Origin of the sequence: Extensimonas perlucida (assembly GCF_007655255.1) — a bacterium.
GTDB classification, from domain to species: domain Bacteria; phylum Pseudomonadota; class Gammaproteobacteria; order Burkholderiales; family Burkholderiaceae_C; genus Extensimonas; species Extensimonas perlucida.
In genome coordinates this window covers 1-115343 of sequence record NZ_VMYE01000009.1, presented here as the reverse complement: position 1 = coordinate 115343, position 115343 = coordinate 1, and the positions used below count along the sequence as shown (strand labels likewise).

At 65.8% G+C, this 115343-nt stretch carries 91 protein-coding genes, 2 tRNA genes and 2 pseudogenes (1 of these 95 running past the window's edge); 32 read left to right on the top strand and 63 right to left on the bottom strand.

Features of this window, described 5'->3' with window-relative positions; genetic code table 11:
• The 8 genes in view from bioB to scpA are tightly spaced (at most 58 nt apart) and all read right to left on the bottom strand, a layout consistent with a single transcriptional unit that may run on beyond the window.
• A protein-coding gene (bioB, locus tag FK527_RS09845) for a biotin synthase BioB (protein WP_144732899.1) crosses the window boundary here: on the bottom strand, positions 1-824 show its 5' portion. The gene continues 247 nt to the left of window position 1, outside the view; only the first 824 of its 1071 coding nucleotides appear in the window; the start codon lies at positions 822-824; its stop codon lies beyond the left edge, outside the window.
• On the bottom strand, positions 824-2872 hold the full coding sequence (gene accC, locus FK527_RS09840) for an acetyl-CoA carboxylase biotin carboxylase subunit (RefSeq protein ID WP_144732896.1): 2049 nt from the start codon (positions 2870-2872) through the stop codon (positions 824-826). Before accC ends, bioB begins: the two co-directional genes overlap by 1 nt.
• A gap of 13 nt (positions 2873-2885) precedes the next feature.
• Positions 2886-3068, bottom strand: coding sequence for a hypothetical protein (locus FK527_RS09835; RefSeq protein ID WP_144732893.1), 183 nt, complete (start codon positions 3066-3068; stop codon positions 2886-2888).
• 12 nt (positions 3069-3080) lie between these two features.
• Entirely contained in the window at positions 3081-4613 is a 1533-nt protein-coding gene (locus FK527_RS09830; protein WP_144732890.1) for an acyl-CoA carboxylase subunit beta, read from the bottom strand.
• A 47-nt stretch (positions 4614-4660) separates the two neighbouring features.
• Positions 4661-5689: a methylmalonyl Co-A mutase-associated GTPase MeaB gene (meaB, locus tag FK527_RS09825; RefSeq protein WP_186298421.1), complete on the bottom strand. Its 1029-nt coding sequence runs from the start codon at positions 5687-5689 to the stop codon at positions 4661-4663.
• A gap of 58 nt (positions 5690-5747) precedes the next feature.
• Positions 5748-6164: a type II toxin-antitoxin system VapC family toxin gene (locus FK527_RS09820; RefSeq protein ID WP_144732887.1), complete on the bottom strand. Its 417-nt coding sequence runs from the start codon at positions 6162-6164 to the stop codon at positions 5748-5750.
• Positions 6161-6481: a toxin-antitoxin system HicB family antitoxin gene (locus tag FK527_RS09815; RefSeq protein WP_144732884.1), complete on the bottom strand. Its 321-nt coding sequence runs from the start codon at positions 6479-6481 to the stop codon at positions 6161-6163. Before FK527_RS09815 ends, FK527_RS09820 begins: the two co-directional genes overlap by 4 nt.
• 57 nt (positions 6482-6538) lie before the next feature.
• On the bottom strand, positions 6539-8710 hold the full coding sequence (gene scpA / locus FK527_RS09810; RefSeq protein WP_144732881.1) for a methylmalonyl-CoA mutase: 2172 nt from the start codon (positions 8708-8710) through the stop codon (positions 6539-6541).
• A 219-nt stretch (positions 8711-8929) separates the two neighbouring features.
• Between scpA and FK527_RS09805 the strand changes: the two genes are divergently transcribed.
• Positions 8930-9565 (top strand): GntR family transcriptional regulator, encoded by a 636-nt coding sequence (locus FK527_RS09805; RefSeq protein WP_144732878.1) that lies wholly within the window; start codon positions 8930-8932, stop codon positions 9563-9565.
• Positions 9566-9589: 24 nt separating this feature from the next.
• Here the strand turns inward: FK527_RS09805 and FK527_RS09800 are convergent, their stop codons facing one another.
• Positions 9590-10282 carry a DUF3334 family protein gene (locus FK527_RS09800; protein WP_144732875.1) on the bottom strand — a complete coding sequence of 231 codons (693 nt, stop codon included), beginning with the start codon at positions 10280-10282 and terminating at the stop codon, positions 9590-9592.
• A gap of 106 nt (positions 10283-10388) precedes the next feature.
• On the opposite strand from FK527_RS09800, the gene FK527_RS09795 reads away from it, so the two are divergent.
• Positions 10389-12182 carry an ABC transporter ATP-binding protein/permease gene (locus tag FK527_RS09795; RefSeq protein ID WP_144732872.1) on the top strand — a complete coding sequence of 598 codons (1794 nt, stop codon included), beginning with the start codon at positions 10389-10391 and terminating at the stop codon, positions 12180-12182.
• A 61-nt stretch (positions 12183-12243) separates the two neighbouring features.
• On the opposite strand, the gene lpdA is transcribed toward FK527_RS09795, so the two are convergent.
• Genes lpdA through aceE form a run of 3 tightly spaced genes read right to left on the bottom strand, consistent with a single transcriptional unit; the run spans position 12244 to position 18406 of the window.
• Positions 12244-14148 (bottom strand): dihydrolipoyl dehydrogenase, encoded by a 1905-nt coding sequence (gene lpdA, locus FK527_RS09790; protein ID WP_144732869.1) that lies wholly within the window; start codon positions 14146-14148, stop codon positions 12244-12246.
• Between the two features lie 37 nt (positions 14149-14185).
• Complete coding sequence (locus tag FK527_RS09785; RefSeq protein ID WP_144732866.1) at positions 14186-15652, bottom strand: dihydrolipoyllysine-residue acetyltransferase; 1467 nt, start codon at positions 15650-15652, stop codon at positions 14186-14188.
• 39 nt (positions 15653-15691) lie between these two features.
• Positions 15692-18406 carry a pyruvate dehydrogenase (acetyl-transferring), homodimeric type gene (gene aceE, locus FK527_RS09780; RefSeq protein ID WP_144732863.1) on the bottom strand — a complete coding sequence of 905 codons (2715 nt, stop codon included), beginning with the start codon at positions 18404-18406 and terminating at the stop codon, positions 15692-15694.
• Positions 18407-18624: 218 nt separating this feature from the next.
• On the opposite strand from aceE, the gene FK527_RS09775 reads away from it, so the two are divergent.
• The 4 genes from FK527_RS09775 (at position 18625) to FK527_RS09760 (ending at position 24817) form a co-directional block, all read left to right on the top strand.
• On the top strand, positions 18625-21132 hold the full coding sequence (locus FK527_RS09775; RefSeq protein WP_144732860.1) for a PAS domain-containing sensor histidine kinase: 2508 nt from the start codon (positions 18625-18627) through the stop codon (positions 21130-21132).
• Complete coding sequence (locus FK527_RS09770) at positions 21129-21755, top strand: response regulator transcription factor (RefSeq protein ID WP_144732857.1); 627 nt, start codon at positions 21129-21131, stop codon at positions 21753-21755. Before FK527_RS09775 ends, FK527_RS09770 begins: the two co-directional genes overlap by 4 nt.
• A gap of 84 nt (positions 21756-21839) precedes the next feature.
• Entirely contained in the window at positions 21840-22715 is an 876-nt protein-coding gene (gene folD / locus FK527_RS09765; protein WP_144732854.1) for a bifunctional methylenetetrahydrofolate dehydrogenase/methenyltetrahydrofolate cyclohydrolase FolD, read from the top strand.
• 44 nt (positions 22716-22759) lie between these two features.
• Positions 22760-24817 (top strand): M3 family metallopeptidase, encoded by a 2058-nt coding sequence (locus tag FK527_RS09760; protein ID WP_144732851.1) that lies wholly within the window; start codon positions 22760-22762, stop codon positions 24815-24817.
• Positions 24818-24862: 45 nt separating this feature from the next.
• On the opposite strand, the gene FK527_RS09755 is transcribed toward FK527_RS09760, so the two are convergent.
• From FK527_RS09755 to rpiA, 3 genes are read right to left on the bottom strand one after another with little or no spacing between them, the layout of a single operon-like run.
• Positions 24863-25222 carry an AzlD domain-containing protein gene (locus tag FK527_RS09755; protein WP_144732848.1) on the bottom strand — a complete coding sequence of 120 codons (360 nt, stop codon included), beginning with the start codon at positions 25220-25222 and terminating at the stop codon, positions 24863-24865.
• Positions 25219-26019 (bottom strand): AzlC family ABC transporter permease, encoded by an 801-nt coding sequence (locus tag FK527_RS09750; RefSeq protein WP_144732845.1) that lies wholly within the window; start codon positions 26017-26019, stop codon positions 25219-25221. Before FK527_RS09750 ends, FK527_RS09755 begins: the two co-directional genes overlap by 4 nt.
• Positions 26019-26726 carry a ribose-5-phosphate isomerase RpiA gene (gene rpiA / locus FK527_RS09745; RefSeq protein ID WP_144732842.1) on the bottom strand — a complete coding sequence of 236 codons (708 nt, stop codon included), beginning with the start codon at positions 26724-26726 and terminating at the stop codon, positions 26019-26021. Before rpiA ends, FK527_RS09750 begins: the two co-directional genes overlap by 1 nt.
• 60 nt (positions 26727-26786) lie before the next feature.
• Here rpiA and FK527_RS09740 point away from each other — a divergent pair, with 60 nt between their 5' ends.
• Positions 26787-27851 (top strand): quinone-dependent dihydroorotate dehydrogenase, encoded by a 1065-nt coding sequence (locus FK527_RS09740; protein ID WP_144732839.1) that lies wholly within the window; start codon positions 26787-26789, stop codon positions 27849-27851.
• Positions 27852-27883: 32 nt separating this feature from the next.
• Here the strand turns inward: FK527_RS09740 and FK527_RS09735 are convergent, their stop codons facing one another.
• The 18 genes from FK527_RS09735 to uvrB form a co-directional block, all read right to left on the bottom strand.
• Positions 27884-28240 (bottom strand): hypothetical protein, encoded by a 357-nt coding sequence (locus FK527_RS09735; protein ID WP_144732836.1) that lies wholly within the window; start codon positions 28238-28240, stop codon positions 27884-27886.
• Positions 28240-28635 carry a phage holin family protein gene (locus FK527_RS09730; protein WP_144732833.1) on the bottom strand — a complete coding sequence of 132 codons (396 nt, stop codon included), beginning with the start codon at positions 28633-28635 and terminating at the stop codon, positions 28240-28242. Before FK527_RS09730 ends, FK527_RS09735 begins: the two co-directional genes overlap by 1 nt.
• A 42-nt stretch (positions 28636-28677) precedes the next feature.
• A complete protein-coding gene (locus FK527_RS09725) occupies positions 28678-28977 on the bottom strand; it encodes an ElaB/YgaM/YqjD family protein (RefSeq protein ID WP_144732830.1) in 300 nt (99 codons plus the stop codon).
• Positions 28978-29108: 131 nt separating this feature from the next.
• A complete protein-coding gene (locus FK527_RS09720; RefSeq protein ID WP_246072738.1) occupies positions 29109-30257 on the bottom strand; it encodes an NAD(P)/FAD-dependent oxidoreductase in 1149 nt (382 codons plus the stop codon).
• 33 nt (positions 30258-30290) lie between these two features.
• Positions 30291-30842, bottom strand: a complete 552-nt coding sequence (gene rfbC, locus FK527_RS09715; protein WP_144732827.1) for a dTDP-4-dehydrorhamnose 3,5-epimerase — start codon at positions 30840-30842, stop codon at positions 30291-30293.
• A gap of 31 nt (positions 30843-30873) precedes the next feature.
• Positions 30874-31755 carry a glucose-1-phosphate thymidylyltransferase RfbA gene (gene rfbA, locus FK527_RS09710; protein WP_144732824.1) on the bottom strand — a complete coding sequence of 294 codons (882 nt, stop codon included), beginning with the start codon at positions 31753-31755 and terminating at the stop codon, positions 30874-30876.
• Complete coding sequence (gene rfbB, locus FK527_RS09705; protein ID WP_144732822.1) at positions 31752-32855, bottom strand: dTDP-glucose 4,6-dehydratase; 1104 nt, start codon at positions 32853-32855, stop codon at positions 31752-31754. Before rfbB ends, rfbA begins: the two co-directional genes overlap by 4 nt.
• 214 nt (positions 32856-33069) lie before the next feature.
• Positions 33070-33144 (bottom strand) — tRNA-Val (locus tag FK527_RS09700).
• Positions 33145-33223: 79 nt separating this feature from the next.
• Positions 33224-33298 (bottom strand) — tRNA-Val (locus tag FK527_RS09695).
• 48 nt (positions 33299-33346) lie between these two features.
• The gene (gene dnaQ / locus FK527_RS09690; RefSeq protein ID WP_144732819.1) at positions 33347-34051 is read right to left on the bottom strand and encodes a DNA polymerase III subunit epsilon; all 705 of its coding nucleotides are present in this window, start codon (positions 34049-34051) and stop codon (positions 33347-33349) included.
• A gap of 13 nt (positions 34052-34064) precedes the next feature.
• Positions 34065-34403: an ISC system 2Fe-2S type ferredoxin gene (fdx, locus tag FK527_RS09685; RefSeq protein ID WP_144732816.1), complete on the bottom strand. Its 339-nt coding sequence runs from the start codon at positions 34401-34403 to the stop codon at positions 34065-34067.
• Positions 34404-34435: 32 nt separating this feature from the next.
• Positions 34436-36334 (bottom strand): Fe-S protein assembly chaperone HscA, encoded by a 1899-nt coding sequence (hscA, locus tag FK527_RS09680; RefSeq protein WP_144732813.1) that lies wholly within the window; start codon positions 36332-36334, stop codon positions 34436-34438.
• Between the two features lie 100 nt (positions 36335-36434).
• Positions 36435-36953: a Fe-S protein assembly co-chaperone HscB gene (gene hscB / locus FK527_RS09675; RefSeq protein ID WP_144732810.1), complete on the bottom strand. Its 519-nt coding sequence runs from the start codon at positions 36951-36953 to the stop codon at positions 36435-36437.
• Positions 36954-37032: 79 nt separating this feature from the next.
• The gene (iscA, locus tag FK527_RS09670) at positions 37033-37356 is read right to left on the bottom strand and encodes an iron-sulfur cluster assembly protein IscA (protein ID WP_144732954.1); all 324 of its coding nucleotides are present in this window, start codon (positions 37354-37356) and stop codon (positions 37033-37035) included.
• 1 nt (position 37357) lies between these two features.
• Positions 37358-37756 (bottom strand): Fe-S cluster assembly scaffold IscU, encoded by a 399-nt coding sequence (gene iscU / locus FK527_RS09665; protein ID WP_144732807.1) that lies wholly within the window; start codon positions 37754-37756, stop codon positions 37358-37360.
• Between the two features lie 34 nt (positions 37757-37790).
• Complete coding sequence (locus FK527_RS09660) at positions 37791-39011, bottom strand: IscS subfamily cysteine desulfurase (protein WP_144732804.1); 1221 nt, start codon at positions 39009-39011, stop codon at positions 37791-37793.
• Between the two features lie 146 nt (positions 39012-39157).
• Entirely contained in the window at positions 39158-39694 is a 537-nt protein-coding gene (gene iscR, locus FK527_RS09655; RefSeq protein WP_144732801.1) for a Fe-S cluster assembly transcriptional regulator IscR, read from the bottom strand.
• 214 nt (positions 39695-39908) lie between these two features.
• Positions 39909-42023, bottom strand: a complete 2115-nt coding sequence (gene uvrB, locus FK527_RS09650; protein WP_144732798.1) for an excinuclease ABC subunit UvrB — start codon at positions 42021-42023, stop codon at positions 39909-39911.
• Between the two features lie 130 nt (positions 42024-42153).
• Between uvrB and FK527_RS09645 the strand changes: the two genes are divergently transcribed.
• Positions 42154-43350 (top strand): amino acid aminotransferase, encoded by a 1197-nt coding sequence (locus FK527_RS09645; protein ID WP_144732795.1) that lies wholly within the window; start codon positions 42154-42156, stop codon positions 43348-43350.
• A 27-nt stretch (positions 43351-43377) separates the two neighbouring features.
• Here FK527_RS09645 and chrA read toward each other — a convergent pair whose 3' ends face one another.
• From chrA to FK527_RS09555, 18 genes and pseudogenes are all read right to left on the bottom strand, one after another.
• Positions 43378-44616 (bottom strand): chromate efflux transporter, encoded by a 1239-nt coding sequence (chrA, locus tag FK527_RS09640; RefSeq protein ID WP_144732792.1) that lies wholly within the window; start codon positions 44614-44616, stop codon positions 43378-43380.
• A 211-nt stretch (positions 44617-44827) separates the two neighbouring features.
• A pseudogene (locus FK527_RS09635) lies at positions 44828-45733 on the bottom strand (SDR family oxidoreductase).
• 25 nt (positions 45734-45758) lie between these two features.
• Positions 45759-46778, bottom strand: coding sequence for an NADP-dependent oxidoreductase (locus tag FK527_RS09630; RefSeq protein ID WP_144732789.1), 1020 nt, complete (start codon positions 46776-46778; stop codon positions 45759-45761).
• An 87-nt stretch (positions 46779-46865) separates the two neighbouring features.
• On the bottom strand, positions 46866-47294 hold the full coding sequence (locus FK527_RS09625) for a PaaI family thioesterase (protein ID WP_144732786.1): 429 nt from the start codon (positions 47292-47294) through the stop codon (positions 46866-46868).
• 101 nt (positions 47295-47395) lie between these two features.
• Positions 47396-48187, bottom strand: a complete 792-nt coding sequence (locus FK527_RS09620) for an SDR family oxidoreductase (protein ID WP_144732784.1) — start codon at positions 48185-48187, stop codon at positions 47396-47398.
• 169 nt (positions 48188-48356) lie between these two features.
• Positions 48357-49349, bottom strand: coding sequence for an MBL fold metallo-hydrolase (locus FK527_RS09615; protein WP_144732781.1), 993 nt, complete (start codon positions 49347-49349; stop codon positions 48357-48359).
• A gap of 76 nt (positions 49350-49425) precedes the next feature.
• Positions 49426-51267, bottom strand: coding sequence for an acyl-CoA dehydrogenase (locus FK527_RS09610; protein WP_144732778.1), 1842 nt, complete (start codon positions 51265-51267; stop codon positions 49426-49428).
• A gap of 122 nt (positions 51268-51389) precedes the next feature.
• Positions 51390-52565, bottom strand: a complete 1176-nt coding sequence (locus tag FK527_RS09605; protein WP_144732775.1) for an acetyl-CoA C-acyltransferase — start codon at positions 52563-52565, stop codon at positions 51390-51392.
• A gap of 37 nt (positions 52566-52602) precedes the next feature.
• Positions 52603-54714, bottom strand: a complete 2112-nt coding sequence (locus tag FK527_RS09600; RefSeq protein WP_144732772.1) for a 3-hydroxyacyl-CoA dehydrogenase NAD-binding domain-containing protein — start codon at positions 54712-54714, stop codon at positions 52603-52605.
• A gap of 235 nt (positions 54715-54949) precedes the next feature.
• On the bottom strand, positions 54950-55645 hold the full coding sequence (locus FK527_RS09595; RefSeq protein WP_144732769.1) for an ABC transporter ATP-binding protein: 696 nt from the start codon (positions 55643-55645) through the stop codon (positions 54950-54952).
• Position 55646: 1 nt separating this feature from the next.
• Positions 55647-56468, bottom strand: a complete 822-nt coding sequence (locus FK527_RS09590; protein WP_144732766.1) for an ABC transporter ATP-binding protein — start codon at positions 56466-56468, stop codon at positions 55647-55649.
• The gene (locus FK527_RS09585; RefSeq protein ID WP_144732763.1) at positions 56465-57775 is read right to left on the bottom strand and encodes a branched-chain amino acid ABC transporter permease; all 1311 of its coding nucleotides are present in this window, start codon (positions 57773-57775) and stop codon (positions 56465-56467) included. Before FK527_RS09585 ends, FK527_RS09590 begins: the two co-directional genes overlap by 4 nt.
• 40 nt (positions 57776-57815) lie before the next feature.
• Entirely contained in the window at positions 57816-58769 is a 954-nt protein-coding gene (locus FK527_RS09580; RefSeq protein WP_144732760.1) for a branched-chain amino acid ABC transporter permease, read from the bottom strand.
• A 100-nt stretch (positions 58770-58869) separates the two neighbouring features.
• Positions 58870-60102, bottom strand: a complete 1233-nt coding sequence (locus tag FK527_RS09575) for a branched-chain amino acid ABC transporter substrate-binding protein (RefSeq protein ID WP_144732757.1) — start codon at positions 60100-60102, stop codon at positions 58870-58872.
• A gap of 100 nt (positions 60103-60202) precedes the next feature.
• Complete coding sequence (locus FK527_RS09570) at positions 60203-61843, bottom strand: 3-(methylthio)propionyl-CoA ligase (protein WP_144732754.1); 1641 nt, start codon at positions 61841-61843, stop codon at positions 60203-60205.
• 95 nt (positions 61844-61938) lie between these two features.
• The gene (locus FK527_RS09565) at positions 61939-63036 is read right to left on the bottom strand and encodes a cation diffusion facilitator family transporter (protein ID WP_144732751.1); all 1098 of its coding nucleotides are present in this window, start codon (positions 63034-63036) and stop codon (positions 61939-61941) included.
• On the bottom strand, positions 63033-65888 hold the full coding sequence (locus FK527_RS09560) for a DUF349 domain-containing protein (protein ID WP_144732748.1): 2856 nt from the start codon (positions 65886-65888) through the stop codon (positions 63033-63035). The genes FK527_RS09565 and FK527_RS09560 overlap by 4 nt, the downstream gene beginning before the upstream one ends.
• A gap of 135 nt (positions 65889-66023) precedes the next feature.
• The gene (locus FK527_RS09555; RefSeq protein WP_144732745.1) at positions 66024-67670 is read right to left on the bottom strand and encodes an acyl-CoA synthetase; all 1647 of its coding nucleotides are present in this window, start codon (positions 67668-67670) and stop codon (positions 66024-66026) included.
• Positions 67671-67826: 156 nt separating this feature from the next.
• Here FK527_RS09555 and dnaG point away from each other — a divergent pair, with 156 nt between their 5' ends.
• The 11 genes from dnaG (at position 67827) to FK527_RS09500 (ending at position 82028) form a co-directional block, all read left to right on the top strand.
• Positions 67827-69737, top strand: coding sequence for a DNA primase (gene dnaG, locus FK527_RS09550; RefSeq protein ID WP_144732742.1), 1911 nt, complete (start codon positions 67827-67829; stop codon positions 69735-69737).
• An 82-nt stretch (positions 69738-69819) separates the two neighbouring features.
• A complete protein-coding gene (gyrA, locus tag FK527_RS09545) occupies positions 69820-72477 on the top strand; it encodes a DNA gyrase subunit A (RefSeq protein ID WP_144732739.1) in 2658 nt (885 codons plus the stop codon).
• A 74-nt stretch (positions 72478-72551) separates the two neighbouring features.
• Positions 72552-73661: a 3-phosphoserine/phosphohydroxythreonine transaminase gene (serC, locus tag FK527_RS09540; protein ID WP_144732736.1), complete on the top strand. Its 1110-nt coding sequence runs from the start codon at positions 72552-72554 to the stop codon at positions 73659-73661.
• A 63-nt stretch (positions 73662-73724) separates the two neighbouring features.
• On the top strand, positions 73725-74822 hold the full coding sequence (pheA, locus tag FK527_RS09535; RefSeq protein WP_144732733.1) for a prephenate dehydratase: 1098 nt from the start codon (positions 73725-73727) through the stop codon (positions 74820-74822).
• Positions 74823-74831: 9 nt separating this feature from the next.
• Entirely contained in the window at positions 74832-75728 is an 897-nt protein-coding gene (locus FK527_RS09530; RefSeq protein WP_144732730.1) for a prephenate dehydrogenase, read from the top strand.
• Positions 75729-75738: 10 nt separating this feature from the next.
• The gene (locus FK527_RS09525; protein ID WP_144732727.1) at positions 75739-77775 is read left to right on the top strand and encodes a bifunctional 3-phosphoshikimate 1-carboxyvinyltransferase/cytidylate kinase; all 2037 of its coding nucleotides are present in this window, start codon (positions 75739-75741) and stop codon (positions 77773-77775) included.
• A gap of 117 nt (positions 77776-77892) precedes the next feature.
• Positions 77893-79599, top strand: coding sequence for a 30S ribosomal protein S1 (gene rpsA, locus FK527_RS09520; protein ID WP_281287826.1), 1707 nt, complete (start codon positions 77893-77895; stop codon positions 79597-79599).
• 114 nt (positions 79600-79713) lie between these two features.
• Positions 79714-80058, top strand: a complete 345-nt coding sequence (locus FK527_RS09515) for an integration host factor subunit beta (protein ID WP_144732721.1) — start codon at positions 79714-79716, stop codon at positions 80056-80058.
• 93 nt (positions 80059-80151) lie between these two features.
• Positions 80152-80487, top strand: coding sequence for a LapA family protein (locus FK527_RS09510; protein ID WP_144732718.1), 336 nt, complete (start codon positions 80152-80154; stop codon positions 80485-80487).
• A complete protein-coding gene (lapB, locus tag FK527_RS09505) occupies positions 80477-81634 on the top strand; it encodes a lipopolysaccharide assembly protein LapB (protein WP_144732715.1) in 1158 nt (385 codons plus the stop codon). Before FK527_RS09510 ends, lapB begins: the two co-directional genes overlap by 11 nt.
• Positions 81635-81668: 34 nt before the next feature.
• On the top strand, positions 81669-82028 hold the full coding sequence (locus FK527_RS09500) for a ComEA family DNA-binding protein (RefSeq protein WP_144732712.1): 360 nt from the start codon (positions 81669-81671) through the stop codon (positions 82026-82028).
• Between the two features lie 6 nt (positions 82029-82034).
• On the opposite strand, the gene FK527_RS09495 is transcribed toward FK527_RS09500, so the two are convergent.
• From FK527_RS09495 to FK527_RS09440, 12 genes are all read right to left on the bottom strand, one after another.
• Complete coding sequence (locus tag FK527_RS09495) at positions 82035-82820, bottom strand: citryl-CoA lyase (RefSeq protein ID WP_144732709.1); 786 nt, start codon at positions 82818-82820, stop codon at positions 82035-82037.
• Positions 82821-82889: 69 nt separating this feature from the next.
• A complete protein-coding gene (locus FK527_RS09490) occupies positions 82890-83765 on the bottom strand; it encodes an HpcH/HpaI aldolase/citrate lyase family protein (RefSeq protein ID WP_144732706.1) in 876 nt (291 codons plus the stop codon).
• Positions 83762-85132, bottom strand: coding sequence for an MmgE/PrpD family protein (locus FK527_RS09485; RefSeq protein WP_144732703.1), 1371 nt, complete (start codon positions 85130-85132; stop codon positions 83762-83764). Before FK527_RS09485 ends, FK527_RS09490 begins: the two co-directional genes overlap by 4 nt.
• A gap of 28 nt (positions 85133-85160) precedes the next feature.
• Positions 85161-86336, bottom strand: coding sequence for a CaiB/BaiF CoA transferase family protein (locus FK527_RS09480; RefSeq protein ID WP_144732700.1), 1176 nt, complete (start codon positions 86334-86336; stop codon positions 85161-85163).
• Positions 86337-86347: 11 nt separating this feature from the next.
• Positions 86348-87505, bottom strand: a complete 1158-nt coding sequence (locus FK527_RS09475) for an acyl-CoA dehydrogenase family protein (protein ID WP_144732697.1) — start codon at positions 87503-87505, stop codon at positions 86348-86350.
• Between the two features lie 129 nt (positions 87506-87634).
• Entirely contained in the window at positions 87635-88417 is a 783-nt protein-coding gene (locus FK527_RS09470) for an enoyl-CoA hydratase-related protein (RefSeq protein WP_144732694.1), read from the bottom strand.
• A gap of 61 nt (positions 88418-88478) precedes the next feature.
• Positions 88479-90461 carry an acetoacetate--CoA ligase gene (locus tag FK527_RS09465; RefSeq protein WP_144732691.1) on the bottom strand — a complete coding sequence of 661 codons (1983 nt, stop codon included), beginning with the start codon at positions 90459-90461 and terminating at the stop codon, positions 88479-88481.
• A gap of 4 nt (positions 90462-90465) precedes the next feature.
• On the bottom strand, positions 90466-91683 hold the full coding sequence (locus FK527_RS09460; RefSeq protein WP_144732688.1) for a CaiB/BaiF CoA transferase family protein: 1218 nt from the start codon (positions 91681-91683) through the stop codon (positions 90466-90468).
• 13 nt (positions 91684-91696) lie between these two features.
• Positions 91697-92479, bottom strand: a complete 783-nt coding sequence (locus FK527_RS09455; protein WP_144732685.1) for an enoyl-CoA hydratase/isomerase family protein — start codon at positions 92477-92479, stop codon at positions 91697-91699.
• Positions 92480-92660: 181 nt separating this feature from the next.
• Complete coding sequence (locus FK527_RS09450) at positions 92661-94265, bottom strand: AMP-binding protein (RefSeq protein ID WP_144732682.1); 1605 nt, start codon at positions 94263-94265, stop codon at positions 92661-92663.
• 113 nt (positions 94266-94378) lie between these two features.
• Positions 94379-96007: a long-chain fatty acid--CoA ligase gene (locus FK527_RS09445; RefSeq protein ID WP_222116146.1), complete on the bottom strand. Its 1629-nt coding sequence runs from the start codon at positions 96005-96007 to the stop codon at positions 94379-94381.
• Between the two features lie 113 nt (positions 96008-96120).
• Positions 96121-96801, bottom strand: a complete 681-nt coding sequence (locus FK527_RS09440) for a TetR/AcrR family transcriptional regulator (RefSeq protein ID WP_246072737.1) — start codon at positions 96799-96801, stop codon at positions 96121-96123.
• Positions 96802-96836: 35 nt separating this feature from the next.
• Between FK527_RS09440 and FK527_RS09435 the strand changes: the two genes are divergently transcribed.
• From FK527_RS09435 to FK527_RS09375, 13 genes and pseudogenes are all read left to right on the top strand, one after another.
• Positions 96837-97973 (top strand): acyl-CoA dehydrogenase family protein, encoded by a 1137-nt coding sequence (locus FK527_RS09435; RefSeq protein ID WP_144732679.1) that lies wholly within the window; start codon positions 96837-96839, stop codon positions 97971-97973.
• Between the two features lie 36 nt (positions 97974-98009).
• The gene (locus tag FK527_RS09430; RefSeq protein ID WP_144732676.1) at positions 98010-99218 is read left to right on the top strand and encodes an acetyl-CoA C-acetyltransferase; all 1209 of its coding nucleotides are present in this window, start codon (positions 98010-98012) and stop codon (positions 99216-99218) included.
• A gap of 54 nt (positions 99219-99272) precedes the next feature.
• Positions 99273-101405 (top strand): 3-hydroxyacyl-CoA dehydrogenase NAD-binding domain-containing protein, encoded by a 2133-nt coding sequence (locus FK527_RS09425; RefSeq protein ID WP_144732673.1) that lies wholly within the window; start codon positions 99273-99275, stop codon positions 101403-101405.
• Positions 101406-101421: 16 nt separating this feature from the next.
• Positions 101422-103041, top strand: a pseudogene (locus FK527_RS09420) (acyl-CoA carboxylase subunit beta).
• An 8-nt stretch (positions 103042-103049) separates the two neighbouring features.
• Positions 103050-105011 carry an acetyl/propionyl/methylcrotonyl-CoA carboxylase subunit alpha gene (locus tag FK527_RS09415; protein ID WP_144732670.1) on the top strand — a complete coding sequence of 654 codons (1962 nt, stop codon included), beginning with the start codon at positions 103050-103052 and terminating at the stop codon, positions 105009-105011.
• Positions 105012-105076: 65 nt separating this feature from the next.
• Positions 105077-106237, top strand: coding sequence for an acyl-CoA dehydrogenase family protein (locus FK527_RS09410; RefSeq protein WP_144732667.1), 1161 nt, complete (start codon positions 105077-105079; stop codon positions 106235-106237).
• Positions 106238-106307: 70 nt separating this feature from the next.
• Positions 106308-107549: an acyl-CoA dehydrogenase family protein gene (locus FK527_RS09405; protein WP_144732664.1), complete on the top strand. Its 1242-nt coding sequence runs from the start codon at positions 106308-106310 to the stop codon at positions 107547-107549.
• A complete protein-coding gene (locus tag FK527_RS09400; protein WP_144732661.1) occupies positions 107546-108514 on the top strand; it encodes an AAA family ATPase in 969 nt (322 codons plus the stop codon). The genes FK527_RS09405 and FK527_RS09400 overlap by 4 nt, the downstream gene beginning before the upstream one ends.
• Positions 108498-109925, top strand: coding sequence for a VWA domain-containing protein (locus tag FK527_RS09395; protein WP_144732658.1), 1428 nt, complete (start codon positions 108498-108500; stop codon positions 109923-109925). The genes FK527_RS09400 and FK527_RS09395 overlap by 17 nt, the downstream gene beginning before the upstream one ends.
• Before the next feature lie 35 nt (positions 109926-109960).
• Entirely contained in the window at positions 109961-110467 is a 507-nt protein-coding gene (locus FK527_RS09390) for a PaaI family thioesterase (RefSeq protein WP_144732655.1), read from the top strand.
• A gap of 54 nt (positions 110468-110521) precedes the next feature.
• Entirely contained in the window at positions 110522-112303 is a 1782-nt protein-coding gene (locus FK527_RS09385) for an acyclic terpene utilization AtuA family protein (RefSeq protein WP_144732652.1), read from the top strand.
• 49 nt (positions 112304-112352) lie between these two features.
• Positions 112353-113540 carry an acyl-CoA dehydrogenase family protein gene (locus FK527_RS09380; RefSeq protein WP_144732649.1) on the top strand — a complete coding sequence of 396 codons (1188 nt, stop codon included), beginning with the start codon at positions 112353-112355 and terminating at the stop codon, positions 113538-113540.
• Positions 113541-113957: 417 nt separating this feature from the next.
• The gene (locus tag FK527_RS09375) at positions 113958-115139 is read left to right on the top strand and encodes a glycosyltransferase family protein (RefSeq protein ID WP_144732646.1); all 1182 of its coding nucleotides are present in this window, start codon (positions 113958-113960) and stop codon (positions 115137-115139) included.
• The last annotated feature ends 204 nt before the right edge of the window (positions 115140-115343 follow it).

Here is a 115343-nt window from a genome sequence, read left to right as displayed (position 1 = left end):
ATGGTGATGCGCGCCACGGCGATCACGCGCACGAAGTCGAGTGGGTCGATCGGGTCGCTATCGGCCAGCGGCGTGCCGGGCACGCGCACCAGGCTGTTGATGGGCACCGATTCAGGGTACGGATCGAGGTTGGCGAGCTGCGCGATCAGGCCCGCACGGTGCACGGGCGCTTCGCCCATGCCCACGATGCCGCCGCAGCACACGCTGATGCCAGCCGCGCGCACGTTGCGCAGCGTGTCGAGGCGGTCCTGGTAGGCGCGCGTGCTCACCACGTCGGTGTAATACTCGGGCGCGGTGTCGAGGTTATGGTTGTAGTAGTCCAGCCCTGCGTCGCGCAGCGCCTGCGCTTGGTGCGCTTCGAGCATGCCCAGCGTGGCGCAGGTTTGCAGGCCCAGTTCCTTGACGGCGCTGATGAGTTCGCTCATTTTTTCGATGTCGCGGTCTTTGGGCGCGCGCCAGGCCGCGCCCATGCAAAAGCGCGTGGCGCCGGCGTCCTTGGCGGCCTGCGCGGCGTGCACGACTTCATCGACCTCCATGAGCTTTTGCGCCTTGACGCCGGTGTCGAATTCCGCTGACTGCGGGCAGTAGCCGCAGTTTTCCGGGCAGCCGCCGGTTTTCACCGACAGCAGCGTGGCAAGTTCGATGTCGCCCGCGGGCCAGTGCTGGCGGTGCACGGTCTGCGCCTCATAGACCAGATCGAGCAAGGGCTTGTCGAGCAGCGCCTGGATGGCTTCGACCGTCCAAGGGCCACTGGATGGTGCGGGATTTGCAGCGGGGACGGAAGTGCGGTGCACGGTGATGGTTTGTTCGGCAGCGGTGTTCATCAAGCAAACTCCAGAATGATTTGATCCACGGCGAGGGATTCGCCTTTTTGTGCGTGGATTTTGCCCACGACGCCGTCGCGCGCCGCGAACAGGATGTTTTCCATTTTCATGGCCTCGATCGCGGCGAGCTTTTCACCAGCCTCCACTTTCTGCCCCGGCTCCACGGCCACATCCACCAGCAGCCCCGGCATGGGCGAAAGCAGGTATTTGGACATGTCTGGCGGCGCCTTGTAGGGCATGAGCTGGTACAGGCGCGCGCCCAGCGGCGACAGCACCAGCGCGTCGATCTGCGTGCCATTGTGCGCGACGCGCAGCGCCAGAGGGTTCTTGGGCGTGCCGCGCTCGACCTGCGCGGTGAAGGGTTTGCCGTTGCACTGGCCTTGCACGCGAATCTGGCCCAGCGTTGCATTGCTGCTGATTTGGTAGCTTCTTGCGCCCACTGTAACTAGGCTGGAGCCCGATTTGTCTTCAAAATCGGTGACCGAGACCTCGTGGTACAGGTGCTCGCCCTGCGCGCCGAGCACGACCACCGCGAACTGCTCGCCCACCTTGACCTCGTGCCCTTCGAGCTGCCCGCTGATGCCCGAAGCGCGCGCACGGTAGCGCCGGTTCATATAGGCCGCGAGTGCGACCAGGAACAGCGGGTCTTCGTGCGGCACGTCCTCGGCGCGGAAACCCTGCGCGTAATGTTCGGCGATGAAGCCGGTGTTGAAGTCGCCGCTGAGAAATTTGGGATGTGCAAGCAATGCTGCCTGAAACGGGATGTTGCTGTGGATGCCGCGGATCACGAAGCCGTTGAGCGCCTCGCGCATCTTGGCGATGGCGTCTTGCCGGTCGCTGCCGTGCACGATGAGCTTGGCGATCATCGAGTCGTAATACATAGGGATTTCGCCGCCCTCATAGACGCCCGTATCGACGCGCACGCCGTAGCGCTTGCTCGTGTCGGCCTGGAACATGGTCTGCTCGGGCGGCTGAAAGCGCACCAGCCGCCCCGTGCTCGGCAGGAAGTTGCGAAACGGGTCTTCGGCGTTGATGCGGCACTCGATGGCCCAGCCCTCGCGCTTGACCTCGGCCTGTGTGAAGGAGAGCTTTTCGCCCGCGGCGATGCGGATCATCTGCTCGACCAGGTCCAACCCCGTGATGCACTCGGTCACTGGGTGCTCGACCTGCAGGCGCGTGTTCATCTCGAGGAAGTAAAAGTCCTGGTTCTTGCCGACCACGAACTCCACCGTGCCCGCGCTCTGGTAGCCCACGGCCTTGGCCAGCGCCACGGCCTGCTCGCCCATGGCTTTGCGCGTGGCCTCGCTGATGAAGGGCGACGGGGCTTCTTCGATGACCTTTTGGTGGCGGCGCTGGATCGAGCATTCGCGCTCGTTCAGATAGACCACGTTGCCAAAGGCGTCGCCGAGCACCTGAATTTCGATGTGGCGCGGCTGCTCGACAAACTTTTCGATGAAGATGCGGTCGTCACCAAAGCTGTTGCGCGCCTCGTTCTGGCAGCTTGCAAAGCCGTCGAAAGCCTCTTTGTCGTTGAACGCGACGCGCAAGCCCTTGCCGCCGCCGCCCGCGCTGGCCTTGATCATCACGGGGTAGCCGATCTGCCGCGCGATCTCCACCGCCTGCTCAGGGCCCGCGATGGGCTCGTTGTAGCCGGGGATGGTGTTGACCTTGGCCTCCTGGGCGAGCTTCTTGGACGCAATCTTGTCGCCCATAGCGGCGATGGCCGCGTGCTTGGGGCCGATGAAGACGATGCCCTCTTCTTCGACCTGCCTGGCGAAGGCCTCGTTTTCGCTCAAAAAGCCGTAGCCCGGATGGATGGCCTGCGCGCCGGTCTGCTTGGCCGCGGCGATGATTTTGTCGGCGCGCAGATAGCTCTCGCGGCTGGGCGGCGGGCCGATGTGCACGGCCTCGTCGGCGAGCTTGACATGGCGCGCGTCCTTGTCGGCGTCGGAATACACCGCGACGGTGGCGATGCCCATTTTTTTGGCCGTGGCAATGACTCTGCACGCAATCTCGCCCCGGTTCGCGATCAGGATTTTGGAAAACATGGTTTTGGACTCCTCAAGCAATGTGACAGCGTGTAGCAGCGCGCAGCGCGGGCTGCGGCAGGCGATTTGACGAAACGACCGCCGCGCGACCGTTTTCGCCGCGGTTGGCGATGAGGATTTTTTTGAACATGGTTATGACCCGTGTTGCTGAATGATGCTTTTCAGTTGCTGGATCGTGTGTGGCGTCAGAAGCCACACCGAAACTTCTTCACAGCGGAATGTTCCCGTGCTTCTTCCACGGGTTCTCGAGCTTTTTGTTGCGCAGCATCACGAGGCTGCGGCAGATGCGCTTGCGCGTTTCGTGCGGCAGGATCACGTCGTCGATGAAGCCGCGCGCGCCGGCGACGAAGGGGTTGGCGAAGCGCGCCTTGTATTCGGCCTCGCGCGCGGCGAGTTTTTCGGGGTCGTTCTTGTCTTCGCGGAAGATGATCTCCACCGCGCCCTTGGCGCCCATCACGGCGATTTCGGCGTTGGGCCAGGCCAGGTTGACGTCGCCGCGCAAGTGCTTGGAGCTCATCACGTCGTAGGCGCCGCCGTAGGCCTTGCGCGTGATCACGGTGATCTTGGGCACGGTGCATTCGGCAAAGGCGTAGAGCAGCTTGGCGCCGTGCTTGATGATGCCGCCGTATTCCTGCGCCGTGCCGGGCATGAAGCCGGGCACATCGACGAAGGTGATCACGGGGATGTTGAAGGCGTCGCAAAAGCGCACGAAGCGTGCGGCCTTGGTGCTGCTCTTGATGTCCAGGCAGCCTGCGAGCACCAGCGGCTGGTTCGCCACGATGCCCACGGTCTGGCCTTCCATGCGGCCAAAGCCGATCACGATGTTTTTCGCATATTCGGGCTGGAGTTCAAAAAAGTCGCCGTCGTCCACCGTTTTGTGGATCAGCTCCTTCATGTCGTAGGGCTTGTTCGGGTTGTCGGGCACGAGCGTATCGAGGCTCAGGTCCATGCGCTCGGCCGGGTCCTTGCTCTTGCGCACGGGCGGTTTTTCGCGGTTGTTGAGCGGCAGGTAGTTGTAGAGGCGCCGCAGCATGAGCAGGGCTTCGACGTCGTTCTCGAACGCCATGTCGGCCACGCCACTCTTGGTGGTGTGCGTGCTCGCGCCGCCGAGCTCCTCGGCCGTGACCTCCTCGTGCGTCACGGTCTTGACCACCTCGGGGCCGGTCACGAACATGTAGCTGCTGTCCTTGACCATGAAGATGAAGTCCGTCATGGCCGGCGAATACACCGCACCGCCCGCGCACGGGCCCATGATCAGGCTGATTTGCGGGATCACGCCGCTGGCCATGACGTTGCGCTGGAACACGTCTGCATAGCCGCCGAGCGAGGCCACGCCCTCCTGGATGCGCGCGCCGCCCGAGTCGTTGATGCCGATCACGGGGGCGCCGACTTTCATGGCCTGGTCCATGATCTTGCAGATTTTTTCCGCATGCGCCTCCGACAGTGCGCCGCCGAACACGGTGAAGTCCTGGCTGAAGACGAACACCAGGCGGCCGTTGATCATGCCGTAGCCCGTGACCACGCCGTCACCCGGCGTCTTGTTGTTTTCCATGCCGAAGTCGGTGCAGCGGTGCTCGACGAACATGTCCCATTCTTCAAAAGTGCCGTCGTCGAGCAGCAGCTCGATGCGCTCGCGCGCCGTGAGCTTGCCTTTGGCGTGCTGCATGGCTATGCGCTTTTGCCCGCCGCCCAGGCGCGCACGTTCGCGCTTTTTTTCGAGTTGATCCAGGATTTCTTGCATGGTTCGTCCTTTGGGTGAATTGGCTGTTCTGTGGTCGCTTTCGCTATTTATTCGATAGCTTTCGGCGCTTTGCCGAACTGGGCTGCGAGCAAAATTCTTGCGGCCGTGGAAGCGGGCACGCGGCCTTGCGCCACGTCGGCTTCCATGGCGGGCAGCAGGCGACGCACCTGCGGGTGCTGGCGAAAAGCCTGCTTGAGCCCCCCGTCTATGCGCTCCCACATCCACGCAAGCGCCTGCTGCTGGCGGCGCGCGGCCAGGCGGCCGTTGGCGGTCTGCAGGCGGCGGAATGCGCTGACCTCGGCCCAGAAGGCATCGACGCCCTGCCCGAGCAGGGCGCTGATCTGGATCACCTTGGGGTGCCAGAGCTTGTCGTCGTGGTGCGCGTGTTCGGGGTTGCCGTGCAGGCCCAGCAGGCGCAGGCTGGAGGTGATTTGCGCCTGCGCGCGCGTGGCCGCCTTGGGGTCGAGGTCGGCCTTGTTGATGACCACGAGGTCAGCCAGCTCCATCACGCCCTTTTTGATCGCCTGCAGATCGTCGCCCGCGTTGGGCAGCTGCAGCAGCACGAACATGTCGGTCATGCCGGCCACGGCGGTCTCGCTCTGGCCCACACCCACGGTTTCGACGATGACCACGTCGTAGCCTGCGGCCTCGCACACCAGCATGGCCTCGCGCGTTTTCTCGGCCACGCCGCCCAGCGTGCCGCTGCTGGGGCTGGGGCGGATGTAGGCCATCTCGTGCACCGAGAGCTTCTCCATGCGCGTCTTGTCGCCGAGGATAGAGCCGCCCGAGACGCTCGATGAAGGATCGATCGCAAGCACCGCCACGCGGTGGCCCTGGCTGATCAGGTACAGGCCCAGCGCCTCGATGAAAGTCGACTTGCCCACGCCCGGCACCCCGCTGATGCCCAGCCGGAACGCCTTGCCAGTGTGTGGCAGCAAGGCGGTGAGCAGCGCATCGGCCTGCGCGCGATGGTCGGCGCGCGTCGATTCGAGCAGCGTGATGGCCTTGGCCATGGCGCGGCGGCGTTGCAATGGCGTGCCGTGCAGGATCGCGGCTTGCAGCTCAGGCACGTTCATGCACAGGCTCCAGCGGCGGTCGATGGTTGGGTTGTCGTGATCTGCATTCCTTGTGCGCTCACAAAATCTCGAACGCCCGGCCGTCGGGCAGGCGGTAGCGCGAAAAGTCGCGCACGTCGATGGTCAGGACTTGCGCCACGCCGGACGCACAGGCCAGCCAGTAGAGCGAGGCTTCGGCCAGGTCCATTTCGGTGCGGGGCTGTTGCGTGTATTGCTCCATCCACACGCACATCTCCAGCAGGTCCGGTGCGTCGAAGGGGAACACCTGCACCGCTCCATGGCCTATCCATTGCAACAAGGCCAGCCGTTGGCGCGGCCCCAGCAGGTGACTGGCTTCCGTCACGCAGGGCCAGGTCGTGTGCATCTGGATGGGCGCCGGCGTGTCCACGATGAGCTGCCGAAAGTGCGCATGAAAGCGGTCGCCTGGGTGGAACAGGGCCACCAGCGGCCCCGAGTCGAGCAGGCAGACTTTCAAGCGTCGCCTCTCTGGGCCTTGGTCTCGCGCTCGGCAAGGTAGGCAGCGTAGTCGTCCTGCTGCTGCGCGTGCTGCGCGCGCAGGCGCTGGCGCAGGGCGGCCTTGATGGGCGACAACGCATCATCTGGCACTTCCTCGCCCACGCGGTAGCGCGCCGATTCCTCCATGACCTTGTGGTACAGCGCGGCCGGATCCTTTCGGCCCAGGGCTCGCTCCACCGCCTCGATAATGAACTGCGACTTGGTAATGCCCTGCCGCTTGGCGGCCAGCGCCAACTCTTTTTCCAGCAAAGGGTCCATGCGCACGGATACAGCCATGAGATGCTCCAATTTTCGTCAGATACATACGGTATTGCTGTATCACGTCGTCCGCTTTTAGCGCGTTTTTTGCGCCTTCTTGATCTGCTCCAGCACGTCCTTCGCGCTGGCCGGGATCGGCGTGCCCGGGCCGTAGATGCCTTTGACGCCGGCCTGGTAGAGAAAGTCGTAATCCTGCTGCGGAATCACGCCGCCCACGAACACGACGATGTCGTCCGCGCCCTGTTTTTTGAGCTCCTCGATGATCGCGGGCACCAGGGTTTTGTGGCCTGCGGCCAGGGTGCTCACGCCCACGGCGTGCACGTCGTTTTCGATGGCCTGGCGCGCGCATTCTTCGGGGGTCTGGAACAGCGGGCCGATATCCACGTCGAAGCCGAGGTCGGCAAAGGCCGTGGCCACCACCTTGGCGCCGCGGTCGTGGCCGTCCTGGCCGAGCTTGGCGATCATCACGCGCGGGCGGCGGCCGTGCTCGGTGGCGAATTCGTTGATCTCGGTCTTGAGCTTTTCCCAGCCTTCGGCCGAATCGTAAGCGGCTGCGTACACCCCGGTCACCTTTTGCGTGTCGGCGCGGTGGCGCCCAAAGACTTTTTCGAGCGCCTCGCTGACCTCGCCCACCGTGGCGCGCAGGCGGATGGCATCCACAGTGAGCGCGAGCAGGTTGCCCGTGCCGCTTTCCGCTGCTTTTGTGAGAGCATCCAGCGCTTGCTGCACCTTGGCCTGGTCGCGATTTTGCTTGATTTTTTGCAGGCGCGCGATCTGGCCTTCGCGCACCTTGAGGTTGTCGATCTCGAGGATGTCCACCGGCTCTTCCTTGGCCAGCTTGTATTTGTTCACGCCCACGATCACGTCTTTGCCCGAGTCGATGCGCGCCTGCTTCTCGGCGGCGGCTGCCTCGATCTTGAGCTTGGCCCAGCCGCTGTCCACGGCCTGCGTCATGCCGCCCATGGCCTCGACCTCTTCGATGATCTGCCAAGCGGCGTCGGCCATGTCCTGCGTGAGCTTTTCCATCAGGTAGCTGCCGGCCCAGGGGTCGATCACGTTGGTGATGTGCGTCTCTTCCTGCAGGATGAGCTGGGTGTTGCGCGCAATGCGGGCGGAAAACTCGGTGGGCAGCGCGATGGCCTCGTCGAAGCTGTTGGTGTGCAGGCTTTGCGTGCCGCCGAACACCGCGGCCATGGCTTCGATGGTGGTGCGCACGACGTTGTTGTACGGGTCTTGCGCGGTGAGGCTCCAGCCGCTGGTCTGGCAGTGCGTGCGCAGCATCAGGCTCTTGGGGTTCTTGGCGCCAAAGCCCTTCATGATGCGGCACCACAACAGGCGCGCGGCACGCATCTTGGCGATCTCGAGATAAAAATTCATGCCGATCGCCCAGAAGAACGACAGGCGTCCGGCAAAGTCGTCCACATCCATGCCCTTGGCCGTGGCGGTCTTGACGTATTCCTTGCCGTCGGCCAGTGTGAAGGCGAGCTCGAGCGCCTGCGTGGCGCCGGCCTCTTGCATGTGGTAGCCGCTGATGCTGATCGAGTTGAACTTCGGCATATTTTTTGCCGTGTACTCGATGATGTCGCCGATGATGCGCATGCTCGGTTTCGGCGGATAAATGTAGGTGTTACGCACCATGAACTCTTTGAGGATGTCGTTCTGTATGGTGCCGCTGAGCTGCTCCTGCTTCACGCCCTGCTCTTCGGCCGCAACGATGTAGCCCGCGAGCACAGGCAGCACGGCGCCGTTCATGGTCATGGAGACGCTGACCTTGTCGAGCGGAATCTGGTCGAACAGGATCTTCATGTCTTCGACCGAGTCGATCGCCACGCCGGCCTTGCCCACGTCGCCCGTGACGCGCGGATGGTCGCTGTCGTAGCCGCGGTGCGTGGCCAAATCGAACGCCACTGAAACGCCCTGCCCGCCCGCGGCGAGCGCCTTGCGGTAGAACGCGTTGGACTCTTCGGCCGTGGAAAAGCCCGCGTACTGGCGGATCGTCCAGGGGCGCACCGCGTACATGGTGGCCTGCGGGCCGCGGATGAAGGGCTCGAAGCCCGGCAGCGTGTCGGTATAAGGCAGGCCTTGCAGGTCTTGCGCGGTGTAGAGCGGCTTCACGGTGAGGCCGTCGGGCGTGATCCAGTCGAGCGCGTTCAAGTCCCCGCCTGGGGCGGATTTGGCCGCGGCTTTGGCCCAGTCTGCGAGGCTGGCTTGGGCAAATTCGGGGGATGCGTTGTGGGGCTCACTCATGGCGCGGCTTTCTGTGTTCAGGCAATGCGGGGGAATGGAAACGAATCTGGCGGTGCAAGAAGGCGAAAAGCGTGAGGCGGCTCACGCGCAACGGGCGACGAACATTGCGGCAAACGTCCGTTTAGCAGGGGCGGAGTTTATATCATTCATAATTATGAATTCAGAATCCAAGCCTGCGTCCCGTCTGCAACCGCTATTTTGCCTTGTGCCGCCCAGCCCATGTCCTCCTCTACCCTCACGCCGCGCGCGCTCTATGAAGAAGTGGCCGAGCAATTGCGCCAGCGCATTTTCCGGCGCGAGCTCGAGCCCGGCAGCTGGATAGACGAGCTCAAGATCGCCGAAGAATTCGGCATCAGCCGCACGCCGCTGCGCGAGGCGCTCAAGGTGCTGGCCACCGAGGGGCTCATCACGATGAAGCTGCGCCGCGGCGCCTACGTGACCGAGATGTCGGAAAAAGACCTGCGCGACGTCTATCACCTGCTCGCGCTGCTCGAAAGCGACGCTGCAGGCATCGTGGCCGCGCACGCCACGCCGCAGCAACTGCAGGAGCTGCAAGCGCTGCACGCCGAACTCGAAGCCGCCGTGGGCGAACGCGAGCGCTTTTTTGCGGTCAACGAGCGCTTTCACATGCGGCTGCTGGAGCTCGCCGACAACCGCTGGCGCAGCCAGGTCGTGGCCGATTTGCGCAAGGTCATGAAGCTCAACCGCCAGAATTCCCTGCTCAAGGAGGGGCGCATCGAAGATTCGTTGCGCGAACACCGCGCCCTCCTCGCGGCGTTGCAGGCACACGACGCGGCCGCGAGCGTGCAGGCCATGCAGGCGCATTTTGCGCAGGGGCTGGAGGCGGCGGCGTGAGCTGCGGCGCACCTCCCGCCCCGCTCACATCCCCAGCGATTTGAGCAGTTCCTCGGTATCGCTCGCCCCGGCATCTGGCGCCGCCGGGGCGGGCGCAGCGGAGGCGAGGTGCGCCTGCGCGATCAGCGCGTCGGGGTCGGGCGCTTCCTGGGGCTCGAAGTCGTAGAGCTTGATGAATTCGGTGCGGTCGATCGCGAGTTCGAGGTAGAAGATGTGGTTCGCGCCGGTGTAGAAAGTGACGCGCCGCGCCTCGGGCTGGTCGAGGTTGGCGTCCACACTCAGCACCACCTGTTTGTTCAGCGCCAGCATCTTGGGCTGGTTTTGCGTGATGTGGGTCTGCAGCTCGCGCCGCACCTTGCCGACGAAGTCGCCCACGACCTGGTTCATGAGCTCGCCCATGACGTTGGCCACGTCGTCCGAGGTGTAGGAGCTCGCGAGATCGTCGCGCGACATGCCCATGTTGAGCATGTAGCTCTGGTAGAGCTCCATCGCCGCCTGGGCCGAGAAGTTGATGATCACCAGGCCCGAAAAACCGCCGTCGAACAGCACGAAGCAGCCGATGTCGGGCTTGAGGCAGGTTTTGCTGATGCGCTGCACCATGGCTGAGTAATGGATTGCGCTCTGCGTGGCCACGGTGAGCACCTTGGTGACCGAGTTGCACAGGCTCAGCAGCAGGTCTTCGGTGCCGAAGACGACGGGGTTTTCAGTGGCGCTCATGAAAAGGTGTAGAAAAAAGTAACGAACCCCGCAAGTGTGCCTTCTTTTTGAGCCGCCCGGGTCGGCGTTCCCGCCCACGACTCAGCCTCTCAGGTCCAATACGGCCATGCGCAAGGACACCAAAGCAAACATCGACAGCGACGACGACGACAACAGCGACGACCGCACCGCACCGGCAGCCACCGAAACCCCGGGCTTCAACCTGCGCCTGTGGCGGCGTTTTGCCGCGATTGCCCAGCCCTACTGGCGCTCGCAGGAGCGCTGGCGCGCCGGCGGGCTGCTGGCCTTGCTGGTGGGCTTGCTGCTCGTGCAGACCGCCTGCAACGTGCTGTTCAACCAGGAAACCGGCGAATTCACCTCGGCGCTGGCGGCGGGCGACAGTGCGCGCTTTTGGGCTTCGATCCGGCGCTACACCGCCTTGCTCGTGGCGGCAGTGCCGCTGTATGCGCTGTACTACTTCGTGCGCGACACGCTGGGCCTGCGCTGGCGCCGCTGGCTGACCGAGCAGTTTCTTGCGCGCTATTTCCACCAGCGCGCGTATTACCGGCTCAGCATGGCCGAGGACATAGACAACCCCGACCAGCGCATTGCCGACGACATCAACAGCTTTACCCAGCAGTCGCTCTATTTTTCGATGATCGTGCTGGGATCGGTCATCGAGCTCGTCGCGTTTGCGGGCGTGCTGTGGTCGATTTCGCACGCCTTGGTGTATTTTTTGCTCGCTTATGCCGTCGTGAGCACCTGGTTCACGGGCACGGTGTTCGGGCGGCAGCTCATCGCGTTGAATTTTCGCCAGCTGCAGCGCGAGGCGGACTTCCGCTTCAGCCTCGTGCGCGTGCGTGAGCATGCCGAGCCCATCGCTTTCCAGCACGGCGAGGCACGCGAAATGGCGCTGCTGCAGCGCGTGTTTCAGACGGTGTATGCCAACTTCCAGCGGGTGCTGCGCGCGCAGTTCAAGCTCAACCTGTTCCAGTACGCGCACAGCTTTCTGATGGCCTTGCTGCCCACGGTAATCATCGCGGGCGACGTGCTTTCGGGCGAGCTGGAGGTTGGCCGCGCGATCCAGGCGACGGGCGCCTTCACCGCCATCCTGAGCGCGCTCACGGTGATCGTCGAGCACTTCGAAGGACTGAGCCGCTTTTCCGCGGGCGTGGAGCGGTTGTACGCTTTTTCTGAAGCGCTCGACGGCCAGACGCCGCAGGGTGAGCCTGCCGCCGAGCCCGTGCCGCAGGTCCGCACCGTGCCGGGCTTCGAGCTGGCGCTGGATCGCCTGACGCTGCTCACGCCCCACCGCGAGCGCCTCTTGATCCGCGAGCTGAGCCTGAGCGTGCAGCCCGGCGAAGGGCTGCTCATCGTGGGCGCGAGCGGCGCCGGCAAAAGCTCGCTGCTGCGCGCGATGGCCGGCCTGTGGAATGCGGGCTCGGGCGAGGTGATACGCCCCGCGGGGCTGGACATGATGTTTCTGCCGCAGCAGCCCTATCTGCCGCTCGGTGATCTGCGCTGCCAGCTCACGTACCCGCAGACCGGGCACGAAGTTTCGGACGAGGAACTGCTGCAGTGGCTCGAGCGCGTCAACCTGCCCACGCTGGCCGTGCGCTTCGGCAGCCTGCAGGCGCGCCAGGACTGGGCCAAGGTGCTGTCCGTGGGCGAGCAGCAGCGGCTGGCCTTTGCGCGCGCGCTGCTTGCCAAGCCGCGCTACCTGCTGCTCGACGAGGCCACGAGCGCGCTCGACGCCGGCAACGAAGCGCTGCTTTACGGCCAGCTGCGCGGCCTCTCGATCACCCCGGTCAGCGTGAGCCACCACCCTGCCCTGCTCCAGCACCACGCCTGGGTGCTGGAGCTTTCCGGCGACGGCGGCTGGACGCTGCACGAAGCCGCGCGCTATCGCTGGAACCTGTAGTCGTCAACCCCCCGGTGCTGCGCACTTACCCGGGGCTGGCGGGCGCTGGCGGGCGCTGGATTCAACGCCGCGCGGGCGGCAGGTCGGTGCAATGGCCCACAGCGGCTTCGGCGGCCAGGCCTATGCTCTCGCCGAGCGTGGGATGCGGGTGCACGGTCTGGCCTATGTCGAGCGCGTCGGCGCCCATTTCGATCGCGAGTGCCACTTCGCCGATCAGGTCGCCCGCATGCGGGCCGACGATGCCGCCGCCGAGGATGCGGCCGTGGCCGGGGGCGCCCGCGTCGGTGCCGGCGTCGAACAGCAGCTTGGTGAAGCCTTCGTCGCGGCCGTTGGCGATGGCGCGGCCCGATGCGCTCCAGGGGAACAACCCCTTGCGCACGGCGATGCCCTGCGCCTTGGCCTGCACTTCGGTCAGGCCCACCCAGGCGATTTCGGGGTCGGTGTAGGCCACGCTCGGGATCACGCGCGCTTCGAACGCGGCGCGCGCCAGCTCGGCCTTGCCCTGCAGCTCGCCCGCGATCACTTCGGCCGCGACATGGCCTTCGTGCACGGCTTTGTGCGCGAGCATGGGCTGGCCGACGATGTCGCCGATCGCAAAGATGTGCGGCACGTTGCTGCGCATTTGCGCATCGACGGGGATGAAGCCGCGCGCATCAACATGCACGCCGGCGGCTTCGGCGCCGATCTTGCGCCCGTTGGGGCTGCGGCCCACGGCTTGCAGCACGAGGTCGTAGGTTTGCGGCTCGAGGGCTGCGGCATCGGCCGTGGCGCCTTCCTGCGCCGGGGCGAACTGCACCTGCACGCCCTCGGGCGTGGCGTGCGCGCCGCTGACGCGGGTGTTCAGCAGGATGCGGTCGAAGCGACGGGCGTTGATTTTTTGCCAGACCTTGACGAGGTCGCGGTCGGCGCCGGGCATGAGCTCGCCGCTCATCTCGACCACGGCTATGCGCGCGCCCAGCGTCGCATACACGGTGGCCATCTCCAGCCCGATGATGCCGCCGCCGATGATGAGCATGCGCCGCGGCACGGACGGCAGCGCAAGCGCGCCCGTGCTGTCGATGATGCGCGCGTCGTCTGGCAGAAACGGCAAGCGCACGGCCTGACTGCCCGCGGCAATGATGGCGCGCTGGAACGCGATGGTGCTGCGCTTGCCGGTTTTTTCTTGCGCGGGGCCGGCGGTTTCTTCGACCACCACGCGGTGCGCGCTCGCAAAGCTGCCGTAGCCGCGCACGACTTGCACCTTGCGCATCTTGGCCATGGCGGCCAGGCCGCCCGTGAGCCGGCCCACCACCTTGGCTTTGTGCGCGCGCAGTTGCTCGAGGTCGATCTGCGGTGCGCCGAAAGACACGCCGGCGCCCGCCAGGTGCTGCGCCGCGTCGATCACCGCGGCCACGTGCAGCAAGGCCTTGGACGGGATGCAGCCCACGTTGAGGCACACGCCGCCGAGCTCGGCGTAGCGCTCGACGAGCACCACGCGCAGGCCCAGGTCGGCCGCGCGAAAGGCCGCGCTGTAGCCGCCCGGCCCGCCACCGAGCACGAGCAGGTCGCATTCGAGGTCGGCCGGCGCGTTCTCTGCGGCAGCGGTGGGCGCTACGCTTGCAGGAGCTGCTTGCGCTTGCTTTGCCTCTGTTTCAAGCACATTGGCGCGTGAATCGGCTGAACCGCTGGCGCGAGCAGCTTCTGAATCAGGAGCAGAAGCGTTTGCCGCCGCGGGCGCGGCAGCGGCATCCGCCGTTTCGAGCGTGAGCAGCACGCTGCCCTCGTGCACCTTGTCGCCGAGTTGCACGCGCAGCTCCTTGACCACGCCGGCGTGGCTCGAGGGGATTTCCATCGACGCCTTGTCCGACTCCACTGTGACCAGGCTTTGTTCCGCGCGAATGGTGTCGCCGGGTTTGACGAGCACCTCGATCACCGTGACTTCGGGGAAGTCGCCGATGTCGGGCACCTTGATGTCCATGAGGGCCATGGTTTGCTTCTCCAAACAGATGCGGTGGGGCGTGGGCTCACAAGCTCACGCGGCGGAAGTCCGCGAGCAGGCCCGTGAAATAGACGAGAAAGCGCGCCGCCGCGGCGCCGTCGATCACGCGGTGATCCCACGACAGCGACAGCGGCAGCATCAGGCGCGGCACGAATTGCTGGCCGTCCCACTGCGGCTCGGTGTGGCTCTTGCAAACGCCCAGGATGGCCACCTCGGGCGCGTTGATGATGGGCGTGAAGTAGCGCCCGCCAATGCCGCCCAGCGACGAGATCGAAAAGCAGCCGCCCGTCATGTCGGCCGGCGTGAGCTTGCCCTCGCGCGCCTTCTGGCTCAGCGCCGCGGTTTCCTGCGCGATCTCGAGGATGCCTTTTTGGTCGGCGTCGCGCACCACGGGCACGACGAGGCCATTGGGCGTGTCGGCGGCAAAGCCGATGTGGAAGTATTTTTTGAGCACGAGCTGCTCGCCGTCGAGCGAGGCGTTGAACTGCGGGAACTTGCGCAGCGCCGCGACGGCAGCCTTGACCATGAACGCGAGCAGCGTGACCTTCACGCCGGCCTTGGCGTGCTCCTCGTTGAGCTGCTGGCGGAAGGCTTCGAGCGCGGTGACGTCGGCGTCGTCATGGTTGGTGACGTGCGGGATCATCACCCAGTTGCGGTGCAAATTGGCGCCGCTGATTTTCTGGATGCGCGACAAGTCCTTGCGCTCGACGGGGCCGAACCTGGCGAAATCGACCTGCGGCCAGGGCAGCAGGTTCAGGCCCGCACCGCTCGGTGCGCCAGCGCCTGTACCGATGGTTGCACGCTGGGCCGCGGCGGCGCGCGTTTGCAGCGTGCCGCGCATCACGGCCTGCGTGAAGGCCTGCACGTCGGCGCTCGTGATGCGCCCTTTGGGGCCCGTGCCCTGCACTTCTTCGAGCGGCACGTCAAGCTCGCGCGCGAACCTGCGCACCGCGGGCGAGGCGTGCGGCAGTTGCGCGAGCTGCGCGCTGCGGTCGGGCTGGTGCGGCGCGGTTTGGCCCGTGGTGGCGGGGGCTGGGGCTGGCGATGCCTGCGCCGCAGATGCGGGCGCGGGGCTTGCGGCGGGCGTTGGCACGGACGGCGCCACGGGCACAGCCACCGCAGGGGCCGCGGCTTGCACGCTCGCGGCTTGTGTCGTTGCTTCTGTTTTGCTAGCTTCTTGCGCTTGCTGCACCTGCGCTAGAGGCTGATTTTGCTCAGAATTTTGCGCCGCAGGGGAAGCATCGGCAGGCGCCTCTGCCACGTCGAGCGTGAGCAGTACCGAGCCTTCGTGCACCTTGTCGCCGAGCTTCACGCGCAGCTCTTGCACCACGCCCGCGTGGCTCGAGGGGATTTCCATCGAGGCTTTGTCGGATTCCACGGTGACCAGCGACTGCTCCTTTTGCACCGTGTCGCCCGGTTTGACGAGGATTTCGATCACCGTGACGGCGTCGAAGTTGCCGATGTCGGGCACCTTGATTTCTTGGATGGCCATATCGTTCTCCTGCGATTCTTGTAATGCCGGGTGCCCGCCTCAGGCGATCAGCGGGTTGGGTTTTTCGGTGCGTATGCCGTATTGGGCGATGGCCTGCGCGAGGCGCTCGCGCGCCAGCTGGCCCTGCTCGGCCAGGCCCGTGAGCGCGGCGAGCGCGATGTAGTGCCGGTCGATCTCGAAGTGTTCGCGCAGGCGAAAGCGGAAGTCGCTGCGGCCAAAGCCGTCCGTGCCCAGCACGTGGTAGCTGCGCCCCGCCGGGATGAAGGGGCGGATCTGCTCGGCGTAGGCTTTGACGTAGTCGGTCGAGGCCACGACGGGGCCCGGGTGATCTGCGAGCTGGCGGGTCACGAAAGGCACGCGCGGCGCCTCGGTGGGGTGCAGCAGGTTCCAGCGCTGGGCGTCGCGGCCTTCGCGGGTGAGCTCGTTGAAGCTCGGGCAGCTCCAGACGTCTGCCGCCACGCCCCAGTCCTGCGCCAGCAGCTGCTGCGCGGCCAGGCTCTCGCGCAGGATGGAGCCCGAGCCCAGCAGCTGCACGCGCGGTGCCTGCGCATCGGCCACTGCAGCCGGCTTGAACAGGTACATGCCCTGGATGATCTGCTCCTCGGTGCCGGGCGTGAGGCCGGGCATGGCGTAGTTTTCGTTCAGCAGGGTGAGGTAGTAAAACACGTTTTCCTGGCGCTCGACCATGCGCTTCAAGCCGTGCTGCATGATCACCGCGACCTCGTGCGCAAAGCTCGGGTCGTAGCTCACGCAGTTGGGGATGTTGCCCGCGAGGATGTGGCTGTGGCCGTCTTCGTGCTGCAGGCCCTCGCCGTTGAGCGTGGTGCGCCCCGAAGTGCCGCCGAGCAAAAAGCCGCGCGCCTGCATGTCGCCCGCGGCCCAGGCCAGGTCGCCCACGCGCTGAAAGCCGAACATCGAATAGAACACGTAAAACGGGATCATGATCCGGTTGTTCGTGCTGTAGCTCGTGGCCGCAGCGATCCAGCTGCTCATGCCGCCGGCCTCGTTGATGCCTTCCTGCAGGATCTGGCCTTTGGCGTCCTCGCGGTAGTACATCACCTGGTCTTTATCGACGGGCGTGTATTGCTGGCCCGCGGGGTTGTAGATGCCGATCTGGCGGAACAGCCCTTCCATGCCGAAGGTGCGCGCCTCATCGACGAGGATGGGCACCACGCGTGGGCCCAGCGCCTGGTCGCGCAAAAGCTGCGTGAGAAAGCGCACATACGCCTGCGTGGTGGAAATTTCGCGCCCCTCGGCCGTGGGCTCGAGGATGGCCTTGAAGGTTTCGAGCGCGGGCACGGTGAATTGCTCGTCGGCGCGCGTGCGCCGCTGCGGCAGGTAGCCGCCCAGCGCCTCACGGCGCGCGTGCAGGTACTTCATCTCGGGCGTGCCCTCGGCAGGCTTGTAAAAGGGCAAGTCCGGGATCTGGCTGTCGGGGATGGGGATGTCGAAGCGGTCGCGAAAGGCGCGCACGTCCTCGTCGCTGAGCTTTTTGGTCTGGTGCACGGTGTTCTTGCCCTCGCCGATCTTGCCCATGCCGTAGCCCTTGATGGTCTTGGCGAGCACCACCGTGGGCTGGCCCTGGTGGTGGTAGGCGGCGTGGAACGCGGCATACACCTTTTGCGGGTCGTGCCCGCCGCGGCGCAGATTCCAGATTTCGTCGTCGCTCATGTGCTCGACCAGCGCCAGCGTGCGCGGATCGCGCCCGAAAAAGTGCTTGCGCACGTAGGCGCCGTCATTGGCCTTGAAAGCCTGGTAGTCGCCGTCGTTGCACTCCAGCATGATCTTGCGCAGCGCACCGTCCTTGTCGCGCGCGAGCAGGTCGTCCCATTCGCGGCCCCACAGCAGCTTGATCACGTTCCAGCCCGAGCCGCGGAATTCGCCCTCGAGCTCCTGGATGATCTTGCCATTGCCGCGCACGGGGCCGTCGAGGCGCTGCAGATTGCAGTTGATCACGAAGATCAGGTTGTCGAGCTTCTCGCGCGCCGCGAGGCTGATCGCGCCCAGCGACTCGACCTCGTCCATCTCGCCGTCGCCGCAGAACACCCAGACCTTGCGCTGGGAGGTGTCGGCGATGCCGCGTGCGTGCAGGTATTTGAGAAACCGCGCCTGGTAAATGGCCATGATCGGGCCCAGCCCCATGGACACGGTGGGAAACTGCCAGAACTCCGGCATGAGCTTGGGGTGCGGGTAGCTCGACAGCCCCCTGCCGCCGACTTCCTGGCGGAAGTTGAGCAATTGCTCCTCGCTGATGCGGCCCTCGAGGTAGGCGCGCGCATAGATGCCGGGCGAGCTGTGGCCCTGGATATAGATGCAGTCGCCGCCGTGCTGCGCGTTCGCAGCGTGCCAGAAATGGTTGAAGCCCGTGCCGAACAAGGTGGCGAGCGAGGCAAAGGAGCCTATGTGCCCACCCAGGTCGCCGCCATCGTCGGGATGCAGGCGGTTGGCCTTGACCACCATGGCCATGGCGTTCCAGCGCATGTAGGCGCGCAGGCGCTCTTCGACTTCCACGTTGCCAGGGCAGCGTGCCTCTTGTGCGGGCTCTATGGTGTTCACGTAACCCGTGGTGGCCGAAAACGGCAGGTCTATGCTGTTTTGGCGCGCGTGTTCGAGCAACTGCTCGAGCAGCGCGTGTGCACGCACAGGGCCTTCTTTCTCTATGACGGCGCTGAGCGCGTCCATCCACTCACGCGTTTCCTGCGGGTCGGGGTCGGCAGCAGAGCTTTCGGATGCAAAGGCAGTGGGTTCGATCATGCGATGTCTCCTGGCAAAAAGAAGATGCGGGCTCGGCATCTGCAGCCCATTCTAATGAGAATGCGCGCATGTGGTTTCGAATAATGGTCGCAAATACCGTAATGTGATAATTCGCCGCTGATGCACACAAAATATGGCGGGCCGCAGGGCCGCTTCTACTCCTACACTTACTGGTGTGATGACTTCTTCAAACCCTTTGCCAGCCGCGCCGCCCTGTCCTGGTACGTTGGTGGCGCGCCTGGTGGCGCAACCTTACGCCGCTGCGCCAGGACCGCTTCGCACTGCTGGCTCCGCTGGTGGCGGTGTTTTTGTTCCTTGGGGCCATCGTCGCGGCCTTTGCTTACTTGCAGATCGAGGAGTCTGAGCGCGAGCAGGAAACCTTGCAGCGCGATTTGGAATACGCGCAGCAGCGCGTGCGTCTGCTCCTGCTCGAGCGCCAGGAGCAATTGATGCGCCTGGCGCGGCAGCTTGCCCTGCAGGAGTTGGCGCCGGCCGAGTTCGAAAACCGCGCCGAGGCGCTCGTCAACCAGTACCCCGAACTGCAGGCCCTTACCTGGATAGACCCGCAAGGCCGCATCCGGGCGAGCCACGCTGCGCCCACCCTGCCTGCCAGCCAGCAGCGTTCGCCGGGCGAGCAGATCGCACTCGACACCCCATCTTGGACCCAGGCATGGCAGCAACGGCAGTCGGCGTTCGCCCAGCCCCTGGCCACGCCGGGGCAAGCGCCGCCGCTGTTGCAACTGCTGGTGCCCATCGTGCGCGGGCGGCAGTTCGGCGGCGTGGTGCTGGGCGAGTTTTCCAACGACAGCTTGCTGCGCTACGGCATGCCGCCGCGCGTGCTGGCCCGTTACGCCGTCACCCTGCTCGATGGCGACCGCCAGTTGCTGGCAGGCACCCCGATGGCAAACAACACCGGCAACGCCCACTTCCTACCCTGGAAACAACAACGCGCGAGCGAGTACGCCATTCAGGTCTCGCCCGTGGGACGTGGATTGGTGTTGCGCGCGCAGGCGTATCGCACCTCGCTGGGCGTGGTTGGCAGCGGCCTGTTCTGGCTCGTGGGCGTGCTCAGCGTGATGACCACGTGGCTGCTCGTCGCCACCTGGCGCCACACGCGCCGGCGCCTGCAGATGCAGCAAGCGCTGGTGGCCGAGACGAACTTTCGCCGCGCGATGGAAAACTCCATAGCCACGGGCATGCGCGCGCTCGACCTCGAAGGACGCATCACCTACGTGAACGCCGCGTTCTGCCAGATGACGGGCTGGAGCGCCGAGGAACTCGTGGGCCTCAAAGCGCCGTTTCCGTACTGGCCCGACGAAGAGAAACATTTGCTGAACGAAAAATTGCATGAGCAGTTCAGCGGCAAAGGCTCTTCGGGCGGCTACAAGATGCGCGTGAAGCGCAAGAACGGCACCCTGTTCGACGCGCGGCTCTACGTCTCGCCGCTGATCGACGCGCACGGCCAGCAGACCGGCTGGATGACCTCGATGACCGACATCACCGAGCCCACGCGCATCCGCGAACAGCTCGCCGCCGCGCACGAGCGCTTCACCATCGTGCTCGAAGCGCTGGACGCCGCCGTCTCGGTAGCGCCGCTGGGCAGCGAAGAACTGCTGTTCGCCAACAAACTCTACCGTCAATGGTTCGGTGCGCAGGCCGACGGGCACCTGCAACTCGTGGCGCAAGCCGGCAAGCTGCCCGTGTCTTACCAGCCAACGGGCGGCATGGACGAGGAGGACGGCCTCATGGGCTTGCCAGCCGACGCCATCACCAATGCCCTGCCCGACCACGCCGAGATATTCCTGCCCGAACTCGGCAAATGGCTCGAAGTGCGCTCGCGCTACCTGAGCTGGGTCGATGGGCGCCTCGCGCAGATGGTGATCGCCACCGACATCACGCAGCGCCGCCAGGCCGAAGAGCAGGCCGCGCGCCAGGCCGAGCGCGCGCAGTCCGTGAGCCGCCTCGTGACCATGGGCGAGATGGCGTCCAGCCTCGCGCACGAACTCAACCAGCCGCTCACCGCCATCAGCAACTACTGCAACGGCACGCTCACGCGCATCGAAAGCGGCCAGCTCAGCGAAGACATGCTGCGCATGGCCTTGCAGAAAACCGCGCACCAGGCGCAGCGCGCGGGGCAGATCATTCACCACATCCGCGCCTTCGTGAAAAAAAGCGAGCCGCAATTCGTGCAGGCAGACGTCTCCAAGATGGTGCAGGAAGCGATCGAGCTCGCCGGCATCGAGCTGCGCCGCCACAACGTGCGCCTCACGCACCATGTGGCCGCGCGCCTGCCAAGCGTGCGCGCCGACACCATCCTGATCGAGCAGGTGCTCATCAACCTGCTCAAAAACGGCGCCGAGGCGATCCAGCAGGCGCAGCGCCCGCCTGCAGCACGCACCGTCGAGCTGCGCGTGCTGCCGCGCAGCATCGAGGGCAACGAGGTGATCGAATTTGCCGTACAAGACAGCGGCAAAGGCCTACCGCCCGAGATGCGCGAGCGCCTGTTCGAAGCCTTTTACTCGACCAAGCAAGAAGGCATGGGCATAGGCCTGAACCTGTGCCGCAGCATCGTCGAGGCACACCAGGGCCGGCTGCAGGCGGACAACATTTACAATGGCGCCGAGGTCGTGGGCTGCAGGTTTTCTTTCTGGCTACCCATTGCTAAGCCTGCAGGTATTGCATCCAAATCTGTAGCAAATGTACCCAGCACGAGGACTGTGGCATGAGTTTGATTCCGAAAAATGGCACTGTTTACGTGGTCGATGACGACGAGGCCGTGCGCGACTCGCTGCAATGGCTGCTCGAGGGCAGCAACTACCTGGTGCGCGGCTTCGATTCGGCCGAAGTCTTTCTGGCGCGCTACGACCCGCGCGAGGTCGCCTGCCTGCTCGTGGACATCCGCATGGACGGCATGAGCGGCCTCGAGCTGCAAGACCGCCTGCTGGAGCGCGGGTCGCCACTGCCCATCGCTTTCATCACGGGCCACGGCGACGTGCCCATGGCGGTGAGCACCATGAAAAAGGGTGCGCTCGACTTCATCCAAAAGCCCTTCGACGAAAAAGCGCTGCTCAGCCTGGTCGAGCGCATGCTCGAAAACGCCGAACAAGCCTTTGCCGAACACCAGCAGGCCGCGAACCGCGAAGCCATGCTCGCCAAGCTCACGAGCCGCGAGGCGCAGCTGCTTGAGCGCATCGTCGCCGGGCGCCTGAACAAGCAGATCGCCGACGACCTGGGCATCAGCATCAAGACCGTGGAAGCGCACCGCGCCAACATCATGGAAAAGCTCAACGCGAACACGGTGGCCGACCTGCTCAAGATCGCGCTGGGCCAGAACGCGCCCAAGCTCTGACGCCCATAGCACTCCTTCATCGATAGCTGCCAGCGCTTGCTACACGGGCGCTAATGGCATATTTCATACTTATTTTCAGCACCCATGACAGCCCAACTCATCGACGGCAACGCCCTCTCGCGCCAGCTGCGTGCCCAGGTTGCGCAGCGCGCCGCGGCGCTCAAGGCGCGCGGCATCACCCCCGGCCTCGCCGTGATCCTCGTGGGCGACAACCCGGCCTCGCAGGTCTATGTGCGCAACAAGGTCAAGGCTTGCGAAGACAGCGGACTGCACTCGGTGCTCGAAAAGTACGACGCCGGTTTCAGCGAGGCCGAACTGCTCGCGCGCGTGCAGGCGCTCAACGCCGACCCGCGCATCCACGGCATCCTGGTGCAGCTGCCGCTGCCCGCGCACATCGACGCGCAAAAAGTCATCGAGGCGATCTCGCCCGCGAAGGACGTCGATGGCTTTCACATCGCGAGCGCCGGCGCGCTCATGACCGGCTTGCCCGGCTTCAAGCCCTGCACGCCCTACGGCTGCATGAAGATGCTCGAAAGCATAGGCTACCCCTTGCGTGGCAAGCACGCCGTCGTCATAGGCCGCAGCAACATCGTCGGCAAACCCATGGCGCTGATGCTGCTCGCGCAAGATGCTACTGTCACCATCTGCCACAGCGCCACGCAAAACCTCAAGGCGCACACCTTGCAGGCCGACGTGATCGTCGCCGCCGTGGGCAAGCGCAATGTGCTCACGGCCGACATGGTCAAGCCCGGCGCCGTGGTGATAGACGTGGGCATGAACCGCGACGACGCGGGCAAGCTCTGCGGTGACGTCGATTTCGCCGGCGTGCGCGAAGTCGCCGGCTGGATCACGCCCGTGCCCGGCGGCGTCGGCCCCATGACCATCACCATGCTGCTGGTCAACACCCTCGAAGCGGCCGAGCGCGCTGCCGGCCTGGCGAAACCTATCGCCGCGCACTGAATCTCCTCTTGAAGCGACCGCCCACGGCAACCACCTGCGCATCCATGAGCAATCCTCTCCTCGACTTCACCGACCTGCCGCCCTTCGACCGCATCCAGCCCGAAGACGTGGCCCCTGCCATCGATACGCTGCTCGAGCGCGCCAACCAGGCGCTCGAGACCGTCACCGCGCCTGACTTCCCCGCGCAATGGGACGCCATCGCGCGCGTGCTCGACGTGGCCACGGAGCGGCTCGGCGTGGTCTGGGGCGCGATCAGCCACCTGAACAGCGTGGCCGACACGCCCGCGCTGCGCGCCGCCTACAACGCCGCACTGCCGCGCGTGACCGAGTTCTGGACGCGCCTGGGCGCCGACGAGCGCCTGTACGCCAAATACAAAGCCATAGACCCCGAGACACTCGACGCCGAGCAAGGCCGCGCGCTGCACAACGCACTGCGCGGTTTCGTGCTCAGCGGCGCCGAGCTGCAGGGCGCGGCCAAGGAGCGCTTTGCACAAATCCAGGAGCGCCAGGCCGAGCTGAGCCAGAAATTCAGCGAAAACGCGCTCGACGCGACCGACGCCTTCGCCTACTACGCGAGCGCCGAAGAGCTCGCCGGTGTGCCCGACGACGTGCTGCAGGCCGGGCGCAGCGCCGCCGAGGCCGAGGGCCGCACGGGCTACAAGCTCACGCTCAAAATGCCCAGCTACCTGCCTGTGATGCAGTTCGCGCACGATCGCGCGCTGCGCGAGCGCCTGTACCGCGCCTATGTCACGCGCGCGTCCGACCAGGCCGAGGGCGAGGCCAAGCGCTTCGACAACACCGCGCTGATCCATGAAATCCTCGCGCTGCGCCGCGAAGAAGCGCAGCTGCTCGGCTACCCGCACTTCGGCGCCGTCTCGCTCGTGCCCAAGATGGCGCAGTCGCCCGACCAGGTCATCGCGTTTTTGCGCGACCTGGCCGTGCGTGCGCGCCCCTACGCCGAAAAAGACCTCGCCGACATGCGCGACTTTGCCGCGCGCACGCTGGGCATCGTTGATCCGCAAGCCTGGGACTGGCCCTACATCGCCGAAAAGCTCAAGGAGGCACGCTACGCCTTCAGCGAGCAGGAAGTCAAGCAATACTTCCCCGCGCCCAAGGTGCTCGCGGGGCTGTTCAAGATCGTCGAAAACCTGTTCGAAGTGCGCATCGTGCGCGACAGCGCGCCCGTGTGGCACCCGGCCGTGGAGTTTTACCGCATCGAGCGCGACGGTGCGCTCGTCGGCCAGTTCTACCTCGACCTGCCCGCGCGCCCCGGCAAGCGCGGCGGTGCCTGGATGGACGACGTGCGCACACGCTGGCGCCGCCCCGACACGGGCGTGCTGCAAACGCCCGTCGCACACCTGGTGTGCAACTTTGCCGCGGGCGTGGCGGGCAAGCCCGCGCTGCTCACGCACGACGACGTCATCACCTTGTTCCACGAATTCGGCCACGGCCTGCACCATTTGCTCACGCAGGTCAACGAGCGCGACGTCTCAGGCATCGCGGGCGTCGAGTGGGACGCCGTCGAGCTGCCCAGCCAGTTCATGGAAAACTTCTGCTGGGAGTGGCGCGTGCTGCAGGATATGACGGCGCATGTCGATACCGGCGCCCCGCTGCCGCGCGACTTGTACGACAAGATGCTTGCCGCGAAAAACTTCCAAAGCGGTCTGCAGACGCTGCGCCAGATCGAGTTTTCGCTGTTCGACATGCTGCTGCACACCGTGCACGACCCCGCGCAGGACTTCATGCCGCTGCTCGAGCAGGTGCGCAGCGAGGTCTCGGTGATGCCGCCGCCGCCGTTTGGCCGCATGCCGCACACCTTCAGCCACATCTTCGCGGGCGGCTACGCTGCGGGCTACTACAGCTACAAATGGGCCGAGGTGCTGAGCGCCGACGCCTACGCCGCGTTCGAAGAAACCGTGGGCAGCGACGGCCTGCCAAGCCGCGAGGTCGGGCGCCGCTACCGCCAGGCCATCCTCGAAGCCGGCGGCAGCCGCCCGGCGATGGAGTCGTTCAAAGCCTTCCGCGGCCGCGAGCCGCAGCTCGATGCCCTGCTGCGCCACCAAGGCATGGCGCAGCCGCCTGCTGCCAAAGAGACGGCTTGACCGGCCTGCGCCATCCAGAAGGCAGGGAGCACCCCTTCTTCTCGCCTACGCAGCCACCAAAAAATACCGGCAGGCGCCATACACCAGCGCCGCAAGCAAAGTCGGCAGCGCAATGCCACCCGCAAAGCGCTTGACCAGCCACACGGTGCCCAGCCCGGCGGCGAGCGCGATCCAGGTGGGCGCGTCTGCCAACTGCGCGGACGACGGCCATACCGAGACGACGAGCAAGGCCATGATCGCCGCCGGCCCGAGCGCGCCCAGCATGCTCCACACGGCGTGACCGCGTGCACTGCGCGAGCGCTGCGGCGGGTGTCGCAGGGGCAGCCAGCGCATCAAAAACGTGAGCACGCCACAAATCGCCGCGCTTGCGATGGCCAGGGTTTCGTGAGAGAAATTCAAAGTCATGCGCTTTTTTTGCTGTAACCCAACGCGGCCCCCGCCAACATGCCGCCCACCATCGCCAGGTAGGCGGGCAGCACACAGGCCAGCGCCGCCGTCGCAAGGCCCGCGCCCCAGAGCACGAGCCGGCGTGTGCCGGGCATGATTTCGAGCAGCAAGGCGAAAAACAGCGCCGGCAGGATGAACGCGAGCACCTCGCGCAAAAAGACCGATTGCGCAAGCATCTGCTGCCCGAGCGTCGCGCCCAGCGCCGTGCCGAGCAGCCAGCTCGCATAGGCGCCGAGTTCGAGCCCGGCGAACCAGTAAGGCCGCCCGGCCAGCGGCACCGCCGACAGGCCGCCCACCGCGCGCGCAAACACCTCGTCGGTCAGGCCGAACGCGAGCAGCGGCAAGGGTACGCCCAAACCCTGCGCACCGCTGGTTTGGCCCGCACCGTCCGCGGCGCCACTGCCGGGATGCGCATCGCCGCGCAGCTTGCCCAGGATCACCGGCCCATAAAACACATGGCGCACGTTCATCAAGGCCACCGTGGCGACCACCGACAGCAGCGACCCGCCCGCGGCCACGAGCGCCACCAGCGCAAACTGGCTCGCCCCGGCATACACGAGTGCGGACACGAGCAAGGCCACGGGCGGCGAAAGCTGCGCCTGCAGCGCCGCGAGCCCGAACGAAAACGCCACGGGCAAGTAGCCCGCACCGATCGACAAGCTGGCGAACAAGCCTTGCGTGAAGGGGCGCACCTGGGAAGTGCACAGGTCCGCGCTGCGCGCAGCACCGGCGCATTGCGGCTCACGGTGCGCCATCAATCGAACCGCAAAGTCTGCACGCCTTGCGCCGTGCCGAGCAGGCACAGCGTCGCCTTTTGGTGCGCAAACACGCCCACGGTCACCACGCCCGGCCATTGGTTCACTTCGGACTCGAACGCCAGCGGCGCGTCGATGCGCAGGCCGTGCACGTCGAGCAGATGCTGGCCGTTGTCGGTCACGAGCGGCGCGCCGCCCTGCAGGCGCAGGCGCGCCTTCCCGCCCAATGCGGCAAAACGGCGCGTGATCTGGCGCGCGGCCATGGGGATCACCTCCACGGGCAGCGGAAAACGCCCCAGCACCTCGACCTGCTTGGAAGCGTCGGCAATGCACACGAACTGCGCGGCCATGGACGCGACGATTTTTTCGCGCGTGAGCGCCGCGCCGCCGCCTTTGATCATGTAGCCGCGCCCGTCGATCTCGTCGGCGCCGTCGATATACACCGCCAGCGCATCGACCTCGTTCGCGTCGAACACCGCAATGCCCAGCGCGCGCAGCCGCGCCGTGCTGGCCTCGGAGCTGGACACCGCGCCGCGGATGCGCTGTTTGACGTCGGCAAGCGCGTCGATGAACTTGTTCACCGTGGAGCCCGTGCCCACGCCGACGATGCTGCCCGGCTCCACGTACTGCAAAGCCGCCCGTCCCACGAGGGTCTTGAGCTCGTCCTGGGTCGGGGCAGAAGAAGATAGGGACATCAATGAGGTCATGGCGTGCTTTTGGGAGGGGATGCGTGGGGGAAAATCGCGAAAACTTCGAATTATCTCTTCATGTCCCTGCTCCCTTACGCCCTCGCCCGCGCCGTGCTGTTTCGCATGGACGCAGAAACCGCCCACGAACACACGCTCGCACTGCTCGAGCGCGGCCAGCACACGCCGCTGCAGTGGGCCTGGTGCAGCGAAACCGTGCAAGACCCGATAGAGCTCGCGGGCCTGCGCTTTCCGAACCGTGTGGGCCTGGCCGCAGGGCTGGACAAAAACGCGCGCTGCATAGACGCGCTGGGCCGCATGGGCTTTGGCTTCGTCGAAGTCGGCACCGTCACACCCAAGCCGCAGCCCGGCAACCCCAAGCCGCGCATGTTCCGCCTGCCCGAGGCGCAGGCGCTGATCAACCGGCTCGGCTTCAACAACGAAGGGCTGGATGCCTTCGTGCGCAACGTGCAACGCTCGCGCCTGCGCCGCGCGCCCGGCACCATGCTGCTCGGGCTCAACATCGGCAAGAACGCAAGCACTCCCATCGAGGATGCCACGCGCGACTATCTCATCGGACTCGAGGGCGTCTATCCGCACGCCGACTACGTCACCGTCAACATCAGCTCGCCCAACACGCAAAACCTGCGCACCCTGCAAAGCGACGCTGCGCTCGATGCGCTGCTGTCTGCGCTCGCCGAACGGCGCGAGGCGCTCGCGCAGCAGCAGCGCGACGCAGCCGGCAAGGCGCGGCGCGTGCCCATCTTCCTCAAGATCGCGCCCGACCTCGACGAGGCGCAAGTCGCCGTGATCGCCGCCGCGCTGCAGCGCCATGGCATGGACGGCGTGATCGCCACCAACACCACGATCCGCCGCGACAAGGTCCAAGGGCTACCCCACGCCGACGAAGCCGGGGGCCTGAGCGGCGCGCCACTGCTCGAGGCCAGCAACCAAGTGATCCGCCAATTGCGCGCGGCGCTGGGCAGCCGCTTTCCCATCATTGGCGTGGGCGGCATCCTGAGCGCGGCAGACGCGCAAAGCAAAATCCGCGCCGGCGCCGACGCGGTGCAGATTTACACCGGCCTGATCTACCGCGGCCCTGCGCTGGTCGCAGAGGCTGCGCGGGCGATCCAAGGGATGCGGTAAGAAATCAGGATTTTGGGGGCAATGCCCTGCCCTCACCCACGCAAACGCAAGATCCAAGGCAACGCGACCGTCACCCAGCGCAGCACGCGACGCGGACCCGCGGCAGCGATGAGAGCCGCCACCGCCGTGCCCGCGACCGCGGGGTGGGCGCGCGCAAACAAGGCCAGGCGCTCGGCAAAGGAAGCATCGGGGGGGTACAAGCCCCCCGGTGCAGAGCCATCGGCCGCAGCCGTGGCGGCGTTTGCCGCCTCGTGCGTGCGCGCTTGCGCCTGCCGCCGTGCGGCGCGGCGTGCGCGCAGACGTTCGCGTTGCACGGCGATGCGCTCGAGCACGCGCTGCTGCGCAGGCGTCACATCCAAAGTTGCCGGGGCAGATTTGTCGGCGCACATCACAAACGCTCCTTGAACTCACGCCAGTCTTGCGCCAATTCGCGCTGTGTGAGGGCGAAGGCGTTGCGGCAGCGCTGCACCAAAGACCAGCCCCAGGCCACCGCGCCCACCCACAACAGCAACCACGCAAGCGCCACGAGCCACGCGACGAGCGCACGCTGAGGACTGTCCCAAAACTGCAGCAACACAGCCGCCGACAGGCTCACAAACACCACCACCGCGAGCACGAGCAGCGCCACGCCCAATAGCAGCAACGTGAACCCGTGGCGCTTGAGCTGTTCCCACTCAAGGCGCGCGAGCTCGAAGCGGTCTTCGGCGGCGACAGCCCCTTCGCGCAGCGAGGTATGCCAGCGCGCCAACCATTCATCGAGCCCGAGCAGCGAAAGCCAGTTCATGCTGCCGCCCAAGAACGGTGGGACATCGCCGTGCCACGCCGATCAGCGGCGGCCAAGCACGAAACCCACGAGCGTGCCAATGGCGAGCGCGGCACCAGCCAGACGCCAGGGCTCGTCGTGCGCGTAACGGTCGGCTGCCAGCGCGGCGTCCTTGGCCTGGCGCGCGGCCTCGTGCGCGGCGCGCACGGTGGCCTCGCGCACCGAGTGCATGCCGTCGTCGATGCGCTGGCGCAGCACTTTGATTTCCGGCACGGCGTCGAGGTCTTTGCTGGCGATCAAGCCGCGCAGGTCGGCGACCAGTTTCTCGAGTTCTGCCTGGGTGGAGTTGATGGAGGTCGTCATACAAGCCTTTCAGTAAAGTGAAAACAAAATAGCAACCGAGCCGCACAAACCAAGCCTCGCACGGTCAGAAGCATCTTAGCCGCTGGCCGCAAATCCCTCAATGACGCAAGTCAAGACCGCGTGATCATGGCTTATGCCGCGTCGGCGAGCAACTGCAGCACCCACTCGGCGATCGCCAGCGCACTGGTCAGGCCTGGCGACTCGATACCGAACAGGTTGACCAGCCCACGCACGCCATGCTGCTGCGGCCCGGCGATGTAAAAATCATCGGCGATGGCGCCATCGATTTTGATCTTGGGGCGAATGCCAGCGTATCCAGGGGCCAGCGCGCCGCCTGGCAAACCGGGCCAGTATTTGCGCACCGCGCCAGCAAACGCTGCGGCGCGCGCGGCGTCCACCGTGAAGTCGTCGGGCGCATCGAATCCATCGCCCCCTTTGAGCCACTGTACGTCCGGCCCGAACTTGGCCCGCCCGGCCAGGTCGAGCGTCAGGTGCACGCCAAGGCCGCCCTCCTGCGGCACGGGGTAAATCAGGCGGCGAAACGGCGCCTTTCCTGTGAGCGTGAAGTAGTTGCCCTTGGCAAAGCAAGGCATGGGCACGTGGCGCGGGTCGAGCCCGGCAAAGCGCCGCGCCAAGGCGCAAGCCTGCAGCCCGGCGGCGTTGACCACCGTACGCGCCTGCAACAATGTGCCCTCGTGGACCTCCAAAAGAATAGCTTCTTGCGCACGTCCATCAAGCACCTTGGCCGAATTTACCTTGGAATGCAAAACGACCATGCCACCCGCGCGCTCGAGGTCGCCTTGCAAGGCCAGCATGAGCGCGTGGCTGTCGATGATGCCGGTGCTCGGCGAATGCAGCGCCGCCGCGCAAGCAAGCGCAGGTTCGAGCGCGCGCGCCGCCGCGGCGTCCAGCCACTGCAAATCGTGCACGCCGTTTGCGGCTGCGCGCTGCGCCAGCGCCTCCAGCCGCTCCAGTTCGTGCGACGCCGTTGCCACGATGAGTTTGCCGCAGCGCCTATGCGGCACGCCACGCGCCGCGCAATAGGCGTAGAGCAAGTCGCGCCCGCGCACGCACAACCGCGCTTTGAGTGAATCTGGCGGGTAATACAGGCCTGCGTGGATCACCTCGCTGTTGCGCGCGCTCGTGCCCGTGCCGATCGTGCCCTGCGCCTCGAGCACCAGCACCTCGCGCCCCGCCAAGGCCAAGGCGCGCGCCACCGCGAGCCCGACCACGCCCGCGCCGATCACGACGCAGTCGGCGCTATCGATGGAATGCGCCACGGCTCTACTTTTCCGGGAAGTCCGCTTGGTGGCTCAAGCAAACACCTCGGCCTCGGCGAGCAGCTTGCCCGCCGCATCCTTGGCGGCAAGAATGGGCGGCGCGGCAATCGGCCAGCGGATGCCTATGGCCGGGTCGTCCCAGCGGATGCAGCGCTCGTGCGCGGGGGCGTAGTAATCGGTGGTTTTGTAGAGAAACTCCGCCGTGTCGCTGAGCACGACGAAGCCATGCGCAAACCCGGCGGGAATCCACAGCTGGCGTTTGTTTTCTGCCGAAAGGATTTCGCCTACCCACTGACCAAAGGTTTTGCTTTTTTTTCGGAGATCGACGGCAACGTCGAAAACTTCACCCTGCACCACGCGCACGAGCTTGCCTTGCGGCTGCTGAATTTGATAATGCAGACCGCGCAGCACGTTTTTTACGCTGCGGCTGTGGTTATCCTGCACGAATGCGACCTGCAAGCCCGTGGCCTGGGCGAAGTCGCGCTGGTTGTAGCTTTCAAAAAAGAAGCCGCGCTCGTCGCCGAAGACTTTGGGTTCGAGGATGAGCACTTCGGGCAAGGCGGTGGGGGTGACTTGGTAGGGCATGAGGCGTTTCGTTGCGCGTTCCAGGGGCGCTTCAGTGGCTTGGGCTCAACAGGCCCAGCAAATACTGCCCGTAGCCGCTCTTGCGCAGCGGCGCCGCCAGCGCCTGCAATTGCTCTGCGTCTATCCAGCGCTGCAGGTAGGCGATCTCTTCGGGGCAGGCGATCATCTGGCCCTGGCGTTTTTGCAAGGTGGCGATGAAGCTCGCAGCATCGAGCAAGCTGTCGTGCGTGCCGGTGTCCAGCCAGGCGTAGCCGCGGCCCATGATTTCGACGCTCAACTGCCCTTGCTGCAGATACAGCCGGTTGAGATCGGTGATTTCGAGCTCGCCACGCGCCGAGGGCTTCAGGCCCTTCGCCAGCTCGACCACTTGCTGGTCGTAGAAGTAGAGCCCGGTGACGGCGTAGTTCGATTTGGGCTGCGCGGGCTTTTCCTCCAGGGACAGCACCCGGCCTTGGGCGTCGAACTCCGCCACGCCGTAGCGCTCGGGGTCTTGCACGTGGTAGGCAAAGACCGTGGCGCCCGCGGTGCGCGCGTTCGCGCTTTGCAGCAGCTTGACAAGGTCGTGGCCGTAGAAGATGTTGTCGCCGAGCACGAGCGCCGATGGGTCATTGCCGATAAAAGCTTCGCCGATCAGAAACGCCTGCGCGAGCCCGTCGGGGCTGGGTTGCACCGCGTAGTGCAGCTGCATGCCCCACTGGCTGCCGTCGCCCAGCAGTTCGGCAAAGCGCGGTGTGTCTTGCGGTGTGCTGATGACGAGCACCTCGCGGATGCCCGCGAGCATGAGCGTGCTCAGCGGGTAGTAGACCATGGGCTTGTCGTACACGGGCATGAGCTGCTTGGAGACGGCCTGCGTGACGGGGTACAGGCGCGTGCCGGAGCCGCCGGCGAGGATGATGCCTTTGCGCGGGCTCATGCGGCCTCCTTGTTGGTGCGGTTGTTGGTGTCGGCCTCGGGGCTGGCGTACTGCAGGTCGATCCACTGGCGGTAGGCGCCGCTGGTGACATTGCGCACCCAGTCCTGGTGGGCCAGGTACCACTGCACGGTTTTGCGGATGCCGCTGGCAAAGGTTTCGGCGGGCTTCCAGCCGAGTTCGCGTTCGAGTTTGCTCGCGTCTATGGCGTAGCGGCGATCGTGGCCGGGGCGGTCTTGCACGAAGGTGATTTGCTGCGCGTAAGACTGGCCGTCGGCGCGCGGCGCAAGCTCGTCGAGGATGGCGCACAGGGTTTGCACGACTTCGAGGTTGGTTTTTTCGTTCCAGCCGCCGATGTTGTAGGTCTCGCCCACGCGGCCTGCGGCGAGCACGCGGCGGATGGCGCTGCAGTGGTCTTGCACGTAGAGCCAATCGCGGATCTGCCGGCCGTCGCCGTAGATCGGCAAGGGTTGGCCCGCGAGCGCATGGTGGATGCACAAGGGGATGAGTTTTTCGGGGAAGTGGTAGGGCCCGTAGTTGTTGCTGCAGTTGGTGGTGAGCACGGGCAGACCGTAGGTGTGGTGCCAGGCGCGCACGAGGTGGTCGCTGGCGGCCTTGCTCGCGCTGTAGGGGCTGTTGGGCTCGTAGCAGTGCTGCTCGGTGAACGCGGGCGCGTCTGCGGCGAGCGAGCCATAGACTTCGTCGGTGCTCACGTGCAGGAAGCGGAATGCTTCTTTTTCAGGAGCTTCTAGCGCTTGCCAGTATTGCCTTGCGGCGTCCAAAAGCCTGAAGGTGCCGAGCACGTTGGTGTGGATGAAGTCTTCGGGCCCGTGGATGCTGCGATCGACGTGGCTTTCGGCCGCGAAGTGCAGCACGGCGCGCGGGCGGTGCTCTGCGAGCAGGCGCTCGAGCAGCTCGCTGTCGCCGATGTCGCCGTGCACGAAGATGTGGCGCGCGTCGTCCTGCAGGCTGGCCAGGTTTTGCAGGTTGCCGGCGTAGGTGAGTTTGTCGAGGTTGACGATGGACTCGTCGTTTTGCGCAAGCCAGTCGAGTACGAAGTTGCTGCCGATGAAGCCGGCGCCGCCGGTGACGAGGAGGGTCATGGGTTGGGTGGGGGCTTGGGGAAGCGCCGTGCAGATGCACCCAATGCGCCCACCACGATGCCCAAAGCAGAGAATCGCGAAGATTCTACTCAAGCACCCGGCGCGCGCGCCCCTCATCGGGCTCGAAAAAAAAGCCCGAATGGACAAGGCAGACTGCCTTTGATCGGGCTAAGCAAGACTGACTGTGTGTGTGGAATTTTGGGTGAAGCGAATCTGGTGGGTGATACATGGATCGAACATGTGACCCCTGCCGTGTGAAGGCAGTGCTCTACCGCTGAGCTAATCACCCAAACGCATTCACCAAATGCACCCATTTGCCTGCGCCACGCACGGTCTCATCGAAAGCCGCGGTGCACGCAGCGCAAGATTGGTGGGTGATACATGGATCGAACATGTGACCCCTGCCGTGTGAAGGCAGTGCTCTACCGCTGAGCTAATCACCCGAGTGCTGCGCTGAGCCCGCGATTATGGCACAAGGCGCGCAGCAAATTTCACGGCAGCGCGCGCCAAACGGTTTTGCCGCCGCTGGCTTTGTCGATCTGCGCGAGGACTTCCTCGTGCGCTGCGAGTTCCTGCGCGCTGGCGCGCAGCACGGGCAGCGCAAAGCCGCGCAGATCGATGCGTGCATCGCCCGTGCCGGCGCCCTCCTGCACCTCATCGAGAACCAGCAGCGCGTCCTGCCCGCGCGTGAGGTAAATATAGACATCGGCCAGTAGCTCGGCGTCGAGCAACGCGCCGTGCAGCGTGCGGCTGGAGTTGTCCACGCCCAGGCGGTCGCACAGCGCGTCGAGCGAGTTGCGCTTGCCCGGAAACAGCTCCTTGGCCATGGCCAGCGTGTCGGTGATGCACGCGACGAAGTGCTGCAGCGGCGGGTGGCCCGCGAGCTCCAGCTCTTTGTTCAGAAAGCCCACGTCGAAGGCTGCGTTGTGGATGATGATTTCGGCATCGCGCAGGTATTCGATGAGCTCCGGCGCCACCGCCGCGAACTTGGGCTTGTCGAGCAAAAACTCGTTGCTGATGCCGTGCACCTTGAGCGCGTCCTCGTGGCTTTCGCGCTCGGGGTTCAGGTAAAAGTGCTTGTTGTTGCCCGTGAGCTTGCGCGCGAGCAGCTCCACGCAGCCGATTTCGATGATGCGGTCGCCGCCTTCGGCAGAAAGGCCCGTGGTTTCGGTGTCGAGAACGATCTGGCGCGTCATGGCAATCCGGGAATCAGTGTTTTTCCTTGGCGTGGTTGATCGAATATTTGGGGATTTCCACCGTCAGGTCACGCGCCCCGACGATGGCCTGGCACGACAGGCGCGACTGCGGCGTGAGGCCCCAGGCGCGGTCGAGCAGGTCTTCTTCGTCTTCGTCGGGCGGGTTCAACGCATCGTAGCCTTCGCGCACGATCACGTGGCAGGTGGTGCAGGCGCAGCTCATCTCGCAGGCGTGCTCGATGGGGATGTCGTGCTCGAGCAGCGCCTCGCAGATCGAGGTGCCGGCGGGCGCGCTGATCTCGGCGCCGGCGGGGCAGTATTCAGGGTGGGGCAGGATTTTGATGACGGGCATGCGGGGCTCTGGAGGGGCGCAAAAAAGAGTGGTCAAAGGCTTTGCACGCTCTTGCCGGCGAGTGCCTGCTGGATGCTGCGGTTCATGCGCCGCGCGGCGAAGGCTTCGGTGCCCTTGGCCAGCGCCGCCGTGGCGGCTTCGATCGCCGCTGCGTCGTCGCCCTGCAGCTGCGTGCGCAGCGCGGCCATGAGCGCGTCGATCTCGGCGCGCTCGGGCGGCGTCAGCAGGTCACCGTCGGCCTCGATCGCGCTTTGCGTGGCCAGCAGCATGCGGTCGGCATCGACGCGCGCCTCCACCAGCGCGCGCGCGCGCATGTCCTGCTCCGCCGTGGCAAAGCCCTCTTGCAGCATGCGCGCGATCTGCTCGTCCGACAGGCCATAAGACGGTTTGACGTCGATGTGCGCCTCCACGCCGCTCGTGAGCTCGCGCGCGCTGACCGAGAGCAGGCCGTCGGCATCGACGGTGAAGGTCACGCGGATGCGCGCCGCGCCTGCGGCCATGGGCGGGATACCGCGCAGCTCGAAGCGCGCGAGGCTGCGGCAGTCCTTGGCGAGGTCGCGCTCGCCCTGCACGACATGGATCGCGAGCGCCGTCTGGCCGTCCTGAAACGTGGTGAAGTCCTGCGCCTTGGCCGTGGGGATGGTTTCGTTGCGCGGGATGATGCGCTCGACCAGGCCGCCCATGGTCTCTATGCCGAGCGAGAGCGGAATCACGTCCAGCAGCAGCAGATCGTCGCCGCCCATCGAATGGCCCGCGAGCTGGTGCGCCTGGATCGCCGCGCCCAGCGCCACGACCTCGTCAGGGTTGAGGTTGTTGAGCGGCGCGCGCCCGAACAGTTGCGCCACCGCGCGCTGCACCTGCGGCATGCGCGTGGCCCCGCCGACCATGACCACGCCCTGCACTTCTTCGGGCCGCAGCTTGGCGTCGCGCAAGGCGCGGCGCACCGCGGTGAGCGTGCGCTCGGTGAGGTGCGCGGTCGCCGCCTCGAAGTCGCTGCGTTGAACGTCGATTTGCACGTCTTCACCCGCCAGACGTGCGCTGAATGCTGCGCTTTCAGAAGCAGTCAGGGCTTCCTTGCAGGCGCGCGCGGCCAGGAGCAACGCGGCTTTGTCGGTGGGGTCGGTGAGGCTTTCGCTGCTGCGCCCGAGCCGCTGCAGCACCCAGTCGGCCAGCGCCGCGTCGTAGTCGTCGCCGCCCAGCGCCGAGTCGCCACCCGTGGCGATGACCTCGAACACGCCCTTGCTCAGGCGCAGGATGGAGATGTCGAACGTGCCGCCGCCAAGGTCATAGACGGCGTAGATGCCTTCGCTCGCGTTGTCCAGCCCGTAGGCGATCGCCGCGGCCGTGGGCTCGTTGAGCAGGCGCAGCAGGTGGATGCCCGCGAGCTTGGCCGCGTCCTTGGTGGCCTGGCGCTGCGCGTCGTCGAAATACGCGGGCACGGTGATCACGGCGCCGTAGAGCTCCTGGCCGAAGGTGTCTTCGGCGCGCTGGCGCAGCGTGGCGAGGATTTCGGCGCTGACCTCGACCGGCGACTTGACGCCGCCCGCCGTGGCCAGCGACAGCATGCCGCCGCCCTGCCCTTCAGCCGTAGCGCCCGCAGCGCCCGAAACGAAGCTGTAGGGCAGTTGCTGCGCCTGCGCCACGTCCGCGAGGCCGCGCCCCATGAAGCGCTTGACCGAGGCGATGGTGTTGCGCGCGTCCTGCGCCTGCGCGGCCAGCGCCTCCCAGCCGATTTGCCGCCCGCCCTGCGCGAGGTAGCGCACGACCGAGGGCAGCAGCACGCGGCCCTGCGCGTCGGGCAGGCATTCGGGCACGCCGTTGCGCACCGCAGCGACGAGCGAATGCGTGGTGCCAAGGTCTATGCCAACGGCGATGCGCCGCTGGTGCGGGTCGGGGGATTGGCCGGGTTCGGAGATTTGCAGTAACGCCATGGAGTATCAAAAAAAGAGCTGCTTGCGCACGTCCTGCCTTGGTAAAAGGCGAATTTCATGCAAAAAAGCACACGCGACGCGCGCCGGTTGACGCGCGGGTTTATTGTCCCAAGGCCTCGCGCCGGCGTTCCACGTCCTCGGCAAAGCGCCCAAGAAACATGAGGGCTCTGACCTCCTGCGCCGCAGCCGCGTAGTCCTGCCGCTGGTCGAGCAGCTCGGCGCAGCGCGCGAGCGTCTCCTGCCAGGCTTGCTGCACGCTGCCCGCCAGCGCATCGACCTCGGCGGCGCTGCGCGCCTCTTCGAGCGCCTCGCGCCACTGCATCTGCTGCAGCAGAAACTGCGCGGGCATGGCCGTGTTGTCCTCGGCGCGCAGCGGCACGCCGTGCAATTCGCACAGATAGGCGGCGCGGCGCAGCGGGTCTTTGAGGCGCTGGTAGGCCTCATTGATGCGCACCGACCACTGCATGGCCGCGCGCTGGGCGGCGGGGCCTTGGGCGGCGAAGCGGTCGGGGTGCGCCTCGCGCTGCAGCTCTTTCCAGCGCGCGTCGAGCTGCGCGCGGTCTTGCGCGAAGCGGCGCGGCACGCCAAACAGTTCGAAGTCGTCGGATTGGAGGTTCATGGCAACAAAAAACCGCCAGCGGCTGGCGGTCGGACTCTGGGTGAAGCGCAAGCGATGCGCGCGAGCTTATCAGACCGCGTCAGACGCGAAAGCTCTCGCCGCAGCCGCAGCGGTCGCGCTCGTTCGGGTTGTGGAACTTGAAGCCTTCATTGAGCCCTTCGCGCACGTAGTCGAGCTCGGTGCCGTCGATGTAGGCCAGGCTCTTGGGGTCGGTCAGTACCTTCACGCCGTGGCTCTCGAAGACCACGTCCTCGGGTTGGGGCTCGTCCACGTATTCGAGCTTGTAGGCCAGGCCCGAGCAGCCCGTGGTCTTGACGCCCAGGCGCACGCCCAGGCCCTTGCCCCGGCGTTCGAGGTAGCGGCGCACGTGCCGCGCCGCAGCTTCGGTCAGCGTGATGGCCATCTCAGGCGCCTGTGGGGACAGCATGTTTTTGCTTGTAGTCTTGCACCGCGGCCTTGATCGCGTCTTCGGCCAGGATGGAGCAGTGGATCTTCACGGGCGGCAGCGCCAGCTCTTCGGCGATCTGGCTGTTTTTGATCGTCGTGGCCTCGTCCAGCGTCTTGCCCTTGACCCATTCGGTCACGAGCGAAGACGAGGCGATGGCCGAGCCGCAGCCGTAGGTCTTGAAGCGCGCGTCTTCGATCACGCCGGTCTGCGGATTGACCTTGATCTGCAGCTTCATGACGTCGCCGCACGCGGGCGCGCCGACCATGCCCGTGCCCACGGTGTCGTCACCCTTGTCGAACGAGCCCACGTTTCGCGGGTTTTCATAGTGGTCAACCACTTTTTGCGAATAAGCCATGGTGAAACCTCCTTTTTCTAGATAAGCAATGACGTCAGTGTGCGGCCCATTGGATGGTGTTGAGGTCTATGCCCTCTTGGTACATCTCCCACAAGGGGCTGAGCTCGCGCAGGCGGGCCACGTTGTCGCGAATGGCCTGCACGGCGGTGTCGATCTCGGCTTCGGTGGTGAAGCGCCCTATGCTCAGGCGCAAGCTGCTGTGCGCGAGCTCGTCGCTGCGGCCCAGCGCGCGCAGCACGTAGCTGGGCTCCAGGCTCGCCGAGGTGCAGGCCGAGCCCGAAGACACGGCCAGGTTTTTGATGCCCATGATCAGCGACTCGCCCTCGACGAAGTTGAAGCTGATGTTCAGGTTGTGCGGCACGCGCTGCTGCAGGTCGCCGTTGACGAACGCCTGCTCGATCTGCAGCAGGCCGTCGAGCAGGCGCTTTTGCAGCGCGCGCGCCTTGGCCAGGTCTTGCGCCATTTCGGCGCGCGCGATGCGGTAGGCCTCGCCCATGCCGACGATCTGGTGCGTGGGCAGCGTGCCCGAGCGCAGGCCGCGCTCGTGGCCGCCGCCGTGCATCTGCGCCTCGATGCGCACGCGCGGCTTGCGGCGCAGGTACAGCGCGCCAATGCCCTTGGGGCCGTAGGTCTTGTGCGAAGCCAGGCTCATCAAATCGACCGGCAGCGTGCGCAGGTCGATTTCGACCTTGCCCGTCGCCTGCGCGGCATCGACGTGAAAGACGACGCCCTTTTCGCGGCACAGCGCGCCAATGGTGGCGATGTCCTGGATCACGCCGATTTCATTGTTCACGAGCATGACGCTCGCAAGGATGGTGTCGGGGCGCAGCGCATCCTTGAAGCGGTCGAGGTCGAGCAGGCCGTTTTCCTGCACGTCGAGGTAAGTGACTTCGAAGCCCTGGCGTTCGAGCTCGCGCATGGTGTCGAGCACAGCCTTGTGCTCGGTCTTGACGGTGACGAGGTGCTTGCCCTTGCCCTGGTAGAAATGCGCCGCGCCCTTGAGCGCGAGGTTGTTCGATTCGGTCGCGCCGCTGGTCCAGACGATTTCGCGCGGGTCGGCGCCGATCAGGTCGGCGACCTGCCCACGCGCCTTTTCCACGGCCTCTTCGGCCTCCCAGCCCCAGGCGTGGCTGCGCGAGGCGGGGTTGCCGAAATGGTCGTGCAACCAGGGAATCATGGCCTGGACCACGCGCGGATCGACGGGCGTCGTGGCCGCATAGTCGAGGTAGATGGGGAGTTGCGTTTTCGTGTCCATGGTCGGCTCGCAATAGGAACTCAGGATAGGAACTCAGCAAAAATTCGTGCTGCCGCGCGCACGGCGCTGCCGGGCTGTCTGCCCAGCGCACCGCCGCGACGCGCCCCAAAATCAGAAGTGAAAGGGCGCGCGCAGCCGCTTGGTCATCAGGATTTGGCGAAGGCGTTGCCCAGCGCGAACACCGAGTTCGGCGCGTTCACGCGGATCGGTTTGACCACGGGCGTGGTCGAGATCGCGCGGCGCGCGGCGGGCTTGGCTTCCACCTCCACGCCCTTGGCGAGCTGGTCATCTACGAGCTTTTGCAGCGTGACCGAGTCGAGGAACTCAACCATGCGCTGGTTCAGCGCCGACCACAATTCGTGCGTCATGCAGCGCCCGGATTCGCCCAGGCAATTTTCTTTGCCGCCGCACTGCGTGGCGTCGATCGGCTCATCGACCGAGAGGATGATGTCGGCCACGGTGATTTCTTCGGCCTTGCGCGCGAGCGTGTAGCCGCCGCCCGGGCCGCGCGTGGACTCGACGAGCTCGTTGCGGCGCAGCTTGCCGAAAAGCTGCTCCAGATAAGAGAGCGAAATATGCTGACGCTGGCTGATGGCCGCGAGTGTGACGGGGCCATTGTTCTGGCGCAGGGCCAGATCGATCATGGCGGTGACTGCAAAACGACCTTTGGTTGTGAGACGCATGGCAAGCTCCTAATGAGGCTCTTTGGGTTGTCAAAAACTGCCTGCAGCAATCAATGTGTGCAGGCGCCGTCTCCACCCTCTTCTTCGCCGCAGCAAGGGGTTGAAGACCCACTGCGGCGAAGCCCTTCGTACTGGGCTGTTTTCTTCGTAATGGCCCGGATTTTAGCACAATTCCCAATCAAATTTGTCGGGATTGGCGGTAATTCCCTCGCCATCAGGCCGACACGCTGTCTTCGCCATGCGCACCGAAAGCCGCGTCCTTCAGGCGCGCGAGCTGGTCACGCACGCGCGCGGCCTGCTCGAATTCGAGGTTGCGTGCGTGCTCGAGCATTTGCTTTTCGAGCCGCTTGATCTCGCGCGCGAGGTCTTTTTCGGACAGCGCCTCGGCCTGCGCGCGCGCGAGTGCCTCCTGCGCCAGCTGCTCGGCCGCACGCGCCGACTTTTCGCTATAGACGCCGTCGATCAGGTCGCGCACCTGCTTGACGATGCTGCGCGGCGTGATGCCGTGCGCCTGGTTGTGGGCGATCTGTTTGGCGCGCCGCCGTTCGGTTTCGTCGATGGCTTTGCGCATGGATGCGGTGATGGTGTCGGCGTACAGGATCGCCTTGCCATGGGCGTTGCGCGCGGCGCGGCCTATGGTCTGGATCAGGCTGCGTTCGGCGCGCAAAAAGCCCTCCTTGTCGGCGTCCAGAATGGTCACGAGCGACACTTCGGGAATGTCCAGCCCCTCGCGCAGCAGGTTGATGCCCACGAGCACGTCGAAGGCGCCCAGGCGCAGGTCGCGGATGATTTCCACGCGCTCCACGGTGTCCACGTCGGAGTGCAGATAGCGCACCTTCACGCCGTTGTCGCTGAGGTAGTCGGTCAGCTGCTCGGCCATGCGCTTGGTCAGCGTGGTGATGAGCACGCGCTCGTCTTTTTGCACGCGCAGGCGGATTTCCTGCAGCACGTCATCGACCTGGTGCGTCGCGGGGCGCACCTCGACCTCGGGATCGACCAGGCCCGTGGGCCGCACGAGCTGCTCGACCACCTGGCCCGAATGGCTGAGCTCGTAGTCGGCGGGCGTGGCCGAGACGAAAATCACCTGGCGCATGCGCTGCTCGAACTCCGCGAACTTGAGCGGCCGGTTATCGAGCGCCGAAGGCAGGCGAAAGCCGTACTCGACCAGCGTGGTCTTGCGCGCGCGGTCGCCGTTGTACATGGCGTTGAGCTGGCCGACCATCTGGTGGCTTTCGTCGAGGAACATGAGCGCATCCTTGGGCAGATAGTCCACCAGCGTGCTCGGCGGCTCGCCGGGCGCTGCGCCCGAAAGGTGGCGCGTGTAGTTCTCGATGCCCTTGCAGTGCCCGACCTCGCTGAGCATCTCGAGGTCGAAGCGCGTGCGCTGCTCGAGCCGCTGCGCCTCCACGAGCTTGCCCTGCGCGAGCAGCTCCTGCAGCCGCTCGGCCAGCTCGATCTTGATGCTTTCGACGGCCTGCAGCACCTGCGCGCGCGGCGTCACGTAATGGCTGCTCGGGTACACCGTGAAGCGCGGGATTTTTTGCTGCACGCGGCCCGTGAGCGGATCGAACAGCAGCAGGCTCTCGACCTCGTCGTCGAACAGCTCTATGCGCAGCGCGAGCTCGGAATGCTCGGCCGGGAACACGTCGATGGTGTCGCCGCGCACGCGGAACTTGCCGCGCTGGAAGTCCTGCTCGTTGCGCTGGTACTGCATGCGGATGAGCTGCGCGATCACGTCGCGCTGGCCCACCTGGTCGCCCACGCGCAGCGTCATGACCATCTGGTGGTAGCTCTGCGGATCGCCGATGCCGTAAATCGCCGACACCGTGGCCACGATGACCACGTCGCGCCGCTCCATCAGGCTCTTGGTGCACGACAGGCGCATCTGCTCGATGTGCTCGTTGATCGCGCTGTCTTTTTCGATGAACAGATCGCGCTGCGGCACGTAGGCTTCGGGCTGGTAGTAGTCGTAGTAGCTCACGAAGTATTCGACCGCGTTCTTGGGAAAGAACTCGCGGAACTCGCTGTAGAGCTGCGCCGCCAGCGTCTTGTTGGGCGCAAACACGATGGCCGGGCGCCCCAGGCGCGCGATCACGTTCGCCATGGTGAAGGTCTTGCCCGAGCCAGTCACGCCCAGCAAGGTCTGAAACACCTCGCCGTCGCGCACGCCCTGCACGAGCTGCGCGATCGCCGCAGGCTGGTCGCCCGCGGGCGGATAGGGCTGAAAAAGCGCAAAGGGCGAGTCCGGGAAATGGACGAACTCCCCTTGCGCAAGCCGGTCGGGGTGGGGTGCGGCGGGTGCAGTGGGTGCAGCGGGTGGAGCGTGCATGGTGGCCTAGCTAAAATTCGCAGTTTGCTTAGATGGAAGCCTTGCAGAGCGATCCTCAACTGAGGGCAAGGCACGGAATTTCCACCGAAGCGACGCTTTTTACCACCCGCACTGCGCCTGAGGACTCACCATGTCTTTGTTTTCCGCCGTCACCATGGCTCCCCGCGACCCGATTTTGGGCCTGAACGAACAGTTCGCCGCCGACCCCAACCCGCACAAGGTCAACCTCGGCGTGGGCGTTTATTTCGACGACGACGGCAAGCTGCCGCTGCTGCAATGCGTGCAAAGCGCCGAAGCCGCGCTGATGGCACAGCCCACGCCGCGCGGCTACCTGCCCATAGACGGCATCCCGGCCTACAACGCCGGCGTGAAAAACCTCGTCTTCGGCGCGGGCTCCGAGCCCCTGCAGTCGGGCCGCGTGGCCACGGTGCAGGCGCTGGGCGGCACAGGCGGGCTCAAGATCGGCGCTGATTTTCTGAAAAAACTCAACCCCGAGGCCAAGGTGCTGATCTCCGATCCGAGTTGGGAAAACCACCGCGCACTGTTCAGCAACGCGGGCTTCGCGGTCGATACCTATACCTACTACGACGCCGCGCGGCGCGGCATCGACTTTGACGGCATGCTCGCGAGCCTGAACGCCGCCGCGCCAGGCACCATCGTCGTGCTGCACGCCTGCTGCCACAACCCCACGGGTTACGACCTCGACGCCGCGCAGTGGCGCCAGGTAGTGGCCACCGTGCAGGCGCGCGGCCTCGTGCCCTTCCTCGACATGGCCTACCAGGGCTTCGGCGCGGGGCTTGCCGAAGACGGCGCCGTGATCGGCCAGTTCGTCGCCGCCGGGCTGAACTTTTTCGTCGCCACCTCGTTTTCCAAGAGCTTCAGCCTGTACGGCGAGCGCGTGGGCGCGCTCTCGGTCGTCTGCGCAGACCAGGACGAAGCCGCGCGCGTGCTGAGCCAGCTCAAGATCGTGATCCGCACCAACTACTCCAACCCGCCCACGCACGGCGGCGCGGTGGTGGCCAAGGTGCTCAGCGATGCCAGCCTGCGTGCCCAGTGGGAGCAGGAACTCGGCGCCATGCGCAGCCGCATCAAGCTCATGCGGCAAAAGCTCGTGGAAGGCTTGCAGGCCGCGGGCGTGCAGCAAAACATGGACTTCATCACGCGCCAGGTCGGCATGTTCAGCTACTCGGGCCTGAGCAAGGAGCAAATGCAGCGCCTGCGCAGCGAGTTCGGCGTTTATGGCACCGACACGGGCCGCATGTGCGTGGCCGCGCTCAACAGCAAAAACGTGGACTACGTCTGCCAGGCGATCGCCAAAGTCATTTGACGCAGAGCGTCAGTGCGGGGGCAACACTCAAGCCCCCCAAGCCCCCAACAGACTCCCGAGCAGGCCGCTGCCCAGCACCACCAGCCAGGGCGGCAGCCTCCAGAACATCAGCGCGACCAGCGCGAGCAAGGCCAGGCCAAAATCCTGCGGCGCGAGGATCGCACTCGTCCACACGGGCGTGTAGAGCGCAGCGAGCAGCAGACCGACCACCGCGGCATTGATGCCAAAAAGTGCCTTTCGCGCCCGTACATCGTGCCTGAGCAGCTCCCAAAATGGGAGTGCTCCGAGGATCAATAAAAAGCTGGGCGCAAAAATTGCCGCCAGGCACAGCAGCCCGCCCCACCAGCCTGATGGCGCCACATTCATCGAGGCGCCCAGAAAAGCCGCAAACGTGAACAGCGGCCCGGGCACCGCCTGCGCCGCGCCGTAGCCCGCCAAAAATGCCTCCTGGCTCACCCACCCTGGCGGCACGACTTCGGCTTGCAGCAGCGGCAGCACGACATGGCCGCCGCCGAACACCAAAGCGCCCGCGCGGTAAAAAGCATCGACCATGCGCAAAGGCTGGCTGGGCCAAGCCGCGGCCAGCGCAGGCAGGCCGAGCAGCAGCACGCAAAACAAGGCCAGCCAGACGGCTCCAGCACGCCGCCCCATGGCGATGGGCAAGCCCACCCGGTCAAGTGCCGGCGGCGGCGCGAACCACAGCAGGCCCACCAAACCCGCAGCCACGATGATGCCGACCTGCCCCCAGGCGCTGGGCAGCGCGAGCGCTGCACAGGTGGCGATGGCCATGATGCTCACGCGCGGCACGTCGGCGCACAGCGTGCGCGCCATGCCCCATACCGCCTGCGCCACCACGGCCACGGCCACGACTTTGAGGCCGTGCAGCGCGCCGGCAGGCAGCAGTTCGGCGTGGCGCGCCAGGCCCAGCGCGAACAAGATCAACGCGATTGCCGAAGGCAAGGTAAACCCGAGCCAGGCCGCCAGCGCACCTGCATACCCGCCGCGCGAGAAGCCCAGCGCCATGCCCACCTGGCTGCTCGCAGGCCCGGGCAAGAACTGGCACAGCGCCACCAAGTCCGCATAAGCGTGCTCGCTCAGCCAGCGGCGCTTTTCGACGAATTCGGTGCGGAAATAGCCCAGGTGCGCGATCGGTCCGCCGAACGAGCTCAGGCCCAGGCGCAGGAAGATGAGGAAGATGGCCCAGGCGCTGCAATGGGTGGGCGCGGCGCCGGCTGCGTCTTGCGCGTCATCCCGTGATTTGTCCATGTGTCGCCTTCTTCGATCAAATCCCGCCGCATCGCCTTTGGCGCAGCACACGGAGTGGGTGTGAAAGGCATGGATTTTCGTGGGCTGGACTTACGCAAACAAGGATGCAGGAAAGTGTTTTGCCTTGGGGGCGAGCGCCTTGCCTGATCCCGATTTGCGTAAGTCGTGGTGGGTATAGATGACGCTGTGATGCGGGCGGGAAGCCAGCCGCTCAGCCGCCACGCAAGGCCGCGCGCAGTTGCGCTCCGATCTCGGGGCGCTCGGCAAACGGGTCGGTGGGGTTGCGCGCCAGCAGGATGTCTTCCATGCGGTTGCGCACGCCGCCGAGTGCGTGCGGGTGGCTGTAGATGTAGAACTGGTCTTGGGCCACGGCGTCGAATACTTTTTGTGCGACTTCGGCGGCCGAGACTTTGCCGCCGCGCACGGCCTTGTCGGTCATGGCCTGGCCTATGCGCTGGCTCGCCGTGGGCGCGGCGCCTGGCAGGTCTTGGGGGCGGTTGCGCTCGCTCTAGCCTATGCCGGTGGCAACGTAGTACGGGCACAGCACGCTCGCGCTGACCTGGTCGGTGACCAGGCGCAAGTCCTGGTACAGCGTTTCGGTGAGCGCCACGACGGCGTGCTTGCTGACGTTGTAAATGCCCATGTTCGGCGGCGTCAGCAGCCCGGCCATGCTCGCGGTGTTGACGATATGGCCGCGCCAGGCGGGATCCTGGCGCGCGGCGGCGAGCATCATGGGCGTGAACAGGCGCACACCGTGGATCACGCCCCAAAGGTTCACGCCCAGCACCCATTCCCAGTCCTGCACGCCATGTTCCCACAGCAAGCCCGCCGTGGCCACGCCCGCGTTGTTGAAGACGAAATGTGGCGCGCCGAAGCGCTCGGCCACGGCGTCGGCAAGCGCCTGCATCTGCGCTGCGTCGGACACATCGACGCGCCGCGCGAGCACCGGCACGCCCGCGGCCTGCGCCTCGGCTGCGGCGGCGTCGAGCGCGTCCTGCTGCACATCGACGAGCACGAGCTGCATGCCCCAGCGCGCGCCCAGGCGTGCGCACTCGCGCCCGAAACCCGAGCCCGCGCCCGTGAGCACGGCGGTCTTGCCTTGAAAGTTGTCGATCATCGCCCTGCTCCTTGTTCGGGCCCCATCAGACCAGCTTGACGAGCTGCTTGCCCAGGTTCTTGCCCTTGAGCATGCCGAGGAACGCTTCGGGCGCAGAAGCGATGCCTTGCGCGATGGTCTCGCGCGGGCGCAGCTTGCCACTCGCGACCAGCTCCGTGAGCTCTTGCAGCGCCTGCGGCCAGACGTCCATGTGCTCGCTCACGATGAAACCCTCGAGGCGCATGCGCTGCGTGAGGATCAGCGCGGGGTAGCGCATGGGCAGCGGCTGGCCGTCGTAGCCCGCGATCATGCCGCACAGGGCCATGCGGCTGAAGGCGTTCATCTGCAGCATCACCGCGTCCATGATCCAGCCGCCCACGTTCTCGAAGTAGCCGTCTATGCCCTGCGGGCAGTCCTGCTGCAGGGCGCGCGCGAGCGACTGCGTGTCGCCCTGGTGGAGTTTGTAGTCTATGCAGGCGTCGAAGCCGAGCTCATCGAGCGCGTAGCGGCATTTTTCGCTGCCGCCCGCAATGCCCACGACGCGGCAGCCGCGCGCCTTGGCAAGCGCGGCAAAGGCGCTGCCCACGGCGCCCGTGGCGGCGCTGACCACCAGCGTGTCGCCGGCCTTGGGCGCGATGATCTTCACGAGACCGTACCAGGCCGTGACGCCCGGCATGCCCACCGCACCGAGGTAGTACGACAGCGGCACCTGGCGCGTATCGACCTTGCGCAGCACGCCGGGCTGACGCGCATCGACCACGCTGTACTCCTGCCAGCCGCCCATGCCCACCACCTGGTCGCCCACGGCGTAGTCGGGGTGGCGGCTTTCGACCACTTCGCCCACGGTGGCGCCTATCATGACCTCACCCAGCGGCTGCGGCGGTGCGTAGCTTTTGCCCGCGTTCATGCGCCCGCGCATGTACGGGTCCAGGCTCAGGTAATGGTGGCGCACGAGCACCTGGCCTTCTTGCAAGGGCGGGGTTTCGGTGACGACGAGCTGGAAGTTGTCCACCGTGGCCTCGCCTTGCGGGCGGCTCGCGAGCAGAATTTGCGTGTTGCGTGGCATGGCGTGCTCCTGTTTACTATGGTTTGAATAGCTGCTAGCGCTTATCAATCCTGCGCAAAGCGGCTTTTTCATCCAAATTTTTCGCTATCAGTCGGTGTAAATCACGGGCTGCGCAGTCTGCGCACCCGCGGGCGGCTGGCGCGGCACGAATTTGAAGGTGCCCGTGGCGTGGCTGCACGCGCGCCCCGTGGCGTCATAGACCGTGCCTTCGACGAAGGCCATGCGCGCGGTGCGGTGCAGCACGCGGCCCTTGGCCAGCAGCGCGCCGCGCCCGGCCTGCATGAAGCTGGTTTTCATCTCGATGGTGACCACGCCAAGCTCGGGCGTCTGGCTGCGCGCGGCCGTGGCCATGGCCACGTCGAGCAAGGTCATGGTGGCGCCGCCGTGCGCCACAGCAAAGGAATTCATGTGCTCGGGGCGCACGTCGAAAAAAACCTCGGACTCACCGTTTTCCATACGGCGCACGACCAAGCCCAGGTGCTGCACGAAAGGCACATCCACTGGAATACCGGACACGAAAAACTCCTCCAAAGCATGCCCCGCCACGCCACGTCAGAGGGCGCGGCAGGCAGCGCAATACAGAAAATGCGGGTAAAACGGCGCGATCGCAGCAGCGCTCAACCGTTGATCACCGCGCTCACACCGCCATCGACGGCAAGCCACTGGCCCGTGATGTGCTTGCCCGCGTCGCTCGCGTAGAGCACCGTGATGCCTTTGAGGTCCTCGTCGTCGCCGAGGCGGCGCAGCGGGGCGTTTTCGCGGATTTTTTCCTCGCCCATGATCTCGATCAGGCCGCGCGCCATCTTGGTCTTGAAAAAGCCCGGGCAGATCGCGTTCACCGTGATGTTGAAGCGCCCCCACTCGGCCGCCAGCGCACGCGTGAAGTTGATCACCGCGCCCTTGGAGGTGTTGTAGGCGATGGTTTTCATGTCGCTGGGGTTGCCGCCCAGCCCCGCGATCGAAGCGATATTGATGATGCGGCCGCCGCGCTGCGGGATCATGCTGCGGTTGGCGATGAGTTGGCTCAGGATAAAGTAGCCGCGCACGTTGAGGTTCATGACCTTGTCCCAGGCTTCGAGCGGATGCTCCTCGGCGGGCGCACCCCAGGTGGCGCCCGCGTTATTCACGAGGATGTGCACGTCGCCCACGCGCTGCAGGGTTTCATCGACGAGGCGCTGGATTTCGGACTCCTGCGCGCAGTCGGCGGCGATCCAGCGCGCGTCTATGCCGGCGTCTTGCAGCTCGGCCACGGCCTGCTCGAGGTCGGACGCCTTGCGCGAGGTGAGCATGATGCGCGCCCCGGCCTCACCCAGCGCATGGGCCATTTGCAGGCCCAGGCCACGCGAGCCGCCGGTGACCAGCGCGGTCTTGCCAGTGAGGTCGAACAGTTGTTGCACGGTACGGGTCATGGGGTGTCTCCTGAAGATCGAAAACCAGAGGAAGAAAAAGCAGCTGGCGCAGTACGCAAAAATGCGGCATGCAAAAGGCGCCTACCTTGCTTGCCTGCGCCATTGTGCAGCCAAGGCTGCGCGGCCGCTGTCGCCTGAGCGATTGGAGTGGTGGCGCGCATGCCGAGGTTCAAAAATTCAACGCCTGCCCATGTTCGAGCACGCGGAAATTTTCGGGCGTCTCGCCCGCGGCCTGCAGCGCCTGGAACAAACGCCAGGGCGGGTGCTGCGGCGGCTCGGCCGAGAGGCGAAAGCTGCCCCAATGCATGCCCACGCTCAGGCGGCTGCCGAGCTCGCGGTGGATTTGCACCGCGTCGGCCGGGTCGGCGTGCATGGACTGCATGAAGCTGCGCGGCTCGTAGCTGCCTATGGGCAGCAGCGCCAGATCGGGCGGGCCCAGGCGCGCGCCAATGTCACGAAAAATGCGGTCGTGGTAGCCCGTGTCGCCCGCGAAATACACGCACCGCCCCGCGCCCTGTAAGACCCAGCCGCCCCAGAGGCTGCGGTTGCGGTCGAACAAGCCGCGCGCCGAAAAATGCTGCGCCGGCGTGAACGTGAGTTGCTGGCCGCCCGCCAATTCCACCGTCTGCCACCAGTCGAGTTCGGTCACGCGCTGCACGCCGCGGCGCGCAAACCAGGCCTTGAGCCCGAGCGGCACGAACCAATGCGCGCGCTCGCCCAGCGCACGCACCGTGGCCGCTTCGAGGTGGTCGTAGTGGTTGTGCGAGAGCAGCACCGCGTCCACGGGCCCGACCTGTTCGAGCGCCAGGCCCGCGGGGCGCAGGCGGCGCAGCGCAGGCCACGGCAGGGGCGCGGCGTAGTCGCCAAAAATCGGGTCGGTCAGGATGCGCAAGCCCGCGAGCTGCAGCAAAAAACTGTCGTGCCCTATCCAGGTCGCATGCGGGCGCGCGGCATCGAACGGCGTGCGCGGATTCGGATAGACGAAGTCCGCCGGCACGTGCGCGTCGAATCCCGGGTCGGGCGCAATGCCCGTGACGAGCCAGCGCAGCGCCTTGAGCAAGGACAGCCGGTGCGCAGGCGCCGGCGCGGCCATGGGCAGGTTGCGAAAGCGGCCATCGGGCGCGTGGTGGGGCGCGCAATCGGGCCGATTTTGGGGTGACATGTGTTTTTTGAACAAAATCGGCAGCTAGCCCTTATGTATCAAGCGCAAGCAGCTATCTTTGCAAGAGCAATCGTGCTCAGAATGCTTCTTCAGGCAGGTTCGCGCAGGTCATGTCGCGCTGGCGCACGACCTGCAGCCAGGCGCCGATCTTGGGCAGCTCGTAATGATAAAAATACTGCATGGCGCCCATTCTGCCTACGCTTTGCGCTTTTGAAAGTGTAGCATCTGCGCGCAGCGTGGCGAGTGCCACGTCGAGCCAGACCCAAGCGAGCACGGTGTGGCCGAAGGCCTGCAGGTACGGCACGGCGTTCGCGAGCGCCTCGCTCGGCTGGCCCGTGGCCCAGGCATCTTGCGTGGCTTGGCCGATTTGCGCGAGCGCGAGTGTCAGCGCCTGCGCTGGCTCGCGCAGCGCGGGCTCGGCCTGCGCGCGCGCGGCGCTGGCACGCATGCGCTCGGCCAGCAGCGTGAGGCCGCGGCCGCCTTCCATGCGCACCTTGCGGCCCAGCAAGTCCATGGCCTGGATGCCGTGCGTGCCCTCGTGGATCATGTTCAGGCGGTTGTCGCGCCAGTATTGCTCGACGGGAAAGTCACGCGTGTAGCCGTAGCCGCCGTGGACCTGGATCGCGAGGCTGTTGGCTTCGAGGCAGTTTTCGCTGGGCCAGCTCTTGGCGATGGGCGTGAGCACTTCGAGCAGCAGGCGCGCTTCTTCGGCGGACTCGGGCGTGCCGGTGTAGCGCTCATCGACGAGGCGCGCGCACAGCAGGTTCAACGCGAGTGCGCCTTCGCCGTAGGCTTTTTGCGCGAGCAGCATGCGCCGCACGTCCGCGTGTTCGATGATGCGCACCTGCGGCTTGGCGGCGTCCTTGCCGCCCTGCCCCACCGGGCGGCCTTGCGGGCGGTTTTTTGCGTACTCCAGGCTCGCGTAGTAGCCGGCCAGGCCCAGCATGGTCGCGGCCATGCCGATCGCGATGCGTGCCTCGTTCATCATGTGGAACATGTACGCAAGCCCGTGCCCCGGCTCGCCCACACGGTAGCCGATGGCGCCGGCGCGGCCCGCGACCGGGTATTTGCCCTCGCCGAAGTTCAGCAAGGTGTTGCTCGTGCCGCGCCAGCCGAGCTTGTGGTTCAGGCCCGCGAGCGCCACGTCGTTGCGCTCGCCCGTGAGGCGCCCTTCGGTATCGACGAGTTTTTTCGGCACGATGAACAACGATATGCCCTGGGTGCCGGGCACCAGCTTGCCGTCGGGGCCGGGGATTTTGGCGAGCACGAGGTGGATGATGTTCTCGCTGAGTTCGTGCTCGCCCCCCGAGATCCACATCTTGTGCCCCGTGAGGCGGTAGCGCGGCCCGAGCGGGTCCTGCTCCCACGGAGTATCAGCCTGCACGTCGGGCACGGCGCGCGTGGCGATGTCGCTGAGCGACGAGCCCGCCTGCGGCTCGCTCAGGCACATGGTGCCCGCAAAGCGCCCGCTGAATTCGTTCAGCGCAAACACCTTTTGCTGTAGCGCGCTGCCGTGCGCCATGAGCAGGTTCGCGTTGCCCACGGTGAGCAGCGCAGGGTTGATGCTGATCGAGGCGAGCGCAAAAAAGCTGTTTGCCGCAGCCTCCACGGTGTAGGGCAGCTGCATGCCGCCGATGTCGTAGTCCTGCGCTGCGCTGAGCATGCCCGAGTCCGCATACGCGCGATAAGCCTCGTGCGTGGCCTGCGGCAGGATGACTTTTTCGCCGTCGAAGCGCGGCTCCTCGGTATCGACGAGGCGGTTGAACGGCGCGTACTTCTCGCGCGCGATGCGCTCGCAGGTATCGAGCACGGCGTCGAAGGTCGCGCGCGTGTGCTCGGCAAAACGCGGGCGGGCGCTCAGCGACTCGGCCTGCAGCCAGTCGTAGAGCAAGAATTCGAGGGTTTGGCGGTGGTTCATGGTTTAGGCCTCAAAAATGGCATTTAGGCAGAATGGACGGGCACAAGAGGCTATCAATAAAAAAAGCGCCGGAGCAAAGCCACTGCCCTGCTCCGGCGCCCTCTGGCCTTCACTGACGCAGGTCAGAGCACTTCGAACACGCCCGCCGCGCCCATGCCGCCGCCGATGCACATGGTGATGCACACCCGCTTGGCACCGCGGCGCTTGCCTTCGATGAGCGCGTGGCCGGTCAGGCGCTGGCCGCTCATGCCGTAGGGGTGGCCGACGGCGATCGCGCCGCCGTTGACGTTGAGGCGCTCGTTGGGGATGCCGAGCTTGTCGCGGCAGTAGAGCACCTGCACGGCAAAGGCTTCGTTGAGCTCCCACAGATCGATGTCATCGACTTTGAGGCCCAGCTGCTTGAGCACCTTGGGCACGGCGAACACCGGGCCAATGCCCATCTCGTCGGGCTCGCAGCCCGCCACGGCAAAACCGAGGAAGCGCCCGAGCGGCTGCAAGCCCTTCTTGCTCGCGTATTCCTCGCTCACGACCACACAGGCGCCTGCGCCGTCGGAAAACTGGCTCGCGTTGCCTGCTGCGACCACGCCGCCCGGCAGCGCGGGCTTGATGGTGCTGATGGATTCCTTGGTCGTGCCCTCGCGCGTGCCTTCATCACGGCTCACGGTGACTTCGCGCGTGATGATGCCGCGCACCTTGTCCACCACGCCCGCGGTCACGGTGATGGGTGCGATTTCGGCGTCGAACTTGCCTGCAGCCTGCGCAGCGCAGGCTTTTTGCTGGCTCGCGGCGCCGTATTCGTCCATGGCGTCGCGGCCGATGCCGTAGCGCTTGGCCACCTGCTCGGCGGTTTGCAGCATGCTCCAGTAAATCTCGGGCTTTTGCTGGGCCAGCGCCGGGTCCGCGATCATGTGCAGGTTCATCTCTTGCTGCACGCAGGAAATGCTTTCCACACCGCCAGCGACAAAGACCTGCGCCTCGCCCGCGATGATGCGCTGCGCAGCCAGCGCAATGGTTTGCAGGCCCGAGGAGCAAAAGCGGTTCACGGTCATGCCCGAGACCGACACCGGCAGGCCCGCGCGCAGCGCGCACTGGCGCGCGATGTTGTTGCCCGTCGCGCCTTCGGGGTTGGCGCAGCCCATGAGCACGTCTTCGACCTCGGCCGGGTCTATGCCCGCGCGCGCGATGGCGTGCTGCACCGCGTGGCCGCCCAGCGTGGCGCCGTGCGTCATGTTGAAAGAGCCCTTCCAGCTCTTGGCGAGCGGCGTGCGGGCGGTGGATACGATGAGTGCGGAAGTCATTGGGAATCCTTTGGTTCGAATGATGTTCGAAGCGGGCTTAATTGAACGTCTTGCCTTCGTCGGCCAGGCGTGCGAGCAAGGGCGCGGGCTGCCAGAAGGCGGCGTCGTCATTCGGGTTCTGGCGGAAACGCCGCATCGCCTGCACGAGATTGCACAAACCCACCTCGTCGGCGTAAAGCATGGGGCCGCCGCGGTGCAGCGGAAAGCCATAGCCCGTGAGATAGACCAGGTCGATGTCGCTCGCGCGGCTTGCGATGCCGTCTTCGAGGATGTGCGCGCCTTCGTTGACGAGCGCGAACACCAGGCGCTGGACGATCTCCTCCTCGGAAATCTTGCGCGGCGTGATGCCCAGGCTCTTGCGGTGCTCTTCGAGCATTTTCTCGACCACGGGGCTGGGGATGGCATCGCGCTTGCCCGGTTGGTAGTCGTACCAGCCGGCGCCGGTTTTCTGGCCAAAGCGCCCCATCTCGCACAGCAGGTCGGCCGTCTTGCTGTATTTCATGTCGGGCTTTTCGACGTAGCGGCGCTTGCGGATGGCCCAGCTGATGTCGTTGCCCGCAAGGTCGTTCATGCGAAACGGCCCCATGGCAAAGCCGAATTTTTCGATGGCCTTGTCCACCTGCGCGGGCGTGCAGCCCTCGTCGAGCAAAAAGCCCGCCTGGCGGCCGTATTGCTCGATCATGCGGTTGCCGATGAAGCCGTCGCACACGCCGGCGACCACCGCGGTCTTCTTGATCTTCTTGGCCACGGCCATGACGGTAGCGAGCACGTCCTTGGCTGTCTTTTCACCGCGCACGACTTCGAGCAGCTTCATCACGTTCGCGGGACTGAAAAAGTGCATGCCCAGCACGTCCTGCGGGCGCTTGGTCACTGCGGCAATCCTGTTGACGTCGAGCGTGGAGGTGTTGGTGGCCAAAATGGCGCCGGGCTTCATCACGGCGTCGAGCTGCTTGAACACGGCCTCCTTGACGCCCATATCCTCGAACACGGCCTCGATCACGAGATCGGCATTGGCGATGTCGGCGTAGCTCAGCGTGGTGCTCAAAAGCGCCATGCGCTGCTCGTATTTGTCTTGCTTGAGCTTGCCCTTCTTGATCTGCGCCTCGTAGTTCTTGCGGATCGTGGCGACGCCGCGCTCGAGCGCCTCCTGCTTCATTTCGAGCAGTTTCACGGGAATGCCCGCGTTCAGGAAGTTCATCGTGATGCCGCCGCCCATGGTGCCAGCGCCGATCACGGCCACCGTGGCGATGGTGCGCTTGGGCGTATCGGCGGGCACGTCCGGAATCTTGGACGCGGCGCGCTCGGCCAGGAAAAGGTGGCGCAGCGCGCGCGACTCGGGCGTGAGCATGAGCTGTGCGAACAGTTCCGCCTCGCGCCGCAAGCCGTCCTCGAACTTGCCCTGCGTGGCCGCTTCGACTGCATCCACGCACTTGAGCGGCGCCGGGAAATTTTTGGCCATGCCGCGCACCATGTTGCGCGCAAAGCCAAAGTAGCCGTCGCCTTGCGGGTGCTTGCACGGCAGGCTGCGCACGAGCGGCAGCGGCGCGCCGGCTTGGTGCTTGGCCGCGACTTCGCGCGCGAAGGCCATGGCCTCGGTCAGCAGCGCTTCAGGGGAAGCGGCGAGCTTGTCGAACAGTTTCTGCCCAGGCAGCGCAGCGAGCATCTCGCTCTTCACGGCCTCGCCGCTCACGATCATGTTGAGCGCCGTCTCCACACCCAGCACGCGCGGCAGGCGCTGCGTGCCGCCCGCACCCGGCAGCAAACCGAGCTTGACCTCGGGCAGCGCCACACTGCAGCCCGGCGCCACCACGCGGTAGTGGCAACCCAGCGCCAACTCGAGCCCGCCACCCATGCATACCGAGTGGATGGCCGCGATGACGGGTTTGCGCACCTGCTCGAGGATCGCCACCACCGAGGGCAGGTTCGGCTGCTGCATGGCCTGTGGCGTGCCGAATTCCTTGATGTCGGCGCCGCCCGAAAAAGCCGCGCCCGCGCCGGTGAGCACGATGGCCTGCACCGCGGCATCGTCTTCGGCGCGATTGAGACCCGCGACGATGGCCTTGCGGGTCAAATAGCCCAACCCATTGACGGGCGGGTTGTTCAGCGTGATCACGGCAACGTCGCCGTGGACTTGGTATTCAGCGGTCATGCTGCGCTTCCTTCGTGAGTAAAAAACACGACTTACGCAAATCGGGCTTGGGCAAGGCGTTCACCCCATGACAAAGCATCCCGCTGCATCCCTGTTTGCGCAAGTCAAAAAAGAACGGTCGTGCGTTTTTATTGTAGAGACTTCATATGACCCTATGCCTGCCACGCCGGCAGCGCGCTGTCGCGGCAGAGACAAAGCCGACATCGCCTCCGCCGCGGGCTGCCGGCTGCCATCGTCACACCTCCAGCCATTCCTTGCGCACGGCGCTGTCGGCGCCCAGGCTCGCGGGCGGGCCTTCGTGCACGATGCGGCCGTGGCCCATGACCAGCGCACGGTCGGAAATGTGCATCGCGATCGTGAGCTTTTGCTCGATCAGCAGCACCGACACGCCGCGCGCGCGCAGCGCTTGCAGGTATTGCCCGACCTGCGCGACGATTTTGGGCGCCAGGCCCTCGGTAGGCTCGTCGATGATGATGAGATCCGGGTCGCCCATGAGCGTGCGGCACAGCGTGAGCATCTGCTGCTCGCCCCCCGACATCACGCCCGCTTCGGTGTGCTCGCGCTCCTTGAGGCGCGGGAACATGCGGTACATGTCGTCGAAGGTCCAACGGCTGCCGCGCCCCTTGCCTTTTTGCCCGAGCAGCAGGTTCTGGTGCACCGTCAGGCGCGGAAAAATGTCGCGGCTCTCCGGCACGTAGCCCAGGCCCAGGTGGGCGATTTCGTAGGTTTTGCGGCCTGCAAGCGGCTGCTCCTTCCAGCGGAGGTCGCCCTGCCATTGCACCAGGCCCATGATGGCCTTGGCGGTGGTCGAGCGGCCTGAGCCGTTGCGCCCGAGCAGCGCGACGATTTCGCCCGGCTGCACGTCGAAGGACACGCCATGCAGCACGTGGCTTTTGCCGTAAAAGGCATGGAGATCGCGTATCTGCAGCATGTCAATGTCCTCCCTGCACGCTGGCCGGCGTTTGCGCGTCTGCCACGGCCGAGCCGAGGTAGGCCTCTTGCACGCGCGCGTTGGCACGCACTTTTTCGGGCGTGTCGAAGGCGATGACCTCGCCATAGACAACCACGGCGATTTTGTCGGCCAGGCCAAACACCACGCCCATGTCGTGCTCCACGGTCAGTAGCGTGCGCCCTTCGGTGACGCTGCGGATGAGCTCGATGAAGTGCGCCGTTTCGCTGTGGCTCATGCCAGCCGTGGGCTCGTCGAGCAGGATCACGCGCGCGCCGCCCGCGATGGTGATGCCGATCTCGAGCGCGCGCTGCTCGGCGTAGGTCAGATGCATGGCCAGGGTGTCGCGCTTGTGCGCAAGGTGGATCATCTCCATGAGCTGCGCGGCGCGCTCGTTCGCGTCGTGCAGCTTGCTCAGCAGACGCCAGAAGCTGTAGCGGTAACCCAGGCTCCAGAGCACGCCGCAGCGCAGGTTCTCGAACACGCTGAGGTTGGGAAAGATGTTCGTGATCTGAAAGCTGCGCGACAGCCCCAGGCGATTGATTTCGAACGGTTTTTTGCCATCTATGCGGGCGCCGTGCAGCAGCACTTCGCCACTCGTGGGCGCGAAACGCCCGCTGATGAGGTTGAACAAGGTCGATTTGCCCGCGCCATTGGGGCCAATGATGGCCACGCGCTCGCCCGCGGCCACGGCCAGATTCGCGCCGCGGATGATCTCGGTCTTGCCAAAGCGCTTGCGCACGTCACGCAACTCGAGCGCGTAGCCTTGCGCCGTTGGGGATGCGCCGAGGGTGGAAGTCGTCATTGCGCACCTCCGTGTGCGGCCTGCGTACCACCTTCCATGGCAGCATCCCACTGGCGCGCAAACTGGCGCCGGCACAACTCGAACAAGCCCGCCCCCGTAAGCAACACCAAGACTGCACCGACCCAGCTATCGATCGCCTTGGCGTCGAGCGTCGCGCCCAAAAAGGACATTTGCGGCCCCAGCGCTTCGTTGAGCTGCAGGTGATAGGTCATCTCGACCATGGCCGCGGCACCCAGCACGGCCACGAGCGCCGTGCCGGCCAGTGCGAGGTACGCGACGCCCAAGCCGCGCAGCTTGCCCAAGGAAGCCAGGCGCAGGTTGAGCATGACCAGGCTCGCAATGCCGCCGGGCGCGAACATCACCATGAAGAGGAATGCCAGCCCGAGGTAGAGCAGCCACGCCTTGGTCAGTTCGGACAGCAGCACCGAAGCGAGCACGAGCAGCACGGCGCCGATGATGGGGCCGAAAAAGAAGGTGGCACCGCCGAGGAAGGTGAACAGCAGATAACTCCCCGAACGCACCACGCTCAGACTGTCGGCCGCGGTGACGATCTCGAACTGGATCGCAGTGAGCGCCCCGCCTATGCCCGCAAAAAAACCCGCGATGATGAAAGCCAGGTGGCGCACGCGCTGCGTGTTGTAGCCCACGAACTCCACGCGCTCGGGGTTGTCGCGCACGGCATTGAGCATGCGCCCGAGCGGCGTGCCCGTGAAAGCAAACATCGCCACCGTACACACGAAGCAATAGACCGCGATCAGGTAATACACCTGGATGCTGGGGCCGAAGTCAAAGCCAAAGAAAGACCGGCCATAGACGCGGTTGGTGCTCACCCCGCCCTCGCCACCGAAAAAACCCGGGAACATCAGCGCCATCGAGGCCATGAGTTCCCCGATTCCGAGCGTGATCATTGCAAAGGTGGTGCCGGCCTTGCGCGTGCTCACGTAACCCAGCAAGGCGGCAAAAAACATCCCCGCCACGCCACCGACGAGCGGCACCAGCACCAGCGGCAGCGCGATCGACCCTTGGCTTGCGAGGTTCATCGCGTGCACGGCGATGAAGGCGCCCAGCCCCGTATAGACGGCATGGCCGAAGCTCAACATGCCGCCCTGGCCGAGCAGGATGTTGTAAGACAGGCAAATGATGATGAGGTAGCCGATCTGCGCGAGCATGGTCAGCGCGAGGCTGCTGCGAAACAGCAGCGGCGCGAGCGCCAGCATCAAGGCGAACAGCCCCCAGACAAAAACGCGCCCGAGGTTCAGCGGCCGAAAGTGGTAGCCACGCTGTGTGGCGGCAGAGAAAGAAGGCATGGATGGCTCAAAATGGAGTCTTGGTCGTCTTTGGGCTGGGTCAATCCTCGCGCGTCCCGAGCAGCCCCTTGGGACGGAAGATCAGCATCAGCACCAGGAACAGGTAAGGCAAGATGGGCGCCACCTGCGCCAGCGTGAGCTGCAGCAGCGGCGCGCCGAAGGTGCTCTCGGACACGGCTACGCCGAGGCTCTGCAAGGCGCTCGCAAACGAGGCGTCTATGGCCACGGCAAAAGTCTGCACGACGCCGATCAGCAGCGAAGCCAAAAAAGCCCCGGCGAGCGAGCCCATGCCGCCGACCACCACCACGACGAACACGATGGAGCCCACAGACGCCGCCATGGCCGGCTCGGTGATGTAGGCGTTGCCGCCAATCACCCCTGCGAGGCCCGCGAGCGCGGCGCCGCCGCCGAACACCAGCGTGAACACGCGCGGCACGTTGTGGCCCAGCGCCTCGGCCATCTGCGGGTGCGTGAGCGCCGCCTGGATCACGAGCCCGATGCGCGTGCGCGTGAGCAGCAGCCACACGCCGAGCAGCATCAAGACGGCCACGAGCATGATGAAAGCGCGCGACTTCGGAAACTGCGTGCCGTAGAGCGTGAACAGCGCACCCTGCAACTGCGGCGGCAGCCCGTAAGGCACGGCGGCACGGCCCCACACGAGTTGCACGAGCTCGAGGATCACGTACGAGAGGCCGAAGGTGACGAGCAACTCGGCCACATGCCCGAAGCGGTGCACACGGCGCAGGCAATAGCGCTCGAACGCCGCGCCCAGCGTGAACACCAGCAGCGGCGCAAGCACCAGCGCCGGCCAAAAACCCAGCACGCCCGAGAGGCTATAAGCGAAATACGCGCCCAGCATGTAAAAGCTCGTGTGCGCGAAATTGAGCACGCCCATCATGCTGAAAATCAGCGTAAGGCCCGCACTGAGCATGAACAAAAGCAGCCCATAGCTCACGCCATTGAGCAGCGAGATCACGAAAAATTCGGCATTCATCGGGGGGCATCTGCAGCAGGAAATCAAACATCCACGCCGTCGCGGAGAGCGCAATGTCTGCGCACTCCGCTCACTGCTTGGTTAAGAGCCCAGAGGAGGCTCAGGACGGCCGCTTCATCTGGCACGAAGTGGGCGTGCTCGCGACGTAAGGCTCGTAATACTTCACAGGCACCAGCGTGTAGCCCGTGTTTTCGGGCGAATACGGGTACTTGGCGCTGGCCTTTTCCCAGCGCGTGATGTAGAGGCCCTGTTGCAGCTGGTGGTCGGTCTTGCGCATCTCGACCTCGCCATTGAAGCTCTTGAAGCGCATCCCTTCGAGCGTTGCCGCAACCTTCACGGGGTCGGTCGACTTGGTGCGCGTGAACGCTTCAACCAACGATGCGAACACCGTATAGATGTCCGAGGTATAGAGGTCGTCGTTGAACTTGGCCTTGAACTGGTCGGCGAGCTTGCCGATCTCGCCGCCCATGTTGTAGTGCGCGTAGCTGACCTGATAGACCTTGCCCGCAGAAGCCGCGCCCATGGCCGTGGGCGTGCCCGTGGTCACGGCGTAGTAGGTGTAGAACTTGACGTTCAAGCCCGCGTCGTTCGCGGCCTTGATGAGCAAGGTCAAATCGGAGCCCCAGTTGCCGGTGATGACGGTGTCGGCACCCGACTGCTTGATCTTCGCGATGTAAGGGGAAAAGTCGCGCACCTGGGCGAGCGGATGCAAGTCGTCACCGACGAATTCCACCTCGGGGCGCTTGCGCTTCATCATGGCCTTGGCGAATTTGGATACCTGCTGGCCGTGCGAGTAGTTCTGGTTGATGAGGTAGATCTTCTTGATCTCGGGCTGATCCTTCATGTAGGTGGTCAGCGCCTCCATCTTCATCGAGGTATCGGCGTCGTAGCGAAAGTGCCAGTAGCTGCACTTGCTGTTCGTGAGGTCCGGATCGACGGCCGCGTAATTCAGGTAGATCACCTCTTTGCCGGGGTTGCGCACGTTGTGCTTTTCGAGCGCGTCGATGATCGCGAGCGCGGGCCCCGAGCCATTGCCCTGCAGCACGTAGCGCGCGCCCTGATCCATGGCAGAGCGCAGCGCGCTCGTGGTCTCCTGCGGGCTGAGCTTGTTGTCTATGCCTATGACCTCGAACTTGACGCCGGCCGCGTTTTTCTTGTTGAACTCTTCGGCCAGGAACTGCGTGGTCTTGAGCTGGTTCGTCCCCACCGCCGCCATGAGCCCCGAAAGCGGGTCCAGCCAGGCAATCTTGACCGTCTCTCCTTTTTGGGCAAAAGCGCCGCTGGCGCTTGCCAATAGGACGGTAGCAGCTATTGTCTTGAAAGCGAGTTGCATGGGATCGTCTCCTGTGAGTTGGACAGGCGACAAGGCTACTGCAGTGCACAAAAAAAACGCTCAGGGATTGCCCTGAGCGCGAGTCACCCATGCGACCGATTTAGACGCCAGGCAACTTGTAATCCTTGAGCTGCTCACGCAGCTTGGCCTTGAGCATCTTGCCCGTCGCGCCCAGCGGGATCGCATCGACGAACACCACGTCGTCGGGGATTTGCCATTTCGCGATCTTGCCTTCATAAAAGGCCAGCAATTCCTCGCGCGTGACTTCGGCGCCAGGGCGCTTGACCACGACGACGATGGGGCGCTCGTCCCACTTGGGGTGCGGCATGCCCACACAGGCCGCCATCGCGACGGCGGGATGCGCCATGGCGATGTTTTCGATGTCGATCGAGCTGATCCACTCGCCGCCGGACTTGATCAAGTCCTTGCTGCGGTCGGTGATCTGCATGAAGCCATCAGGGTCTATGGTGGCCACGTCGCCCGTGGGAAACCAGCCATGCCCTTGGGCATCGACCACGAGCGGCGATTTTTCGCCCTTGAAGTAGCTGTCGACGATCCACGGGCCGCGGATCAGCAGGTCGCCATAGGTCTTGCCGTCCCAGGGCTGATCCTGGCCCGCGCCATCCACGATGCGCAAGTCCACGCCGAAAATCGGCCGGCCCTGCTTTTGCAGCAGCTTCATCTGCTCTTCGCGCGGCAGGCCCAGGTGCTTGCTTTTGAGCGTAGAGAGCGTGCCCAGCGGGCTCGTCTCGGTCATGCCCCAGGCGTGCAGCACCGTCACGCCGAATTCATCGCGGTAGGCGTCGATCAGGGCCGGCGGGCAGGCGGAGCCGCCGATCACCGTGCGTCGCAAAGTGCTGAACTTGAGGCCACCCGCGCGCACATGGTTGAGCAGCATCTGCCAGATGGTGGGCACGCCCGCGGCGAAGGTCACGCCCTCGGCCTCCATGAGCTCGTACAGCGACTTGCCGTCGAGCGCCGGCCCGGGCAGCACGAGTTTGCAGCCCGTGAGCGGCGCCGAATACGGAAGCCCCCAGGCATTCACGTGGAACATGGGCACCACGGGCATGGCGGCGTCGCGCGCGGAAAGCCCCATCACGTCGGGCAGCGCAGCGCCGTAGGCATGCAGCACGTTCGAGCGGTGGCTGTAGAGCACGCCCTTGGGATGCCCGGTGGTGCCGCTGGTGTAACACAGGCCCGAGGCGGTGTTTTCGTCGAACTCGGGCCAGGTGTAGGTGCTGCTTGCGCCGCCGATCCAGGACTCGTAGCTCACGAGGCCGGGGATGCCGCTGTCGGCCGGCAGCTTGTCGGCGTCGCACAGGGCGACCCATTTCTTCACCGTTGGGCACTGCGCGTGCACGGCCTGCACCAGCGGCAAAAAGGTAGTGTCAAAGCACAACACCTGGTCTTCGGCATGGTTCACGATCCAGGCCACCTGCTCGGGGTGCAGGCGCGGGTTGATGGTGTGCAGCACGCGGCCCGAGCCGCTCACGCCGAAATACATCTCCATGTGGCGGTAGCCATTCCAGGCCAGGCTGGCCACGCGGTCGCCAAACTGCAAACCCTCGCGCTCGAGCGTGTTCGCGAGCTGCCGCGCACGCGCCGCAAGCTCGCGGTAGGTGTAGCGGTGGATGTCGCCCTCGACCCGGCGCGACACGACCTCGGTGTCGCCATGGTAGCGCTCGGCGAACTGGATCAACGAAGAAATCAGCAACGGTTGTTTTTGCATGAGCCCCAGCATCTGGATTCCTCTTTGGTTGGGCGGTTGGTGAAAAAAACGAAGGCGCGGATGTTAGCGCGTGCGGCAGCGGGACGAGTGCGTTGCGAAAACGGCTTTCAACCGTGAGATGCACGCAGTGACTCGATCGGCTGCTGCAGGACCTGTAGCGTGGCGTGCTGGATGCCGAAGCGGCTGCGCAGCTCTTCGGCGGCGCGGTGCAGTGCAGCGTCGCCCAGCGGCCCGCCGGGCGCGATCAAATGCGCCGAGAGCGCGATCTGCGTGGTGCCCATGGCCCAGATGTGCAGGTCGTCCACGTGCTCCACGCCGGGCAGCTGTTCGAGGTAAGCGCGCACGGCGAGTGGGTCCACGCGCTCGGGTACGCCGTCGAACAGCAGGCGCGTGGATTCGCGCAGCAGCCCCCAGCTGCCGAGCACGATCACGACGGCCACCGTGAGGCTCATGACCGGGTCCAACCAGCCCCAGCCGCGCCACAGGTACAGCGCGCCCGCAATCACCACGCCCAGCGACACCAGCGCGTCGGCCGCCATGTGCAAAAAGGCGCCGCGCACGTTCAGGTCGCCGTGCTGGCCGCGCAAAAACAGCAGCGCCGTGGCACTGTTGACCACGATGCCCGCAGCGGCCACGCCCACCACCGTCCAGCCCTGCACGGCCTGCGGCTGCGCGAGGCGCTGCACGGCCTCCCAGGCCAGCCAGCCCATGGCCGCAAACAGCAGCACGGCGTTGGCGAAGGCCGCGAGGATGGACGCGCGCTGCCAGCCGTAGGTGTGGCGCGCATCGGGTTTGAGCTGCAGCGCCCAGGCGCCGGCCCAGGCGAGCGCCAGGCCTGCCACGTCACTCAGGTTGTGCGCCGCGTCGGCAAGCAGGGCGAGCGAGCCGGCCCACCAGCCGCTTGCCGCTTCGAGCACGACGAAGCCAAGGTTGAGCGCGATGCCGAGCGCGAACGCGCGGCCGAAGTCCTGCGGGGCCTGGCCGTGGTGGTGCTCGGGGTGAAAGTGTGCATGGTGCCCGTGGTGCGCATGCGGGCCGCAGGCAGGGGGACTGGCGTCGGCGGGTTCGTGATCGGTATGGCAGGCATGCCCTTGCTCGGCCCCGCCCTGCCCTACAGCCGGTGTTGGTGCGGGCGGCGCCGCGTCCGGTGCCGGCCCATGCGCTTCGGGCACCCCGCCCTGGCCCTGCCCCTTGGCCTGGCTCATTTGCGCAGCAGCACCTTGAGCACGTTTTGCAGGCGGCGCGCCTGCGCGGCGTCGTAGGGCGCAGCGAGCAGCTTGGCCATGTCCTGCGCCCAAGTTTGCGCCGGGGCGGGATCGTGGCGGCGCGTGAGCAGTTGCAGCTGCAGCAGGCGGCGCGCGCTCAACTGCTCTGCGGGCGTGGGCACTTCGGCGGCGATCTCCAGGCGCAGCAGCGTTTGCTCAGCGTCTGCCGCAGACGCCGTGGGCGCCGCAGACAGGGCCTGCACCCAGGCATTGCGCTGCGCCGCGCTTACGCGCGCGCCCAGCTCCTGCGCAGCGGGCACGAGCGCAGGGTCGCGCTTTTCCCAGGCTGTGAGCAGGTGCGTGAGCACTTCGCCATGCGCCTGCGCCGCGAGCTTTTTGAGCGCCAGCTGGGCGCGTTCCAGGGCCTCGCGCTGCGCGCGGAAGGCCGTGTCACCCAGGCGCGGGGCGCGCTCTGCGCGTTCTTCGCGCCCTTCATACCCAGCTCGCCCCTCGTACCCGCCCCGCCCTGCGCGCTCGCCCGCTCGGCCGGCATCGCGCCCGAACGCAGCGCGCCCGCCTTCGGGGCGCGCATCGCGTCGGCCTGCGGGCCGGGCGCCGTGCGGGTGTGTGGCGGGCAGATTCTTCTGCACGCCGGGGCGGTCGTCGCCGCGCACGGCGATCACGGGGCGCGGTGCGGGCTTTGCGGGCGTCGTTGCGGGAGCCGCGTGTTGGGGCTCGGTGCCTTCGGCCGCGGCTTCAGCAGCTGCGGCGGGCGTCGCTTCTGCGACCGATTTCGCTTCGCCTTCAGGAGCTGCTTGTGCAGATTCAGCGGGCGCCAAGGGCTGATTTGGTTCGGATTCTGCAGCGCCCGGTGTGGGCTGCGCTGCTGCAGCGGGAGCGGCGGGGGCAGCGCCAGGTTCGGGCGCGGCGGACGCGTGCAACGCAGCGTCGAGCGCGGCCATGGCGGCGCGGATCTGCTGCGCATCGCCGCTCGCGCTTGCCGCTTCGAGGGCGCGCGCGGCGTCGATCACGGCGCGGTCGCGCGCAGAGAGCGCGGCCTCGGCCTTGCTGCGCTCGGCCGACTTGCGCTGAAAGGCCTCGTCGAGCGGCTGGCGGAACGACTCCCAGAGCTTTTGCTCAAGCTTGCGATCGAGCGGCACTGCCTGCGCCTCGGTCTGCCAGCGCTGCTGCAAGGCCCGCACGGCGTCTATGCGCAAGCTCGGCGCGGAGGCCAGGGCCTGCGCCTCTTCGATCAGGGCGTGACGGCGTGCGAGGCTTTCTTTTTGCGCAGCCTCGAGCGGTGCGCTGGCTTCGGCCATGGCCTGCTTCCACAGCGGTTGCAACTCGGCAAAAACCTTTTCGGCCAGGTGCCCGGCGTCGCGCCAGCGTTCGGCAAACTGGTGCAGCGCGCGCTGCAGCCCCTTCCAGTCGCCCGCGGCTGCAAGGGCTTGCGCCTGCGTCTGCGCCCAGGTTTTGAGCTCCTCGATCAGCGCCTCGCGCTGTGCGCGGTGCTGCGCGGCTTCGGCGCGCACTTTGTCTAGCCATTCCTCGACGACTTTGTGCGCGGCATTGCAGGCCTCGTCGAAGCGCTTCCACAGCGCATGGTTGGGCGCGCCGCCCTGGTCGGCCTGCTTCCATTGCTCGCGCAGCTGGCGCAAGGTTTCCTGCATCTTGCGCCCGCCGAGCGCCTGGCCCTCGGGGCGCTGCAGCAGAGCCTCGGCCTTGGCGACGAGTTCTTCGCGCAGCTGGTCGGCGCTCCAGCGCTGCCAGCCTTCGAGCTCACCCGCGGCCACCAGCGCCTGGTGCACCTGCTGCTCCAGGGCCGCGCCGATGTGTTTGCCGTGCTCCTTGAGCGTGGCACGCAGCGCGGCGGCGGCGGCGGAGGTGGCCTTGCCCTGGCCTTCGGCGGTGGCCTGTTCGAGCGCAGCGAGGGCGCTGCGCACGGCCTGCTCGGCTTTTTCGCGCAATTCGGGCGCGATCTGCGCAGTCTGGGGCTTGGCGGCGCGCTCGGGCCGCGCGGCGGCCTCGCTCGGCAGGCCGCGTGCAGCGCGCAGTTCTTCGGCCCACACGGGCACGGGCGGCAGCGGCGCCTGCGCATCTTCGGCTGCGGCCACGGCCTGCGCGAGCGCAGCCTGGAAGGCATCCCACACCGCGAGCAGCTGCGTGCGCGAGGTTTCGAGCAGCGGCGGAAAGCGCGCTTCCACGCTCGCCCAGCTCGCGTCGCCCGTGAGCTCCTCGGCCTGCGCCTGCCAGCGTGCGACGTCGGCGCGCAGCTGCTCGAGCGCGGCCTGCGCGTCGCGCCAGGGCTTGGTCGAGAGCACCTCTATGCGCTGCGCGAGCAGCACTGCGGCCTCGCGCTGCACTTGCACGCGGTGCTGCAGGTCTTCGATCACCTTGACGCGCTCGGCCAGCTGCGTCTTGAGCGTGGCGAGCGGCTCACGCGACAGCGGCGCGCCGGCCTTGGCGGCGTCGCGCTGCCAGGCCAGGGCGTCGGCGATGTTGAGCTTGGGTGCAGCCAGCAGCGCCTGGGCTTTGTCGGCCCATTCGGCGGCGATGGCCTCCTGCGCCTTGGCGCGGCGGATTTCGTCGAGGCGCTCGCGCACCGCACGCGCGGCCCCTTTGTCGCGCGCGCTGAGCTCTTTGAACACTTCCTGCAGCTGCTCGGGCGTGGGCTGGGTGGCCAGCCACTCGCGGATGCGCGCGGCGCGCTCGCCGGATGTGGCGGCCGAGAAGGCTCCGCCGGTCAGTGCATCGAGCGGATGCGGCTCGTGGAGCTTGGCCGGGGCGGAGGCCGGGGCCGGGGTCACTTCGGGTGCGTCGGACATTTTGCTGCGAGAAAAAAGAGAAAACATGAATCCAATCGATCGGGAAAACACCGAAGGCCCAGCGCAGCCGGCAAATGCCGGCAAGGGCGATAAATCGCCGACAGCCCTTCGGGTCTGGCAAAGGCGCTATTTTGACCGGCTTCGCGCCTTCGCCCCACAGATTTATACGTTGATGGCCGTGGCCGATCCTGCCTGCTTGCGCAGTTCGAACTTCTGGATCTTGCCCGTGCTGGTCTTGGGCAGCTCGCCAAACACCACGGCGCGCGGCACTTTGAAGCCTGCGAGGTGCGCGCGGCAATGGGCGATGATGTCCTGCGCCGTGACCTGCGCGCCGGGCTTGAGCTCGATGAAGGCACAGGGCGTCTCGCCCCATTTCGGGTCAGGCTTGGCAACCACGGCGGCCGCGAGCACGGCAGGGTGGCGGTAGAGCACGTCTTCGACTTCGATCGAGGAAATGTTCTCGCCGCCCGAGATGATGATGTCCTTGCTGCGGTCCTTGATCTTGATGTAGCCGTCCGGGTATTGCACGCCGAGGTCGCCGCTGTGGAACCAGCCGCCGCGGAAAGCCTGCGCCGTGGCCTCGGGGTTCTTGAGGTAGCCCTTCATCGCGATGTTGCCGCGGAACATGATCTCGCCCATGGTTTCGCCGTCCTGCGGCACGGGCTGCATGGTTTCGGGGTCGAGCACGCGCACGTCGCGCTCGAGGTGGTAGCGCACGCCCTGGCGCGCATTCAGGCGCGCGCGCTCGCCGATGTCGAGCTGGCTCCAGGCATCTTGCTTGGCGCACACGGTGGCCGGGCCATAGACCTCGGTCAGGCCATACACATGCGTGAGGTCGAAGCCCAGGGTTTCCATGCCCTCGATCATCGAGGCCGGCGGCGCGGCGCCTGCCACCATGGCCTTGATGCCTTGGGGCACACCCTCTTTGAGCGCGGCCGGCGCATTCACGAGCAGGCTGTGCACGATGGGCGCGCCGCAGTAATGCGTGACGCCGTGCTGGCGCATGGCGTCGAAAATCGCTTGCGCCTCGACACGGCGCAGACACACGTTCACGCCCGCACGCGCCGCCACCGTCCACGGAAAGCACCAGCCGTTGCAGTGGAACATAGGCAGCGTCCACAGATACACCGCGTGCTTGGGCATGTCCCATTCGAGCACGTTGGAGATGGCGTTGAGCGCCGCGCCGCGGTGGTGATAAACCACGCCCTTGGGGTTGCCCGTGGTGCCGCTGGTGTAGTTGAGGGCGATCGCGTCCCACTCGTCGGCGGGCAGCTCCCAGGCAAACTGCGGGTCGCCTTCGGCGAGCAAGCCCTCGTAGCTCAGGCTGCCAAGGCGCTGCGCCGCCGCGCCATAGACGGCGTCTTCAACGTCGATCAATAGCAGCGGCTGCGGGTTCTGGCGCAGGGCCAGGGCCTTGGCCATGACGGGCGCGAATTCAGGATCGACGATGACCGCGCGTGCCTCGCCGTGGTCGAGCATGAAAGCGATGGCTTCGGGGTCGAGCCGGGTGTTGAGCGCATTGAGCACCGCGCCCGCCATGGGCACGCCGAAATGCGCCTCGACCATGGGCGGCGTGTTGGGCAGCATCACGGCCACGGTGTCGTTCTTGCCTATGCCGCGCTGGCGCAGGGCGCTGGCCAGGCGCCGGCAGCGCGCGTAGGTGTCGCGCCAGTTCTGGCGCAGCTCGCCATGCACGATGGCCAGGCGCTCGGGATAGACCTCGGCCGTACGCTCGATGAAGGACAGGGGCGAAAGCGGTGCGTAGTTGGCTGCGTTGCGTTCGAGATGTTGGTCGAAGATGCTGCTCATGGGGGCTCCTTGCGTTTTTTCCGTACAAACACCCGATTACAGCAAAAGCGGCTGACACGGGGCTGATCCATGTAAAGAGCCCGGCGGGACAGTGCCGGGGAGGTGCTCACGTGGGCGCGGGTGCAGCGCCATCGAACCTTGGGCGACAATCGCGCCGTGTCCATCCCCCAGTCTTTCATCGAAGAACTGCTCGCGCGCGTCGATGTGGTCGACGTCGTGGGCCGCTACGTGCCGCTCAAGAAAAGCGGCGCCAATTTCATGGGGCTGTGCCCGTTTCATGCGGAAAAATCGCCCTCGTTCAGCGTCAGTCCGTCCAAGCAGTTCTTTCACTGCTTCGGCTGCGGCAAGAGCGGCGACGCGATCGGCTTTCTGATGGAGCATGCGGGACTGGACTTCATCGAGGCCGTGCACGAGCTGGCGCAGCAAGTCGGCCTGCAGGTGCCCGAGGAGCACGCCTCGGCGCAGGACAAGGCGCGCGCTGCGGCGCAGCGGCAACAGCGCGCCACCTTGACCGAAGTGCTCGCGCGTGCCGCCGCCGCCTATAGCGAGGAGCTGCGCAAGTCGCCACGCGCCATCGCCTACCTCAAAAAGCGCGGCGTCTCGGGCGCCGTGGCCAAGCGCTACGGCCTCGGCTACGCGCCCGAAGGCTGGCACAAGCTCGCGGGCGTCTTTGCCCATTACGACGACCCGCTGCTCGAAGAGGCGGGCCTGGTCATCGTGCAGCCCGAAGACCACAAGCGCTACGACCGCTTTCGCGACCGCGTGATGTTCCCGATCCGCAACGTCAAGGGCGAGTGCGTAGGCTTTGGCGGGCGCGTGCTCGGCGACGAAAAGCCCAAATACCTCAACTCGCCCGAAACGCCGGTGTTCCACAAGGGGCGCGAGCTGTACGGCTTGTTCGAGGCACGCAGCGCGATCCGCGAGCACGGCTACGCGCTCGTGACCGAGGGCTACATGGACGTGGTCGCGCTGGCGCAGCTCGGCTTTCCGAACGCGGTGGCCACGCTGGGCACGGCCTGCACGCCCGAGCATGTGCAAAAGCTGCTGCGCTTTACCGACGCCGTGGTGTTCAGTTTCGACGGCGACGCCGCGGGCCGGCGCGCAGCGCGCAAGGCGCTCGATGCCGCCCTGCCCCACGCGCAGGACACACGCAGCTTCAAGTTTTTGTTCCTGCCGCCCGAGCACGACCCCGACAGCTTCATCCGCGCCTGGGGCCGCGATGCTTTTGCGCGCCACATCGGCGACGCGGTGCCGCTGAGCCGTTTTCTGCTCGACGCCGCGAGCGAGGGCTGCGACTTGGGCACGCCTGAAGGCCGCGCGCAGATGACGCACCACGCCAGGGCCCTGTGGAGCGCGCTGCCCGAAGGGCTGCTCAAGCGCCAGCTGCTCGGCGAAATCGCAGGCCTGGCGCAAATCGAAGCGGCGGAGCTCAGTGAATTCTGGGCGCAGGCCCAGCCCCTTGCACGCAACGCGGGCGCCCCGCCGCCGGGCGCGGCGCAGCGCGGCGGCCCGCGCGCCAGTCCACACGGCGGACGGCACGCCAGCGAGCGCGGCGGGTTTGCGGGCGCGGCGGCCAGCCCTTACGCCGCGACGGCGTGGCGCGCCCGCCTGCCGCGCTCGGCCCCCACGAGCCGCGCCGACCACGCCGTGCGGCTGCTGCTGTCGCACATGGCCTTCCTCGAAGAGCTCGCGCCCGAAGACCATGCCGCCCTCTGCGCCCTGCCGCCACCGCACGGGCCTTTGTTCGTCTGGCTCGAAGAACAGCTGCACGAGCACGGCGCGCAGACCTGGGCACTGCTGCGCGAGCGCCTGCGCGGCCACGCCTGCGCGCCGCTGGCCGAAAAGCTCATGACCGGCTCGCACGCCCAGACCGAGGGTGACCTGCACGAGCTGCGCGCCGAACTGCGCGACCTGCTCAACCGCGTGCTGATCGAACAGATCAAGGCCGAGGAAAGCACCCTCATCGCCACGGCCAGCCAGGACCCGGCGGCGCTGCAGCGCTACCGCGAGCTGCAGGCCCGGCGCAAGGCGCTCGAGACGGCGCACAACCTGCGCATCCCTTCGTGAAAAGTGCCGCGGCTTCCAGTCCGACAGGCTGCCCCGCCTAAAATGCCCGTTTGCCTTGTGCTGACACCCTGACCGTCGCCTTATGAACCCGTTTGCCAAAGAAACCCTGCCGATCAGCCTCGAAGAAGAAATGCGGCGCAGCTACCTCGACTACGCGATGAGCGTGATCGTGGGCCGCGCGCTACCGGACGCGCGCGACGGCCTCAAGCCCGTACACCGGCGCGTGCTGTTCGCCATGCACGAGCTCGGCAACGACTGGAACCGGCCCTACAAAAAATCCGCGCGCATCGTCGGCGACGTGATCGGTAAATACCACCCGCATGGCGACTCTGCCGTGTACGACACCATCGTGCGCATGGCGCAGGACTTTTCGCTGCGCCACATGCTCGTCGATGGCCAGGGCAATTTTGGCTCGGTCGATGGCGACAACGCGGCCGCGATGCGCTACACCGAAATCCGCCTGGCCAAAATCGCGCACGAGATGCTCGCCGACATCGACAAGGAAACCGTCGATTTCGGCCCCAACTACGACGGCAGCGAAAAAGAGCCGCTGGTGCTGCCGAGCAAGCTGCCCAATCTGCTCGTCAACGGCTCGGCCGGCATCGCCGTGGGCATGGCGACCAACATCCCGCCGCACAATTTGAATGAAGTGGTCGATGCCTGCCTGCACCTGCTGCAGCACCCCGAGGCCACGATCGACGAACTGATGGAGATCATCCCCGCGCCGGACTTCCCCACCGCGGGCATCATCTACGGCATCAACGGCGTCAAAGAGGGCTACCGCACCGGGCGCGGCAGGGTGGTGATGCGCGCCAAGTGCCATTTCGAGGACATAGACCGCGGTCAGCGCCAGGCCATCGTGGTCGATGAGCTGCCCTACCAGGTCAACAAAAAGACGCTGCAAGAGCGCATGGCCGAGCTCGTGCACGAGAAAAAGCTCGAGGGCATCAGCCACATCCAGGACGAGTCGGACAAATCCGGCATGCGCCTGGTGATCGAGCTCAAGCGCGGCGAAGTGCCCGAGGTGGTGCTCAACAACCTCTACAAGCAGACGCAGCTGCAGGACACCTTCGGCATCAACATGGTGGCGCTGGTCGATGGCCAGCCGCGGCTGTGCAACCTCAAGGACCTGGTGCAGGTCTTTTTGCAGCACCGCCGCGAGGTGGTCACGCGCCGCACGGTGTTCGAGCTGCGCAAGGCGCGCGAGCGCGGCCATGTGCTCGAAGGCCTGGCCGTGGCGCTCGCGAACATCGACGAGTTCATCCGCATCATCCGCGAGTCGCCCACGCCGCCGGTGGCCAAGAGCGAGCTCATGGCGCGCAGCTGGGACAGCCAGCTCGTGCGCCAGATGCTCACGCGCGCCCGCGAAGACGGCAGCATGGTGAACGCCGACGACTACCGCCCCGAGGGGCTGGAGCGCGCCTTCGGCATGCAGGCCGACGGTCTGTATCGCCTGTCGGAGACGCAGGCGCAGGAAATCCTGCAAATGCGCCTGCAGCGCCTCACGGGCCTGGAGCAGGACAAGATCGTGGCCGAATACAAGGAAGTGATGGCGGCGATCGAAGACCTGCTCGACATCCTCGCCAAACCCGAGCGCGTCTCGGCCATCATGGGCGAGGAGCTCGCGACGCTCAAACAGGAGTTCGGCCAGACCAAGCTCGGCGCGCGCCGCAGCGTGATCGAATACAGCGCGCAAGACCTCTCGACCGAAGACCTGATCACGCCCACCGACATGGTGGTCACGCTAAGCCACGCGGGCTACGTCAAGGCGCAGCCGCTGTCGGAATACCGCGCACAAAAACGCGGCGGGCGCGGCAAGCAGGCCACGGCGACCAAAGAGGACGACTGGATAGACCAGCTCTTCATCGCCAACACGCACGACTACATCCTGTGCTTTTCCAACCGCGGGCGGCTGTATTGGCTCAAGGTGTGGGAAGCGCCCACAGGCTCGCGCGGCTCGCGCGGGCGGCCCATCGTCAACATGTTTCCGCTTGCCGAAGGCGAGAAGATCACCGTCGTGTTGCCGCTCACGGGCGCGGCGCGCAGCTTCCCCGAGGACCGCTACGTGTTCATGGCAACGAGCATGGGCACCGTGAAGAAAACCGCGCTGCCTGAATTCAGCAATCCGCGCAAGGCCGGCATCATCGCCGTCGACCTCGACGAGGGCGACTATCTGATCGGCGCGGCGCTCACCGACGGCAAGCACGACGTGATGCTGTTTTCCGACGGCGGCAAGGCCGTGCGCTTCGATGAAAACGACGTGCGCCCCATGGGCCGCAACGCGCGCGGCGTGCGCGGCATGCAGCTCGAGGAAGGCCAGCGCGTGATCGCCATGCTCGTGGCCGAAGACGAAACACAAAGCGTGCTCACCGCGACCGAAAACGGCTACGGCAAGCGCACCCCCATCACCGAATACACGCGCCACGGCCGCGGCACCAAGGGCATGATCGCGATCCAGCAAAGCGAGCGCAACGGCAAGGTCGTGGCCGCGACGCTGGTGCGCCCCGACGACGAGATCATGCTCATCACCGACACCGGCGTGCTCGTGCGCACGCGCGTCGCCGAAATCCGCGAGCTTGGCCGCGCCACACAAGGCGTGACGCTGATCGCGCTCGACCAAGGCGCCAAGCTCATCGGCCTGCAGCGCATCGTCGAAAACGACGCGCAGACGGAGGGTGGCGACCCCGATGAGGCCGACGACACAGGCGCGAACACGGGCGCGGGTGAGGATTCCGCCTGAACCCCTATGCTATTGAATAAATAGCTTCTTGCGCTTGATACGTCTGCACAAACGCCCTATTTTTCTTATAAACCATGAAGCGTCCCTACAACTTTTCCGCCGGCCCTGCGACCATGCCCGTAGAGGTGCTCGAGCAGGCCGCGGCCGAGATGCTCGACTGGCACGGCTGCGGCATGGGCGTGATGGAGATGAGCCACCGCGGCAAGGAGTTCATTTCTATCTACGAGCAGGCCGAGGCCGATCTGCGCGCCCTGCTCGCCGTGCCCGCGCACTTTCGCATCCTGTTCATGCAAGGCGGCGGGCTGGGGCAGAACGCCATCGTGCCGCTGAACCTCTCGCGCGCCGGCGTGGTGGACTTCGTCGTCACGGGCAGCTGGAGCCAGAAGTCCGAGCGCGAGGCGCACAAGTACGCAAGCGAGGTGAACATCGTCGCCTCGGGCGCGGACAGCGGCTTTACCACCGTGCCGCCGCCCGCAAGCTGGAATCTGAGCCGCGGCGCGAGCTACGTGCACCTGTGCAGCAACGAAACCATCCACGGCGTGGAGTTTCACGCCTTGCCCGACTTGCGCCAGCTCGGCAGCGAGGCGCCGCTGGTGATCGACTTTTCTTCGCATGTGGCCTCGCGCAGCGTGGATTGGTCGCGCGTCGGGCTCGCCTTTGCGGGCGCGCAGAAAAACCTCGGCCCCGCGGGCTTGACCATCGTGGTGGTGCGTGAAGACCTGCTGGGCCACGCGCTGCCCGTGTGCCCGAGCGCCTTCGACTTGCGCAACGTGGCCGAGCACCAGTCCATGTTCAACACCCCGCCAACCTGGGGCATCTACGTCGCGGGGCTGGTGTTCCAGTGGATTTTGCGCCAACGCGAAGGCGCGCTCAGCGGCGTGGCCGCGCTCGAGCAGCGCAACATCGCCAAGGCCGCGCTGCTCTACGGCGCCATAGACAATTCGCAGCTTTACTACAACAAAGTCGCGCCGCACTGCCGCTCGCGCATGAACATCCCCTTCTTCCTGCGCGATGAAAGCCGCAACGAGGCCTTTTTGGCTGGCGCGCGCGCCAACGGCCTGCTGCAGCTCAAAGGGCACAAGTCCGTGGGCGGCATGCGCGCAAGCCTCTACAACGCCATGCCGCTCGAAGGCGTGCAGGCGCTGGTTGGCTACATGCAAGAATTCGAACGCACGCAAGCCTGAACGCCTGAACCCGAAGCCCGCGCCGAAAACGCCCGAGCCTGCCAGCACGCCCCTTTTCACTCCATGACCGAACCCCAAGCCTCCCCTGAACTCGCGCCGCTGCGTGCGCAGATCGACGCCATTGACCAGGAACTGCTCAGCTTGCTGAACCGCCGCGCGCTCGTGGCCGAGCAGGTCGGTGAAGTCAAAAAACGCGAAGGCACGCCGTTTTTCCGTCCCGACCGTGTGGCGCAGGTCATCGAGAAGATGCAAAACGCCAACCCCGGCCCGCTCAAAGGGCCGCACGTGGCCGCGATTTGGCGCGAGATCATGTCCGCCTGCCTCGCGCTCGAGGCGCCGCAGCGCGTGGCCGTGCTCGGCCCCGAAGGCACTTTCTGCGAGCAGGCCGCGATCGAATTCTTCGGCGGCGCGGCCGACCTGATGTATTGCGCCACCTTCGACGAGGTGTTCCACGCCACCGCCGCGGGCAGCGCGCAATTCGGCGTCGTGGGCGTGGAAAACTCCACCGAAGGCGTGGTCGCACGCTCGCTCGACCTGTTTTTGCACTCGCCCACGCACATCGTCGGCGAAGTCAGCCTGCTGGTGCGGCACAACCTCATGCGCACGCTCAACTCTCTCGACGGCATCGAAGCCGTGCTCGCGCACCCGCAGGCGCTCGCGCAATGCCACGCCTGGCTCGCCAAGCACCTGCCGCACGCCGAGCGCCGCCCCGTTTCGAGCAACGCCGAGGGCGCACGCCTGGCCAGCACCAACCCGGCCTGGGCCGCGCTCTCGAGCGAGCGTGCAGCCGCGCAGTTTGGCCTCTACATCGTCGCGCACGCGATCCAGGACGACGCCTACAACCGCACGCGCTTCGCCGTCATCTGCCTGCCGCACACGCTCGAAGTGCCGCAGCCCTCGGGCAAGGACTGCACCAGCCTGGTCGTCTCGGTGCCCAACCGCCCGGGCGCGGTGCACGATCTGCTCGTGCCGCTCAAGACGCACGGCGTCTCGATGACGCGCTTCGAGTCGCGCCCCGCGCGCACCGGGCATTGGGAGTATTACTTCTACATCGACCTCGACGGCCATCCGTCGCAGCCGCATGTGGCGCGCGCGCTGGAGGAACTGCGCGGGCTCTGCGCCTTCTACAAGATGCTCGGCGCCTACCCCGTGGCAGCGTGAGGCGCAGCGATGTTTGAGCAACTCGGCCTGATCGGCTGCGGTCTCATGGGCGGATCGTTCGCGCTGGCCCTCAAGCAGGCCGGCCTCGTGCGGCGCGTGATCGGCTACAGCAAGTCGCCCTCGACCACCGAGCGCGCCTGCGAACTCGGCGTGATCGACGTCGCGGCGCCCTCGGCGCTGCTCGCGGTGGCGGGCGCCGACCTGGTGCTGCTGGCCGTGCCCGTGGCCGCGACCGAGGCCACGCTCAAGTCCATCAAACACCTGGTCACACGCGACATGCTGGTCATGGACGTGGGCTCGACCAAGACCGACGTAGTGCAAGCCGCGCGCAGTGCGCTGGGCAGCCAGATCGGCTCCTTTGTGCCCGCACACCCGGTCACGGGGCGCGAGGTCGCAGGCGTGGAGTTTGCCGATGCGCAGCTCTACCGCGGCTGCCAGGTCGTGCTCACGCCCACCGAGCGCACCCTGGGCGCACAGCTGCGCAAGGCCGAGCAGCTATGGCAGGCGCTTGGCTGCAAGGTGCGGCAAATGTCGCCCGAGGCGCACGACCAAGCCTTCGCCGCGGTGAGCCACCTGCCGCATTTGCTCGCGTTTGCGTTCATGCAAAGCATTTGCGGACAGGCCGAGGGCGACACCTTTCTTGCGCTCGCGGGCCCGGGTTTTCGCGACTTCACGCGCATCGCCGCGGGCGAGCCGAAGATGTGGCGCGACATTCTGCTCGCCAATCGCGAGCATGTGCTGGAACAGTCGCAACTGTTCCAACAAGCGCTACACGCCTTCGAGCAAGCCATGCGCGCGCGCGACGCGCAGGCGCTCGAAGACATGCTCACGCTCGCGAGCGGCGCGCGCGCGCACTGGCGCATGGGCGCCGACCGCACGCTGGGCACCACCCCCCCTCAGCTTTGACACTGCGCCGATGTACGCCACCGCTTTCCTCGACCTGCCGCCGCTCACCACCGCGGGCGGCACCGTGCAACTGCCGGGCTCCAAGAGCATCTCCAACCGCGTGCTGCTGCTCGCCGCACTGAGCGAGGGCACGACCACCATTTATGACCTGCTCGACTCGGACGACACGCGCGTCATGCTGGCCGCGCTGCGCGACATCGGCTGCACCGTGGAGCCGGCCGAGCAGCCGCACAGCGTGCGCATCACCGGGCTCGGCGCGCGTGCGCCGCGTTCGCCGGCGCGGCTTTTCCTGGGCAACGCGGGCACGGCCATGCGCCCGCTCACGGCAGCATTGGCGCTGCTCGGCGGCGAATTCGAGCTCTTTGGCGTGGCGCGCATGCACGAGCGCCCCATCGGCGACCTCGTCGATGCGCTGCGCCAGCTCGGCTGCCGCATCACCTGTCTCGGCAACGAAGGGTACCCACCGCTGCGCATTGAGCACGCGCACGGCGTGCCCGTGCTCGCGCTGCAGGCGCCCATCCGCGTGCGCGGCGACGTCTCCAGCCAGTTTCTCACAGCCCTGCTCATGGCGCTGCCGCTCGTTGCCACGCAGCAGGACTTGCACATCGAGGTGCTGGGCGAGCTGATCTCAAAGCCCTATATCGCCATCACGCTGCAGCTGCTCGCGCGCTTCGGCATCCAGGTGGCGCACGAAAACTGGCAGCGCTTCACCATCCCCGCAGGCAGCCGCTACCGCTCCCCGGGCCGCATCCATGTCGAGGCCGACGCCTCGTCTGCAAGTTATTTCATAGCGCTTGGTGCCATTGCAGCAAGCGCTGAGGGGCAAAATGGCATCAAAATATTGGGTCTGGGCCTGGATTCGATCCAGGGCGACATCCGCTTCGTCGATGCCGCGCGCGCCATGGGTGCGCAGGTCACGGGCGGGCCCAATTGGCTGCAGGTGCAGCGCGGCCGCTGGCCCTTGCGGGCGCTGGACCTGGACTGCAACCACATCCCCGACGCGGCCATGACGCTCGCCGTGATGGCGCTCTACGCCGAGGGGACGACCACCTTGCGCAACATCGCGAGCTGGCGCGTCAAAGAAACCGACCGCCTCGCCGCGATGGCGACCGAGCTGCGCAAGCTCGGCGCGCAGGTCGAAGAAGGCGCGGATTTTCTGCGCGTCACCCCACCCGCGCGCGCCGCCGACTGGCGCGCCGCGCGCATCCACACTTACGACGACCACCGCGTGGCCATGTGCTTTGCGCTTGCGGCCTTCAACCCGGCGCGCCTGCCCGTGCGCATCGAAGACCCCAAGTGCGTGGCCAAGACCTTTCCCGATTATTTCGAGACGCTTTTCTCCGTCGTGCAGACCGCGCCACAACACATCCCCGTGATCTGCATAGACGGCCCCACGGCCTCGGGCAAGGGCACGGTCGCGGCGCTGCTCGCGCAGCGCCTGGGTTACCACTTTCTCGACTCGGGCGCGATGTACCGCATCACCGCGCTCGCGGCGCGGCGCGCCGGCCTCAGCATAGACGGGGCGCACGAAGCGCGCGTCGCCGAGCTCGCGCGCCAGTTGCCCGTGCGCTTCGATGGCGCCCGCGTCTTGCTGGGCGCCGACGACGTGAGCGACGCCATCCGCACCGAAGAAGCCGGCATGAACGCCTCGCGCGTCTCGGCCCTGCCCGCGGTGCGCCAGGCGCTGGTGGCGCTGCAGCACGGCTTCAGACGCCTGCCGGGCCTGGTGGCCGACGGGCGGGACATGGGCACCGTGATCTTCCCCGACGCGCCGCTCAAGGTCTTTCTGACCGCAAGCGCCCAGCAACGCGCCGAAAGGCGCTATAACCAGTTGATTTCTAAAGGATTTCGTGCTAATATCGCCGACCTTCGCGCTGACCTCGAGGCGCGTGACGCACGCGACAGCACGCGCAGCGTCGCGCCCTTGCAGCCGGCGCAAGATGCCCTGTTGCTGGACAACTCCCTCTTGACGATAGAGCAAACCGTCGAACAGGTGTTGGCTTGGTGGCAGGAGCGCCAGCCCTTCGCGCCCCGTGCGCCGGGCTGACTTCGTACCACACCGCCGCGCCAGCTGCGGCGTGGAATACTGACTCTCAACCCGCGGCCATGCCGCACAACGACCGCAAGCAGCCTTAAAAACGACAGCAATGGTGCTGACGGAAACCTGTTTGCGGCAAGGAAACCCATGTCTGAATCTTTTGCCGCCCTGTTCGAAGAATCCCTGCAGCGTACTGAAATGCGACCGGGCGAAGTCATCCCCGCCGAAGTCGTGCGCGTGGAGCACAACTTCGTGGTCGTCAACGCCGGCCTGAAGTCCGAAGCCTACATTCCCATCGAAGAGTTCAAGAACGATAAGGGCGAAATCGAGGTCGAACCGGGGCAATTCGTGCCCGTGGCCATCAGCTCCATCGAAAACGGCTACGGCGACACCATCCTCTCGCGCGACACCGCCAAGCGCCTGGCCTCGTGGATGAGCCTCGAAAAGGCCCTGGAATCGGGCGAATTCGTCACCGGCACCACCTCCGGCAAGGTCAAGGGCGGCCTCACCGTCATGGTCAACGGCATCCGCGCCTTCCTGCCCGGCTCGCTGATCGACACGCGCCCCGTCAAAGACCTCACTCCATACGAAAACAAAACCATGGAGTTCAAGGTCATCAAGCTCGACCGCAAGCGCAACAACGTGGTGCTGAGCCGCCGCGCCGTGGTCGAAGCCTCCATGGGCGAAGAGCGCGCCAAGCTGATGGAGACGCTCAGAGAAGGCGCCATCGTGCACGGCGTGGTCAAGAACATCACCGAATACGGCGCCTTCGTCGACCTGGGCGGCATCGACGGCCTGCTGCACATCACCGACATGGCTTGGCGCCGCGTGCGCCACCCGAGCGAAGTGGTGCAGCCGGGTCAGGAAATCACCGCCAAGGTGCTCAAGTTCGACACCGAGAAGAACCGCGTCAGCCTGGGCCTCAAGCAAATGGGCGACGACCCGTGGATGGGCGTGGCGCGCCGCTACCCGGCCGGCACGCGCCTGTTCGGCAAGGTCACCAACATCGCCGACTACGGCGCCTTTGTCGAACTCGAGCCCGGCATCGAAGGCCTGGTGCACGTCTCTGAAATGGACTGGACCAACAAAAACGTCGCTCCGTCCAAGCTCGTCTCCCTGGGCGACGAGGTGGAAGTCATGGTGCTCGAGATCGATGAGGACAAGCGCCGCATCAGCCTGGGCATGAAGCAGTGCCGTGCCAACCCCTGGCAGGAATTCGCGCAAAACACCAAGCGCGGCGACCGCGTCAAGGGCCCGATCAAGTCCATCACCGACTTCGGCGTGTTCGTCGGCCTGGCCGCCGGCATCGACGGCTTGGTGCACCTGTCCGACCTGTCCTGGAACGAGCCCGGCGAAGCCGCCGTGCGCAACTACAAGAAAGGCCAGGAAGTCGAAGCCGTGGTGCTGGCCATCGATGTGGAGCGCGAGCGCATCAGCCTGGGCATCAAGCAGCTCGACCAGGACCCGTTCACCACTTTCGTGACCGTCAACGACAAGGGCCAGACCGTCTCCGGCAAGGTCAAGTCGGTCGATGCCAAGGGCGCCGAAATCGATCTGGGCCAGGACATCGTCGGCTACCTGCGCGCCTCCGAAATCTCGCGCGACCGCGTCGATGACGCACGCACCGTGCTCAAGGAAGGCGACGAAGTCACGGCCATCGTCACCAACATCGACCGCAAGAGTCGCGGTATCCAGCTGTCGATCCGGCAAAAAGACGCGGCCGACCAGCAGGAGGCCATGCACAGCCTGTCGCAGCAATCGGCCCGCGAGAGCGCCGGCACCACCAGCCTGGGCGCCCTGCTGCGTGCCAAGCTCGATACTGCCGAGAAGTAAGCCGTATGTGGCATGCGGGCGATTCCGCCTGCATGCCCTTTTTTGATTGAGCGGGCGCCGAGTGCGCCCGTTCGTTTCTGCCCTCCTCTTTCCCCCTTGCCCACAAAGCCCGCCATGACCCGATCAGACCTCGTCGAAGCCCTGGCCGAGCGCTTCGCACAATTGACGCAGCGTGACGCCGAACAGGCCGTGAAGACCATTCTCGACGCTCTCGGCGATGCCATGGCGCGTGGGCAGCGCGTCGAAATCCGCGGCTTTGGCAGCTTTTTCGTGAACCACCTGCCTGCGCGCACGGGGCGCAACCCGCGCAGCGGCGCTGCTGTGGCCATTCCCGCGCGGCGCGTACCGCGTTTCAAGCCCGGCAAGGCTTTGCGCGAGGCCGTGGACCTGCGCCCGGCGCCCGCACAGCACGGCGATGTGCCGACACAAAGCTCCAAAAAGAGTAGCTCGTCACACTGACCGCATGCGCGTCAGAGCCGCAAATTGCCTGAATTTGCGTACCCCCAAGCCTGCGAGCAGCCTTCTACAATCGCTGCACCATCGGAGAGGTCCATGAAATACTTTCTGTGGCTGCTCAAGGCAGCCATTTTTTTCACCCTGTTCGCTTTCGCGCTGAACAACCAGCAGGATGCCACCGTGCACTTTTTCTTCGGCATGGAGTGGCGCGCCCCGCTGGTGCTGGTGGTGCTGGCGGCGTTCGCCTTGGGGCTTCTGGCCGGCATGCTCGTGATGGTGCCGCGCTGGTGGAAGCACCGCAGCGCCGCACGCCGTGCCGAAGCACTGAGGGTAGCGAGCAAACCCGCCCCCGAGGCCGCCACCGCTGCCGCGCCGGCCGCCTCGGTCATTCCCCCCTCTTCAGCAGAAATGCCGCCTTTCCATGGAATTTGACCTCAGCTGGCTGCTGCTGGGTCTGCCCCTGGCCTTCATGCTGGGCTGGGTGGCCTCGCGCATGGACCTGCGGCAGTTGCGCACCGAAAACCGCAGCGCCCCCAAAGCCTACTTCAAAGGGCTGAACTTTCTGCTCAACGAGCAGCAGGACCAGGCCATAGACGCCTTCATCGAAGCCGTACAGAGCGACCCCGACACTTCCGAGCTGCACTTTGCCCTGGGCAACCTGTTTCGCCGACGCGGCGAGTACGACCGCGCCGTGCGCGTGCACGAGCACCTGATCGCGCGCGGCGACCTGAGCCAAGGCGACCGCGAACGCGCGCAGTACGCGCTGGCGCTGGACTTCCTCAAGGCCGGACTGCTGGACCGCGCCGAAGCCGCTTTGCTGCCGCTCGAGGGCACGCCCTTCGAGGAGCAGGCACGCCTGGCGCTGCTCGCGCTCTACGAGCGCTCGCGCGACTGGCCGCAGGCTGCGGCGATCGCGCACAAACTGCAGGCGGCCGGGCAAGGCGACTTCAGCACGCGGCTCGCACATTACCTGTGCGAACAGGCGCAGGCGCGCAGCACCCAAGGTGATATGCAGAGAGCGCAAGAACTGCTAGAGCAAGCTGTAGCGACCGCGCGCGATGCCGCGCGCCCCTACCTGGAACTCGCGCGTCTGCAACAAGCGCAAGGGCGCAGCGCCGCTGCGCTCACCCGCTTGCAAAGCCTCGCCGATCGCGCGCCCGCCGCGCTGCCCTTGGCGGCCCCCTTGCTTGCCGAGGCGGCGCAAGCCGCTGGCCAGGTAGGGCAAGCGCTCACCCTGCTGCACACCCACTACGCCGCAGCGCCTGCGCTGGACCTGCTACAGGCCATCGTCACGCTCGAGGCCGTGCAATCCGGCAACCCGCAGAAGGCGCGGCAGTGGTGGGTGAAACACCTCGACAAGGAGCTGTCACTCGTCGCCGCGGCGCAATGGCTGAGCACGGAAAAGCTCGAGCACGAGGAATTCCACCCGCAGGTGCAACGCGCACTCGACCACGCGACCAAGCCGCTGCTGCGCTACCGCTGCGCCGCCTGCGGCTTCGAGGCGCGCCAGCATTTCTGGCACTGTCCGGGCTGCCAGTCCTGGGACAGCTACCCGCCGCGGCGCGTCGAGGAATTGTGAGTCCGGCAGACGAAGTGATAAAAGGACACCCATCATGTTGCAGCGCATCCTGTCCACTTGCGTTCTGGTGTATGCCCTGCTGGGCCCTTGCGCGACTGCAGCATTTGCCGCCGACGCGGGCCCTGTGGAGCTCAACCGCGCGAGCGAGGCCGAACTCGATGGCCTCAAGGGCATAGGCCCGGCATTGTCGCGGCGCATCCTCGAGGCGCGCGGCCAGGCGCCGTTTCAAGACTGGAACGACTTTCTCGGCCGCGTGCCCGGCGTAGGCCCGCGCTCGGCGACGCGGCTCTCGGCCGAGGGGCTGACGGTCAATGGCCAGCCTTTCGATGCCGCGCCAGGAAAGCCCGCGCGCAGCAAATACCGGACAACCGCCGAAGAGCCTCCAGCTCGGTGAGCAAAATCAGCTTTGCGGCCGGATATGCTGGGTGGCCTCGTCCTCGACGCGCTGCCAGATTTCGACGGCGATCGGGTTGTTGCTTTCTTCGAGAATGTGCCCGACGAGGCCGATGGCGCGCGCAAACACGCCGATGCCGCGCACGATTTTCCAGGGCAAGTTCAGTTCGCAGCAGATCGCGCCTATGGCACCGGTGGCATTCACGGGCAGAGATTTACCCGCGGCGCGCTCGGCTTCGGCGCAGATCAGTTGCTCGAGGCGGATGTAGTCGCCCGAAAAGCCGTTGTCCTTGGCGATCTGGAACAGGCGCGGCGCGCGCGGATCGACGGGCTTGTGCAGCGGATGGCCCAGGCCCGGGATGATCTGCCCGCGCGCGCGGTAGGCGGCCACGGTGTCGACGGCGATGCGTTCGAGGTCGGCGCCCTTGGTTCCTGGCGGCAGCGCTTCATAGAGCATCTTGGCCGTGCCCTCGGTGCTGCCCACGAACACGCTGCCCAGGCCGCACAAGCCGGCGGCCACGGCGGCCTGCAGGGCTTCGGGTGCACCGGCGTAGGTCAGGCGCGCGGCCAGCGCGCTCGGTGTGATGCCGTGCTCGACCAGCGTGACCGCGATGGCGTTGAAAACGTTGGACTCCTGCGGCGTGGGCATGCGGCCGAGGATCTGCAAAAAGGCCATGTCGCCCAGGTGGATGTGCCCCAGCAGCTCGTCGGGCAGGCTTTTGCCGCGCACTTCGATACGGTCGGGCGTGCTCCAGGCGATGTCGGAGCGGATGGGTTTGCTTTTGCGGGCCATGAGGAAACTCCTTGTTCCGGCTATGAAAAATACCGTGGGAAATACGGGCCAACTGGCGTGGGCCGGCCTTCAGCCGAGCAACCCAGCATCGCGCAGCACGGCACGGGCACGCTGGTAAACGGGCAAGTCCACCATCTGGCCATCGACGGCCACAGCCGCACCGCCTGCCGCGTCGAACGCCGCGCACACGCGCTGCGCCCAGGCGACGCGCTCGGCGCTCGGCGCAAACACGGCGCGCACGGTGGCGATCTGTTGTGGATGGATGCACAGCTTGGCGCCAAAACCCAGGCGGCGCGAGCGCTCGGCGTCTTTTTGCAGGCGCGGCAGGTCGTGGATCGCGGTGCTCACGCCGTCGATGGGTGCGGCCAGGCCGGCGAGCCGCGCAGCGAGCACGAGCTGCGCGCGAAACGGCAGCAGTTCGATTTCTTCGCCCTCGGGCGCGCAGTCTATGCCCAGGTCGAGCGCCAGATCGACGCTGCCGAAAGCCAGCCGCACCACGCCGGGCACGCGCGCGACCTGCGCCGTCTCGTGCACACCACGCGCCGATTCGATGATGGGGATGACGTCCTTGAACGTGGTTTCGACCACCGCGCAGACCTCGTCTATGCCTTCGGCCTTGGGCAGCATGATGGCTTCTACGCCCGGGTGGCGGCACAGTTCGAGGTCGTCCTCGAACCAGGGCGTGCCCGCGGCGTTGATGCGCACGAGCAAGGCTGCGCCGGCGCCTTGCGCGGCGGGAGGCTGGGCCATGGCTTGGTCGAGCACCTGGGCCAGCGCCACGCGGGCGCGCGGCTTGGCTTCGGGGGCGACGGCATCTTCGAGGTCGACGATCACCACGTCGGCGCCGCTCGCGCGCGCCTTGGCGATGCGCTCGGGGCGGTCTGCGGGCACGAACAGGTAGCTGCGCGGCAGCGCCGGCGGCAATGCGGGGGCGCTGCTACTCATGCTGCGGGGGCCAGCCAGCGGCCTATGTGCGGTGCGTCTGCGATGGCCCAGATGCGCGCGATCAATGCCTGCATTTCCTGCGCACTCGCGGCCTTGCCGTAGGCAGCCAGGCGCTGGGCCTTGTCTTCGAGTTCGGCGCGCGTGAGCGTGTTGCCCGGGTCGCCCTTGGGCTCATCGACACGCGCGCTCAGCGTGCGGCCGTCGCGCGTCTTGACCAGCACCTTGCCGATCCAGCGCTGCGGGTAGGCCGCATCGACTTCAGGGTCGAGCTCCATGCGCACGCGGTCGCGGAACGCGGCCACGCGCGGCGCGAGAAAATGCTGCTCGAACTCGTTGAGTCCGGCATAGCCATATTCGGCGGCCAGCCCGAGCACGGTGCCCATGGAAAACTTGGCCTGGTGCACGGTGCTCGGCACCGTGACGCGGCCGAGCACGTCGATCGCGCCCTGGTGCACGAGCGTGGTCACGCTCTCGATGTCGTCGGCTTTCAGGCCATGCGTTTGCATCAGGCTGAGCAAGGCGTCCGCGCTCGGGTGCGTGTGGCGGCACGAGGCGTGGTATTTGAACGAGGTTTCTGCCGTGGCCCAGCGCGTGCCCAGCCGGTCGGTGAGGCGCGCGGGATCGGCGTCGCTCGACATGCCGGCGGCCATGCCCTGCGGGCCCTCGAGGATCTGCCGCGCGCCGGTCAGGCCCGCGCGCGCCAAATAGGCCGAAGCGAGGCCGCTCGAGGCCGCATGCGCTGTGTGCAACTGCTTGGAATCGGCCGCGTCGCGCAAAAACTCCCACAAGCCCGCAGCCTGCGTGCCGGCGCTGCCGAAGGCGTGCAGCATGGTCGCGGCGTCGAGCCCGAGCAGGCGCCCGGCAGCAGCGGCCGCGGCGAGCGTGCCCGCCGTGGCCGTGGTGTGGAAGATGCGGTAGTGCGAGCGCCCGAGGAATTCGCCCACGCGGATGCCGACTTCGTAGCCCGCTACCACGGCGGTGAGAAATTCGCGCCCGCTCGCGGCGAGCTCCTGCGCCACGGCAAGCGCCGCCGGAAACACCACGGCCGCGGGGTGGAACACCGAGCCGTTGTGCACGTCGTCCTGCTCGGCGTAGTGCGAGGCCGCGGCGTTGACCATGGCGGCGAAATGCGGCGAGGTCATGCGGCGCGAGATCAGCACTTCGGCGCTGCCCTCGGCAGGCCCCATGGCGCGCGCATAGCTTTCGATCGCTTCGACGGGGCGCGCGCCCTTGCCCGCGAGGGCAGAGGCGAACCAGTCGAGGAACAGGTCTTCGGTGCGGCGCAGCACCGCAGCGGGAATGGCATCGAATTGCAGGCCCGCGGCAAAGGCGGCCAGCGTGGCGCTCGGGGTGGCGTTTTCAGTCATGGCATTGGTTTACACAATGGCTGGGAGCTCAAATGGCTTTGGCGGCGCGCAGGCGCGCGACATCGGCATCGGCATAGCCGAGTTCAGCGAGGATCGCTTCGGTGTGCGCGCCGAGCGCAGGCACCGGCCCCATGGGCGGCGGCGCGCTGCCTTGCAAGTGGTGCGGCGGGTAGAGCGCGGGCAGCGGGCCCGCGGGAGAATCGATCTGCGTCCAGCGCCCGCGCGCGGCGAGCTGGGGGTGCTGCCAGAGGTCGGCGATCTCGTTGAGCTGGCCGTTGGCGATCTGCGCGGCGTCGAGGCGCTCGACGAGCTGCGCCGCGGTGAGCGTGGCGCAGACCTGCTCTATCACCACGCGCAGCTGCTCACGCTCGGCCAGGCGCTTGGCGTTGCCGAGGTAGGGCTGCACCAGGTCGGGGCGCTGCAGGACTTTTTCGCAGAACGTGGCCCATTCACGGTCGTGCTGCACGGCGAGCACGACCTGCTTGCCGTCGCCGCAGGTGAAAGGGCCATAGGGGTAAATGGAGGCGTGCGCGGCGCCAGCGCGCACGGGCGGCGGCTGGCCGTCTATGGTGTAGTAAAGCGGATAGCCCATCCACTCGGCCATGGCTTCGAGCATGGAGATTTCGATCTGCCGCCCCTGCCCCGTGCGCCCGCGCTCGAGCAGGGCCGCAAGGATGCTGCTGTAGGCGTACATGCCTGCCGCGATGTCGGCAATCGACAGGCCCGCCTTGCTCGGATGTTCGGGCGTGCCGGTGATCGACACGAAGCCCGATTCGCTCTGGATCAGCAGGTCGTAGGCTTTTTTCTCGGTATAGGGGCCGCCGTCGCCGTAGCCCGAAATGCCGCACACGACGATGCGCGGGTTCACCGCTGCAAGGCGCGCGTGGTCGAGCCCCATGCGTGCGGCCGCGCCCGGCGCGAGGTTTTGCACCAGCACGTCGGCGCGCTCCAGCAGCTTTTGCAGGATGGCGCGGCCTTCGGGGTGCTTGAGGTCCAGCGTCAGGCTCTCTTTGGAGCGGTTGCACCAGACGAAGTGCGAGGCCAGGCCGTGCGTGCGGCCGTCGTAGGCGCGCGCGAAGTCGCCCTCGCCAGGGCGCTCGACCTTGATCACGCGCGCGCCGAGGTCGGCGAGCTGGCGCGTGCAAAACGGTGCGGCGATCGCGTGCTCGAGCGTGACGACGAGCATTCCTTCCAAGGGACGCATGGATGGCCCCTTCAGAAAGAACGCGGCAGACCGAGCACGTGTTCGGCCACGTAGCTGAGCACCAGATTGGTCGAGATCGGCGCGACCTGGTACAGGCGCGTTTCGCGGAATTTGCGCTCCACGTCGTATTCGCAGGCAAAGCCGAAGCCGCCGTGCGTCTGGATCGCGGTGTTCGCGGCCTCCCACGAGGCTTTGACGGCGAGGTACTTGGCCATGTTGGCTTCGGCGCCGCAGGGCTGGTGCGCGTCGAACAGCTCGCAGGCGCGCCAGCGCATGAGGTCGGCGGCTTCGGTTTCGATGTGCGCCTCGGCAATCGGGAATTGCACGCCCTGGTTTTGGCCGATCGGGCGGTCGAACACGCGGCGCTCGCGCGCGTAGCGGGCGCTGCGCTCCACGAACCAGCGCGCGTCGCCTATGCATTCGGCGGCGATCAGCGTGCGCTCGGCGTTCAGGCCGTCGAGAATGTATTTGAAGCCCTGCCCTTCCTGGCCGATGAGGTTTTCTTCGGGGATTTCGAGGTTGTCGAAAAAGAGCTCGTTGGTCTCGTGGTTGACCATGTTGCGGATCGGCTTCACGGTGAGGCCCTTGCCGATGGCTTCATGCAAGTCGACGATGAAGATCGACATGCCCTCGGACTTGCGCTTCACGTCCTTGAGCGGCGTGGTGCGCGCCAGCAGGATCATCAGGTCAGAGTGCTGGATGCGCGAGATCCACACCTTCTGGCCATTGACCACGTAACGGTCGCCCTGCTTGGTCGCCGTGGTCTTGATCTTGGTGGTGTCGGTGCCGGTGGTGGGCTCGGTCACGCCCATGGATTGCAGGCGCAGCGCGCCGCTCGCGATCTTGGGCAGGTAGCGGCGCTTTTGCTCTGGCGAGCCGTGGCGCAGCAAGGTGCCCATGTTGTACATCTGGCCGTGGCAGGCACCGGCGTTGCCCCCGCAGCGGTTGACTTCCTCCATGACCACCGAGGCCTCCGCCAGGCCCAGCCCCGCGCCGCCGTATTCCTGCGGAATCATCACGGCAAGCCAGCCGGCCTGCGTGAGCGCATCGACGAATTCCTCGGGATAGCCGCGGGCCTCGTCGATTTTGCGAAAGTATTCATCGGGAAAGCGCTTGAAAAGATCGCGCAGCGCGGCGCGCAGCTCGGGGTAGCGTTCGGTGGTGGTCATTTTGCAAACGAAGATGGGAAAGGACGGGGCTGGGAGGATGGCCAGAGGCAGCGGTAAAATTTAGATGAAATATGCCTCTAGCGCCCGTCTATAAAGCGCAAGCAGCTACTCAAACAATAGCTGTTGCGATCAACGGAATTTGCTGAAGTCGGGCTTGCGTTTTTCGAGGAAAGCGCTCGCACCCTCTTGCTGCTCGCCGGTGCTGAAGTAGTTCGGGGCGACTTCCTTGATCATGTCGTTCATGTCGTACTTCAGGATCGGCTCCATGTGGTGGTAGAACGAGCGTTTGACGATTTTGAGGCAGGTGGGTGAGAGCGAAAGCAGCTCGTCGCAGACTTTTTGCACTTCTTCGTCGAGCTTGGCCATGGGCACGACGGCATTGGCCAGGCCCCATTCGTAAGCCTGCTGCGCGGTGTAGCGGCGGCACAGCATCCAGAGCTCGCGCGCACGCTTGTGACCGAGCACGTTGGCCGCATGCGCAACGATGTAGCCGCCCGCAGGCGAGCCCACGCGCGGGCCGTTCTGGCCAAAGATAGCGTGTTCAGCCGCAATCGTGTAATCGCAAAAATAGGCGATGTGGTGCCCGGCACCGATCGCGTAGCCGTTGACGCGCGCAATCACGGGCTTGGGGCACTCGGCGATCTGCCGGTTGAAATGGAAGTCCAGGTCTTGCAGGCCGCTCTTGCCGCCCGTGCCCTTTTCCCAGTTCACGTCACCACCCACGCAGAATGCGCGTTCGCCCGTGCCCGTGAGCACGATCACACCGACCTTGGGGTCGGCCGCGGCCTGGGCCAGCAGGCTTTCCATTTCCTTGATGTTGTCGCCCGTGAACGCATTGAGCGTCTTGGGGCGGTTGATGGTGATCGTGGCGACGTAGTTCTTGACGTCGTACATGACTTCTTTATCGCTCATGGTGCTTCCTAGGTAGTGGGATTGTCAGAGGGGGTGAAAAAGGAGGGAAACAAAGTGCGCATCACTGCGTCTGCGCGGCGCGCCGGCGCGCGAATTCGAGAAACCAGTCGAGGCTCGCGGGGTTCGCGAGCGCATCGCGGTTCACGACTTTTTCGAGCGGATGGCCGAGCAGCAGCTTTTTGATCGGCAGCTCGAGCTTCTTGCCCGTGAGCGTGCGCGGCACCTCGGGGATCACGAACACCTCGTCAGGCACATGGCGCGGCGAGACGGAAGTGCGGATGGCATTTTTGATGCGCTCGGTCAAGCCCTGATCCAGCGTGACGCCAGGGCGCAGCACGACGAACATGGGCATGTAGCTCTCGCGCCCCAGGTATTCGAGGTCCACGACCAGGCTGTCGAGCACTTCGGGCAATGCTTCGACCACGCTGTAGATGTCGCTCGTGCCCATGCGCACGCCGTGGCGGTTGATGGTGGTGTCGCTGCGGCCATAAATGATGGCGCCGCCGCGCGGCGTGATGCGGATCCAGTCGCCGTGGCGCCACATGCCCGGGAACATGTCGAAGTAACTCTCGAGGTAGCGCTTGTTGCCCGGATCGTTCCAGAAATACAGCGGCATGGAGGGCATGGGCGCGGTGCACACCAGCTCACCGACCTCGTCGAGCACGGGCTGGCCCTGCTCGCTGAAAGCCTCCACACGCGCGCCCAGGCAGCGCCCCTGCATCTCGCCGATATACACGGGCAGCGTGGGCACGCCACCGACGAAGGCGCCGGCAAAGTCGGTGCCACCCGAGATCGGGTTGATCCAGACCTCGCGCCCCAAGTGTTCGGCGAGCCAGTGGTAACTTTCGGGCGCGAGCGGCGAGCCCGTCGAGCCCACACCGCGCAGGGAGCGCAAGTCGGCGATAGCGCGCGGCTCTATGCCCTGCTTTTGGCAGGCGGCAAAAAATGCCGCGCTCGCGCCGAGAAAATGCAAGCCCACGTCGCCCGCGAAGCGCCACAGCGTGCCGTAGTCGGGCCAGGCCGGGTTGCCGTCGTACACGCAGGCCGTCGCGCCCACGAGCAGCCCGCCGATCTGGCAGTTCCACATGACCCAGCCCGTGGTCGAGAACCAATGGAAGTTGTCCTCGGGCCCGAGGTCGTTGTGCAAGCGCATGAGCTTGACCTGTTCGAGCACGATGCCACCATGGCCGTGCACGATGGGCTTGGGCAGGCCCGTGGTGCCCGAGGAATAGACGATCCACAGCGGATGGTCGAAAGGCAGTGCGGCGATCTGCAGTTCGGCTGGCTGGGCCAGGGTTTCGCTCCAGAGCACGGCGTTGCGCAGGCCGTCGGGGCGCGCGTTCGCGTCCAGGTAGGGCAGGAAGATGCAGCGCTGCACGCTCGGCAGCCCCTCGAGCAGCATGGCGACGGTGTCGCTGCGCTCGTACCTGCGCCCGCCCCAGTGGTAGCCATCGACGGCGATCAGCACCTTGGGGTCGATCTGGCGGAAGCGGTCGAGCACCGTGGGCGCGCCCATGTCGGGCGAGCACACGGACCAGATCGCGCCGACCGACACCACGGCCAGAAACGCCACCATGGTCTGCGGGATGTTGGGCAGGTAGGCCGCGACGCGGTCGCCAGGCTGCACGCCCGCCTCGCGCAGCCATTGCGCGAGCGCCGCGACCTGCTCTTGCAGCATCTGCCAGGACATCTCGGAGCGCTCGCCCACCTCGTTGCGAAACACGATCGCAGGCCGCGCATCGGTGGCATGGCGGAACACCTGGCGTGCGTAGTTGGTGCGCGCGCCGACGAACCACTGCGCGCCGGGCATCTTGCGCTCGGTGAGCACCTGGCCGTTCCAATCGTCGAGCGGCAGGTCGAAATACTGGACGATCGCGCTCCAGAAGCCTTCGAGGTCATCGACCGACCACTGCCACAGCGCGGCATAGTCGGCAAAACGCAAGCCTCTTTCACGCTCCAGCCATTGCTGAAAGCGCGTGAGCTCAGCCTTTGCGACACGCTCAGGCGCAGGCGTCCACAGAATCTCTGGCGTTTCGCTGCTCATCGTGTCACTTCTCCTCAGGGGTTTTTTGTGCCGCACTCCCAAGCCGCACCACGCCGGCCGCGGCCAGGCGTTCGATATCGGGCTGTGCATAACCCAATTCGCTGAGCACGGCCGCCGTGTGCTGGCCCAAGGCGGGCGGCGGCGCCATGCTGTCCAGCTTGCGCATGCCCGCAGCAGGCTGCGCCGGGAAGGGGATCAAGGGGTAACCCGGCATTTGCGGATGCTGCACGAAACGCCCAGCAAGCACCGGATCGGCCATGGCCTGCGCGACGGTGTTCACCGGGCCGCAGGGGATGTCGGCGGCGTCGAACGCGTCCACCCACTCGTGCGCCACACGGGTGCGAAAGATCGCCTCGAGTTCGGCGAGCAACTCTTTGCTGTGGCGGATGCGCGCGGTATTGTTGTGATAGCGCTCGTCGCTGAGCCACTCAGGTTTTTCGAGTACCGCGCAGAAGCGCTTGAAGGCCCCTTCGTTGACCACCGAGACGCTGAACCAGGCACCGTCAGCGGCGCAGAAATGCCGGCTCGGCACGGCGATCGGCAGATTCACCGAGCGCACGGGCTCATGGTGCGTCACGGCGAGTTCGCCGAATTTGTTGGCCATGATGTTGAGGATGGTGTCGGCCAGCGAGAGCTCCACGCGCTGGCCTTCGCCGGTCTTTTGCCAGTGCATCACGGCAGTGAGCACGCCGAGCGCGCCGCACATGCCCGACACTACGTCGATCACGGGCAAGCCAATGCGTATGGGCGAATCGCCCTCTTCGCCGCTCGCGTAAAAGGCGCCGGCCATGCCTTGCACCACGCTGTCCACTGCCGGGCGCAGGCGGTACGCGGTCTGCTCGCCAAAGGCACTCACCATGTAATAAATGATGCCCGGGTGGATGGCGCGCACGTCTTCATAAGTCAGGCCCTGCTTTTCGGCGAAGTCGGGGCGGAAGTTGTGCACCAGCACGTGCGCTTGGCGGATCAGGCGGTGCAGCACCTCGCGCCCCTCGGGCTTGCGCAGGTCGAGCGCGATGGATTCCTTGCCGCGGTTGCAGTTGACGAAGGTGACGCTGTCCTCGCCGTAAAAAGGGGGGCCGAAATGCCGCCCTTCTTCGCCCGCCAATGCCTCGACCTTGATGACGCGCGCGCCGAGGTCCGCGAGCACCATCGCGGCATAAGGGCCCGCGATCAGGCGCGAGAGATCGAGAACGGTGATACCGTGTAAAACACCTTGCATGCGCTGGCCCGCCTTATTTTTTGGTGCGCTCGAAAAAGGCGGCGATGCCCGCACGGTGCTCGGGCGTGTCTTCGAGCACGGCCATGTGCGAAGACACCATGTCCAGGTGCGTGGCCAGCGCCATGGTCTGGCTTTGATAGACGGCGCGGCGGAAAAAGCGCACGGCCTGCTGCGACTTGGAGGCAATGGTGCGCGCGAGTTCGTAGGTGGCTGGCAGCAGCTGCGCATCGGGCACCGCGCGGTTCACCATGCCGATGCGCTCGGCCTCTTCGGCACCCACCACGCGCCCGGTCCAGAACAGCTCGAGCGCGCGCGCCGTGCCTATGAGGCGTGGCAAAAACCACGCGCCGGCGTCGCCCGCCATGAGGCCGATGTTGATGTAGCTCTCGGCCAGCGTGGCCGAGTTGGCCATGATGCGGATGTCGCACATCAGCGCCATGTCGCAGCCGGCCCCGCGCGCCGCACCGTTGATCGCCGCAATTACGGGCTTTTCCATGCGCTCCAGCACCAGCGCGATGCGGTGCACATGGCGGTAGAGAAAATCCTTGCGCGCCATGCTGTCCATGCCGCTGAACTTGGCCATCTCGGCAAAATCGCCGCCTGCGCAAAACGCACGCCCCGCGCCCGTGACGACGATGACTTTGACGCGCTCGTCGGCCTCCGCCGCTTCCAGTGCCGCACGCCAGGCATCGACCATGTCCATGTCGAAGGCGTTGAGCTGGTCGGGGCGGTTGAGTGTGAGCGTGCCTATGCCATCGGCGTCGGTGCTGAACAAAATGGGGGCTTGGGCGGACATGGGGAGCTTTCGGTGGCGCGTACGGAATGAAAAACGAAACGACCAAGACACCCGGCAGGCTGGCAATGCACGCAATGCCTTTGCAGCGCCCGGGAGCCGCTATGTTAGCAGAACAGTTGTTAGTTAGGTTTCCACTTCCCTTCGCTACAAAAACGAAGGGAGGGCGCGGCAAACCGCTGGCTCAGTTTTCCGATTCGTACAGGTGACGATACTTGTCGCGCAGCGGGTGCTTTTGCACCTTGCCTGTCGATGTCATGGGCAGCGCATCGACGATGCGGATCGCCTTGGGCACCTCGAACGCGCCCAGGTGCTCCTTGCAGTGCGCGATCAAGCTGGCCTCATCGACCTGCGCGCCAGGCTTGAGCATGACGAAGGCCGTCACGGCTTCGATCCAGCGCTGGTGCGGCAAGCCCACCGCAGCCGCATTGGCAACGGCCGGGTGGCGCAGCAGCACGGCCTCGACCTTGACCGAAGGCACATTTTCGCCGCCGGTCTTGATCATGTCCTTCTTGCGGTCGCGGAACATCATCTGCCCGTCTATCCACATGCCAAGGTCGCCCGTGTGGTGCCAGCCGAAGGCACGCGACTCAGCCGTGGCTTCAGGGTTTTTGTAGTAACCCTCCATGACGTTCGGGCCGCGGTGCACGATCTCGCCGACCTCGTTGGGGCCGAGGATATTGCCCTGGTCGTCCATCACGGCAGTGTCGTTGATCAGCGCGCTCACGCCCCAATAAGAGCCGAAACGCCGCAACTGCTCTTCGGGACGGAACGCCAAGGTCAATGGATACATCTCCGTCTGGCCCGTGCCGAGCGCGTAGTTCGGGCAGATTTCGGCGATCAAGCGGCGCAGCAGCGTCTCGGGCATGGGCGCCATCGCATACACGCACATGCGCAGGCTCGAAAGATCGCGCCCAGGCCGCGAGGGGTGGTCCAGGATGGCCTGGTGCATCAGCGGCAGGCCGACCAGAAAAGTCACACGCTCGTTCTCTATGGCGTCGAGCACGGCGCCAGGGTCGAAGGAGCGCATCACGATCACCGTGCCGCCTGCGGCCAGCACGCCGCACATCAGCGTGTGCTGGGCGCAGTGGAACAGCGGCAGCACGGCGATGTTCACGGCATCGCGCCACAGGCCAAACTCGATCGCGTTGTTCATCGCGGCCATGACGACGGACAGATGGCTTTGCATCACGCCCTTGGGGCGCCCTGTGGTGCCGCTGGTGTACATGATCTGCGCCACGTCGCGGTCGTGGATTTCCACTTCCGTTTCGATAGCTGATTGCGCAGCAAGGGCATGCGCAAAGGCCGAAAAAGACCCTGAACCTTCACCCTCTAGCACCCAGCCACGCCCCGGTTGCGCCTCAAGCGCGGCGCGCACTTCGGGGCGTGCATACAAGGGCGCATCGACGAGCGCGAAGCGCGCTTCGGAGTGCTCGATGATGTAGTTCACATCATCCACCCCCAAGCCGGTGTTGATCGGCACCCAGATCAACCCCGCGCGGTGAATACCGAACATCGCGATGAGGAATTCAAGCGAGTTGTTGCACAGCGTCGCGACACGATCGCCGCGCGTGAGCCCTTGCGCCAGCAACGCATTGGCGCAGCGCGTGACTTGATCGTTGAACTCGCCGTAGCTCATGCGCTGTTTGCCGAGCACGAACATGGTTTTGTGCGGATCGCGCGCCGCCGAGCGGCGCAGAAAGTCGCCAATCGTCACGCGCGCAATCGCGCCCGGCGGCGGCACGCCCTGGGTGACGGGTGTGGAAGGGGATGTTGTCGAAGTGACCATGGGTCGTGTCTCCTTTTTGGGTTTCTCATTCGCTCCGGGAAGGAGCCTCATCCTGCCTCGTTTTCAAAGAGATGCAGGAATTTTGCGCGCAAGAGGTGTTTTTGAGGCTTGTGCTACTCCCACTTCCAGTCTTTGTACATCTCGCGCAGCTTGGTCTTGAGGAACTTGCCCGTCGAAGTGCGCGGAATTTCGTTGACGAACACGAAGGCGTCGGGCAATTGCCACTTCGCATAGGTCTTGGCCAGGTGGTCGCGCAGATCATCCGCCGTCGCGCTGTGGCCGGGGCGCAGCACCACCACGGCGAGCGGGCGCTCGGCCCAGCGCGGGTGCGGCACGGCGATCACGGCCGCTTCGAGCACCGCCGGGTGGCCCATCAGGTTGTTTTCGAGATCGACCGAGCTGATCCATTCGCCGCCGGACTTGATCAAGTCCTTGGTGCGGTCGGTGAGTTGCAAAAAGCCCTCGGGGTCTATGGTGCCCACATCGCCGGTGCGCAGCCAGCCGTCGGCGGTGAAGTTGGCCTCGCTCACGGGCATTTCGTGGTAGCTGCCCGTGATCCAGGGGCCGCGCACCTGGATTTCACCGACCGACTTGCCATCCCATGGCACCTCGCCCTCGTCGCCCACGAGGCGGATGTCCACGAGCGGTGCCGCCATGCCTTGCTTGATGCGGTAAGCGTATTGCTGGTCTTTGGGCAACGCCTGCATCCAGGGCTTGAGCGCCGAAACGGTGCCCAGCGGCGAGGTTTCGGTCATGCCCCATGCCGTGCCGACCACCAGGCCAAACTCATCGAAGCCGCGGAACAAGGTTTCTGGCGCCGCCGAGCCGCCCACGAGCATGCGCATGCCTGGCACCAAGTCGTATTTGCCAGGATTGGTGCGCAAGGTTTGCAGCAGCGACAACCAGATCGTGGGCACGCCGCCGGTCACCGTGACACGCTCGCGCTGGTACAGGTCGAGCAGCGATTCCGAATCCAGGTGCGGCCCCGGGAACACCTGTTTCGCGCCCATGAACGTGGCCACAAAGGGCAAACCCCAGGCGTTGGCGTGGAACATGGGCACCACCGGCACCACGACGTCGCTGCCGGAGATGCTGATCCCGCCAGGCAAGGCCGCGACGAGCGAGTGCAGCACCGTGGAACGGTGCGAATACACGACGCCCTTGGGGTTGCCCGTGGTACCCGAGGTGTAGCACATGCCGCAGGGCGCGTTTTCGTCGAGCTCGACGTATTGAAAGTCGCCCGTGGCTGCGCCAATGAACTTTTCATAGTCTTCGTAGGGCGCGGGCACGGGCTGGCCCGTGAGCGGCACGACGATGATGCGCTCGAAGTTCACGTCCTTGGCAAACTGCGCGAGCAGCGGCAGCAGCACGTCATCGACGAGCAGAAAACGATCCTTCGCGTGGTTCACGATGAACGCGATGTCGTGCGGGAACAGGCGCAGATTGAGGTTGTGCATCACTGCGCCCGATGCGGGAATGCCGAAGTAGCACTCGAGATGCGCATAGTGGTTCCACATCAGCGTGGCCACGCGGTCGCCGGGCTGGATGCCTGCCTTCACCAGCACCTCGGCGAGCGCCTTGGCGCGGCGGTGGAAGTCTGCGTAGGTGTAGCGGTGCAAAGACTTGTCCGGCAGGCGCGAGACGATCTCGCTTTTACCGTGATAAACCCCGGCGCGCTCCAGAAAATGGTTGAGCGACAGGGGCACCTGCATCATGGTCGAGGGGATGCTGGACTTCTGCATTTCTATTTGTCTCCTATGGATTAAGAGAATGGGACCGCAATAGCGGCAAGGGGAAATAAGGATGCGGGGAGGAACGGGTGCCTGCGGCAAAGCAGGCAATTCATTTGGGGCTGCTACGCCGCAGCAGCATGCTCGAACCCAAGCCGCATCTTCGGGAAAAGCATAACAAACATGCGTTCGGCCAGCGCATGGATTCCCAGCCTTCCACCGGGCCTATACCACTGCGCCGACCAGTTGAGTGCGCCCAGCAATGTCTGGCGCACCAGCGCAACGTCCGGGTCCACGAGGCCTAGCTGCGCGGCTTCGGTCAGGGATTCGGTCCACAAGACCTCGTACGCATCGCGCAAGGCCAGGATGCGCTGCTGGGCTTCGGGCGAGAGGCTGCGCCATTCGTAGAGCAGCACCGTCATGGCGTCGAGCCGCGGCCCGAGCAGCGCTGCCAGATGCTGATGCACCATGGCGAGCAGGCGCTCCGGCAGGCGCTGATGCTCCGCCTGCGCCTGGCGCACTGCCTGCGTGATATCGCGCAAGCCTTCCTCCATGATCATCACGAGCAGGTCTTCTTTGGACGCGAAGTGATAAAACAAGGAGCCCGAGGTCATGCCCAGCACCTGAGCGATTTCGCGCACCGAGGTACGCTCGAAGCCCTGCCGCCGAAACAGGCTCGCGGCTGCGGAAAGAATTTCCTCTTTCCGCGTTGGCGCAGGGGTCTGGTCGTCTGCAGCGGTCTTTTTCATGGTATAAACTTTAGCACAACTAACAAGCGTTTGATTGATCTTGTTTGGATTGATCAATTCCCCGACCACCCTTCAAACCCAGCTGGACTGCCATGCTCGCTCGCACCATCTTTCAAGAAGAACATGAACTTTTCCGCGACCAGGCGCGTCGCTTTATCGAAGAAGAAGTCCTCCCGCACCACGCCGCCTGGGAAGAGCAAGGCATAGTGCCGCGCGAAGTCTGGCGTAAGGCCGGGGCTGCGGGCCTGCTGTGCCCGGCGATTCCCGAGCAGTACGGCGGTGGCGGCGGCACGCGCCTGCACAGCGCCGTGCTGATCGAGGAAGTTGCGCGCACCGGCACCAGCGGCCTGGGCTTTGGCCTGCATTCCGACATCGTCGCGCCCTACATCCTGGCCTACGGCACCGAGGAGCAGAAAAAAACCTGGCTGCCCAAGATGGCCACAGGCGAAGCCATAGGCGCCATCGCCATGACCGAACCCGGCGCCGGCAGCGACCTGCAGGCCGTGCGCACGCAGGCACTGCGCGAAGGCGACGAGCTCGTCATCAACGGCCAGAAAACCTTCATCACCAACGGCCAGAACGCCGACGTGGTGATCGTGGTCACCAAGACTGACCCCACCAAAGGGGCCAAAGGCACCTCGCTGGTGCTCGTCGAGACGAACCGCCCCGGTTTTCAGCGCGGGCGCAACCTCGAAAAAATCGGCATGAAGGCACAGGACACTTCGGAGCTCTTTTTCGACAACGTGCGCGTGCCCGTGAGCAACATCCTGGGCGGCGAAGGCAAGGGCTTTTTCCTGCTCATGCAGGAGCTCGCCTGGGAGCGCATGCAGATCGCGATCGGCGCAGCCGCAGGCGCCGAGGCCGCGCTTGACTGGACGCTTGCCTACACCAAGGAACGCAAGGTCTTCGGCCAGCCCGTGATCGACTTCCAGCACAACCGTTTCAAGCTCGCCGAGATCAAGACCGAGGTGCAGGTCGCGCGCGTGTTCGTCGACAAATTGCTCGAATTGCTGCTGCAGGGCCAGCTCGACGCCGCCACCGCGGCCATGGCCAAATACTGGACGACCGACCTGCACTGCAAGATCGTCGATCAATGCCTGCAGATGTTCGGCGGCTTCGGCTACATGTGGGAATACCCGATTGCCCGCGCCTTTGCCGATACACGCGTCTCGCGCATCTACGGCGGCACGAACGAAATCATGAAAGAAATCATCGGCCGCACGCTCTGACAGCACCCGCCATCCACCTTTGAGGAAACCCCCACCATGACCGAAGCCTTCATCTACGACGCCGTGCGCACCCCGCGCGGCAAGGGCCGCAGTTCCGGCGCCCTGCACGGCACGACGCCGATCCAACTCGCCATCACGGCGCTACAGGCGCTGCGCGACCGCAACCAGCTCGACACCGCACTGGTCGATGACGTGATTCTTGGCTGCGTCGAACCCGCAGCCGAACAGGGTGCGAACATCGCGCGCGTGGCCGTCATCACGGCGGGCTACGACCAGAGCGTGGCGGGCGTGCAGATCAACCGCTATTGCGCGTCCGGGCTCGAAGCCTGCAACATGGCTGCAGCCAAGGTCATGTCGGGCCAGTCCCCGCTAGTCATAGGCGGCGGCATCGAAAGCATGGGCCGCGTGCCCATGGGTACGAGCGGCGGCGCCTGGGCCGTCGATCCGGCCGTGGCCATCCCGACCTACTTCGTGCCGCAAGGGATTTCGGCCGACCTCATCGCGACCCTGTACGGCTACAGCCGCGCAGACCTCGACCGCTACGCCGTCGAGAGCCAGCGCCGCGCCGCGCAAGCCTGGGCAGAAAAGCGCTTCGCCAAGTCCATCGTGCCCGTGAAAGACGTCAACGGCTGCGTGGTGCTCGACCACGACGAGCACATGCGCCCCGACACCACGCTGGAGTCGCTCGCCAAGCTCGAACCTTCGTTCAAGGTGCAGGGCGAGCAATATGGCTTCGACGGAGTGGCGCTGCAGCGCTACCCCACGCTCGAGCGCATCACCCACGTGCACCACGCGGGCAATTCGTCGGGCATCGTCGATGGCGCCTCGGCCGTGCTGATCGGCAACGCCGAGGTCGGCCAGCGCCTGGGCCTCAAGCCGCGGGCGCGCATCCGTGCCTTCGCCTCGATCGGCAGCGAGCCCACCATCATGCTGACCGGGCCTTCATATTCAGCCGAAAAGGCGCTCAAGCTCGCGGGCATGAAGGCCTCGGACATCGACCTGTACGAGCTCAACGAAGCCTTTGCCGCGGTGGTGCTGCGCTTCATGGACGTGATGGACGTGCCGCACGACAAGATGAACGTCAATGGCGGCGCCATCGCCATGGGGCACCCGCTCGGCGCCACGGGCGGAATGATCCTGGGCACCGTGCTCGATGAACTCGAGCGCCGCAACCTCTCCACCGGCCTGGTCACGCTGTGCGTGGGCGCCGGCATGGGCACCGCCACCATCATCGAGCGCATCTGACCCGGCCACACCCCGGAGCACGCAGGTTTCACCCATTTCACCAGGACTCTCACCATGACGATCGACTACAAGGTGGATGCCGACGGCATCGCCACCATCACCTGGGCCATGCAGGACGTGCCGATGAACGTCCTCAACGAGCAATCCATCCCCGCCTTCAGCGAGGCCGTGCGCAAGGCCGTGACAGACGCCGCCGTCAAGGGCGTGATCATCGCCTCGGCCAAGCCCGACTTCATCGCCGGCGCCGACCTCAACATGATGCTTGCGATCACCGACGTGCAAGGGCTGATGGACTTCGTTGCGCGCCTGCACACTTTGCTGCGCGGCATCGAAAAAAGCGGCAAGCCCTTCGTCGCCGCGCTCAACGGCACCACGCTGGGCGGCGGCTACGAAGTCGCGCTGGCCTGCCACCGCCGCATTGCCGCCGACAACCCCAAGGCCCAGATCGGCCTGCCTGAAGTGGCCATCGGTCTGCTGCCAGGCGGTGGCGGCACGCAGCGCCTGCCGCGCATGATCGGGCTGCGCGGCGCCCTGCCCTTGCTGCTCGAAGGCAAAAAGCTGCCCCCCAAGAAAGCCCTCGAAGCCGGTCTCGTCGATGAGGTCGTGCCCGCTGAACAATTGCTCGCGCGCGCCAAGGAGTGGCTGCTTACCGAAGGCCCCAAGAACGCCGTGCAACCCTGGGACCGCAAAGGCTTCAAACTGCCCGGCGGCGCGGTGCAAAGCCCCGTGGGCTACGAGACTTTCACGCTGGGCAACGCCATGCTGCACGCCAAGACCTTCGGCAACTACCCTGCACCCGAGGCCATTCTGAGCAGCGTTTACAACGGCTGCCAGGTGGACATAGACACAGGCTGCAAGGTCGAAGGGCGCGAATTCGTCAAGCTCGCGACGGGCAAGGTCTCGAAGAACATGATCCGCTCGCTGTTTTTCGGCATCGGCGACGCGAACAAGCTGGCCTCGCGCCCCAAGAATGTGCCCAAGGCCAGCTACCGCAAGGTCGGCATCCTGGGCGCGGGCATGATGGGCGCGGGCATTGCCTATGCGTGCGCCGAGGTTGGCATGCAGGTGGTGCTGCTCGACACCAGTCTCGAAGCCGCGAACAAAGGCAAGGGCTACAGCGAGGCGCTGTGGAACAAGCGCGTGGCCGCCAAGCGCATGAGCGAGGCCGAGCGTGACGCCAAGCTCGCGCTGATCCAGCCCACGACCGATTTTGCGGCGCTCGCCGGTTGTGACATCGTGATCGAAGCCGTGTTCGAAGACCGCGCCATCAAGGCCGAGGTCACGCGCAAGGCCGAAGCCCAGCTCGCGCCGACGGCCATCTTTGCGTCCAACACCAGCACGCTGCCCATCACCGGCCTGGCCGAAGCCTCGGCACGCCCGGCGAATTTCATTGGCCTGCACTTTTTCTCGCCCGTGGACAAAATGCCGCTGGTCGAGATCATCCGCGGCAAGGCCACGAGCGACGAGTGCCTCGCGCGCGCCATGGACTTCGTCAAGGCCATCCGCAAGACGCCCATCGTCGTCAACGACAGCCGCGGTTTTTACACCAGCCGCGTGTTCTCTACCTACGTCGGCGAAGGCCTGGCGCTGCTCGCCGAAGGTGTGGCACCGGCGCTGATCGAAAACGCCGGCCGCATGTGCGGCATGCCCGTGGGCCCGCTCGCGCTGGCCGATGAGGTGTCGCTCGAACTCATGGCGCGCATCCGCAAACAGACCGCCGCCGACCTTGGCGCGGCCTACCAGCGCAGCGCCATCGACGATGTCTGCGACCGCATGGTGGACAATCTCGGGCGCCTGGGCAAAAAAATCGGCAAGGGTTTTTACGACTACCCGCAAGGCGCGCCCAAGCACCTGTGGGCTGGCCTCGCGCAGGAATTCCCACAGGCTGCAACGCAGCCCAGCGTGGAGAGCGTCAAACAACGCCTGATGTTCATCCAATCGGTTGAGACGGCGCGCTGCCTCGAAGAAAAGGTGCTGCTCGCGCCCATCGATGCCGACGTGGGCGCCATTTTGGGCTGGGGTTTTCCGCCCTACCTCGGCGGCCCTATCGGCCAGATCCACACCGTGGGCGTGGCCGAATTCGTCGAGACCTGCGAAGCCCTGGCACAACGCGTCGGCCCGCGTTTCGCCCCGCCCCAGCTGCTGCGCGACATGGCCCAGCGCGGCGCTGCCTTCTACACCCGTTGAGCGAGGGAAAGCCCCCATGCCTGTCATCCAAAGCCAAATCGATCCGCAATCGGAGAGCTTTCAGCGCGAGCGCGAGCAGATGCTCGCGCTGATCCACAATTTCCGCGACTACGAAGACCGCGTGCGCAACACCTCCAACAGCCAGGAGTCCAAGTTCCGCGCACGCAAGCAGCTGCTGCCGCGCGAGCGCATCGCGCTGCTGCTCGACCGCGGCTCCGAGTGACTGGAGTTTTCCACGCTCGCGGGCCTGCGCATGCACGACGACGATGGTGACAAAAACGTGCTCGGCGGCGGCATCATCACCGGCATAGGGATGGTGGCTGGCGTGCGCTGCGTGGTGATCGCGTCCGACAGCGCCATCAAAGGCGGCACCATCACGCCCATGGGCATGCGCAAAGGCCTGCGCGCCGAAGCCATCGCGATGGAAAACAAACTGCCCGTGATCCGCCTCGTCGAATCGGGGGGTGCCAACCTGATGCACGTGGGCGAGGTCTTCATCGAAGGCGGGCGCGGCTTTGCCAACCAGGCGCGTCTGTCGGCCGCGGGCATTCCGCAGATTTGCGTGATGCACGGACATTCGACGGCGGGCGGCGCCTACCTGCCCGGCATGTCCGACTACGTGATCATGGTGCGCGGGCGCGCCAAGGCGTTTCTCGCCGGCCCGCCGCTGCTCAAGGCCGCGACGGGCGAAATCGCCACCGACGAGGAACTGGGCGGCGCCGAAATGCACTGCACGACCTCGGGCGTGGCCGAATACCTGGCCGAGGACGACGCCGACGGCATCCGCATCGCGCGCGACATCATGGCGCGCCTGCCCTGGAACGACAAACTGCCACTGCGTGCGCCCAAGACCTGGAAGGAGCCGCGCTACCCCATCGACGAGATCGTGGGCACCGTGCCCGTCGATTTCCGCCACCCCTACGACATGCGCGAGGTGCTCGCGCGCATCATCGACGACTCCGACTTTCTCGAGTTCAAGGCCTTGTATGGCAGCGCCACGGTGTGCGGCATGGGCTCCATCGAAGGACAACCTTGCGGCTTCCTGGGCAACAACGGCCCCATCGATCCGCAAGGCGCGACCAAGGCCGCGCAATTCATCCAGTTGTGTTGCCAATCAGGCACGCCGCTCATCTTTTTGCAAAACACCACGGGCTTCCTCGTGGGCAAGGACGTGGAGCAGGTCGGCATCATCAAGCACGGCGCGAAGATGATCCAGGCCGTCACCAACGCCACCGTGCCGCGCATCACCTTGATGATCGGCGCCTCGTTCGGCGCGGGCAACTACGGCATGTGCGGGCGCGCCTACGACCCGCGCTTCGTCTTTGCCTGGCCCAACGCGCGCGTGGCGGTGATGGGCGGCGAGCAGGCTGCGACGGTGATGCGCATCGTCACCGAAGAAAAATTCGCCCGCACGGGCAAAACGCCGCCCGCCGACGCCATGCAATCCATGCGCGAGGAAATCCTGCAGCGCTTCGACAAGGAATCGCACGCCTTCTTCGCCACGGCGCGCCTGTGGGACGACGGCATCATCGACCCGCGTGACACGCGCCGCGTGCTCGCCACCGCCCTGGCCATGTGCCGTGAAGCCGAAGCCCGTCAACTGAACCCCAACACCTTCGGTGTCGGCCGGATGTGAGAAAACCCATGCGTTTTACCAAGATACTGATCGCCAACCGTGGCGAAATCGCCTGCCGCGTGATCCGCACGGCCAAGGCCATGGGCTACCGTACCGTGGCCGTCTACAGCGAGGCCGACGCCCAAGCCCTGCACGTCGCCATGGCCGACGAGGCCGTGTGCATAGGCCCGCCGGCCGTGCGCGAGAGCTACCTCAACATGCAGGCGCTGCTGCGCGCCGCGGCCAGCACGGGCGCCGACGCCGTGCACCCGGGCTACGGCTTTTTGTCCGAAAACGAAGCGTTCGCGCAAGCCTGCCAGGATGCCGGGCTGGTTTTCATCGGGCCAGCCCCCGAGGCCATCTTGCACATGGGCAACAAGGCCGGCGCCAAGCGCCTGATGCTGGCTGCGGGCGTGCCCTGTGTGCCCGGCTACCAGGGCGCCGACCAGTCCGACGCCACGCTGATCGCGCAAGCGCGCGAAATCGGCTTTCCCATCATGGTCAAGGCCGCAGCAGGCGGTGGTGGGCGCGGCATGCGCCTCGTTGCCAAACCCGAAGACCTGCCCAACGCGCTCACGAGCGCGCGCTCCGAAGCCAAGAACGCCTTCGGCAGTGACGAGCTGATCCTCGAGCGCGCCGTGCTCGAGCCGCGCCACGTCGAAATCCAGGTGTTCGGCGACCGCCACGGCAACATCATCCACCTCGGCGAGCGCGACTGCTCGATCCAGCGCCGCCACCAGAAAGTGTTCGAAGAAGCGCCCTCGCCGGCGGTCTCGCCCGAGTTGCGCGCGCGCATGGGCGCCGCCGCCGTGGCCGCGGCGCGCGCCGTGAACTACGTGGGCGCGGGCACGGTGGAGTTTTTGCTCGACCGCGACGGCAACTTCTATTTCCTCGAAATGAACACGCGGCTGCAGGTCGAGCATCCCGTGACCGAATGCGTCACGGGGCTGGACCTCGTGGCCTGGCAGATCGCCGTGGCGCGCGGCGAGGCGCTGCCGCTGACGCAGGAACAGGTGCAGCTCTCGGGCCACGCGATCGAGGTGCGCCTGTACGCCGAAGACCCGTATGCCGACTTTTTGCCGCAAAGCGGCGACGTACTCGTGTGGCAGCCGCCCAGCGGACCCGGCGTGCGTGTGGACCACGGCCTGATCGAAGGCCAGGCCGTGAGCCCGCACTACGACCCGATGATCGCCAAGATCATCGCCCATGGCGCCACGCGCGAAGAAGCGCGCCGGCGCCTGATCGGCGCGCTGCAAAACACGCAGCTGCTGGGGCTCGCGAACAACCGCTCGTTCCTCGAAGCCGTGGCCGAGCACCCGGTGTTTGCCGCGGGCGACGCGACCACGGCCTTCATCGCACAGAACTTCGACGCCACGCAGTGGGTGCGCCCGCAGCCCGACTCGCTCGCGCTCGCACTCGCCGGTGTGCTCTGGTTCGAGGCCACCGCACCCGCAGGCGCGCGCCCGTGGCGCACCACGGGGCCGGCCCGCTGGCCCATGACGCTGGGCGAAAACGAGCGCCGCCACCTGATTTTCGTCACCGCGCTCGACAAGCACGACTACCGCGTCGAGGTGGGCACGCAAGTGCACCAGATTCGCGTGCTCGAGCGCAGCGGCGCCCAGCTCAGCCTGCTCGCCGACGGCGTACGCCAGCACGCGCTGGCCGCATTCCACAACGGCAGCTTGCATCTGGAATTCAAGACCCTGAGCGCCAGCTTTGAAGACCTGACCTACGCCCCGCCCGCGGGTGCCGAGGGCAACGCCGAGGCACGCATCGTCGCGCCCATGAACGGCAAGGTGCTGGGCGTTTTCGTGCAGCCCGGCGACCGCGTCGAAAAGGGCCAGCGCGTGGCCGTGCTCGAAGCCATGAAGATGGAGCACCAGTTGCTCGCGCGCCGCGACGGCGTGGTTGATCAGGTGCTCGTGCGCGTAGGCGACCAGGTGCCGTCCAAGGCCGTGCTGGTGTCGCTGGCTGAAGAAGAAAACGCTTGATCGGCTCCACAGCCTCCACTCTCACACCCATCATTACCCCGAAGCGAAAACCAAAGGAGAAGCCTATGTCCACCAGCGCCCAAGGAGCCAGCCCTTTTTACACGGCCGAGCATGCGGCCTTTCGCGACCTCATGCGCCGCTTCGTCGCGAAAGAAATCACGCCTTTCGTCGATGAATGGGACGACGCCGGCAGCTTTCCACGCGAGCTCTACAACAAGGCCGCCGAAGTCGGCCTGCTGGGTCTGGGCTTTCCCGAGACCTACGGCGGCAACGATGGCGACCTGTTCATGACCATCATCGCCTCGCAGGAGCTCGCGCGCTGCGGCGCGGGCGGTGTGCTCGCGAGCCTGCTGTCGCACACCATAGGCTGCCCGCCCATCGTCAACGTGGGCAGCGAGGCGCTCAAGCAGCGCGTGCTGCCGCCCGTGCTGCGCGGCGAGAAGATCAGCGCGCTGGGCATCACCGAACCCTCGGGCGGCTCGGATGTGGCCAACCTCAAGACCACGGCGCGGCGTGAGGGCGACCACTACATCGTCAACGGCTCCAAGACCTTCATCACCTCGGGCATACGCGCCGACTTCTACACCGTGGCCGTGCGCACCGGCGGCCCCGGGCCCGGCGGCGTGTCGCTGCTGCTGATCGAAAAAGGCACGCCCGGCTTCACACAGACGCCGCTGCGCAAAATGGGCTGGCTGTGCTCCGACACCGCGACGCTGTATTTCGACAACTGCCGCGTGCCCGTGGAAAACCTCGTCGGCCAGGAAAACCAGGGCTTCAAGGCCATCATGAAGAACTTCAACCGCGAGCGCATCTTCCTCGCGGCGGGCGCCAACGGTTTTGCGCGCGTGTGCCTTGACGAGGCGCTCGCCTGGGCCAAGCAGCGCGAGATGTTCGGCGGCAAGCTCATAGACATGCAGGTCACGCGCCACAAGCTCGCCGACATGGCCATGCGCATCGAGGCCACGCAGGCCATGCTCGAACTGCTGGCCTGGCGCGTCGAGCAGGGCGAGCAGCCCGTGGGCGAAATCTGCCTGCTCAAGAACCAGGCGACGCAGACCATGGCCTTTTGCGCCAACGAGGCCGTGCAGATCCACGGCGGCGCGGGTTTCATCCGCGGCGTCACCGTCGAGCGCATCTACCGCGAAGTCAAGGTCAATGCGATCGGCGGCGGCGCCGAAGAAGTCATGCGCGACCTGGCCTCGCGCCAGCTCGGTTTTTATGCATGAAATCGGCCTCTAGCCCACATCTATCCTGCATAAGCAGCTACATCTGAAGTAGTAACCCGTTTTGCCCGCGATGAACTCTGCCCTTCCCACTGCCACCCCGGCCAGCACACCGGCGCAAGACTTGCGCCGTGCCATGCACGAGGCATTGCAGACGGCGCCGCCCACAAGCAGCCCTGACGGCGCGGGCGGTTTTCCGCGTGCCTGGTGGGCCCACCTGGGCCGCCGCGGCGTGCTGGGCCTGGGGTTTTCGCTGGATGGGCGCCCACCCGCAGCCGACGCGGTGCAGGTCAGCGCGCTTGCGGGGCAGATCACGCACGCCACCGGCAGCCTGGGGCTGGGCATGGCCTGGATGATGCAGCAGCTGCTCGGGCGCTACGTGCTCGGTCCGCTCGTGCAGCAGGGCGCATCGGACGCATCGCAGGCCTTGCTCGCCCAGCTGCTGGCAGCCATGGCTGCGGGCGAATGCCTGCTCGCGTTGGCGATCTCCGAGCCTGGCGTGGGCGCGCAGCCCAAGCACTTGCGCACGCGCGCCGTGCCGCAACCCCGCCCAGCAGGTGACGGCGACTGGGTGCTCGACGGGCACAAAGCCTTCATCAGCAACGGCCCCGCGGCCGACGCGATCATCGTGCTCGCCGTGAGCGCCGAACACGAGGGCCGCAAGCGCTTCGACGCCTTCTTGCTCGACGCGCAAACGCCCGGCCTCAGGCGCGAGGCGAACGCGCGCGTGCAAGGGCTGGCGCCGCTGGGGCACTGTGACCTGTTGCTCGAATCTTGCCGTGTGCCCGCGATCCGGCGCATAGGCCCGCCCGGCCTGGCGTTTGAAACCATCGCACGTCCCGTGCGCGCCGTCGAAGATGCGCTGCTGCTCGGCCCGCTGCTCGGCGCCATGCAGTGCGAGCTCGAAGCGCTCGCGCGTGCGCTCAGCATGGCAACATCGGGCGGTGCCGGCACCGCCGGCACCGCAGCAAACGATGCCGTGCGCGAACTCGGTGCGCTGCAGCTCGAATGGCAGGCGCTGCACGCCGTGCGCGACGCCGTCGCCCGCCAGCTCGAAGTGCAAGGCTGCGACGACGCGCTGGCCTTTGCCACCGTAGGCGCGCGCCGCCTGCTCGAGCGCTGGCAGACCGCCTATGAAAAGGCTTGCGCATCATGGGCCGCAGCGCTGCTGCCTGAGCCGAACGGCCCGCCGCCGGGCACAGCACCTCCTTCGCTCGTCCGTGATCTGCGTCTGGTGCTGGGCATCGCGCGCGGCGTGGCGCAATCCCGTCAACTCCAAAGGGGGCAGCAGTTGCTCCAATCACTCCACCCATGAAAACAGAGCATTCCGACCATTTCACATCCATAGACCGCGTCGCCCAAAGCTTCGCTGCCGTCGATTACATCGCGAGCCCCGCAATCGCCACCTCGGTCTATCTGGGCTTTCACCTCGAAAAGCCCATCCTCATCGAAGGCCCCGCCGGCGTGGGCAAAACCGAGCTCGCCAAGAGCATGGCCGACATCCTCGCCGTGCCCCTGATCCGCATGCAATGCTACGAAGGGCTTGACGAATCCAAGGCACTGTACGAATGGAAATACGGCAAGCAACTGCTCTATACCCAGTTGCTCAAGGACAAGCTCGGCGAAATGATGCAGGGCGCCAAGGGCCTGGCCGAGTCCATGGACAGGCTGCACGCGCACGATGACCTGTTTTTCAGCGAGCATTTCCTCGAGCCGCGCCCGCTGTACCAGGCCTTGCACCAAGAGAAAGGCTGCGTGCTGCTGATCGACGAAATCGACAAGTCCGACCCCGAATTCGAGGCCTTTTTGCTCGAAGTGCTGTCGGACTTCCAGGTTTCGGTGCCAGAACTCGGCACCATCAAGGCCAAGGTCAAGCCCATCGTGTTTTTGACCAGCAACAACACGCGCGAGATGAGCGACGCGCTCAAGCGCCGCTGTCTGCACCTGCACATCAGCTTCCCCGAGCCGGCGCTCGAGCGCCGCATCCTCGAGCGGCGCGTGCCCGGCCTGTCCGCCACGCTCAACCGCGAGCTGGTCGCCTTCATCCAGGCGGTGCGCCAGCTCGACCTCAAAAAACTCCCCTCGGTCAGCGAAACCATAGACTGGGCCAAGACGCTGCTGCTGCTCAACGCCGAGCACCTGAGCCTGGACCTGGTGCGCGACACGCTCAACGTGTTCCTCAAGTTCGAGCAGGACATCGCCACGGCGAACGAGCAAATGGGGAATCTGTTGCAACAAGCCCGCAAGGACGCAGAGCTGTCCCATGCAAGCCACGCTTGAAGACTTTTTCAAGGCGCTGCGCGGCAGCGACCTCGAAGTGCACCTGAACGCGCAGGTCGATGCGGCGCGCGCCGTCGAGCTCGTCGGCTGGAGCGACCGCACGCTGCTGAAAAACGCGCTCGGCACCACGCTGGCCAAGACCACGGCAGACCGCGTGCTGTTCGACGAGGCCTTCGACCGCTTCTTTCGCTTCGATGCGTTCCAAAAGCCGGCCGGCGGCGTATCCGGCGCGCCCAGCGCAGGCCAGGCCGCTTCGCAAAGCGCAGATCAAACCAACCCTGACCAGCCCAAGGACGAGCAGCCCAAGATAGGCTCGGGCGGCCCCGGCGGCTGCCAGGGCAGTGGCGGGCAGGCGCTGTCGCAACTGCTGCTCTCGGGCGACTCGGCGGCGCTTGCCAAGCGCATGCAGGAAGCCGCGCGCGAAGTCGGCCTGACCGACATCTGGTTCTTCACGCAAAAAGGCTACTACACGCAAAAAATCCAGCAGGCCATGGGGCTGGAGCTGCTCGACCGCGAAATCGCCGACGCCAAGCGCCAGACCATGGCGCCCGAGCGCGCCAAGGAGCTCGAACTCGCGCGCAAGCGCCTGTTCAACGAAGTGCGCAACTTCGTCGAGCGCAAGCTCGCGCTCTACGGCACCGCGCCCACGCGCCAGCTGCACGACGATTTTTTGCAGACGCAAAAGCTCTCGAACATCGAAAAACGCGACTTCGAGCGCATGCATGTCATCGTGCGCAAAATGGCCAAGCGCCTGGCCGAGCGCCACGCGCGGCGCAAAAAGCAGCGCGTGCGCGGCCAGCTCGACTTCCGCAAAACGCTGCGCAAGAACGCGGCCTACGGCGGCATCCTGTTCGAAACCTTCTGGCGCACCAAGGTGGTCGATAGACCGCGCGTGATCGCTATCTGCGACGTGAGCGGCTCGGTGCGCCAGTACGCGCGCTTTTTGCTCCTTTTTTTATACAGCCTGGACGAGCAACTGAGCGGCGTGCGCAGCTATGCGTTCACCAACCACCTAGTCGATGTCAGCGACACCTTCGCGCAGCTGCCGGTCGAACAAGCGGTGGACAAGGTCATCCAGGCCGTGGGCGGCTCGGGCACTGACTACGGCCAGACCCTGCTCGACATCGAAGAACAATTGCTCGACCAGATCGACCGCCGCACCACTATCCTGTTTCTCGGCGACGCGCGCAACAACCGCGGCGAGGCACACACCGAAGTCATGCGCCTGCTCTACGAGCGCGCGCGCCGTGTGATCTGGCTCAACCCCGAGCCCACCTCGTTCTGGGGCCTGGGCGATTCGGAGATGAAACGCTACGCGCCCTACTGCCACATCGCGCGCGAGTGCAACTCGCTCGTGCAGCTCGAAAGCGTGCTCGACGCGCTGCTGCGCACGAACGCGGCGAGCGCCTGATGCCAATTTATTTTTTGCCTATTTAGGAGATTTTTTTGAGTACCACCGCTTCTGCGCAAGACCGCATCACCGCCTGGAAAAAGACCTGGAACGACAGTCTGTTTTTGAAAGCACAGGGCCTCGAAGTCGAAGAAACTGGCGTTGGCCGTGTCACCGTGCGTTTGCCGCAAGTGCAGCCGACGCAGCTCGGCGGCGGCGGCACCGATCACGAGCTCAACAGCGGCGTGCTCAACGGCGGTGTCATCTCGTACATGTTCGACGGCGCGCTCGGCTGGGCCATCATGTCCGCGCTCATGGACTTGCCCGAGGCCAAGGAAATCAACCCTTCCGACCTGCGCCAGTTCACCATCAACCTCGACATCACTTTCCTCGACGCCGCCATGGGCTCGCGCTTCGAGGCGCATGGCCGCATCGTGCGCGTGAGCAAGTCGACCGCCTTTGCCGAGGGCGACTTCGTCGACGCCAACGGCAAGGTCTGCGCCACCGCCAAAGGCATCTGGCGCATCTTCTGGCCGCGCAACAAGCTTGCCGCGGCCAGTTGATCCTTGGCGGCTGACGGCCATCACCCCACTTCAATCAACCCACTGGAGACAAGCATGAGCAAAACCACCCTGCGCATAGGCAGCGCCTCGGGCTTCTGGGGCGACACGGAATTTTCCGCGACCCAGCTCATCGAGCACGGCAACATCGACGTGCTGGTGTTCGACTACCTCGCCGAAATCACCATGTCGCTGCTCAGCCGCGCCAAGGCCAAAGACCCGGAGCTAGGCTACGCGCCCGACTTCATCAGCACCATGCGCCCGCTTTTGAAAGAAATCAAGGCACGCGGCATCAAGGTGATCGCGAATGCCGGCGGCGTCAACCCTTCGGCCTGCCGCGCGGCGCTCGTCGCGGCGGCGCAGGCTGAAGGCGTGGACTTGAAGATCGCCGCCGTGCTCGGCGACGACCTCATGCCGCAGGTCGAGGCGCTGCGCGCCGCGCAGACCAAAGAAATGTTCTCGAGCGCGCCCTTCCCGCAAAAAGTCATGAGCGCAAACGCCTACCTCGGCGCCTTTCCGATCGCGGCGGCGCTCTCGGCGGGCGCCGACATCGTGGTCACGGGCCGCTGCGTCGACAGCGCCGTGACGCTCGGGCCGCTGATCCACGCCTTCGGCTGGAGCGCCAGCGACTACGACCGCCTCGCGCAAGGGAGCCTCGCGGGCCACCTGATCGAATGTGGCACGCAGACCACGGGCGGCAATTACACCGACTGGGAGTCCGTGCCCGGCTGGGACGACATGGGCTTTCCGATCGCCGAATGCCGCGCTGACGGCAGCTTCGTCGTCACCAAGCCCGAAGGCACGGGCGGGCTCGTGTGCCCGTCCACCGTGGGCGAGCAGATGCTCTACGAAATCGGCGACCCGCGCGCCTACATCCTGCCCGACGTGGTGTGCGACTTCACGGGCGTCACGCTCACGCAGGTCGGCCCCGACCAGGTCGAGGTCAAGGGCGCGCGCGGCCGCGCACCCACCGACCAGGCCAAGGTCAGCGTCACCTACGCAGACGGCTTTCGCGCCACGAGCCTGTTCATGATCGGCGGCATAGATGCCGGCCCCAAGGCGCACCGCGTGGGCGCGGCCATGCTCGCGCGCCTGCGCCGCTATTTCGCGCAGCGCGGCTGGCCCGACTTCACTGAAACCAGCGTCGAGGCCATTGGCGCCGAAGACACTTACGGCCCGCACGCGCGCACGAGCTCGCGTGAGGTGATGCTCAAGGTCGGCGTGCGCCACCCCATGAAGGACGCGCTCGAGCTGTTCTCGCGCGAGGTGGCGCCGCTCGCGCTGATGTCCGCCCCGGCGATCACGGGCTTCACCGGCGGGCGCCCCAAGGTGCAGCCGGTGGTGCGCCTGTTCTCGTGCCTGGTGCCCAAGGCGCAGGTGGTGGCGAGCATAGACATGGGCGAACAGACCGTGCCTGCGCCGCAGTGGAGCGGCCAGCCCTTCAACCCCACGAGCCTGCCCACCGTCACGGGCCCGTTGCCTGCCGCCAACGCCTTTGCGCGCGGCATGCGCACCGTGCCGCTCGTCAAGCTCGCATGGGGGCGCAGCGGCGACAAGGGCGACGCGGCCAACATCGGCATCATCGCACGCCGCCCCGAATACCTGCCCTTCATCCGCGCCGCGCTGACCGAGCAGGCCGTGGCCGGCTATTTTGCGCACCTCGTCAAAGGCAAGGTCGAACGCTTCGACCTGCCGGGCACGCATGCGCTGAACTTCCTCCTGCAAGAAGCCCTTGGCGGCGGCGGCATCGCCTCCATCCGCATGGACCCGCAAGCCAAAGCCTACGCGCAGATGCTGCTCGACTTCCCCGTACCCATCCCCGCCGAAATGGCGCTGTGATGGGCACGCTTTTCCCTTCCCCCACCCCCTGACACCGAGGAGATAGACCATGAACGCACCCATCAAGCCCAGCACCTCCATGGAGGCCATGCAAGCGCGCATCCGCGACATCCAGGAAGCCACGCGCGGCGTCACCGCCCAATACGACCGTGCCTACATCCTGCAGTGCATCAAGGAAGACCGCTTCCCCGACGAACTCTGGGCCAAGCTCGGTGAGTTCGGCCTGCTGGGCCTCTCGATCCCGGAGGAATACGGCGGCTCGGGCGGCGGCGTGCTCGAAATCACCGCGCTCAACGAAGCCCTGGCCCTGGCCGGCGTGCCCACGCTGTTCCTCGTGGTCACGGGGCTGGGCCGCGTGCCCATCGTGCGCAACGGCACGCCCGAGCAGATCAAGAAATACGTCACCCCGACCTGCACCGGCGAAAAGAAGATGTGCTTTGCCATCACCGAGCCCAACGCCGGCACCAACAGCTTCGCGATGACCACGCTCGCCCAACCGAACGGCAAGGGCGGCTGGACGCTCAATGGGCAAAAGGTGTTCATCTCCGGCGCGCGCGATGCCGACTTCATGCTCGTCGTCGCGCGCACCACACGCGCCGCCGAAGTCAAAAACCGCACCGAAGGCATGTCGCTGTTCGTGCTCGACATGAAGACGCCCGGCATCAAGCTGCAGCAGCTCAACATCCAGGTGGAAACGGCCGAGCGCCAGTACATGGTGTTCTTCGACAACGTCGAACTGCCCGCCGACGCACTGATCGGCGAAGCCGGCAAGGGCGCCAAGGCGATGTTCGAAGGCCTGAACTCCGAACGCCTGCTCGCCGCGGGCGCCGCGCTGGGCCTGGGCGACTACGCGCTCGCCAAAGCCGTGGCGTATTCCAAAGATCGCAAGCCTTTCGGCAAGCCGATCGGCTCGTACCAGGCGCTGCAGCACCGCATGGCCATGGCCAAGGCGCAGATCGAAGCTGCACGCCTCATGACCTACTCGGCCGCCGAGCGCTTCGACGCCGGTGAAGACGCAGGCGCACACGCCAACATGGCCAAGCTGCTCGGCTCCGAAGCCGCCGTCGCCGCCGTCGAAGCCGCACTGCAGACGCACGGCGGCTACGGGTTCGACCGCGACTACGACGTGGTCACGCTCTGGCCCATGCTGCGCCTGCTCAAGATCGCGCCGATCAACAACGAAATGCTGCTCAACTACATCGGCGAACACGTGCTGGGCCTGCCCAAGTCGTATTGATCCATCAGGCACGGGCTTGCCTGCAGCGCAAGCCCGGCCGCATCCAAAACCACGAAGCGGGCTGCGGCCCGCTTTTGTTTTGGGAGCTGCCAGCGCAGGTGTAGCAAGCGCTAGAAGCATTTTTTGCCTTAAACCCAGATTGTTCATTAGGACGCGGGATGATGGCGAGGTGGCTGGCGAGGCAGTTTGGCTGCTGAGGAGAAGTCCATGGCCGGTGCCATGGACGCCGAGGCAGCGGCCAAAATGGCCGTCAGGCGCCTGCCAGCGCCCGCGTAGGTGCGCAGCACCGCCTAATGGACAATCTGGGTTAAACCCAAATTGTCCACGAGGACGCAGGGTGATGGCATGTTTCATGCCAAGCGGCAGGTCATCAGCGCGTCACGCACAAGTCACGAACGCCACCCATGATGGCTGCGCATGACATGCATAGACTTGGTGTATTTCGACGCGGGCGGCGGCCACCGCGCTTCGGCGCAGGCGCTCGAGGCCGTGATCCGCGAGCAAGGCAGGCCGTGGCAGGTGCGGCTCGTAAACCTGTTCGAGGTGCTCGACCCGCAGGGCTACTTTCGCAAGCTCACGGGCATGCGCCCCGAAGACCTCTACAACCGGCGCCTCGAGCGCGGCTGGACGCTGAGTTTTCGCCAGGAGCTCAAGCTGCTGCAGGCCGTCATCCGCCTGGCCCATCCGCAGCTCGTGCGCCGTCTGCAGCAGCACTGGCTGCGCACCGAGCCCGACATGGTCGTCTCGGTGGTGCCCAATTTCAATCGCGCGCTCTACGCCAGTCTGGCCTCGGCGCTGCCCGGCGTGCCCTACGTCACCATCTTGACCGACCTGGCCGACTACCCGCCGCACTTCTGGATCGAGCGCGGCCAGGCGCAGCACTTCATTTGCGGCACGCCCAAGGCCGTGGCGCAGGCGTATGCCATGGGCTACGGCCCGGCGCAGGTGCATGCGACGTCGGGGATGATCCTGCGGCCGGATTTTTACCGTCCGTTGAACATAGACCGTGCCAGCGAACGTCGCCAGCACAGGCTGGAGCCTGCCCTGCCCACTGGTCTGGTGCTTTTCGGCGGCAGCGGCTCGGCGGCCATGCTGGGCATCGCCGAGCGGCTCCAAGACACGCAACTGATCCTGATCTGCGGGCACAACGAGGCGCTGGCCGCCAAGCTGCGCGCCTTGCCTGCGACCGCGCCGCGGCTGGTACTGGGTTTTACGCGCGAAATTCCGTACTACATGGAGCTGGCGGATTTTTTCATCGGCAAGCCGGGGCCGGGCAGCCTCAGCGAAGCGGTGCAGAAAAACCTGCCCGTGATCGTCGAGCGCAACGCCTGGACCATGCCGCAGGAGCGCTACAACACCGTCTGGGTGCAAGAGCAGCAGATCGGCATCGTGCTGCGCAGCTTTCGCTCCATCCGCCGCGCCGTGGCCGAGATGGTGGCGCAGCTCGACGCCTACCGTGCGCGCGTGCGCCTGCTGGAAAACCGCGCGGTGTTCGAAATCCCCGACATCCTCGCCGGCATCCTGGCGCAGGCGCAAGAGCCGGCGCAAGGGCCGGGGCAAGCGGGCACAGACGCCGCGGCGCTTGCCGGAAAAACGTGAGAAATATCCTGGTTTAATAGCTGCAAGCGCACGCCCCATCTGTGCTAGATGCCATTTTTACTCACAAATTTGCTAGTTGTCGCATCCCTGACGATTGTATAGACTCCCGCCGCTACCCCCTGTTCATGGCTCGTGCCGTTTTGCAAGCCCTGATTGAGGAACATGAGCAAGCCAGCAAAGGAGCCCGTACACCATGATGATCGC

Excerpts from the sequence above, each read along its gene's own strand:
- FK527_RS09495 (WP_144732709.1), bottom strand. The coding sequence starts at position 82,820 with ATGGCCCGCAAAAGCAAACCCATCCGCTCCGACATCGCCTGGAGCACG.
- FK527_RS09450 (WP_144732682.1), bottom strand. The coding sequence starts at position 94,265 with ATGGTCACTTCGACAACATCCCCTTCCACACCCGTCACCCAGGGCGTG.
- rfbA (WP_144732824.1), bottom strand. The coding sequence starts at position 31,755 with ATGAGCCCGCGCAAAGGCATCATCCTCGCCGGCGGCTCCGGCACGCGC.
- meaB (WP_186298421.1), bottom strand. The coding sequence starts at position 5,689 with ATGAACGTGCCTGAGCTGCAAGCCGCGATCCTGCACGGCACGCCATTG.
- FK527_RS09770 (WP_144732857.1), top strand. The coding sequence starts at position 21,129 with ATGAGTTTGATTCCGAAAAATGGCACTGTTTACGTGGTCGATGACGAC.
- gyrA (WP_144732739.1), top strand. The coding sequence starts at position 69,820 with ATGAACCCGTTTGCCAAAGAAACCCTGCCGATCAGCCTCGAAGAAGAA.
- rfbC (WP_144732827.1), bottom strand. The coding sequence starts at position 30,842 with ATGCCCTACCAAGTCACCCCCACCGCCTTGCCCGAAGTGCTCATCCTC.
- FK527_RS09500 (WP_144732712.1), top strand. The coding sequence starts at position 81,669 with ATGTTGCAGCGCATCCTGTCCACTTGCGTTCTGGTGTATGCCCTGCTG.
- FK527_RS09445 (WP_222116146.1), bottom strand. The coding sequence starts at position 96,007 with ATGCAGAAGTCCAGCATCCCCTCGACCATGATGCAGGTGCCCCTGTCG.
- FK527_RS09425 (WP_144732673.1), top strand. The coding sequence starts at position 99,273 with ATGACGATCGACTACAAGGTGGATGCCGACGGCATCGCCACCATCACC.
- FK527_RS09755 (WP_144732848.1), bottom strand. The coding sequence starts at position 25,222 with ATGACTTTGAATTTCTCTCACGAAACCCTGGCCATCGCAAGCGCGGCG.
- lpdA (WP_144732869.1), bottom strand. The coding sequence starts at position 14,148 with ATGGCCCTCATGGACATCAAGGTGCCCGACATCGGCGACTTCCCCGAA.
- FK527_RS09645 (WP_144732795.1), top strand. The coding sequence starts at position 42,154 with ATGTCTTTGTTTTCCGCCGTCACCATGGCTCCCCGCGACCCGATTTTG.
- folD (WP_144732854.1), top strand. The coding sequence starts at position 21,840 with ATGACAGCCCAACTCATCGACGGCAACGCCCTCTCGCGCCAGCTGCGT.
- FK527_RS09480 (WP_144732700.1), bottom strand. The coding sequence starts at position 86,336 with ATGCGTCCCTTGGAAGGAATGCTCGTCGTCACGCTCGAGCACGCGATC.
- FK527_RS09395 (WP_144732658.1), top strand. The coding sequence starts at position 108,498 with ATGCAAGCCACGCTTGAAGACTTTTTCAAGGCGCTGCGCGGCAGCGAC.
- FK527_RS09760 (WP_144732851.1), top strand. The coding sequence starts at position 22,760 with ATGAGCAATCCTCTCCTCGACTTCACCGACCTGCCGCCCTTCGACCGC.
- FK527_RS09605 (WP_144732775.1), bottom strand. The coding sequence starts at position 52,565 with ATGACTTCCGCACTCATCGTATCCACCGCCCGCACGCCGCTCGCCAAG.
- iscA (WP_144732954.1), bottom strand. The coding sequence starts at position 37,356 with ATGGCCATCACGCTGACCGAAGCTGCGGCGCGGCACGTGCGCCGCTAC.
- FK527_RS09380 (WP_144732649.1), top strand. The coding sequence starts at position 112,353 with ATGAACGCACCCATCAAGCCCAGCACCTCCATGGAGGCCATGCAAGCG.
- FK527_RS09815 (WP_144732884.1), bottom strand. The coding sequence starts at position 6,481 with ATGGCTGTATCCGTGCGCATGGACCCTTTGCTGGAAAAAGAGTTGGCG.
- FK527_RS09430 (WP_144732676.1), top strand. The coding sequence starts at position 98,010 with ATGACCGAAGCCTTCATCTACGACGCCGTGCGCACCCCGCGCGGCAAG.
- FK527_RS09575 (WP_144732757.1), bottom strand. The coding sequence starts at position 60,102 with ATGCAACTCGCTTTCAAGACAATAGCTGCTACCGTCCTATTGGCAAGC.
- FK527_RS09470 (WP_144732694.1), bottom strand. The coding sequence starts at position 88,417 with ATGAGCGATAAAGAAGTCATGTACGACGTCAAGAACTACGTCGCCACG.
- FK527_RS09400 (WP_144732661.1), top strand. The coding sequence starts at position 107,546 with ATGAAAACAGAGCATTCCGACCATTTCACATCCATAGACCGCGTCGCC.
- FK527_RS09565 (WP_144732751.1), bottom strand. The coding sequence starts at position 63,036 with ATGAGCCAGGCCAAGGGGCAGGGCCAGGGCGGGGTGCCCGAAGCGCAT.
- FK527_RS09475 (WP_144732697.1), bottom strand. The coding sequence starts at position 87,505 with ATGACCACCACCGAACGCTACCCCGAGCTGCGCGCCGCGCTGCGCGAT.
- FK527_RS09530 (WP_144732730.1), top strand. The coding sequence starts at position 74,832 with ATGTTTGAGCAACTCGGCCTGATCGGCTGCGGTCTCATGGGCGGATCG.
- iscR (WP_144732801.1), bottom strand. The coding sequence starts at position 39,694 with ATGCGTCTCACAACCAAAGGTCGTTTTGCAGTCACCGCCATGATCGAT.
- FK527_RS09580 (WP_144732760.1), bottom strand. The coding sequence starts at position 58,769 with ATGAATGCCGAATTTTTCGTGATCTCGCTGCTCAATGGCGTGAGCTAT.
- FK527_RS09410 (WP_144732667.1), top strand. The coding sequence starts at position 105,077 with ATGTCCACCAGCGCCCAAGGAGCCAGCCCTTTTTACACGGCCGAGCAT.
- aceE (WP_144732863.1), bottom strand. The coding sequence starts at position 18,406 with ATGATCGAACCCACTGCCTTTGCATCCGAAAGCTCTGCTGCCGACCCC.
- FK527_RS09660 (WP_144732804.1), bottom strand. The coding sequence starts at position 39,011 with ATGGACACGAAAACGCAACTCCCCATCTACCTCGACTATGCGGCCACG.
- hscB (WP_144732810.1), bottom strand. The coding sequence starts at position 36,953 with ATGAACCTCCAATCCGACGACTTCGAACTGTTTGGCGTGCCGCGCCGC.
- FK527_RS09465 (WP_144732691.1), bottom strand. The coding sequence starts at position 90,461 with ATGAGCAGCGAAACGCCAGAGATTCTGTGGACGCCTGCGCCTGAGCGT.
- FK527_RS09455 (WP_144732685.1), bottom strand. The coding sequence starts at position 92,479 with ATGTCCGCCCAAGCCCCCATTTTGTTCAGCACCGACGCCGATGGCATA.
- pheA (WP_144732733.1), top strand. The coding sequence starts at position 73,725 with ATGACCGAACCCCAAGCCTCCCCTGAACTCGCGCCGCTGCGTGCGCAG.
- FK527_RS09740 (WP_144732839.1), top strand. The coding sequence starts at position 26,787 with ATGTCCCTGCTCCCTTACGCCCTCGCCCGCGCCGTGCTGTTTCGCATG.
- FK527_RS09490 (WP_144732706.1), bottom strand. The coding sequence starts at position 83,765 with ATGAGTAGCAGCGCCCCCGCATTGCCGCCGGCGCTGCCGCGCAGCTAC.
- FK527_RS09630 (WP_144732789.1), bottom strand. The coding sequence starts at position 46,778 with ATGCCACGCAACACGCAAATTCTGCTCGCGAGCCGCCCGCAAGGCGAG.
- FK527_RS09750 (WP_144732845.1), bottom strand. The coding sequence starts at position 26,019 with ATGGCGCACCGTGAGCCGCAATGCGCCGGTGCTGCGCGCAGCGCGGAC.
- FK527_RS09570 (WP_144732754.1), bottom strand. The coding sequence starts at position 61,843 with ATGCTGGGGCTCATGCAAAAACAACCGTTGCTGATTTCTTCGTTGATC.
- FK527_RS09555 (WP_144732745.1), bottom strand. The coding sequence starts at position 67,670 with ATGAGCAGCATCTTCGACCAACATCTCGAACGCAACGCAGCCAACTAC.
- FK527_RS09590 (WP_144732766.1), bottom strand. The coding sequence starts at position 56,468 with ATGACGACTTCCACCCTCGGCGCATCCCCAACGGCGCAAGGCTACGCG.
- FK527_RS09415 (WP_144732670.1), top strand. The coding sequence starts at position 103,050 with ATGCGTTTTACCAAGATACTGATCGCCAACCGTGGCGAAATCGCCTGC.
- FK527_RS09800 (WP_144732875.1), bottom strand. The coding sequence starts at position 10,282 with ATGAGCGCCACTGAAAACCCCGTCGTCTTCGGCACCGAAGACCTGCTG.
- rfbB (WP_144732822.1), bottom strand. The coding sequence starts at position 32,855 with ATGACCCTCCTCGTCACCGGCGGCGCCGGCTTCATCGGCAGCAACTTC.
- FK527_RS09620 (WP_144732784.1), bottom strand. The coding sequence starts at position 48,187 with ATGACCCGTACCGTGCAACAACTGTTCGACCTCACTGGCAAGACCGCG.
- hscA (WP_144732813.1), bottom strand. The coding sequence starts at position 36,334 with ATGGCGTTACTGCAAATCTCCGAACCCGGCCAATCCCCCGACCCGCAC.
- fdx (WP_144732816.1), bottom strand. The coding sequence starts at position 34,403 with ATGCCCGTCATCAAAATCCTGCCCCACCCTGAATACTGCCCCGCCGGC.
- FK527_RS09375 (WP_144732646.1), top strand. The coding sequence starts at position 113,958 with ATGACATGCATAGACTTGGTGTATTTCGACGCGGGCGGCGGCCACCGC.
- serC (WP_144732736.1), top strand. The coding sequence starts at position 72,552 with ATGAAGCGTCCCTACAACTTTTCCGCCGGCCCTGCGACCATGCCCGTA.
- FK527_RS09525 (WP_144732727.1), top strand. The coding sequence starts at position 75,739 with ATGTACGCCACCGCTTTCCTCGACCTGCCGCCGCTCACCACCGCGGGC.
- FK527_RS09485 (WP_144732703.1), bottom strand. The coding sequence starts at position 85,132 with ATGACTGAAAACGCCACCCCGAGCGCCACGCTGGCCGCCTTTGCCGCG.
- chrA (WP_144732792.1), bottom strand. The coding sequence starts at position 44,616 with ATGGACAAATCACGGGATGACGCGCAAGACGCAGCCGGCGCCGCGCCC.
- FK527_RS09595 (WP_144732769.1), bottom strand. The coding sequence starts at position 55,645 with ATGCTGCAGATACGCGATCTCCATGCCTTTTACGGCAAAAGCCACGTG.
- FK527_RS09615 (WP_144732781.1), bottom strand. The coding sequence starts at position 49,349 with ATGTCACCCCAAAATCGGCCCGATTGCGCGCCCCACCACGCGCCCGAT.
- FK527_RS09405 (WP_144732664.1), top strand. The coding sequence starts at position 106,308 with ATGAACTCTGCCCTTCCCACTGCCACCCCGGCCAGCACACCGGCGCAA.
- rpiA (WP_144732842.1), bottom strand. The coding sequence starts at position 26,726 with ATGACCTCATTGATGTCCCTATCTTCTTCTGCCCCGACCCAGGACGAG.
- uvrB (WP_144732798.1), bottom strand. The coding sequence starts at position 42,023 with ATGCACGCTCCACCCGCTGCACCCACTGCACCCGCCGCACCCCACCCC.
- FK527_RS09725 (WP_144732830.1), bottom strand. The coding sequence starts at position 28,977 with ATGACGACCTCCATCAACTCCACCCAGGCAGAACTCGAGAAACTGGTC.
- FK527_RS09385 (WP_144732652.1), top strand. The coding sequence starts at position 110,522 with ATGAGCAAAACCACCCTGCGCATAGGCAGCGCCTCGGGCTTCTGGGGC.
- accC (WP_144732896.1), bottom strand. The coding sequence starts at position 2,872 with ATGTTTTCCAAAATCCTGATCGCGAACCGGGGCGAGATTGCGTGCAGA.
- FK527_RS09460 (WP_144732688.1), bottom strand. The coding sequence starts at position 91,683 with ATGCAAGGTGTTTTACACGGTATCACCGTTCTCGATCTCTCGCGCCTG.
- FK527_RS09805 (WP_144732878.1), top strand. The coding sequence starts at position 8,930 with ATGTCCTCCTCTACCCTCACGCCGCGCGCGCTCTATGAAGAAGTGGCC.
- FK527_RS09585 (WP_144732763.1), bottom strand. The coding sequence starts at position 57,775 with ATGCCTTCTTTCTCTGCCGCCACACAGCGTGGCTACCACTTTCGGCCG.
- FK527_RS09735 (WP_144732836.1), bottom strand. The coding sequence starts at position 28,240 with ATGTGCGCCGACAAATCTGCCCCGGCAACTTTGGATGTGACGCCTGCG.
- FK527_RS09795 (WP_144732872.1), top strand. The coding sequence starts at position 10,389 with ATGCGCAAGGACACCAAAGCAAACATCGACAGCGACGACGACGACAAC.
- FK527_RS09515 (WP_144732721.1), top strand. The coding sequence starts at position 79,714 with ATGACCCGATCAGACCTCGTCGAAGCCCTGGCCGAGCGCTTCGCACAA.
- scpA (WP_144732881.1), bottom strand. The coding sequence starts at position 8,710 with ATGAGTGAGCCCCACAACGCATCCCCCGAATTTGCCCAAGCCAGCCTC.
- FK527_RS09510 (WP_144732718.1), top strand. The coding sequence starts at position 80,152 with ATGAAATACTTTCTGTGGCTGCTCAAGGCAGCCATTTTTTTCACCCTG.
- FK527_RS09435 (WP_144732679.1), top strand. The coding sequence starts at position 96,837 with ATGCTCGCTCGCACCATCTTTCAAGAAGAACATGAACTTTTCCGCGAC.
- FK527_RS09830 (WP_144732890.1), bottom strand. The coding sequence starts at position 4,613 with ATGCAAGAAATCCTGGATCAACTCGAAAAAAAGCGCGAACGTGCGCGC.
- dnaQ (WP_144732819.1), bottom strand. The coding sequence starts at position 34,051 with ATGACGCGCCAGATCGTTCTCGACACCGAAACCACGGGCCTTTCTGCC.
- FK527_RS09730 (WP_144732833.1), bottom strand. The coding sequence starts at position 28,635 with ATGAACTGGCTTTCGCTGCTCGGGCTCGATGAATGGTTGGCGCGCTGG.
- FK527_RS09610 (WP_144732778.1), bottom strand. The coding sequence starts at position 51,267 with ATGAACCACCGCCAAACCCTCGAATTCTTGCTCTACGACTGGCTGCAG.
- FK527_RS09785 (WP_144732866.1), bottom strand. The coding sequence starts at position 15,652 with ATGGCCATCCAAGAAATCAAGGTGCCCGACATCGGCAACTTCGACGCC.
- lapB (WP_144732715.1), top strand. The coding sequence starts at position 80,477 with ATGGAATTTGACCTCAGCTGGCTGCTGCTGGGTCTGCCCCTGGCCTTC.
- FK527_RS09600 (WP_144732772.1), bottom strand. The coding sequence starts at position 54,714 with ATGACCGCTGAATACCAAGTCCACGGCGACGTTGCCGTGATCACGCTG.
- FK527_RS09560 (WP_144732748.1), bottom strand. The coding sequence starts at position 65,888 with ATGTTTTCTCTTTTTTCTCGCAGCAAAATGTCCGACGCACCCGAAGTG.
- iscU (WP_144732807.1), bottom strand. The coding sequence starts at position 37,756 with ATGGCTTATTCGCAAAAAGTGGTTGACCACTATGAAAACCCGCGAAAC.